The organism is Serpentinimonas sp. SMBJO2 (assembly GCF_056341105.1).
The window spans coordinates 408,843-521,210 of the sequence record NZ_CP150628.1 but is presented as its reverse complement, the minus strand read 5'-3'; the positions used below and the strand labels follow the sequence as shown (position 1 = coordinate 521,210).

Below are 112,368 nucleotides of genomic sequence, written 5' to 3'. Positions count from 1 at the left end.
AGCAAACGCAAGCCGCGTCCTCAGTCGGCCTGGCGGCGCAGGAAGGCCGGGATGTCGTGGTCTTCCATGCCACCGAGCGAGAGCGCCTCGACGCGCGCGGCGGCCGAGTTGCGGTCGTGCGGGCGCTGCCAGACCTTGGGCACTTCGGCGTTGCCGGCGCGCGTGTGCACCGTGCCGCGCGCCGCGCTGCCAAAGCCGGTGCCGCCCACCGGCGTCGTCAGGGTGGGGATGAAGGGCACGTCGTCGGTGCCGGTGCGCAGGCCGCGGGTGGGCGTTTGCACCACGGTCAGCGGCTGGCGGGCGCCGGCGCGGCTCAGGCCCGTGGCCACCACCGTGACGCGGATGGCGTCGCCCAACGACTCGTCGTAGGCGGTGCCGTAGATCACGTTGGCGTCGCCGGCAGCGAAGGCGCGGATGGTGTTCATGGCCATCTTCGATTCGTTGAGCTTGAGCGAGCCCTTGGCGGCGCTGATGAGCACCAGCACCCCTTTGGCGCCTTTCATGTCCACCCCTTCGAGCAGCGGACAGGCCACGGCCTGCTCGGCGGCGATGCGCGCCCGGTCCGGGCCGCTGACCACGGCCGTGCCCATCATCGCCTTGCCGGGCTCGCCCATGACGGTGCGCACGTCCTCGAAGTCCACGTTCACCAGCGCTTCCACGTTGATGATCTCGGCGATGCCGCCGACGGCGTTCTTGAGCACGTCGTTGGCTTCAGCGAAGGCTTCGTCCTGGGGGATGTCGTCGCCCAGCACTTCTTGCAGCTTGTCGTTGAGCACCACGATCAGCGAATCGACGTGCGCTTCGAGTTCGAGCAGCCCGACTTCGGCGTTCTTGGAGCGCCGATCGCCCTCCCAGTCAAAGGGCTTGGTGACCACGCCGACGGTGAGCACGCCCATCTCTTTGGCGATCTTGGCGATGATCGGCGCCGCGCCGGTGCCGGTGCCACCCCCCATGCCGGCGGTGATGAACAGCATGTGCGCGCCCTCGATGGCCTCGCGGATCGTGGCCTCGGCCTGCTCGGCGGCAGTGCGTCCCTTGTCGGGTTTGCTGCCTGCACCCAGACCGGTCTGGCCGAGCTGGATCACGCGGTGCGCGGCGGTTTTGCTCAGCGCCTGCGCGTCGGTGTTGGCGCAGATGAACTCCACCCCCTGCACGCGGCAGCGGATCATGTGCTCGACCGCGTTGCTGCCGCCGCCGCCGACGCCGATCACCTTGATCTGGGTGCCGCGGTTGAACTCTTCGACTTCGATCATTTCAATGCTCATTGCCTTACTCCTTGCTTGTCCAGAAAAAACGCCCAAAAATCAGAAATTGCCTACAAACCAGTCTTTGATGCGGCCCATGGCATTGCCCATGGAGCCGCTTTTTTGCGCCACCTTGTGCCCGCGCAGCCGCGCCAGCCGCGCCTCTTCGAGCAAACCCATGACGGTGGCGGCGCGCGGTTGCGCCACCATGTCGCTCAAGGCCCCGCGGTAGCTGGGGCTGCCCCGGCGCACCGGCTTGAGGAACACGTCTTCACCGAGCTCGACCATGCCCGGCATGGCGGCGCTGCCGCCCACGAGCACGATGCCGCTCGAGAGCAACTCCTCGTGCCCCGATTCGCGGATGACTTGCAGCGCCAGCGCGAAAATCTCTTCCACCCGGGGCTCGATCACGCCGGCCAGCGCCTGGCGGCTGAGCAACCGTGGGCCGCGGTCGCCCAAACCCGGCACCTCGACTTGCTGCTCGGGGTCGGCCAGCAACTGCTTGGCGCAGCCGCTCTCGACCTTGATGTCCTCGGCGTCCTTGGTCGGGGTGCGCAGGGCCATGGCGATGTCGTTGGTGATCAGGTCACCGGCGATCGGGATCACGGCGGTGTGGCGGATCGCGCCGCCGGCAAAGATCGCCACGTCGGTGGTGCCGGCGCCGATGTCGAGCAGCGCCACGCCGAGCTCTTTTTCGTCGGTGGTGAGCGCCGACAGGCTGGAGGCGAGCGGATTGAGCAACAGCTGCTCGACCTCGAGCCCGCAGCGGCGCACGCACTTGAGGATGTTTTCGGCCGCGCTCTGGGCGCCGGTGACGATGTGCACGCGCGACTCGAGCCGGATGCCGCTCATGCCGATCGGCTCCTTGACCTCCTGGCCGTCGATCACGAACTCTTGCGGCTCGACCAGCAGCAGGCGCTGGTCGGTGGAGATGTGGATGGCCTTGGCGGTGTCGAGTACGCGCGCCACGTCGGCGGGGGTGACTTCGCGCTCGCGGATCGCCACCATGCCGCTGGAATTCAGGCCGCGGATGTGGCTGCCGGTGATGCCGGTGTAGACGCGGGCGATGCGGCAGTCGGCCATCAGCTCGGCTTCCTTGAGCGCCTGCTGGATGCTCTGCACGGTGGCGTCGATATTGACCACCACGCCGCGCTTGAGGCCGTTGCTGGGGGCAACGCCAAAGCCGGCGAGTTTGAGCGCCCCATCGGGCAGCACCTCGGCCACCGCGACCATGATCTTGGCGGTGCCGATGTCGAGTCCAACGACGATGTCTTTGTATTCTTTGGGCATGGCGGTCTATGCTTCAAGGGGTAGGGGCTGCAGGGCGCACCCGTGGTGTGCCAACGGGGGTGTGCTGCACAGCCGGCAACTGCAGTTCGGCCAAGGTGCTCACGCCCCGGATGCGCAGGGCGTAGCCGTCGGGGTGGCGCAGATCGGCGCTTTCCAGCGGCCGCCCGCCGTAGTGCTGCAGCAGCGCCGGCACGGTCTGGGCGTATTGCTCGAAGCGCTGCAGCAGCTCTGCGGCGCTGCCGCGCCCGATCTCGATGCGCACGCCGTCGTCGAGCACGGCGCGCCAACTGCCGCGCTCGTCGAGCGCCAGCTGCGCGATGCCCCACCCCTGGCGCGCGAGCACGGGCTGCACAGCGCGGTAGAACTCGAGCACCTGCGGGGCGCGCTCGACGGGGCCGGACAAGACGCTCCAGTCAAGGCCCTGGGCCGCCGCCGGCTCGGCCTCGAACACCTCGCCGTGCTGATTGAGCAAGCGCGTACCCCCGGCCTGCCCCCACCAGGCCACGGGCTGATGCTCCTCGATGGTCACGAGCAGCCGGTTGGGCAACTGGCGCTGCACCACGGCGCTGCGCACCCACGGCGCGCCTTGCAGCTGCTGCTGCACCTGCTGCAGATCGAGCGTCAGCAGGTTGCCCTGCACCCGCCCGGCCAGATGCGCCTGCAAGGTGGCGGCGCGCTGGTGCTGCACCTGGCCTTGCACCACCACCGTGCTTAGGCTCCAGAACGGCTGGCGCAGCAACCAGCCGCCCAGCGCCACCAGCGCCAGCACGGCGGCGAGCAGCAACAGGGCGGTCGCGGCGCCGTCCATCAGGCGCACGTCGAGCGGCGGGGTGGGGGTCGGGTGCATGGCTTTATGGCGCGTCGGGCCCGGCTGCGGGCAGGGCTGGAGCGGCGGGCAAGGGGTTGTCGAGGCTGGCGCTGGCCAGCAGCTGCAGGCACAGGGCGTCGTAGCTGATGCCCACCGCCTGCGCCGCCATGGGCACCAGCGAGTGCCCGGTCATGCCGGGCGCTGAGTTGAGCTCCAGCAGGTAGGGGCGGCGGCTGGCGGCGTCGATCATCACATCGACCCGCGACCAGCCGCGGCAATCGAGGCTCTGGTAGGCCTGCACGGCCAGTTGCTGGATCGCGGCTTCTTCGGCTGCGGGCAGACCCGAGGGCACCAGGTACTGTGTTGCGTCGCTGAAGTATTTGTGCTCGTAGTCGTAGTTGCCACCGGGCGCGACAATGCGGATCAGCGGCAGCGCCTGCACCGCTTCGCCCTGCCCCAGCAGCGCCACCGTGACCTCGTCGCCGGCAATGTACTGCTCGCACAGCACCTCGGGGTCGCACCGCGCGGCCAGCGCGTAGGCGGCGGCGCACTCACTCGGGTGGCTGATCTTGCTCAGGCCGATGGTCGAGCCCTCGCGCGCCGGCTTGACGATCATCGGCGCGCCCAGCGCCGCCAGCGCGGCCGCGGTTTGGGCGCCGCTGCGCACCTGGCGCCAGTCGGGCGTGGGCAAGCCTTCGGCGCGCCACAGGCGCTTGCTCATGAGCTTGTCCATGCTCAGGCTCGAGGCCAGCACGCCCGGGCCGGTGTAGGGGATGCCCATGAGCTCGAGCGCGCCCTGCACCGTGCCGTCTTCGCCAAAGCGCCCGTGCAGGGCAATGAAGGCGCGCGCAAAGCCGGCGCGCTTGAGCTCGGACAACTCGTGCCCGGCGAGGTCGAAGGCGTGGGCGTCGACGCCGCTGCGCCGCAAGGCCGCGAGCACGCCCTGGCCCGACATCAGCGAGACCTCGCGCTCGGCCGAAAAGCCGCCCAGCAGCACCGCCACTTTGCCCAGTGCGTGCGGGTCGATCGGGGTCGGGTTCGGGGTCGTCATGCGGGCTCCTGCAATGTCTGGTTGGGGGTGGCTGGGGCGGCGTCGGCCAGCGCGCGCACCTGCGCCGCCACCGCGCCGATGGAGCCCGCGCCCATGCACAGCACCACGTCGCCGTCGCGGGCGTTGTCCAGAATGGCTTGCGCCAGCGCCCCGACTTCGGGCACGAACAGCGGCTCGAACTTGCCCGCCACCCGCAGCGCCCGCGCCAGCGCGCGGCCGTCGGCGGCGACGATGGGCGCTTCGCCGGCGGCATAGACCTCGGTCAGCAGCACGGCGTCGGCCGCGCCCATGACGCGCACAAAGTCTTCGAAGCAGTCGCGCGTGCGGCTGTAGCGGTGCGGCTGAAACGCCAGCAGCAGGCGCCGGCCCGGAAAGGCGCCGCGTGCCGCCGCCAGCGTGGCCGCCATTTCCACCGGGTGGTGGCCATAGTCGTCGATCAGCGTCGCCGTGCCGCCGCCAGGCAGCGCCGCTTCGCCGTGGCGCTGGAAGCGCCGGCCCACGCCCTTGAACTGCGCCAGCGCCTGCAGCAAGGCGGCGTCGGGCAGGTCGAGCTCGGCCGCCAGCGCGATCGCCGCCAGCGCGTTGAGCACGTTGTGCTGCCCCGGCAGGTTCAGCACCACCTCGAGCTCGGGCAGCTCGACGCCGTTGCGCCGCTGCACCCTGAAGTGCATCTGGGCGCCGACGGCGCGCAGATCGAGGGCGCGCACCTGGGCATCGGGGCTCAGGCCGTAGCTGGTGATGGGGCGCTGGATCTGGCTCAGCAGGGCGCGCAGGTGCGGGTCGTCGATGCAGACAGTGGCCGTGCCGTAGAAGGGCATGCGGTGCAAAAAGTCGACGAAGGCCTGCTTGAGGCGACCGAAGTCGTGGCCGTAGGTCTCCATGTGGTCGGCGTCGATGTTGGTGACCACCGCCAGCACCGGCATCAGGTTGAGGAACGAGGCGTCGGACTCGTCGGCCTCGACCACGATGTATTCGCCGGCCCCGAGGCGGGCGTTGGCCCCGGCGCTGTTGAGGCGCCCGCCGATGACGAAGGTCGGGTCCAGCCCGGCGGCGGCGAGCACGCTCGTGACCAGGCTGGTGGTGGTGGTCTTGCCGTGGGTGCCGGCGATGGCGATGCCTTTTTGCATGCGCATCAGCTCGGCCAGCATGAGCGCACGCGGCACCACTGGCAACAGACGCTCGTGCGCCGCCTGCACCTCGGGGTTGTCGGGTTTGACGGCGGTGGAGGTGACGATGCAATCGGCGCCGGCAATCTGCTCGGCGGCGTGGCCGATGTGGATGCGCGCGCCCAGACGCTGCAGGCGCTCGGTGCTGGCACTGGCGGCGAGGTCGGAGCCCGAGATGGCGTAGCCCTGGTTGAGCAGCACCTCGGCGATGCCGCTCATGCCCGAGCCGCCGATGCCGACGAAGTGGATGTGACGGATGGCGTGTTTCATGGGGTCTGGGGGGCGTAGCGCTGACAGGCCTGCAGCAGCGCCGCCACGGCGCCGGTGCGGGCCTGGGCGTGGGCGCGCTCGGCGCGCTGTTGCAACTCGGTGCGGCTCAGGTGTTGCAGGCGCTGCGCGAGGTCGTCGGGCTGCAGTTGCGCTTGCGGCAGCAGCCAGGCGGCGTCGGCATCGACCAGAAAGCGCGCGTTGTGGGTCTGGTGGTCATCGACGGCGTGCGGGAACGGCACCAGGATCGAGGCCGCGCCCACCGCCGCCAGTTCGCTCACCGTGCTGGCGCCGGCGCGCGCCAGCACCAGGTCGGCGGCGGCAAAGGCGCTGGCGGTGTCGTCGATGAAGGGCGTGAGCGTGGCCTGCACGCCGGCGCTGGCGTAGGCGGCGCGCAGGGCCTCGATCTGCTTGGCGCCGCTCTGGTGCGTGACCTGCGGCCGGCGCTCGGGCGCGATGCGCGCCAGCGCCTGCGGCACGACCTCGTTGAGCGCCTTGGCCCCGAGGCTGCCACCGACCACCAGCAACTTGAGCGGCCCGCTGCGGCCGGCAAAGCGCTGCGCCGGGGCCGGCTGCTCGGTAAAGGCGGCGCGCAGCGGGTTGCCGATCCACTCGCCCTTGGGCAAGGCGTTGGGGTAGGCGGTAAAGACGCGGTCGGCCACCTGCGCCAGCACGCGGTTGGCCATGCCGGCAACGGAATTTTGCTCGTGCAGCAGCAAGGGGGCGCCGGCCAGCACGCTCATCATGCCGCCGGGAAAGCTGATGTAGCCGCCCAGCCCCAGCACCACGTCGGGGTGCAAGCGGCGCATCACGCGCCAGCTCTGCCAAAAGGCGCGCTGCAGGCGCAGCGGCAGCAAGGCCAGCGTGAGCGCCCCTTTGCCGCGCACGCCGCCAAACTGCACCGGCTCGAAGGCAAAGCCGCGCTCGGGCACCAGCCGCGACTCCATGCTGTCGGGCGCGCCCAGCCAGTGCACGCGCCAGCCCTGGGCGCGCAGCGCTTCGGCCACGGCCAGGCCGGGGAAGATGTGGCCACCGGTGCCGCCGGCCATGATCAGTGCGCAGGGGGGTTGGGTCATACCCGGCCTCCGTGCATGAGTTTGCGGTTTTCGTGGTCGGCGCGCAGCACGATGGCGATGGCGATCAGGTTCAGCACAATGGCCGAGCCGCCAAAGCTCATGAAGGGCAGCGTCAGGCCCTTGGTGGGCAGTGCGCCGAGGTTGACGCCGATGTGGATGAAGGCCTGAAAGCCGATCCACAGCGCGATGCCCTGCACCAGCAGACCAGCAAACACCTGCTCGAGCGCGATCGACTGGCGCCCGATCTGCATCAGACGCCGCACCAGCCACCAGAACACGGCGATCAGCAGCAGTACCCCAACCAGGCCCAGCTCCTCGCCGATCACGGCCAGCAAAAAATCGGTGTGCGCTTCGGGCAGCCAGTGCAGCTTTTCGATGCTCGCCCCCAGCCCGACGCCAAACCACTCGCCGCGGCCAAAGGCGATGAGCGCGTGCGTGAGCTGGTAGCCCTTGCCCAGCGCGTGTTCGACGCTGAAGGGGTCGAGGTAGGCAAAGACGCGCTCGCGCCGCCACGGCGAGCTGACGATCAGCAGCGCAAACACGCCCACCAGCAGACCCGAGACGATGAAGAACATGCGCGCGCTCACGCCGCCGAGGAACAAAATGCCCATGGCGATCACGGCGATCACCATGAAGGCGCCCATGTCGGGCTGCATGAGCAGCAACACCCCGAGCAGGCCCAGCGCCAGGCACATGGGGAAGATGGCGCGGAAAAAGCGCTCCTTGACCTCCATGCGGCGCACCATGTAGCCGGCGGCGTACATGGCGATGGTCAGCTTGGCGAGTTCGGAGGGCTGGAAGTTCATGAGCCCGAGCGGTATCCAGCGCCGTGCGCCATTGACCTCGCGCCCGATGAAGGGGATGAGCACGGCGATCAACAGCACCACCGTAGCCGCCAGCAACCAAGGCGACCATTCCTGCCAGCGCTTCATGGGCACCTGAAAGGCCAGCAGCGCCGCCACCGTGGCGACCCCGAGGGCGATCAGGTGGCGGAGCAGAAAATGCTCGTGCTCGAGGTTGCGAAAGCGCGGGTTGTCGGGCATGGCGATGGTGGACGAATAGACCATCACCAGACCCCAGCACAGCAGCGCCACCACGACCCACAGCAGCACCTGGTCGAAGCCGAGCTCGCGCACGGCGGTGTGGTGGCGGCTGCGCGCGTGATCGACGCTGGCCAGGCGCACCGGCAGTTCGCCGGCGCTGCCGTCGGCGCGCCACCAGCCCAGCCAGCCTTGCCAGCCTGCATGGGGGGCGCTGCGCTCAGTGGCGGCCGCAGCCGAGGAGGGCCGGCTCATGCGGGTGTACCCCCCTCTTGCTGCAACTCGCGCACCGTGGCCACGAACACTTGGGCGCGGTGGGCGTAGTCGCGAAACATATCGAGGCTGGCGCAAGCGGGCGAGAGCAGCACCGCGTCGCCGGGCTGTGCCTGCGCGGCGCACCAGCGCACGGCTTCGGGCAAACTGGCGCAGCGCTGCAGCGGCACGCCGCAATCGGCCAGCTCCGCTTCGATGGTGGCGGCATCGCGCCCGATCAGCGCCACAGCGCGGGCGTAGCGTGCCACGCCTGGAGCCAGCGGGGCGAAGTGCTGGCCTTTGCCGTCGCCGCCCAGTATGAGCACCAGTTTGCGCTCGACCCCGAGTCCGTTCAGGGCCGCCAGGGTGGCGCCGACGTTGGTGCCCTTGCTGTCGTCGATGTATTCGACCTCGGCCACGATCCCGACCGGTTCCACCCGGTGCGGTTCGCCCCGGTAGTCGCGCAGGCCGTGCAGCAGCGGTGCGAGTTCGGCGCCGGCGGCGCTGGCCAAGGCCAAGGCGGCCAAGGCGTTGCTGGCGTTGTGGCGGCCGCGGATGCGCAGGGCTTCGGCGGGCATGAGCAGTTGCAGGCGCGGGGTGGCGGCGGCGTGGGCGGCGGCATCGGCTGTTGCGTTGGCGCCGGGGCGGCGGCGGGGCGCGAGGGCGTGTGCGTCGTCGGCCAGCGCGCGCACCAGCCAGGTGAGGCCGTTGACGCTTTGCAGCCCCCAGTCGCCGGGGCGCTGTGGCTCGTCGGTGCCGAAGGTTTGGTAGGGGCGCGGCGGCGGTTCTGGAGCGCGGCGGCGGCTGGCTGGGGCAGCCTGGGCAGTGGCTGCGTGGACCGGGGCCGGGCACCAGCTCATGACGGTGGCGTCGTCGCGGTTGAGCAGCATGAGGGCGCGCTGGCCAAAGATGCGTGCTTTGGCGGCGCCGTAGGCGGCCATGGTGCCGTGCCAGTCGAGGTGGTCTTCGCTCAGATTGAGCACGGTGGCGGCGCTGGCTTCGAAGCCCTCGACGGCGTCGAGCTGGAAGCTGGAGAGTTCGAGCACCCAGGCCTGGGGCAGCTCGTGCAGGTGTTGCGCTTGCAGGCGCTGGCGCAGGACGTCGAGCAGATTCGGGCCGATGTTGCCTGCCACGGCCACGTCCCAGCCAGCCGCTTGCAGCAGGTGAGCGGTGAGCGCGGTGGTGGTGGTTTTGCCGTTGGTGCCGGTGATGGCCAGGACGTGGGGGCGGTAGCTGGCGGTGGCGCTGTTTTGGGCTGGGGCGTTGGCGCGGGCTGGGCAGGGGCGGGGTTCGTCAGTCGCAGGCTCCGATTCCTCACCCCGCCCCCGCCCAGCCCGCGCCACATGGGCGCTGGCAGCCACTTCTGCGGCGCCGCCCAGCGCTTGCAGCGCTTGGCCAAACAGGCCCAGCTCACCCACGATGGCGGTGCCGGCGCTTTGGGCGGCGGCGCTCAGTTCGGCCATGTCGCTGGGCAAGATGCCGGGGCTGCGGCAGACCAGGGCCCAGGGGGCCGCGGCGTACAGGGAGGCATCGAAGCGCGTGCCCAAGCGCAGTTGCACCTGGGGCAACTCGGCCGCCAGGGTGGCGGCTTGGGGGGCGCTGGGGCGGCTGTCGGCCACCGTCACGTGCGCCCCGGCCAGCGCGCACCAGCGCGCCAGCGCCAGACCGGATGCGCCCAAGCCCAGCACCAGCACCGGGCGGCCGGCCAGCGCTTGCGCAGCGGGTGCCAGGGCGCGCTGCAGCCACGGCGCGGCCGCGCCCAGCGGCGGGCGCAGCGGCTCGAGCCCTGCGGGCGCCTGGGCGCTGGCGGGTGTGGCGGCGGCGGTGGGTACAGGGGAGTTCATCGCAGCTTCAGGGTCGAGAGGCCGATCAGGCACAGCAGCATGGTGATGATCCAAAAGCGCGTCACCACCTGGGTTTCGCGCCAGCCCGATTTTTCAAAGTGGTGGTGCAGCGGCGCCATCTTGAACAGGCGCCGGCCCTGGCCATGGCGCCATTTGGTGTACTTGAACCAGCTCACCTGCAGCATCACCGACAGCGCCGAGGCGACGAACACGCCGCCGATGATGGCCAGCACGATCTCCTGGCGCACGATCACGGCCACCGTGCCCAGCGCCGCCCCGAGTGCCAGTGCGCCGACGTCGCCCATGAACACCTGCGCCGGGTAGGTGTTGAACCAGAGAAAGGCCAACCCGGCCCCGCCCATGGCAGCGCAGAAGATCATCACCTCGCCGGTGCCCGGTATGTGCGGCAACAGCAGGTAGTTGGCAAACACCGCGTGCCCGGTGACGTAGGCAAAGATGCCGAGCACGCCGCCGACCATCACCACCGGCATGATCGCCAGCCCGTCGAGCCCGTCGGTGAGGTTGACGGCGTTGCTGGCGCCGACGATCACCAGATAGGTGAGCAGCACGAAACCGGCCACGCCCAGCGGGTAGCTGACTTGCTTGAAAAAGGGCACCATCAGCCCGGCCTGGTGCGGCAAATCGATGGTGAAGCCCGAGGCCACCCAGCCGATGAAGAGCTCGAACACGCGCTGGTTGCTGCCCTCGGAGATGGCGAACACGAGGTAGAACGCCGCCACCAGCCCGATCACCGACTGCCAGAAGTACTTGGTGCGCGCGCGCATGCCTTCCGGGTCTTTGTGCACCACCTTGCGCCAGTCGTCGATCCAGCCGATGGCGCCAAAGCCCAGCGTGACGCCGAGCACGATCCAGACGAAGCGGTTGCTGGGGTCGAACCAGAGCAGGGTCGAGACCGTGATGGCAAACAGGATCAGCACGCCGCCCATGGTCGGGGTGCCGCTCTTGCTCAGGTGGCTCTGCATGGCGTAGCCGCGTATCGGCTGGCCGATCTTGAGCTCGGTCAGGCGCCGGATGAACAGCGGCCCGGCCGCCAGCCCGACCAGCATGGCGGTGATGGCGGCCATGACGGCGCGAAAGGTCTGGAACTGGAACACGCGCAGAAAGTCCAGTTCCGGGCTGATGCCCTGCAACCAGAGGGCCAGACTAGGCAACATGGGGAGCGCCCTCCGGGGTGATTTTGGCTGTCTGCGGCGAGGTTTGCGCCTGGCCAGCGGCTTGCAGCGCCTGCACCAGCCGCTCCATGCGCATGAAGCGCGAACCCTTGACGAGCACGCTGGCGGCTTGCGCTGCCGCGCCCAGCGCAGCGGCTTGCAGCGCCGCTATGTCGGGGTAGGCGTGCAGGCGGCCCTGGGTGCTGGCCTGGGCCTGCAGCGCAGCGGCGGCGCGCTGCATCCAGTCGCCGCTCACCAGCACCTGTTCGATGCCGCGCGCCAGCGCGTGGCGCAGCACCTCGTCGTGAAAGGCCAGCGCCTGCGCGCCCACTTCGCCCATGTCGCCCAGCAGCAGCAGGCGCGGCCCGGGCAACTCGGCCAGCAGGTCGATGGCGGCGCGCACCGAGTCCGGGTTGGCGTTGTAGCTGTCGTCGATCAGGGTCTGCGCCCCGCTGGCGCGCTGCAGCGTGAACGCACGCGAGCGCCCGGCGACGGGCTCGAAGCCCTCAAGCCCGGCCTGGATCGCGGCCAGCGGCACCCCGGCCGCGATGGCGCAGGCCGTGGCCGCCAGCGCGTTGTGTACGTTGTGCCGCCCAGCCAGCCGCAGGCGCGCCTGCAGCAGGCCGGCAGGCGTTTGCATGTTTAGCGCCCAAGCCCCATTGACCCACTGCGCCTGCGCCTGCACTTCGGGCTGAGGTGGTGCCAAGTGTGCGCCCGCGCGGGCAGGGGCTGGGCTGGGCCGGGGTTCGTCAGTCGCAGGCTCCGATTCCTCACCCCAGCCCAGCCCAGCCCCTGCCAGCCCCCCCAGCCCATCGCCAAAGCACAAAACCCGGCGCGCCCCCGCGATCTGCCGCCACAGCGGCGTGTAGGCGTCGTGGGCTGGAAACACCGCCACGCCGTCTGGCGGCAGCGCCGCCAGCACAGCACCGTTTTCGTGCGCCACGGCATCGAGCCCGTGCATGAACTCCTGGTGCTCGCGCTGCGCGTTGTTGACCAGCGCCACCGTGGGCTGCGCCAGCGCCGCCAGCGCCGCGATCTCGCCCGGGTGGTTCATGCCCAGCTCCAGCACCGCCAGCCGGTGCGTCGGGCGCAGGCGCAGCAGCGTCAGCGGCACGCCGATGTCGTTGTTGAAATTGCCCTCGGTGGCCAGTGCCGCCTCACCCACGGCGGCGCGCAGCATGGCGGCGATGAGCTGCGTCACCGTGGTCTTGCCGTTGCTGCCAGTGACGGCGATCAGCGGCAGATCGAAGCGCGCGCGCCAGCGCTGCGCCAGCTCGCCCAAGGCGGCACGGGCGTCGGGTACTTCGACACCGGGCAGGCCCGCTTGCGCCAGCCCGCGTTCGGCCACGGCCGCCACGGCCCCAGCGGCGCGCGCCTGCGCCAGCCAGTCGTTGCCGTCGAAGCGCTCGCCGCGCAAGGCCACGAACAGATCGCCAGGGCGCAGGGTGCGGCTGTCGGTGTGCACGCGCAGCACCGGCTGCGTCACGGCGCCCACCGCGCGCGCGCCGCGCAGCTGCAGCAACAGCTCGGCCAGACCGTTCACGTCGGGCTCCCTTCAGCTGGGCCCTGCTCGGCCTGCTCGCCCTGCTCGTTTTGCCAGCGCCGCTGCAGCGCCAGCCGGCCCTGCACCACGTCCGAGAACGGGTGGCGCACGCCGGCGATTTCCTGGTAGTCCTCGTGGCCCTTGCCGGCCAGCAGGATGATGTCGCGCGCGTCGGCCATGTCCACCGCCTCCTGGATCGCTTCGGCGCGGTCCGGCTCGACGATGGCGCGCACCGGCTCGCTCAGGCCGGCCTGCATCTCGAGCAAAATCTGCAGCGGGTCTTCGCCGCGCGGGTTGTCGCTGGTGAGCACCAGCCGCGCCGCTTCGCGCTCGGCGGCGGCGGCCATCAGCGGGCGCTTGCTGCGGTCGCGCTCGCCACCGCAGCCCAACACGCACCACAGGCGCCCGCCGCGGTGCTCGGCCAGCGGCTGCAGCGCCTGCAAGGCTTTCTCCACCGCATCCGGGGTGTGGGCGTAGTCCACCAGCAGCAGCGGCAGGCTGGCCGGGCCGTCGGTCCAGGCGGCCTGCATCCGCCCCGGCACCGGCTGCAGCGCGGCGCTGGCCTGGGCCGCCGCCGCCAAGGTGTGGCCGCTGGCGCGCAGCACCGCCAGCGCGCACAGCAGGTTGCTCAGGTTGTAGTCGCCCACCACATCGAGCGACAGGCCGATGCGCTCGGCACCCGGTTCTGGTGCCTCGACCGGCCGGCCCTCCTGCCCCGCCTGCACTTCTTGCACCACGAAGTCGATGCCGGTCGTGCTCCAGCGCCGCTCCAGCAGACGCAGGCGCGCCGGGCGCTGCGCTGCGGGCTCGGTGGATACGGTCCACAGATCGAGCCCCGGCCGCTGCGCCAGATCGGCCGCCAGTTCGCGCCCGTGCGCGTCGTCGATATTCACCACCGCCACCTGCAGGCCGGGCCAGTCGAACAGCGCGCGCTTGGCGGCCCAGTAGGCCTCCATGGTGCCGTGGTAGTCCAGATGGTCTTGGCTCAAATTGGTGTACACCGCCGTGTGCAGCCTGGCGCCGTTGAGCCGCCCTTCGTCGAGGCCGATCGACGACGCCTCCATGACCACCGTGTGCAGCCCCTGGTCGGCGTAGCGGCGCAGCAGGGTTTGCAGCGTCATCGGGTCCGGCGTGGTAAAGCCGGTGCTGATGAGCTCGGTGCCCGCCACGCCGGTGCCCAGGGTGCCGATCAGCGCCGCCGATTCGCCCACCGCCTGCAGCCACTGGCTGCACCACCAGGCGCTCGAGGTCTTGCCGTTGGTGCCGGTGATGGCCACCACGCGCAGACGCTCGCTGGGGGCGCGGCAGAAGTGGTGCGCCACCGGGCCGGCTGCGGCCTTGAGCCCGGGCAGCGCGGCGATGCGCGCATCGTTCCAATCCCACGCGTCCAGCCCTTGGGCCTCGACCAGGCAGGCCACGGCCCCGGCCTGCAGCGCCGCGGTCACGAACTGGCGCCCGTCGTGGCCGCTGCCGGGCCAAGCGACGAAGGCGTCGCCCGGCTGGACCTGGCGGCTGTCGCTCACCAGGCGCTGCGCGCCCAGGGCCTGCAACCAGGCCACGGCCTCGCTCACCTGTTCAAACTGTCGCATCATCCTGGCTCCTGCACCAAATCGGCCACGATGTGCGGCCTCACGCCCACATCGGGGGCCACCCCCAGCACGCGCAGGGTCTGCTGCACGGTGGCCGAAAACACCGGCGCCGCCACCACGCCGCCAAAGAAACCGCCCTCGGTCGGCTCGTCGATCATCACCGCCACCACCACCCGCGGCTGTTGCACCGGGGCCAGCCCGACAAAGAAGCTGCGGTGCCGGTTGGCGGCGTAGCCCGCGCCTTCCTGCACGCGCGAGGTGCCGGTCTTGCCACCGACCGAAAACCCCACCGTCTGGGCGCGCTGCGCGGTGCCGCCGGGTCCGGCGCTGAGCGCCAGCATGTGGCGCACCGCCTGCGCGCTCGCCGCGCTCATCACCGGCACCCCCTGCACGGGCTGCTGGCTTTTGAGCAAGGTCACGGGCAACAGCTTGCCGTCGGTGGCAAACACGGTGTAGGCCTGCGCGAGCTGGAACAAGGAGGTGGACAGGCCATAGCCGTAGCTCATGGTGGCCTGCTCGATCGGGCGCCAGCTCTCGTAGGCGCGCAGGCGACCGCTCACGGCACCCGGAAACGGCAACTGCGGCCGCTGCCCAAAACCGATGCGCGTGTAGGCCTCCCACATCTGGCGCGGCTGCATCTGCTGCGCCAGCTTGACCATGGCCACGTTGCTCGAGGCCTTCATGGCCTCGTTGAGCGTGACCACGCCCAAGCCCCGGATGTCGCGGATGGTGAAGCGACCCATGGTCAGGCGGCCTTCACCGGTGTCGATCAGGGTGTCGGGGCGCGCCAGCCCGCTCTCCAGCGCCAGCGCAGCCATGAAAGGCTTGACGGTCGAACCCGGCTCGAAGGTGTCGGTCAGGGCGCGGTTGCGCACATGCTCGCCGCTCAGGTTGCGGCGCTGGTTCGGGTTGAAGCTCGGGTAGTTGGCCAGCGCCAGCACCTCGCCGCTTTGGGCATCGAGCACCACGATGCTGCCGCCGCGCGCCTGGTGCTGTTGCACCGCCTCGCGCAGGCGCTGGAAGGCAAAAAACTGAATCCGGCTGTCGATCGACAGCTGCAGGTCACGGCCATCGACCGGGGGGATGACTTCGCGCACGTCTTCGACCACGCGCCCAAAGCGGTCGCGCAGCACGCGGCGCGAGCCCGGCTGCCCCGACAGGTGGGCGTTGAAGGCCAGCTCGACCCCCTCTTGGCCCACGTCTTCGACGTTGGTAAAGCCCACCACGTGCGCCAGCGCCTCGCCCTCTGGGTACTGGCGCCGGTACTCTTTGCGAAAGTGGATGCCCTCGATCCCCAGCGCGCGCACCTGCGCCGCCCGCGCTTCGTCGAGCTGGCGCCGCAGCCAGACGAAGGTCGGGTGCCGGTCGAGTCGGCGCTGCAGTTCGGCCGGCGGCAGCTCCAGCAGCCGCGCCAGCTCAGGCAGCTTGGGGTGCTGGCGGTCGATGTTTTCTGGAATGGCCCAGACGCTTTGCGCCACCACGCTGGTGGCCAGAATCAGGCCGTTGCGGTCCAGCACCCGGCCGCGGTTGGGCGGCAGCTCCAGCGTGCGCTCGAAGCGGATCTCGCCCTGGCGCTGGAAAAATTCGTTGCCAAACACCTGCACGTAAGCGGCGCGTGCGCCCAAGCCCAAAAAGACGAGCGCAAAGCCGGCCACGATCAGGCGGCTGCGCCAGACCGGGGTGGCGCTGGTGAGCAAGGGGCTGGAGCCGTAGGCGATGGCGCGCTTCATGGCCGCGGCTCCGGCTGGGCCAAGGGAGTGGCGGGCGCCGTCACCGGCCCGAGCAGGCGCTGAACCGGCCCGGCGGCGCCGCCTGCCGCACCCGCCACGGGCAGGGCCAGCACCTCGGTGATGCCGGGGTGGATCGGACGCATCTGCAGGCGCTCACTGGCCAACTGCTGCACCCGCGCCGGGGCCGCCAGGGTGCGCTTTTGCACCTGCAGCTGCTCGTGCTCCGAGGCCAAGCGGTCGGCGGCGGCGTTGGCGCGCTCCAGCGCCACGAACAGGCGGCGCGCTTCGTACTGCTGATGCACCAAACTGAGGGCACTGGCCAGCAGCACCAGCAGCAGCACGAGGTTGAGGCGCGTCACGGCAACGCCTCCCACGCCAGCGCGCTTCGCTGGGCCAGGCGCAACACGGCGCTGCGCGCGCGCGGATTCGCCGCCACCTCGGCGGCGCTGGGCAGCACGCGCTGCACCTGCGCCAGCGCCAAGGCCTTGGGCGCGGCCAGCGGCTGGCGCCGGTCGTAGGCGTCTTTGGCGTGCTGGGCCATGAACTGCTTCACCAGCCGGTCTTCGAGCGAATGAAAGCTGATCACCACCAGCCAACCGCCGGGCTTGAGCACGCGCAGCGCCGCCTTCAGCGCGTGTTGCAGCTCCTCAAGCTCGGCGTTGATGAAAATCCGAATAGCCTGAAATGTGCGCGTTGCAGGGTCCTTGCCCGGCTGGCGGGCTTTGACCGCGCCAGCCACGATTTGGGCCAGCTCGGCGGTGGTTCCAATAGGGCCCCGTTCCTGTCGGCGACGATCAAGCGCCTTTGCAATCGATTGAGCAAACCGTTCTTCGCCGTATTCACGTATCACCTCTGCTATCTGTATGACTTCTGCCGTGGCCAGCCACTCGGCCGCGCTCTGGCCCCGGGTGGGATCCATGCGCATGTCCAAGGGGCCGTCGTGGCGGAAGGAAAAACCCCGGCTGGGGTCGTCGAGCTGGGGTGAACTCACCCCCAAATCCAGCAGAATGCCGTCGGCGCTGGCCTCGGGCTGCGCGGCCAGCGCGGCAAAACCTTGGTGGTGCACCGCGTGCACCCGGGCGTCGCTGGCCGCCAACTGCTGCGCCGCGGCGATCGCCTGCGGGTCTTTGTCGTACACCGCCAGCCGCCCAGCGGCCGACAGGCGCGCCAGAATGGCCCGCGCATGGCCGCCGCGGCCAAAGGTGGCGTCGATGTAGCGACCGTCTGCTTGCACGTGCAGCGCCTGGACTGCTTCGTTCAACATGACGGTGCAATGGGCTAGGGGCGGTTGCACCAGCGGCCCCTTAGAAAGAAAAGTCCTTCAGGGCCTCGGGCAACTCGCCCTGCATTGCCTGCGCCTCCTGGGCCGCGTAGGCTTGGGCGTCCCAGAGCTCGAAGTGGTTGCCCATGCCCAGCAGCACCGCCTCTTTGTTCAGGCCCGCAGCAGCGCGCAGCTCGGGCGCGATCAGCACCCGACCGGCGCTGTCGAGCTCGCAGTCCATGGCGTTGCCCAAAAAAATGCGCTTCCACCACTGCGCCGACAGCGGCAGCGCGGCGATGCGCTCGCGAAACTGCTCCCACTGCGGGCGCGGAAACACCATCAGGCAGCCGTGCGGGTGCTTGGTGATGGTGAGCTGCCCAGCGGCGCACGCGCCCAGCACCTCGCGGTGCCGCGTGGGCACCGCCAAGCGACCCTTGGCGTCGAGACTGAGAGAGGAGGCACCTTGGAACACAGCGGAATGGCCTTATGACCCACTTATCACCACAAAAACACACTTTTCACCACTGTAGCACCAAATTTGGGCCGCGCCTAGTCCGCGTTACACTTTTTCCAAATGAAATCAAGCCTCTAGGCCCCCGTCGCGCGCCAATCTGGCGGCAAAAATCCAGCCTAATTAAAGGCTTACGCGCCATATCAAAAGTTTTTTATGAAGCTTTGGGCCGGCCCTGCGGCGCCTGCAGCACCCAGGGCCGTGGGGCTGTGGCCGCGCGGCGCCTGCCACGCCGCGCCCTCGGGCTCAAACGCGCAGCGCGTGCATCGCGTACAGGGGCGCGCCGGTCCAGGGCAGGCACAGCGCCTCGAAGGCCGCACCGGCGGCGCCGTAGCATTCCGAGACGCTGCGCATCCCGGCCTGGCGCAGGCGCGGGTGCGCCTGCAGCAGCTCGCCCCCATGCTGCAGGCCCCAGCGGAACTCGGCCCCCGTGGGCCCCACGCTGGCGCTCCAGCGCGACTGCCCGATGCCCCGGTGCGACATGGCGTCGAGCACCAGCACCGAGTCGGGCGGGGCGCGCTCGGCAAACTCGCGCAGCAGCGCGCGCACCCGCTCGGGCGGCAGGTACATCAGCACCCCCTCGCACAGCAGCCACAGCGGGGCGCCGGCGGCCCAGCGGTCCAACTCCAGCGCGTCCCACCAGCCGTCGCGGACGAGGTCGATGCCGGCGTTGTGGCGGCGCTCGCCCTGCTCCGGCAGCAGCTGCTCGCGCAGCGCCAGCACCTCGGGCAAATCGGCGTCCAGCCAGCGGTTGTGGCCGTTGTCGAGCCACTGAAAGTGGTTCGACAGGCCGCAGCCCAAGTTGACGCCGGCCGCGTGCGGATGGCGGGCAAGAATTCGCGCCCCCAAGCCTTGAGCATGTGCGTGCGCCACAGCACATTGAGCACCACCAGCCGATCCTGCAGCAGCGCTTCGGCGTCGGCTTGCAGGCAGCTCAGCAGGTTGGCTGCGTCGGCGTCGTGGCAGTCGAGCCAAGGGTAGCAGCGGGCGCCGTAGGCACGCGCCACCAGCGGGATCAGCAAGGTGGCGCGCACGGCCTGCAGCCGCGTCAGGCGCAGCAGACACTCCGGCGGCACGGCGCCGGGTGGGCAATGGCTGCGGCCGCAGCGCCTGAGGCTTGTCTCCATGCCCCCATGTTACGCCCAAGCGGCGCCGCACGCTACAAGATATAGCGCGACAGGTCCTCGTTGCGGCTCAAGGCCGCCAGCCGCGCATCGACCATGGCGGCATCGACCACGACCTCGGTGCCGCTCAGGCGCGTGGCGTCGAAGCTCACCTCGTCGAGCAGGTGCTCCATCACCGTGGCCAAGCGGCGCGCGCCGATGTTTTCGGTGCGTTCGTTGACCTCGAAGGCGATCTGCGCCAGCCGCGTGATCGCGTCCGGGCCAAAGACCAGCGTCACGCCCTCGGTGGCCAGCAGCGCCTGGTACTGGCGCACCAGGCTGGCGTGGGTCTGGGTGAGGATGGCCTCGAAATCGGCCACGGTCAGCGACTGCAGCTCGACCCGGATCGGCAGCCGCCCCTGCAGCTCGGGGATCAGGTCGCTGGGTTTGCTCAGGTGGAAGGCGCCGCTGGCGATGAACAGCATGTGGTCGGTCTTGATCGGGCCGTATTTGGTCGAGACCGTGCAGCCCTCGACCAGCGGCAGCAGGTCGCGCTGCACGCCCTGGCGCGAGACTTCGGCGCTCGACTGGCCGTCGCTGCGGCTGGTGACCTTGTCGATCTCGTCGATGAACACGATGCCGTTTTGCTCGGCGCTCTGGAGCGCTTGCAGCTTGATCTCTTCTTCGTTGAGCAGCCGCCCGGCCTCTTCGTCGATCAGCAGGCGGCGCGCTTCGGCGATTTTGAGCTTGCGCGTCTTGCGCTTGTGGGCGCCCAGCTGCGAGAACACGCCGCGCAGCTGCTCGGCCATTTCCTCCATGCCCGGCGGCGTCATGACCTCGAACTGCGGCTGCGTGGCGGCGATCTCGATCTCGATCTCGCGCTGGTCGAGCGAGCCCTCGCGCAGCTTCTTGCGCAACACCTGACGCGTGGCGCTGTCGCGCTCGGGCTCGGGTGCCAACGGGCCCTCGTGCCGCGGCGCGGGCAGCAGCGCGTCGAGCAGGCGCTCCTCGGCGTTGTCTTCGGCGCGCGCGCGCACCTTGAGCGCGGCCTGCTCGCGCGCCTGTTTGACGGCGATGTCTGCCAGATCGCGCACGATGCTGTCCACATCCTTGCCGACGTAGCCGACTTCGGTGAACTTGGTGGCCTCGACCTTGATGAACGGTGCCCCGGCCAACCGCGCCAGCCGGCGCGCGATCTCGGTCTTGCCGACGCCGGTGGGGCCGATCATTAGGATGTTCTTGGGCGTGATCTCGGGCCGCAGCTTGGGCTCGACCTGCTGGCGGCGCCAGCGGTTGCGCAACGCGATGGCCACGGCGCGCTTGGCCGCCGTCTGGCCGATGATGTGCGCGTCGAGCTCGGAGACGATCTCCTGCGGGGTCATGGCAAAGGACATGGCTTAGAGCACCTCGACGGTGTGGTTCAGGTTGGTGTAGATGCACAGCTCGCCGGCCACCTGCAGCGACTCGCGCACGATCGCCTCGGCGCCCAGCTCGGTGTGTGCCAGCAGCGCGCGCGCTGCCGCTTGGGCGTAGGCGCCGCCCGAGCCAATGGCCACGATGCCGTGTTCGGGTTCGAGTACGTCGCCGTTGCCGGTGATGATCAGGCTGGCCGTGCGGTCGGCAACGGCCAGCATGGCTTCGAGGCGGCGCAGCACGCGGTCGGTGCGCCAGTCGCGCGTGAGCTCGATGGCGGCGCGCTGCAGATGCCCCTGGTGTTTCTCCAGCTTGGCCTCGAAGCGCTCAAAGAGCGTGAAAGCGTCGGCGGTGGCGCCGGCAAAACCGGCCAGCACCTGATCGCGGTAGAGCTTGCGCACCTTGCGCGCCGTGCCCTTGACGACGATGTGGCCGAGCGTGACCTGGCCATCGCCGCCGATGGCCACCTGCACCCCGGCCGGGGTGGGGCGGCGCACGCAGACGATGGTGGTGCCGTAGAGCAGGGTGGGGTCGTGGGCTGGTGCGTTCATGTGCAGAGGTTTCAATAAAGGCGCAGGCGCAGGGTGGCGATCTTGTCCAGCCCCACGGTGTGCAAATAAGCCGCCAGCAGCCGCGACAGTCCGTGCAGCTCCACCGCCACACCGCGCTGGCGGGCGGTGAGCAGGCACTGCATCAGCGCACTGGCGGCCACCAGATCGACGCGCAGCAGGCCCCGGCAATCGAGTATGAAGGGCGCACCGGGCGGGTGCTGCGCCAGCGCGGCGTCGAGCGCGCCCAGCAGATCGGCGTTGCTTGCATCCAGGTTGCCCGAAAGGGCGGGCGCGGCCTGCGGCAACAGGGTCAAGGCGGCGGGCCAATCGGCAGGGTGCGTGAGGCCAAATCCGGCCTGCGCGCTGGCCTGCTGCGTCGGCAGGTGCGGCCATGCCAGCGGGTCGGCGGCACCGGTTGCGGCCGGTGACAAGGGCGCTGCGTCAGTGCGGGCCGGGGCGGCGGCTGCAGCCGGCATGCTGTCGGCGGACAGGCAACGGCACTGGGGCTGCCCCCACTCCGGCGGCAACACGCCGTAGGTGACGCAGTAGTCGAGTGCGGCCAAATCGAATTCGTCGCGCCGGCGCATCAGGCACAGCAGCGCCAGCCGCAACTGCCACCACACGGCATCGTTTTCGCTGCGGCCCGAAGGGGTGCTGGCTTTGAGGCGGCGGCGCAACACCGCCGCCCCGACCAAGCGCAGATCGAGCGGGCGCTGCAGCCAGCCCTGCACCTGCGCCAGCAAGGCCCGGGCCGCAGGCAGGTCGGCCGAGAGCAGCCCGGTCCAGTCCAGCCACTTCGGACTGCCCGGAGCCGCCATGGTCTGCTCCAGCGCGGCCACGGCCTGCAGATCGAGAAACAGCGGGCAGACCCAGCTCGGGCCTTGCGCACCAGCGGGCACGACTGGGTCGGCTGGACCAACTGGACCGGCCAACGGCTGACTGCGTCCGGTCTCGGTGGGCCAGCGTGGCACCGGGGTGCCAAAGCGCTCGGCAAACTCGGCGGCGAGCTCATCGAAGGGCTCGAATTCGCCACGCGCATGGAAAAAATCCAGCAAGGCCATGGCCGCCACCCGGGCCGTGAGTGACTGGGGTTTTTGCACCATCAGGGCGCGCAAGGTACGCTCCACCGCCGCGTCTTGGCCTTGGGCAAAGGCCTGCGCCGCCTGCGCCAGTTCGGGCTCGGTCAGGGCGGCCGACAATTGCTGCACCGTGGACTGGTGCTCTTCGGTCACGACGTCGATCGGCAGCGCCGCGGCTGCTTTGGAGCGGGCGCGCAAATGCTGCGACTGCGACAGATCCCGTTCGAGCGTTTGGGCCAGCCGGGTGGCGACGATACGGGTCCCGCCCGCCTCCGGCCCCAGACCACGCTGCAACCAGTGCTGCGACATTTGCGATTCGATGCGCGCGATCTCGGTGATGGTGCGGTTTCTGACCGCGCCCGGCCCAGCGTCGAGTTGCAGCGTGGACGACAAGGGCGACAGGGTGGACAGGCCGCTCAAGCCCGAGCTCGGGGCTGGCAAACCATCCCGCTCTTGCGCCGCCCAGCGCGCGCGCATGAGTCCGCGCAAGTGGTTGAGCTCGTCGTTGCGCACTGCGTCGTTGCGGCGCTTGCGCGCCACCGCTTCCTTGAGCAACTGGCGCTCGGCCACCAACCCGGCCGACCCGGCTGGCTCGGACAGCGCGCCTGGGGCGGTCGCGGGCCGCACGACCGCGCTCAGGCGCTCCAGCCAGCTGCGCGGGGGGGTGGCATTGTGGCTCATGGCCTGGTCGCTGCACCCGCGATGCCGGTTCCGCCTTCAGTCGCCAAACAGCTTTTGCTTGAGCTCACGGCGCTGCTGCGCCTCGATCGACAAGCTGGCCGTGGGGCGCGCCAGCAGCCGCCCGACCCCGATGGGCTCGCCGGTTTCGTCGCAGTAGCCGTAGTCGCCCGAATCGATGCGGGCAATGGACTGCTCGATTTTCTTCAACAGCTTGCGCTCGCGGTCGCGGGTGCGCAACTCGAGCGCGTGCTCCTCTTCGATGGTGGCGCGGTCGGCCGGGTCCGGCACCACCGAGGTGTCTTCGCGCAGGTGCTCGGTGGTCTCGCCGGCGTTGACCAGGATGTCGCGCTTGAGCTGCTGCAGCTTGCGCTTGAAGTAGGCCAATTGCACCTCGTTCATGTACTCGGCATCGGGCATCGCCAGCACATCGGCGTCGGTGAGCTGCTCGAGCGGCACGGTTTTCCAGTTGTTGCTCAGCTTGGGATTTTTTTTCGGGCTCGTGGGCGTGATGGCCACCAGCACGCGCTCAGGGCTGGGACTGAACACCGCTTTGGCGGCCCCCGGGTCGTGCGAGGGCTCCACCGTTTGGCTCATCTGGGCCTGCATGGCGGCCTGGGTGGCGCGCTTGTTGACCGACGGTTGCCGCACTTCGCTGCCGGCCTTGAGCACCTCATCGGGGGCGGCCGGTTGGTCGGTTTTGACACCGGCCTTGGGGCCGGTCTTGGTGGGGCGCTTGGCAGGCGCGGCGGCAGCTGTCTCCACTGCCTCTGCAATCGGGGCGGGGTCTTTCACTACAGGTTTCCTCTCTGGGGCCGCGATGGCGGCCGATGCGCGTTTTGGGCCCCCAGCAGCGCCAGCAGGCACCGCAGCCGGCGCTGGACCGGGGGCAGGGGCGACAAAAGCCCCGGATTGTACGGCCAGACCAGGGGCGGCTTTGGGTCTTGGCTCTGGGGCGGTTTTGGCGCCGGATGCGGCTGCAGCTACAGGTGTGGCCTGGGCCGTCGGCACCGGAGCCGCTGCAGCGGCGTAGGGCCAATTGGCGTAGCGGTTGCTCGAATTCATGGCGATGTTCCTCCTGCGGTGCCCCGTGGTGTTCAAACCAATGCTTGCTCCAGCCCCTGCACCAGAATGTCGCGCGGCAAGTCGATGCCGATGAACACCATCTTGCTCTGGCGCACTTCGTCGGGCTTCCACTCGGGCCCCAGGTCGGAGCCCATGAGCTGGTGCACGCCCTGAAAAATCACCTTGCGCTGGGTGCCCTGCATGTGCAGCACGCCCTTGTAGCGCAACATATTGGGCCCATAGACCTGCACGATGGCGCCGAGGAAGTCCTCGAGCCGCGCCGGGTCAAAGGGCCGCTGCGCCCGATAGACGAAACTCTGCACATCGTCATCGTGGTGGTGGCCGTGCGGCGCCCCGTGGCGGTGCGAGGGGTGGTTGCAGTCGGGGCCGTGTTCGTGCCCGTGGCTGCAATGGGGGCCGTGCTCATGGCCGTGGCCGTGATCGCAGTCGGGGCCGTGTTCGTGGCCGTGCTCGTGCGGCTCGGTGCTGCGCAGAAAATCGGGGTCGATCTCGAGCTTGGCGTTGAGGTTGAAGCCGCGCAGGTCGAGCACCCGGTTGAGCGCCACCTGGCCGAAATGCACCGCCTCCATCGGGGCCCGCGGGTTCATGTGCTTGAGCCGGTGCTGCAGGGCCGCCAGCGCCGCCGGGCTCACCAGTTCGGCCTTGCTGATGAAGATCTGGTCGGCAAAGCCCACCTGACGCCGCGCCTGCTGATGGGCGTCGAGCTGCGCCCCGGCATGCACCGCATCGACCAGCGTGATCACGGCGTCAAGCAGGTAGCTCTCGGCCACCTCGTCGTCCATGAAAAAGGTTTGCGCCACCGGCCCCGGGTCGGCCAGGCCGGTGGTCTCGATCACCACGCGCTCGAAATCGAGCTCACCGCGGCGCTTTTTCTCGGCCAAGTCGCTCAGGGTGCTGCGCAGGTCTTCGCGGATGGTGCAACAGATGCAGCCGTTGCTCATCTGGATGATCTGCTCCTGGGTGTCGGAGACCAGAATCTCGGCGTCGATGTTTTCGGCGCCGAATTCGTTTTCGATCACGGCGATTTTCTGCCCATGGGCCTCGGTGAGCAGGCGCTGCAGCAGGGTGGTCTTGCCCGAGCCCAGAAAGCCGGTCAGGATGGTGGCGGGAATCAAGGACATGGATGGCTCACAGCAGCAAAACAGAGGGCCGACAAGGCCCAGCCTGTATCGGACGGGATGGCTTGGGTCTGACACCAAGCGCCAGGCACCAGACCGATCAACCGGCCAGTGTAGTGCAGTTTCAGCTTTGGCGCCCGGTTTTGCGTGCGCGCGGATGCGCGGCTTCGTAGGCGCGGCTCAGGTGCTGGAAATCGAGCCGGGTGTAGATCTGGGTGCTGGCGATGCTGGCGTGCCCGAGCAGTTCTTGCACGGCGCGCAAGTCGGCGCTCGATTGCAGCACGTGGCTGGCAAAGCTGTGGCGCAGCATGTGCGGGTGCACCCGGCCCGCCAGGCCCGCGCTGGCGGCGAGCGCTTGCAGCTGGCGCCGCGCCACCTGGGGCGTGAGCCGCGCGCCGCGCGCGCCCACGAACAAGGCCGCCGCACCTGCGTCCAGCCGCGCCTGCGCACGCGCCGCCAGCCACTGCGCCAGCGCCTGCAGGGCGGCGGCGCCCACCGGCACCGTGCGCCACTTGCCGCCCTTGCCCAGCACGTGCACTTCGCCCGCCTGGGCATCGACCCAGCCCAGCGCGGCGGCGCTGGGGCGCACGTCGAGCCCCAGCGCTTCGGCGATGCGCAAGCCGCTGCCGTAGAGCAGCTCCACCAGGCAGTGGGTTTGCAGCACCTGCCAGTCGGGCGCCGTGGCGGCCAGCGGCGGGCCCGCGGCGGCCTCGCTGCCTGCGCCGTCTGCGCCCCCCGCCTTGCCGGCAGGGCCGCCAGGCTGCGGCAGGTGCGCGGCCAGGCGCAGCGCGTCGTGCACGTCCAGCGCCTTGGGCAGCGGCTGCGCCGCCTTGGGCGCGCGCACCGCCTGCAGCGGGTGCGCCGCGATCACCCCTTGGCGCCCCAACCAGGTAAAAAAACCCCGCCAGCACGACAGCACCAGCGCGATGCCACGCGGCTGCCGGCCGCCGGCACGCAACTGCGCCGCCCAACGCCGCGCATGGGCCGGGCTGACGCCGGCCCAAGCCAAACCCTCGGCCGCACAGCGCTGCGCCAGCCCCTGCAAGTGGGTGGCGTAGAGCGCCTGGGTGCGGGGTGCCAACCGTTTTTCGACCCGGATGTGCAGCAGGTAGCGCGCCAGCCAGTCGGCGTCGGTCGCAGCCAAGGCGGGGGCCGGGGTGGGGGGCGGGCGCGCCACGATGCCCTCTGGGGTCTCTGCGCTTTTCAGGTCGTGCCGAGCGACGGCCGCAGGCGGCTCAGGGCCGCGGCCGCCAGCTCGGCGATGCGCTGCAGAAAATCGGTGCCCATGTCGTTTTGAAAGCGCGAAGGGTCGTCGGACGCCAGCAGCAGCAAACCAAAGCAAGGCTGGCTGGCGGCGGTGCGCAGCGGCAGCAGGGCCAGCGAGACCACCGGTTGCCCAGCGTGCAGCCACTGCGTGACCTCAAAACCCCGGTTCGGGCCGCAGTAGGGTTGCTGCAGCGAATCGGCCAAGGCCCGGGCAGCGGGCGTCACCCCCAGGCAGTACGGCGCCTCGGCCTGGGCCGGGCTCAAATCCCACAGGCGCAGGGCCACCTGGGGCAAGGCAAAATCGGTCAGCAAACCGTTTTGCAACACCTCGGGCAGATCGGTGGCGCTGGGCACCGCCAGCAGGCGGCGCGTCCAATGGTGCAGCAAGCCCTCGATGCGCGCGTTCTCGGAGCCATGGCGGATCATGTCGGCCACCTTGAGTTCGAGGTGGCGGATCTTTTCGCGCAGCAGCTCGGCCTGGCGCTCCTGCAAGCTGACGGCGCGCTGGCTGTGCGGACTGGTCAGTTGCACGTGCGCCAACACCTCGGCGTGGCGCTCGAAAAAATCGGGCGTGTTGAGCAGAAACTGGGCGATGTCGTCTTCGGTGATGGGGGGTACGGGCTGCACAGTCACTTTCCTTTGCTGATGAAACCGGGCGCGCGCCTTGGCGGCGCCCTGGGCGGTGTCGGGTGGCGCGTCAAGGCATGATGGCGCGATTTTCCGCCAAGCGCTCAGCCGCTCAAGGCCGCTCAGGCCGCTCAGGCCGCTCAGGCCGCTCAGGCTGCTCAGGCAGGTCGGGCTGCTCAGGCAGGTCGGGCAGGTCGATCACCCCCTCGTACACGGTCGCGGCCGGGCCGATCAGTTGCACGGCGGCGGCCAGACCGTGGCGCGACTGCGGCCATTCGATGCGCAGGGTGCCGCCGGGCAGCTGCACCTCGACGGCTTCGTCGAACCAGCCATGCCGGATGCCGGCGACCACCGCCGCACAGGCGCCGGTGCCGCAAGCCAGGGTTTCGCCCACCCCGCGCTCATGCACCCGCAAGCGCGCCTGCTGGCGCCCCAGCACTTGCAGAAAGCCGACGTTGACACGGCGTGGAAAGCGGGGATGGCTTTCGAGCCAAGGCCCCCACTGCGCCACCGGTGCCTCGGCCACCGAGGGCACGCGCAGCAGCGCGTGCGGGTTGCCCATCGACAGCACCGACAGCTCGACCGGCTCCGGCTGCGGGGACAGATCGGCCGGCAGCGCCAGCGGCCACACCTGCCAGCCGCCTTGCGCACGCGGCTGCAAACCGGCCGCGTCAAAGGGGATGCGCTCGAGCTCGAACACCGGCGCGCCCATGTCGACCCCGACCCGGCCGTCGCTGCCCAAGCGCAACTCCAGCACCCCGGCGGCGGCTTGCACCCGCAGCGTGGGGCGCGCGCTCAGGCCGCGCTCGTGCACGTAGCGCGCAAAGCAGCGCGCGCCGTTGCCGCAGTTTTCCACCTCGCCACCGTCGGCGTTGTGTATTGCGTAGGCAAAATCGACGCCCGCGTGCGGCGCGGCGCGCACGCTCAAAATCTGGTCGGCCCCGACGCCAAAGTGCCGGTCTGCCAGCAGGCGGTACTGCGCGGCTGTGAGGCCCAGGCGGCCACGGGTCTCGTCGAGCACGACGAAGTCGTTGCCCGCACCCTGCATTTTGGTGAACGGAATGCGCATGGGCGCATTATCGGCCAGCCGCCGCCCAGCCTGGGTACCCCGCTCGAGCCCTTGCCGACCGCTGCGGCTGCGCTTCAGCGCGGCGCGGTTTCCGCCATGAAAATCTCGACGCGGCGGTTTTGCGCCCGGCCGGCTGCGGTGTCGTTGCTGGCCACGGGCTCGCGCGCACCACGCCCATCGATGCTGATCGAGCCCATCGACACACCGCGCGCAACCAGATAGTCGCGCACACTGGCGGCGCGGCTGAGCGAGAGCGGGTTGTTGATGGCGTCGGTGCCGGTGCTGTCGGTGTGGCCGATGATGCGCACGCGCGCATTGGGGTTGCGCACCATGCCCTGGGCAAAGGTGTCGAGGATCGGGCGGAAGTTGGGCTGGATGTCGGCGCGGCCGACGGCAAACGAGACATCGCTCGGGATGTGGAGCTTGAGCTGGTTGTCGGCCGTCTGCGTGACCTCGACCCCGGTGCCGCGCGTGCTTTCCTCCATGGCGCGGCGCTGCTCTTCCATGCGCGTGGACCAGATGTGGCCACCGATGGCCCCGACGCCGGCGCCGATCACGGCGCCGCGCAGCGCACCATCGCGGCCGTCGGCGGCGGCGCCGATCACGGTTCCGGCCACGGCACCGATGGCGGCACCGCGGGCTGCCCCTTGCTGGGTTTCGGTCATGGTGGCGCAGCCAGCCGTGAGGACCACAGCGGCGGCCAAAGCGGTGTAGGCGGCATAAGGGACGTAGCGCATGGTTGCTCCTTGACAGTTGACAATGGTGTCATTATCGATCTTATGGTGCCGCGCGGCCTGGCCGCCAGACCCAAATTTACAGCCCTTACGATTGCACACCTTTGCCCGCCCTTGCCGCCCAGCTCTTGTTGCCGCCCAGCGCTTGTTGCCGCGCCACCCGTGCCACCCGCGCACCCCTGCCTGATCCGACCATGATCCACCCCCTGCCCTTGCACGACCCACCCGATTGGCAACACGCACAGCCCGTGGCCCTGCGGCCCCATGTGCTGCGCCTGACCGCCCCCAACGCCGGGCTGATGACCGGCCCCGGCACCAACAGCTACCTGATCGGCACGCCCACCAGCGGCTACTGGGTGATCGACCCCGGCCCGCCGGATGCCGCGCATGTGCAGCGCCTGTGGCAAGCCACCGCCGGCCAGATCCACGCCATTGTCTGCACCCATTCGCACCCCGACCACGCGCCCGCCGCCCAGCCGCTGCAGGCGCTGTGCCGCCAGGCCATGGCAGACACTGCGGCGCAGGATTTTGCGCCCCCTTCTGCGCCCCCCTCGGCGCCAGTGGCGCCGATCTGGGGCCTGCCCAGCGCCGCCACGGCGCGCGAGCACAGTTTTTTCCGCCCCGACCGCACCCTGCGCGATGGCGAGGTGCTGGAGTTGCCCCACCCCGACGGGCGCGCGGCGCCGCTGCGGCTGCGCGTCCTGCACACGCCCGGCCACGCCGCCAACCACCTGTGTCTGCTGCTCGAAGGCGACGGCCTGTTGTTCAGCGGCGACCACATCCTCGAGGGCAGCACCACGGTGATCGAACCGCCCGACGGCGACATGAGCGCCTACCTCGAGGCGCTCGATCGCCTGGCGGCGCTGTGCATGGACGCGGGCGTGACCCACATCCTGCCCGCCCATGGCCATGCGCTGGCACAGCCCTTGCAGGCCATCGAGCGGCTGCGCCGGCACCGCCTGCAGCGCGAGGCGCGGGTGCTGTCGGCCATGCGGGCGCTGCCCAAGGGCCAAGCCGACGACTGGCTGCCCGTGGTCTATGCCGACGTACCTGCGCACCTGTGGCCGGTGGCGCGGCGCTCGCTGCTGGCGCACCTGCAGCGCATCGAGGCGCTGGGCCTGTTCAAGCCTTGAGCCCGAACACCCGGTAGCGGTTGCGCCCCTCCTGTTTGGCCTGATACATGGCCTGGTCGGCATGGCGCAGCAGGGTATCGGGGTCGGCCGGGTCTTGGGCCTTGGCCGGAAACAGCACCACCCCCACGCTGGCGCTCGAGGCCACGGCGTGGCCATCGATCTGCACCGGCTGCTGCAGCGCCTCGAGCAAGCGCTGCAACACCGGCTGCCACTCGTCCTCGTCGCTCAAATCGTCCAGCAGCAGCACGAATTCGTCGCCACCCAGCCGGGCCAAGGTATCGGTGGCGCGCAAGCCTTGTTGCAAGCGGCGCGTGATCTCGATCAGGAACCGATCGCCGGCGGCGTGGCCGAGCAGGTCGTTGATCGGTTTGAAATTGTCCAGATCGAGGTAGCACACCGCCAGGCGGCTGGCCTGACGGCGTGCGCGCGCCAGCGCCACCTGCATCCGGTCTTCGAGCAGGCGCCGGTTCGGCACCCCGGTCAGGGGGTCGTAGTGCGCCAGCCGGTCCAGCGCCTCGCGCTGCTGCTGCAGCAAGGCCCGATCGGCCTGCAGCTCGCGCCTGATGCGCACCAGGCGCCGGGTATTGAGCCCCAACCCCAGCGCCAGCAGCAGCACCAGGCTGCCACTCAGGCCCAAGGCCACGATCCAGAGCTGGTAGCGCAGCCAGACATCGGCCCAGGTCACCGACGGCAGTTGATCAAAGGGCGGCATGCGCAGCTCGCGCATCGCCCGCTCCACTGTGGCGTAGTCGGCCGGGATGCTGAAACCGTACAGCCCCGCCTGCAACGCCGCCGGGTCGTAGGGGCGCAATTCCATCAGCGCCAGCGCCACCTGGTGCGAGAGCTCGGGCGGCACGTGCACGGTGGCCAGGAAGGGCCATTCGGGGTATAGACGGGTCGAGAGGCGCAACGGAAAACCCGGCACCTGCTGTGGGTTCAGGAGCACCAGTTGCCCCGGAAGCAGCTTGCCCTCGCGCTCCAGGTCTTCCAGCAGGCTGGTGCGCACGAAGCCGGCATCGACCTCGCGCCGCAGCACCGCCTCGACCACCCGGTCCACTGGCTGCCCGGTTTCGACGATGTGCCACTCTTGCAGCGGCACCCCGGCTTGCAGCAACTCGGCCGCCGGGGCCAGGTACGAACCCAGACTCTCGCGGCCCGAGACCGCGATGCGGCGCCCGCGCAGATCGGGCAGCGTGGCCAGATCGGTGCGCTCGGGCAGGCGCACGATCACCCCGCCGATGCCGTGTACGGGAGTTTGACCGTGGCGCATCACCATCGAGGCCAGCGAGCCCGACAAGCGGCCGCTTTCGCGCAGCAGGTGAAAATGCACCGGGTTGGTGAGCACGAAATCGACCCGCCCGGCCTCGATCTCCTGTTCCAGCTCGGCTCCGTCCAAGGCCACCACCTCGAAACGGTAGCCCGGCACCCTGGCGCCCAAAAAATCGCCCAGGGTGGCGAAGCGCTGGAGCATGATGGGCTTGGGCCGGTAGGCAAACACCCCCAGCGTGAGCAGCGGCCGCGCATCGGCCACCGCAGCGCTGGGCCCATGCTGAATGGGCTGCGCCCAAACAACGCCCGGCGCCAGCACCAGGCACCCAAGCCACAACCACAGCACGCAACACCTGCCCGCCGCCGCCGCGCAGACGGCCCGCAACGCGTTCGATCGTCCCAAATCGCCACCTCTTGTTGTTTTTCGGCTTCATCATACCCCGAAGTTCAGGCCGGATGGCGGGCTGACTGCCTAGACGGCCATGCCGCTTTGGCTGCAGAAATCGCTTCCCAGCAGCCTTTGGAAACGGTATATTGGCGGGTTTAGCATGAACGCCCACCCACAGCCCGACCACAGCGCGCATCGCCCGCAACGCCGCCGCGTGGGTGCGCGCCCGCTGCGCTGGCTGTGGGCGCTGGGTGCGGCGCGGCTGGCTCATACGGCTGCGCTGCTGGCGCTGGCCGCTGCGCTGCTGGCGCTGGCCGCTGGTCTGCTGATGGGTGCACCGGCCCTCGCCGCCCAAACGCCCGCAGCGTCCGGGCCACCCACCGCCGCCGTGGTGCTCGAGCGCCTGCCGCACGGCCTGCACCTGCAAGGACGCGTCGCGTTGCTGGCCGACCCCACCGGCGCCTTGAGCCTGGAGCAGGTGCGCCACCCGGCGCAGGCCGCCTCTTGGCACTACCCGGCGCAGCTGTTGCGCGCTCACGGACCGACCGTGTGGTGGCTGCGCATCCGCGTGACGCAACCCAGCCCGGACGGCCACTGGCTGCTCGAACTGCCCACCACCGCCTTGCGCGATGTCGCTTTTTACGGGCCGGTCACGGCGGCCGGCGAGCGCCTGGCGGCGCCGCTCAGCACCGGCTTGATCCACCCCTTTGCCAGCCGTGTACTGGGCAGCGAGCGCGCCGTATTTCCCTTGACCCTGCACCAGCCTGGCACCTACACCCTGTACCTGCGGGTGCAATCCAGCATCCCTCGGCACATGACGCCCACCCTGTGGGAGGCGGGCGACTACCACCTGCAGCGCCAGCATCAGCGCCTGTTCGACGGCTTCATCTACGGCATGCTGCTGACCCTGCTGGCGGCCATGGTGGCACTGTACTTGGCGTTGCGCGACGCCATTTTTCTGCATTTCGGCCTCATGAGTGCCTTTGCCGTCCTCTCGCTGGCAAGCTTCAACGGCCACGCCGCGCAGTACCTGTGGCCGGCCAGCCCTTGGTGGATCGAGCACAGCTACGTGATTTTTCCTTCGCTGTGGCTGGCGGCCTGTGCCGCTTTTGCCCGCGTTTTCTTGAACAGCCATGGCAAGGAGCGGCGCATCGACGGCTTCTTGCTGGCCTTCGTAAGCCTTTGCGGCTTGGCCCTGCTGCTGGGCGTGCTGGGGCACACCGTATGGGCGCAGCACCTCAACGAGGCCGTGGCCTTGGCAGGCAGCGTGTGCCTGACGCTGATCGCGGCGCGCCAGTGGCAGCGCGGCTACCGGCCAGCGCGCTGGTACCTCGCCGGCAGCCTGTTGCCGTTCCTGGCCGTGGGTGCGGTGGTGGCGGTCAACTGGGGCTGGTCGGAGCAGTTGTTCTGGCTGCACAACAGCCTCGAGGTCGGCGTCGTGGCGCAGTCGCTGGTGTTTGCCGCGGCCCTGAGCGCCCGCATTCGTTTTGTGCAGCAGCAAAACACCCAGCTGGAACAGCGCAGCCTGCACCTGGCAAAGGCTGCCCTGACCGACCCCCTGACCGGCCTCTACAACCGCAGCGGCCTCGATGAGATCGGCAACGCCCTGTTGCGCCGCCCCGGTCGCCACGCGCTGGTGTTGTTCGACCTCGACCGCTTCAAGCCCATCAACGACACCCTGGGTCACGAGGCGGGGGACCAGGTGCTGCGTGAAATCGGCCAGCGTTTGCGCCTGCACTCGCGCGAGCGCGATTTGGCCGCGCGTTTGGGTGGCGACGAATTCGTGGTGCTGCTCGCCCAGTGTCCGGCGCGCCCCGAGCTCGACGCCATGGTCGCGCGGCTGCGCCATGCACTCGAAGCGCCGATCGCATACCGAGCCCAGCGGTTGCAGGTGTCGGCTTCTGCCGGCGTGGCGCTCACGCCCGATGACGGCAGCGAACTGTACGGCTTGCTGCGCGCTGCCGACCTGGCCATGTACAGCGCCAAGGCCAGCCGCAAGGGGCAGGTGTTCGCGGCCGATGCCCCGGCTTGCCCCGAGCGCTCGACGCTGCCGCAGCCCGTCTGAAGCCGCAGGTGCCGTGCAGTGCCCGGGGGTTGAGCCCCGGCAAAAGTGTGAAGCCTGCCGATACGCCGGATTCTGTGCGTGGCGGTTGCCCGCCGCGTGACCGCCATTTCTCTGGGCCGTGGGTCGCCCACACGGCTCGGTGCCACCTACCCGCCAGCTCGCCTTGCGAAACCACAAGGTCGCAAGAGGTTGCCCTGCTTGCGTGGCTGGCCTACTTGGTGTTGCTGCGCGCAGAGATTGCCCGTTTCACCCCCCAGGCTCCGGCCGCCGCAGCGGTTGGTTCCTGGGGACTCGTCTCTGTTGCTCTGATCCTCACCTCGCGGTGGGCAGCCGTTAGCTGCTGCGCCGTCCTGTGCAGTCCGGACGTTCCTCCAGCGCGCCCTTTCGGGCCTTGCGCCAGCGGCGGTCTGGCAGGCTTCACGGCTTCGATTATCCCGGATTGCGCCCACCGCCTGCACCGAGAGCTTCAGCCGCCTGCTCCAGCCGCCGCGAGCCGGCGTATCATCCCGATCCCGTTGCTTGATGAATACGAGCCCGCCATGCTGCGCCTGTCTGAACTCAAACTGGATTTGTCCGCACTGCCCGAGCCCGCCGCGAGCGCTGCGGGCGCTTCGGGCGCTGTGCACCCGCTGGCGGCGCTGCGCGCGCTGGCGGCGCAGGCCCTGGAGCTGCCCGAACCGCAGATCGCGCACCTGCAGGTGCACAAGCGCAGCTTCGATGCGCGCTCGGTGCAGCTGCGCGTGGTCTATGTGGTCGATCTGGAGCTGACCGACCCGGCGCAGGAGGCGGCGCTGCTGCAGCGCCTGGCCGGCCGCCCCCACATCCAGCCCAGCCCGGACATGCGCTGGCACCCGCCGGCCTGCGCCCCGGCTGGCTGGCCCGCGCGCCCCGAGCAGCGCCCGGTGGTGCTGGGATTTGGCCCCTGCGGCCTGTTTGCGGCGCTGGCGCTGGCGCAGATGGGGCTCAAACCGCTGGTGCTCGAGCGCGGCCGCCCGGTGCGCCAGCGCACCGCCGACACCTGGGGGCTGTGGCGCAGGCAGCAATTGCAGCCCGAGTCGAACGTGCAGTTTGGCGAAGGCGGCGCGGGCCTGTTTTCGGACGGCAAGCTCTACAGCCAGATCAAAGACCCGCGCTGGCTCGGACGCAAGGTGCTGCAGGAGTTCGTGGCTGCCGGCGCACCGCCCGAGATCCTGTACCAGGCGCACCCGCACATCGGCACCTTCAGACTGGTCAAGGTGGTGCAGGCGCTGCGCGAGCAGATCATCGCCCTGGGTGGCGAGATCCGCTTCGAGCAGCGCGTCAGCGCCGTGCTGCTGCAGCCCGATGAGCCCGCCCACGCCGCGCCGGGCCATTTGCCACCCGTTGCCGCTGCACCCGCGCCCCAGGCCCTGCGACTGCGCGGCGTGCGCATCCACGATCAGACCACAGGCGCCGAAACCGAGCTGCCCTGCGCGCGCCTGGTGCTGGCGCTGGGACACAGCGCGCGCAACACCTTTGCCATGCTGCACGACGCAGGCGTGGCGCTGCAGGCCAAGGCGTTCTCGATCGGCGTGCGCATCGAGCACCCGCAAAGCCTGATCGACCGCGCGCGCTGGGGCCGCCATGCCGGCCACCCGCTGCTGGGTGCGGCCGACTACAAGCTGGTGCACCACGCGCGCAACGGGCGCGCGGTGTACAGCTTTTGCATGTGCCCGGGCGGGACCGTGGTCGCCGCCACCAGCGAGACCGGGCGCGTCGTCACCAACGGCATGAGCCAGTACTCGCGCCAGGAGCGCAACGCCAACGCTGGTTTGGTGGTGGCGATCGAGCCGCGCGATTTCCCGCAGGATTTTCCCGCCGCCAGCGCGGCTTGGGAGGCTGCTTTTGGCCCCCAGCGCGGCGTGCTCTATGCCCAGCAGGCGCAAGCGCTGGCCGCGTGCGGCCACGTGCACCCCTTGGCCGGCGTGGTGCTGCAGCGCGACCTGGAGGCACGCGCCTTCGTGGCCGGCGGCAGCAACTACTGCGCCCCAGGGCAGCGCGTGGCCGACCTGTTGGCCCAGCGGCCCAGCAGCGCCTTCGGCAGCGTGCAGCCCTCGTACCAGCCGGGCGTGCACCCCACTGACCTGGCCAGCGTGCTGCCCGACTACGTGCTGCAGGCGCTGCGCGAAGCCCTGCCGGCCTTCGGTCGGCAGATCCGCGGCTTCGACCTGCCCGACGCCGTGCTCACGGGTGTGGAGACGCGCACCTCGTCGCCGCTGCGCATCCCACGCGGCGACGACTACCAAAGCCTGAACGTGCGCGGCCTGTACCCGGCCGGTGAAGGGGCAGGTTATGCGGGCGGGATCTTGTCGGCGGCGGTGGATGGCATCCGCGTGGCCGAAGCGCTGGCCTGCCACGCACTGGGCCAGCCGGCGCCGGCGCCCGACCGGGGCGCGCGGCGCGAGGCGGTGGCGTACGGTTGAGCGCCTGCGGCTTGGCGCTGCGATTGGCGCAGCCGCCTGCCCGGCTCAACCCTGCTGCTGTTGCAGCGCCGCGATGCGCTCGGCGATCGGCGGGTGGCTCGAGAACCACTTGCCGATGCCGCTGCTGCTGATGCCCATGGCCTGCATCTCTTTGGGCAGTTGGCCCGGTTGCAGGCCCCCCAGGCGCGCCAGGGCGTTGATCATGGGTTGCTTGCGTCCCATCAGCTGCGCGGCGCCGGCATCGGCGCGGAACTCGCGCTGGCGGCTGAACCACGAGACGATGATCGCCGCCAGGATGCCGAGCACGATGTCCATGACGATCGTCGTCACCCAGTAGCCAATGCCGGGGGCCTCGCTCTGGTTGCGCAGCACCACGCGATCGACGATGTAGCCGATGACGCGGCTCAGGAACACCACGAAGGTGTTCATCACGCCCTGGATGAGCGTGAGCGTGACCATGTCGCCATTGGCGACGTGCGCCACCTCGTGACCGAGCACGGCCTCGACCTCGTCGCGCGTCATGCTCTGCAGCAGTCCGGTGGAAACCGCCACCAGCGCCGAATTCCTGAAGGCCCCGGTGGCAAAGGCGTTGGGCGCGCCGTGGTAGATCGCCACTTCGGGCATGCCGATGCCGGCCTTGTCGGCAAATTTTTGCACCGTGTGCACCAGCCAGGCCTCGTCGGCGTTGCGCGGCTGGGTGATGACCTGGCACTTGGTGCTGAACTTGGCCATCGGCTTGCTGATCAGCAGCGAGATGAAGGCGCCGCCAAAACCGATCACCAGCGAAAACCCGGCCAGCGCAAACAGGTTCAGGCCCTGCGCGGTCAGGAATTGATCCAGGCCCAGCAGGCGCGTCATGACCAGCAGCACGACCATCACGGCCACGTTGGTCAGAATCAGCAGCATTACACGTTTCATCGGGGTTGAACTCCTTGGGTTCGGCTAGGGATGAGCGGGCACAGTGTAAGGCACCGCCGCCCGCGACCGGGCTTCGACCCCAGCAAGACCTTGGAGTTCCGACGCAGCCGAAAAACCCCAAGGGGCATCTGACCGAGTGAACTCAGGCTTTTTCGATCTGGTTGAACTCGAGTTCGACCGGGGTCGCGCGGCCAAAGATGGTGACCGAGACGCGCACCTTGTTTTTGTCGTAGTTGACGTCTTCGACCGTGCCGTTGAAGTCGGTGAAGGGGCCGTCCTTGACGCGCACGTACTCGCCGGTGACGAACTCGACCTTGTGGCGCGGCTTGTCGGAGCCCTCTTGCATCTGGCCGATGATTTTTTGCACCTCGGCTTCAGAGATCGGGGTCGGGCGGGTGCGGGCGCCGCCCACGAAGCCGGTGACCTTGGCGGTGTTCTTGACCAGGTGCCAGGTGTCGTCGTCGAGCACCATTTCGACCAGCACGTAGCCGGGGAAAAACTTGCGTTCGGTGGTGCGCTTGACGCCGTTCTTGATCTCCACCACCTCTTCGGTGGGCACCAGGATGCGGCCAAACTTGCTCTGCATTCCGGCGCGCTGCACGCGCTCGAGGATGTTGCGCTCGGCCGCCTTTTCCATGCCGGAATAGGCGTGCACCACGTACCAGCGCATGCCTTCGGCAGGCGCGGCGCTCAGGGTGGGGAGGGTGGGGGTTTGGGCAGCGTTCATGGCTTATCTCCAGCCCAGAATCAGGTCGTACAGCACCCAGCTGATCAGGCTGTCGGCCAGCCAGAGAAAGAGCGCGATGACGACAACGAAAGCGAACACGTAGGCGGTCATCTGGATCGCTTCGCGCCGCGCCGGCCAGACCACTTTTTGCGTTTCGCGCCACGAGTCCTGGCCGTAACCGATCAACTGCCGCCCAGGCTCGGAAAGGAAGAACACGACCGCGCCGGCGGCCAGCCCGAACAGCAGCGCCGCCCACTGCACCCAGGTGCCATGGGTTTCGAGCCAGAAAAATGCCGCAAAACCGGCCACGGCCAGCGCGGCGGCAGCACCCAGCTTGGCCTTGTCGGCGCCGCTGCTGACGGTCTCTACTTCGGGGGATGCCATGAAATCCAGTCCTAAAAATGCGTTCTTTGCAGAAACGCAAGCCCACCAGAGGTCTTGCGACTTCGGCGGGCTTTGTAAAACCAACTCCGACCGCAAGCCGGTCAGGTGGCAGGGGCAGTAGGAATCGAACCTACAACCTTCGGTTTTGGAGACCGACGCTCTGCCAATTGAGCTATACCCCTAGGCGCAATCAATCCGATGCGAAATCAATCCAGAATCTTGGCCACCACGCCGGCGCCGACGGTGCGGCCGCCCTCGCGGATGGCAAAGCGCAGGCCTTCTTCCATGGCGATCGGGGCAATCAGCTTGACGGTGATGCTGACGTTGTCGCCGGGCATGACCATCTCCTTGCCTTCGGGCAGCTCGATCGAGCCGGTGACGTCGGTGGTGCGAAAGTAGAACTGCGGCCGGTAGTTGTTGAAGAACGGCGTGTGGCGCCCGCCTTCGTCCTTGCTCAGCACGTAGACCTCGCCGGTGAAGTGGGTGTGGGGCTTGATGCTGCCGGGCTTGCACAGCACTTGGCCGCGCTGCACGTCTTCGCGCTTGGTGCCGCGCAGCAGGATGCCGACGTTGTCGCCGGCCTGGCCCTGATCGAGCAGCTTGCGGAACATCTCGACGCCGGTGCAGGTGGTCTTCTGGGTGGTGGCGATGCCGACGATCTCGATCTCTTCGCCAACCTTGATGAGGCCGCGCTCGATGCGCCCGGTGACCACGGTGCCGCGGCCGCTGATGCTGAACACGTCTTCGACCGGCATCAGGAAGGCGCCGTCGACGGCGCGCTCGGGCTGCGGGATGTAGCTGTCGAGGGCGTCGGCCAGCTTCATGATGGCTTGCTCGCCCAGCGGGCCTTTGTCGCCTTCGAGCGCGAGCTTGGCCGAGCCGTGCACGATCGGGGTGGCGTCGCCGGGGAAGTCGTATTTGTCGAGCAGCTCGCGCACTTCCATCTCGACCAGCTCGAGCAGCTCGGCGTCGTCGACCATGTCGCACTTGTTCAGAAACACGATGATGTAGGGCACACCGACCTGGCGCGCCAGCAGGATGTGCTCGCGCGTCTGCGGCATGGGGCCGTCGGCGGCGGAGCAGACCAGGATGGCGCCGTCCATCTGCGCCGCACCGGTGATCATGTTCTTGACGTAGTCGGCGTGGCCGGGGCAGTCGACGTGGGCGTAGTGGCGGCTGGCGGTCTCGTATTCGACGTGCGCGGTGTTGATGGTGATGCCGCGCGCTTTTTCTTCAGGAGCCGCGTCGATCTGGTCGTAGGCCTTGGCCTGTCCGCCAAACTTGGCCGCCAGCACGGTGGTGATGGCCGCCGTGAGCGTGGTTTTGCCGTGGTCCACGTGACCGATGGTGCCCACGTTGACGTGCGGCTTGGTCCGCTGGAATTTTTCCTTTGCCATGCTACAGCTCCGAATTGAAGAATGCCGAAATGATTAAAAACACACCAAAGACCTGGTGCCCATGGGCAGGATCGAACTGCCGACCTCTCCCTTACCAAGGGAGTGCTCTACCACTGAGCCACATGGGCATGGCGGCCTTGCGGCCGCTTACACAAAACATCAGCCTGGACGGCACCGGCGCTGGAGCGGGAGACGGGAATCGAACCCGCGTCATCAGCTTGGAAGGCTGGGGTTCTACCATTGAACTACTCCCGCATCGAGCCCCACCTGGGCCGGACGCAGCAGCCACAGTCTGCCCGAGCTCCGGTTTGCCGCATCGGCTTTGCTGGTGGAGGAGGCTGGATTCGAACCAGCGTAGGCGTAAGCCAACAGATTTACAGTCTGCCCCCTTTAGCCACTCGGGCACCCCTCCAGCAAGCCCCGCATTATGCCATGGCGCCAAAGCGATTTCAGCACCAGTCCAAGCTTTTTTCGCCCTGCTGCAACAGCCAGCGGTTGACGGCGCCAAAATGGCCGCAACCGATGAAGGGCTGCGGTGGCCGCCGCGCCGCCAGCGGCGAGGGGTGGTTGGCGCGCAGACACAGGTGCGGCGGGCGGTCGAGGGCCGCGGCGTCTGCGACGGCCTGGGCGTGCCGGCCCCAGAGCAGGAACGCCTTGCGGCGGCCGTGGGCGGCGCAAGCCTGCAGCACGGCGTGGGTGAAGCGCTCCCAGCCCCAGCCGGCGTGGCTGGCCGCCTGCCCGGCCTGCACCGTGAGGGTGGTGTTGAGCAACAGCACGCCCTGGCGCGCCCACGGCTCGAGGCTACCGCATGGCGGCGCCCTGCCGTGGCGCACGGGGTTGCCTGCGCTTGGGTCAGACGCAGATTCGCGCTGCCACTCGGCCCAGATGTTGCGCAGCGAAGGCGGCGGCCGCTGGCCGCCGGGCACCGAAAAGGCCAGTCCGTCGGCCTGACCCGGCCCGTGGTAGGGATCTTGACCCAGAATCACGACCCGCACCTGGGCCAGCGGCGTGAGCGCCAGCGCGCGCAGGGGCTGGGCCGGATAGACCGGCAACCCGGCGTCGATCTGGGCTTGCAGGCGCTGGCCCAGCTGCTGCCCATGCGGGCTGGCGAGGAACGCACGCCACAGCGGCTGCCAGTCGGGGGCGAGGGGCCAGGCATGCGGCGCCCAGGCGCTCAAGCCCCCCTGCGGCTGCGCCGGGTGGGCGCTGCCACGCGCGCTCACGGCCCGGGGTCGAACAGCTCGGCCAGCGCCTGCCCGGGGTCGGGGGCGCGCATGAAGGCTTCGCCGACCAGAAAGGCCGACACGCCGCCGGCGCGCAGCCGCAGCACGTCGGCGCGGGTGCCGATGCCGCTCTCGCTCACCAGCAGCCGCTGCGGCGGCACCTGCGGCCGCAGCTCGAGCGTGGTCTCGAGCCGAACCTCGAAGCTGCGCAGGTCGCGGTTGTTGACGCCGATCAGCGGCGTGCGCAGGCGCAGCGCGCGCTCGAGCTCGGGCGCGTCGTGTACCTCCACCAGCACCGCCATGTGCAGGCTGTGCGCCAGCGCCTCGAGTTCGGCCATCTGGTGGTCGGACAAGCAGGCGGCGATGAGCAGCACGGCATCGGCACCGAGCACGCGCGACTCATAGACCTGGTAGGGGTCGATCAGGAAGTCTTTGCGCAGCACCGGCAGAGGGCAGGAGGCGCGCGCCTGCTTGAGGTAGTCTGGGCTGCCCTGAAAGTAGTCGCGGTCGGTGAGCACCGACAGGCAGGCGGCGCCGTTGGCGGCGTAGCTCTGGGCGATCTCGGCCGGCTCGAAGGGCTGGCGCAGCACGCCCTTGGAGGGGCTGGCTTTCTTGATCTCGGCGATCACCGCCGGGTGGCCGGCGCGCAGCTTGGCGCGCAAGGCGCCGGTGAAGTCGCGCGTCAGCAAGCGGCTTTCGGCGTCGGCACGCACCACGGCCAAGGGGTGGCGCGCCTGCGACTGCGCGATTTCTTCGCGCTTGGTGGCCACGATGCGCTGCAAAATGTCGTTCATGGGTAGGGACTCCGGCTATGAGGTGCCGGCGGCCAGCGCGCCGGTGGTGGCGACGAACTGCTCGAGCTTGGCGCGGGCAGCGCCACTGGCCAGCGCGGCGCGGGCGCGCTGCAAGCCGTCGGCGATCGATTCGGCCACGTCGGCGGCGTAGAGCGCGGCCCCGGCGTTGAGGGCCACGATGTCGCGCGCTGCGCCCGGCTGGTCGTCGAGCACCGCGCGCAGCAGGGCCAGCGACTGCGCTGGGCCTTGCACGCGCAGCGATCGGTGGCTGGCCATGGCCAAGCCAAAGTCGTCCGGGTGCAGCTCGTATTCGCGGATGGCACCGTGGCGCAACTCGCCGACGCGGGTCGCAGCCCCAAGGCTGATTTCGTCCAGCCCGTCTTGCCCATAGACCACCAGCGCGTGCTGCGCGCCCAGGTCTTGCAGCACCCGCACCAGCACGCCCACCAGCTCGGGGGCAAACACGCCCAGCACAATGTTGGGCGCGCCGGCCGGGTTGGTGAGCGGCCCCAGAATATTGAACAGCGTGCGCACGCCGAGCTCGCGCCGCACCGGGGCCACGTGTTTCATGGCCGGGTGGTGGTTGGGCGCAAACATGAAGCCGACGCCGGTCTGCTCGACACAGCGCGCGATCTGCAGCGGGTTCAGGTTGATCTGCGCGCCCAGCGCCTCCAGCACGTCGGCGCTGCCCGATTGGCTGCTGACGCTGCGCCCGCCGTGCTTGCTCACGCGCGCCCCGGCGGCAGCGGCCACGAACATGGCGCAGGTGGAGATGTTGAAGGTCTGCGCGCCGTCGCCGCCGGTGCCGACGATGTCCACCAGATGGCGCCGATCGGCCAGCTCGACCGGGGTGACGAATTCGCGCATCACCCGTGCGGCAGCGCCGATTTCGCCGCTGCTCTCGCCCTTCATGCGCAGCCCGGTGAGCAGCGCCGCCAGCGGCACCGGCGCCACGGCGCCCTGCATGATCTGCTGCATGAGTGAGCGCATTTCGGCGGGCAGGAGCTCGCGCCGCTCGAAGACGCGCTGCAGCGCCTGCTGCGGCGTGAGGGCAAGGGGCACGGTGTCCATGGCGGATGCAGTCTTGGATGTGGAAAGGGGGACGGCCTCTACGGCCTCTCAGCGCAGCGCCAGAAAGTTTTGCAACAGGGCGTGGCCGTGCTCGCTCAAGATGCTCTCGGGGTGAAACTGCACCCCCTCGATGGACAGGCTGCGGTGGCGCACGCCCATGATCTCGCCGTCGTCGCTCCAGGCAGTGATGGCCAGGCACTCGGGCAGGCTGGCGCGCTCGATCGCCAACGAATGGTAGCGGTTGACCGTGAACTGCGCCGGCAGGCCGGCGAACACGCCCTCTTGAGTGGTGTGGATCAGGCTGGTTTTTCCGTGCATGAGCTGCTGCGCGCGCACGGTGCGCCCGCCAAACGCCGCCCCAATGGCCTGGTGCCCCAGGCAGACGCCCAGAATGGGCACGCGCCCAGCCAGCGCCTGGATGGCGGCCACCGACACCCCCGCCTCAGCCGGCGAGCACGGGCCGGGCGAGACCACCAAACGCTCGATCTCGCCCGCCGCCACGCGCCGTTCGAGCTCCTCGAGCCCGATCTCGTCGTTGCGCCGCACCAGCACCTGCGCCCCGAGCTCGCCCAAATACTGCACCAGGTTGTAGGTGAAGCTGTCGTAGTTGTCGATCATCAGCAGCATGGAGCAGCCCTTCTAGGGTGGTGCCGGTTGGGCGCGCAAACGCGCAAATTCGGCGCGCTCGAATTCGATGCTGGCCGCGATCAAGGCCCGGTAAGCCGCTTCCAGCACCTGCGCCGGGGCCCCGAGCGTGTGGGCCTGCGCCTGCACGCGATCGAGGATGGCGTCGATGCGCTCCTGGTCGTAAATCAGGTTGGGGTCCTGCTTGATGCGCGCGGCTTGCGCCACGTAGCCACAGCGCAGCGCCAGCAAGGGCACGATCTGCGCATCGAGGGCGTCGATGTGTGCGCGCACCTCGGCCATGTGGGAACAATGAACGGGCGTGCTGGCGTTAGTCTGGCTCATGCAAATCCCTCCTGCACCATTTCGGCGGCGCGCAGCAGCGCGCGCGCCTTGTGTTCGGTCTCGCTCCATTCGAGTTCGGGCACCGAATCGGCCACCACCCCAGCCGCTGCCTGCACGTGCAACTGCCCGTCTTTGACGATGCCGGTGCGGATGGCGATGGCCAAGTCCATGTCACCGGCATAGCTCAGGTAGCCGCAGGCGCCGCCGTAGAGGCCGCGCTTGACGGGCTCGAGCTGGTCGATCAGCTCCATCGCGTGCACCTTGGGCGCGCCGGTGAGGGTGCCGGCGGGGAAGGTGGCCTTGAGCACGTCCATGTTGCTCAGCCCCGGCTGCAGCAGGCCCTCGACGTTGCTGACGATGTGCATGACGTGGCTGTAGCGCTCGATCACAAAGGCATCGCTCACCCGCACGCTGCCGGTCTGGGCGATGCGTCCGATGTCGTTGCGCGCCAGATCGATGAGCATCACGTGCTCGGCGCGCTCTTTGGGGTCGGCCAGCAGCTCCTGTTCGGCGGCGCGGTCCAGCTCCGGCGTGGCCCCGCGCGCGCGCGTGCCGGCCAGCGGCCGGATGGTGACCTTGCAGCCCTCGGGCACGCGCTCCTGGCGCACCAGAATCTCGGGCGAAGCGCCCGCCACCTGGAAGTCGCCAAAATCGTAGTAGTACATGTAGGGGCTGGGGTTGAGCGAGCGCAGGGCGCGGTACAGGCTCAGCGGGCTGTGCTCGTAGCGCTGGCTGATGCGCTGCCCGACCTGCACCTGCATGAAGTCGCCGGCGGCGATCAGCTCCTTGGCGCGCGCCACGGCCGCCAGGTAGTCGGCGCGGTCAAAGGCGCGCACGGGCGGCTGCACCGGGCTGGGCGGCTGCGCCGGCGCGGCCACCGGGCGTTGCAGCGCCGCCAGCAGCGCTTGCAGGCGCTGGCGCGCCAGGGCGTAGGCCTCGGGCTGGGCCGGGTCGGCATAGACGATCAGGTGCAGGCGGCCCGAGAGGTTGTCGATCACCGCCAGCTGTTCGCACTGCAGCAGCAGGATGTCGGGGCAACCCAAGGGGTCGGGCGGGCAGCTGTGCAACAGCTTGTGCTCGATGTGGCGCACCGTGTCGTAGCCAAAGTAGCCCGCCAGGCCGCCGCAAAAGCGCGGCCAGCCCGGCGGCAGGGCGACCTTGAAGCGCTGCTGGTAGGCGGCGATGAAATCGAGCGGGTTGCCGCTGGCGGCTTCGACCAGCACGCCGTCGTGCAGCACCTCGGTGCGCGCTGCGGCCCCGAAACCGCTGGCGCGCAGCACCGTGCGCGCCGGCAGGCCGATGAAGCTGTAACGCCCGAAGCGCTCGCCACCGACCACCGATTCGAGCAAAAAACTGTAGCGCCCACCCTCTGGGCCACCGTGTGCCAGCTTGAGGTAGAGCGAGAGCGGGGTTTCCAGGTCGGCCAGGGTCTCGGCGCTCAGGGCGATGCGGTTGTAGCCCTGGGCCGCCAGGTGCTGGAATTCGGGTTCGGTGATCACGTCGGGGGGCTTCCTTTGCGCGCTGCTCTGGCGCGGGCGCGGCGGGGTAGGGTTTGCGGCCGATCAAGTGTAGCAAAGGCGGCGCAGCCCCCCAGCGCTGTCGATGTTAGGATGCGCCATTCAAGGCCCCTCACTTGCGCAGGCGTCGGGCTTCGCACCTGTGCACCCAGTTTCCCCGCTTACCGGAGACACGCATGAGCACCCGCGTCACCTATACCGACCCGATCCAGCCCGAAAACAAGATGCACCTGTACCGCACCAAGGTGATCAACATCATCGGCGGGCCTGGCTGCGACAAATCGCTGTTTTCCTCCAGCATCGTGCTCAAGCTGCACCTGATGGGCAAAACGGTGGAAATGGTGCCCGAGATCGCCAAAATCCACGTCTGGCAGCGCGATTTTGCCTCGTTGCGCAACCAGTACGCCCTTGCGCTGGAGCAGTTTCAGATGCTGGAGGTGCTCAACGGCCAGGTGCAGTACCTGGTCACCGAGGGCTCGCTGCCGCAAATGCTCTACTACAACCAGACCTACGCCGACAACATCTGCGACGTGGGCAAAACCCACGCCCAGATACTGGCCTGGTACCGGCAGTTCGACAACATCAACATCTTCGTGCAGCGCGACCTGGACAAAAAATACATCCGCAGCGGCCGCCTGCAGGACGAAACCCAGGCGCGCGCCATCGACAGCCAGATGCGCACCCTGCTCGCCAACGACGGCATCCGCTACAAGCTGCTGGCCCCGGACCACCGCGCCATCATCGAGTACGCGGCGACCCTGGAGTGAGAGGCTGCGAGAGCGGCCCCCAGCCTCGCAAGTGGGCTCAGACCAGCAAGGAGTTAACGCGGCGCACGTAGCCGGCCGGGTCTTGCGGCAGCCCGCCTTCGGCCAGCAGCGCCTGGTCGAACAGAATGTGCGCCAGGTCGTCGAACTGCGCCGCACCCTCGAGCTTTTGCACCAGCGCGTGCGCCGGATTGAGCTCCAGGATCGGCTTGGCATCGGGGGCTTTTTGCCCGGCCGCCTTGAGCATGCGCGTGAGCTGGTTCGACAGCTCGCCCTCGCCCACCACCAGGCAAGCGGGTGAATCGACCAGGCGCGCGGTCATGCGCACGTCCGAGGCCTTGTCGGCCAGCACCGCCTTCAGGCGCTCGAGCAAGGGCTTGTACTGCTCGGCGGCGGCCTCGGTGGCCTGCTTTTCGGCCTCGTCTTGCAGCTGGCCCAAGTCCACCGCGCCCTTGGCCACGCTCTGCAGCGCAGTGCCGTCGAACTCGTGCAGGAACGACAGCGCCCACTCATCGACGCGATCGGTCATCAGCAACACCTCGATGCCCTTTTTGCGAAACAGCTCGAGCTGCGGACTGCTCTTGGCTGCGTCCAGGTTATCGGCCGTGAGGTAGTAGATCGCTTGCTGGCCCGCTTTCATGCGCGCCTTGTAGTCGGCCAGGCTCACGGCCACGGCGTCGCTGTGGGTGGAGGCAAAGCGCAGCAGGCGCGCGATGCGCTCGCGGTTGCCAAAGTCCTCGCCCAAGCCCTCTTTGAGCACGGCGCCAAACTCGGCGTAAAAGCGGCGGTACTTGTCGTTGGGTTGCGGCGGCGCGGCCTCGGTGCCTGCGCTGGCCTCGGTGGCCTCGGTGGCCTCGGTGGCCTCGGCGGCGGCGGGCGGCTCCCCCTGCTGCGCCAGCTCCTCGAGCAGCGCCAGCACGCGCCGGGTGTTGCCCTCGCGGATGGCGCGCACGTCGCGGCTTTCCTGCAGCAGCTCGCGGCTGACGTTGAGCGGCAAGTCGGCCGAATCGACCACGCCCTTGACCCAGCGCAGGTAGGGCGGCAGCAGCGCTTCGGCCTCGTCCATGATGAACACGCGCCGCACGTAGAGCTTGACACCGGCCTTCTTGTCGCGGTTCCAGAGGTCAAACGGTGCCTTGGCCGGGATGTAGAGCAGTTGCGTGTACTCGGTGCTGCCCTCGACGCGGTTGTGGCTCCAGGCCAGCGGCGGCTCGTAGTCGTGGCTGATGGCCTGGTAAAAGTCGCGGTACTGCTCGTCGCTGAGCTCTTTCTTGGGCCGCGTCCAGAGGGCGCTGGCGCTGTTGACGCGCTCCCACTCGTCGCTCAGGCGCTGCTCCTTGCTTTCGGCGTCCCATTCCTCTTTGCGCATCAGGATCGGCAAGCTGATGTGGTCGGAGTATTTGGCGATGATGCCCTTGAGCTTCCAGCGGTTCAGGTATTCGGCGGCGTCGTCGCGCAGGTGCAAGGTGATGCAGGTGCCGCGTGCGGCGCGGGTGATGGCTTCGGTCTCGAACTCGCCCGTGCCCTCACTCACCCAGCGCACCCCTTGCTCGGGCGGCAAGCCGGCGCGGCGGCTCTCGACCACGATGCGGTCGGCGACGATGAAACCGGAGTAAAAACCGACGCCAAACTGGCCGATCAGTTGCGCGTCTTTTTGCTGGTCGCCGCTCAGGCGGCTCATGAAGGCCTTGGTGCCGCTCTTGGCGATGGTGCCCAGGTGCTCGATCGCCTCGGCCGCGCTCATGCCGATGCCGTTGTCGCTGATGCTGAGCGTTTTGGCCGCGGCGTCGAAATCGACGCGCACCTCGAGCTCGGGTGCGTTTTCGAACAGCGCTGCGTGGTCCAGCGCCTCGAAGCGCAGCCGGTCGCAGGCGTCGGAGGCGTTGGAGATCAGCTCGCGCAAGAAGATGTCTTTGTTGGAATACAGCGAATGCGTGACCAGATGCAGCAGTTGGGCCACTTCGGCCTGGAAGGTGTGATGGGTGCTCATGGGATGCGTAGGGGGGTTCGGTAACAGCGGATGATCGGAAACTGGATGTGCGCTGAGCGCAACGCAAAACTAGCTTGGGGCTGGCTGAGGGATTTCAAGTTGCCGGATGGAAGCCAAGGGGCTCTCGGCTGGGGCTGGGGCTGGGGCTGGCAGGGGCTGTTGGCCGATTTTTGGCCGCGCAGCGGACGGCATGAGGCCGGCAGCCCCTGCCAGCCCCAGCCCCAGCCCCAGCCCCAGCCAAAAATCGGCCCCGATCAGCCCGCGCCGGGCATGCGGTAGCCGCGCAGGCGCGCCAGGTCGAGCACGCGCAAGCCGCCGTAGCCGACCTCGATCAGCCCTTGCTCATGCAGCGCCGCCAGCGCCAGGTTCACGCGCTGGCGCGACAGCCCGACCAGATAGGCCAGCTCCTGCTGCGTGATGCGCAGCATCTGCCCCACGCCCGGGAACAGGCCTGGGTGGAACAGGTTCGCCAGGCTGCGCGCCACGCGCACCTCGGGTTCGCTGAGGCGGTCGATTTCGCGCGCGGCGATGAACTGGCCCAGGCGCTCGTTGAGCTGGCACATGACGAAACGGTTGAAGCCGATCGAATGGTCCAGCAGCCAGTGAAAGGTCTCGACCGGCAGCCCCGCCACCAGGCTCTTGCGCAGCGCCTGCACGTTGTAGCGGTAGGGCTCGCGCTTGAGCGCCGTGCCCTCGCCAAACCAGCCCCCGGGGGCCAGGCCGGCAAAGGTCATGATCGGGCCCAGGCTGTCGTCGTTGCTCATCTTGAGCAGGCCCTCGACCAGCCCAAACCAATACGTCACCGGTCGCCCCACGCGGCAAATCGAATCGCCCGGCTGCGCCAGCGTCACCATCAGCTCGCTGCGCACGCGTTGGCGCTCGTCTGCGCTCAGGCGCGGCACCCAGACGATCGCCGCAAACTCCGCGTCGCTCAAAGCCCGCGCCCGCTGCCGCAAACCTTGCCGATAAACCATCGTTGCCTCCAGTCGCGCCACAGACCCTAGGGTAAGTCCCAGGAGGGCTGCACCCTAGATTGTCGTCGCAAGGACAACATGGCGTCAAACCCTAGCATACAGTGTGCTGCAGATTCAAGCCGATATGACGCCCGCTCATGGGCCGGGCCGACCGCTCAGAGGAGACGATATGCAGACCACCTTCCCACGCTTGTTGCTGGAGCACGCCGCCAAGCGCCCTGGCGCGCCGGCGATGCGCGAAAAGGAATACGGCATCTGGCAGAGCACCGACTGGCGCGGCGTGGCCGACTTGGCCAGCCACATCGCCGCCGGCCTGCACCAGCTGGGCTTGCGCCGCGGCGAACACCTGATCGTCATCGGGGCCAACCGGCCGCGCCTGTACGCCTCCATGCTGGCGGCGCAGGCCCTGGGCGCGATCCCGGTGCCGCTGTACCAGGACGCGGTCGCCGCCGAATGCGTTTTTCCCATCACCAACACCGAGGTGCGCTTCGTGGTCGTCGAAGACCAGGAGCAGGTGGACAAGATGCTCGAAATCCGCTCGCAGTGCCCGCTGCTCGAGCACATTCTGTACGACGACCCACGGGGTCTGCGCAACTACGACGAGCCCGGCCTGGCCGGCTTGCAGGAAGTGATCGCCGCCGGGGCCGTGTTTGTGCAGCAGCACCCCGACTTTTTCAAAAACGAAGCCGAGCAGGCGCGCGCCGACGATGTGGCGGCCATGTTCTACACCTCGGGTACCACCGGCAACCCCAAGGGCGTGGTGCACACCCACGCCTCGCTGCTCGATCGCGCCGCCGCCGGCGCGCGCTTTGACAAACTCACCGAGAACGAAGAGGTGCTGGCCTACCTGCCGCCGGCCTGGATCGGGCAGAACATCTTCAGCTACGCGCAGTGGCTGGCGTGCGGCTACGTGGTCAACTGCCCCGAATCGACCGCCACCGTGACCATCGACCTCAAGGAAATCGGCCCCACCTACTACTTCGCGCCGCCGCGGGTGTTCGAGGGCCTGCTGACCAACGTCACCATCCGCATGGAAGACGCCGGCGCGCTCAAGCGCAAGCTTTACAACGGCTTCATGGAGCACGCCAGAAAGGTCGGCCCGGCGCTCATGGACGGCAAAAGCATCGGCATGGCCGACCGACTGCTGTACGCGCTGGGCAACCTGATGGTCTATGGGCCGCTGCGCAACACACTCGGATTTTCGCGCGTGCGCGTGGCCTACACCGCCGGCGAGGCCATCGGCCCCGACCTGTTCACCTTTTACCGCTCGATCGGCATCAACCTCAAACAGCTCTACGGCTCGACCGAAACGGCGGTGTTCGTCTGCCTGCAGCCCGACCACGAGGTGCGCGCCGATACCGTGGGCGTGCCCATCGATGGCGTCGAGATCAAACTGGCCGACAACGGCGAAATCCTGGTCAGATCGCCGGGGCTGCTCAAGGAATACTACAAAAACGAAAAAGCCACGCGCGAGGTGCTCACAGCCGACGGCTGGTACCACACCAGCGACGCCGGCTTCATCGACGCCAGCGGCCACCTGAAAATCATCGACCGCGTCAAGGACGTGGGCCGCATCAAGGGCGGGGCCAACGACGGCGCCCTGTTCGCGCCCAAATACGTCGAGAACAAGCTCAAGTTCTTCCCCTACATCAAAGAGGCGGTGGCCTACGGCGACGGGCGCGAGCGCGTGTGCGTGTTCATCAACATCGACCTCGAGGCCGTGGGCAACTGGGCCGAGCGCCGCAACCTGCCCTACGCCGGCTACACCGACCTGGCCGGCAAGGCCGAGGTGCTGCAGCTCATCAAGGGCTGCGTCGAGCAGGTCAACGCCGACCTGAGCCGCGACGCGCTGCTGGCGGGCAGCCAGATCCACCGCTTTCTGGTGCTGCACAAAGAACTCGACCCCGACGACGGCGAGCTCACGCGCACCAACAAGGTGCGCCGCGGCTTCATCGGCGAGAAGTACGCGGTGCTGGTCGATGCGCTCTACGGCGGCAAGGCCGAGCAGTTCATCGAAACCCAGGTCAAGTTCGAGGACGGGCGCACCGGCAAAGTGAGCGCCACGCTCAAGCTGCTCGACGTGCAGACCTACGCCAACGTCAAGGCAGCCGCATGAAGCCCACCACCCTGCACTTGGCACTGGGACTACGGAGTTTGGCATGAGCAAGAAAAAAATCGGCGACGTCATCCTCGACGTCAACCACATCAGCCTGCGCTTCGGCGGCGTGAAGGCGCTGAGCGACATCTCGTTCGACGTGCGCGAGCACGAGATCCGCGCCATCATCGGCCCCAACGGCGCCGGCAAGAGCTCGATGCTCAACTGCATCAACGGCGTCTACAAGCCGCAGGAGGGCTCGATCACCTTCCGCGGCCAGACCTTCAAGCACATGAACAGCCGCCAGGTGGCCGAACTGGGGGTGGCGCGCACGTTCCAGAACCTGGCGCTGTTCAAGGGCATGAGCGTGATCGACAACCTCATGACCGGGCGCAACCTGCGCATCAGGAGCAACCTGCTGCTGCAGGCGCTGCGCTGGGGCCCGGCCGAGCGCGAGGAATGCGAGCACCGTGAGAAGGTCGAGCGCATCATCGACTTTCTCGAAATCCAGGCCCACCGCAAGACCCCGGTCGGGCAACTGCCCTACGGGCTGCAAAAGCGCGTCGACCTCGGGCGCGCGCTGGCCATGGAGCCGCAGGTGCTGCTGCTCGACGAGCCCATGGCGGGCATGAACGTCGAAGAAAAGCAGGACATGTGCCGCTTCGTGCTCGACGTCAACGACGAGTTTGGCACCACCATCGTGCTCATCGAGCACGACATGAGCGTGGTGATGGACATCTCCGACCGCGTGGTGGTGCTCGACTACGGCAAGAAGATCGGCGACGGTGTGCCCGACGAGGTGCGCGCCAACCCCGACGTGATCAGCGCCTACCTCGGCACCAGCCACTGAAACAGGAGACCAGACATGGGATTTTTCCTCGAAACCCTCATCGCCGGGCTGATGAACGGCGTGCTCTACTCGCTGGTGGCGCTGGGCTTTGTGTTGATCTTCAAGGCCTCGGGCGTGTTCAACTTTGCCCAAGGCGCGATGGTGCTGTTTGCCGCGCTGGCCATGGCGCGCTTTGCCGAGTGGCTGCCCGAGTGGCTGGGCTTTGAGAGCCTGCTGTGGGCCAACGTCCTGGCTTTTGCCATCGCCGCGTTCCTGATGCTGATTTTTGCCTGGGCGGTCGAGCGCTTCGTGCTGCGCCATCTGGTGAACCAAGAAGGGGTGGTGTTGCTCATGGCGACGCTGGGCATCACCTTTTTCATCGACGGCTTTGGCCAGACCATCTTTGGCAGCGACATCTACGCCATCGACCTGGGTCTGCCTGCCGAGCCGATCTTCATCCTCGAAGGCCTGTTCCCTGGCGGCCTGCTGATCAACCAGGACGACCTCGTCACGGCGCTGATGGCGATGGCCATGGTCGCGCTGCTGACGCTGTTTTTCCAGAAAACCGGCACCGGCCGCGCCCTGCGCGCCGTGGCCGACGACCACCAGGCGGCGCAGTCGGTCGGCATTCCGCTGGGCCGGATGTGGGTCATCGTCTGGTTCATGGCTGGCCTGACGGCGCTGGTGGCCGGCATGATCTGGGGCGAGAAGATGGGCGTGCAGTTCGCCCTCACCTTCGTGGCGCTCAAGGCGCTGCCGGTGATCATCCTGGGCGGCCTCACTTCAGTCCCGGGCGCGATCGTGGCCGGCCTGATCATCGGCGTGTGCGAGCAGCTGGCCGAGGTCTATATCGGGCCGATGGTGGGCGGTGGCATCCAGATCTGGTTTGCCTACGTGCTGGCGATGGTGGTGCTGCTGTTCAGACCGCAGGGCCTGTTTGGCGAAAAGATCATCGACCGCGTCTAACACTCGCTCAGGAAGAACGGAACCATCATGTTTTACCGCGAAAACGGTCAGTTCAAGACCACCTACCAATCCGACCAGCAGATTTTTGCCGTCAAGCAAGACCGCATCGCCATCATCGCCCTGATTGCCTTTGCCTTCATCGGCGTGCCGCTGCTGGCCGACGAGTACCTGTTTCGCGCCATCCTGGTGCCGTTCCTGATCTTGGCGCTGGCCGCCATCGGGGTCAACATCCTGGTGGGGTACTGCGGCCAGATCTCGCTGGGCTCGGGGGCCTTCATGGCCGTGGGCGCCTACATGGCCTACAACGTCTTCATGCGCGTCGAGGACATGCCGCTGATCGTGGCCCTGCTCTCGGGCGGCTTTTTCGCCATGCTGGCGGGCGTCATTTTTGGCATCCCGAGTCTGCGCGTCAAGGGCCTGTACCTGGCCGTGGCGACACTGGCGGCGCAGTTCTTCTTTGACTGGCTGTTCGTGCGCGTGCGCTGGTTCACCCTCGACAGCCCGGCCGGCACCGCCGAAGTCAGCAACCTGGCCGTGCTCGGCTGGGCCATTGAAACCCCGCTGGACAAGTACCTGTTCGTGCTCGGCTTCGTGGTCGTGTTCGCCTTGTTGGCCAAGAACCTGGTGCGCGGCCCGATCGGGCGCGAATGGATGGCAATCCGCGACATGGACGTGGCCGCTTCGGTGATCGGCATCCGCCCCATGTACGCCAAGCTCACCGCCTTTGCCATCAGCTCCTTCATCATCGGCGTCGCTGGGGCGCTGTGGGCCTTCATCCACCTGGGTTCCTGGGAACCGCTGTCGTTCGACATCAACCGCTCGTTCCAGTTGCTGTTCATCGTCATCATCGGCGGGCTGGGCTCGATCATGGGCTGCTTCTTTGGCGCCGCCTTCATCGTCATCACGCCGATCGTGCTCAACCAGCTGCTGCCCTGGTTCGGCGGCCTGTTCGGGGTGCAGATCTCGACCGCCATGGTGGGCCACGCCGAGTTCATGATCTTTGGTGCCCTGATCGTCTGGTTCCTGATCAAGGAGCCGCACGGCTTGGCCAAGTACTGGAGCATGGCGCGCCACAAGCTGCGTCTGTGGCCGTTCCCGCACTGAACAGCAGCCCGGTTGTTTCCTCTGGTGGCTGGCGCCCGACACCTCGCCAGCCGGCCTCGTCCTTGTGTGAGTCAGGTGTTGGTTCAAGGAGACATTTCATGAGATTGCGTAAACTCGCACTGTCAGCCGTGGTGGCGGTGGCCGCGCTGACCAGTGCCCTCACCACCAGCCTGGCCATGGCCCAGGCCCCGGTGCAATTCTTCCCCAGCCTGACCGGCCGCACCGGCGCCGTGGCCCCCAACGCGACGCCGTTCGCCAACGGCTACGCCGACTACATGAAGCTGGTCAACGCCCGCGGCGGCATCAACGGCGTCATGACGCTGGTCGAGGAGTGCGAAACCGCCTACGCCACCGACCGCGGCGTCGAGTGCTACGAGCGCCTCAAGGGCCGCCACGGCGGCGCCACGGTGTTCCAGCCGCTCTCCACCGGCATCACCTTCGCGCTCATGCCGCGCTTGGCGGTGGACAAGATCCCCATGATCACCTCGGGTTACGGCCGCAGCGACACCGCCGACGGCGCCATCTTCCCGTGGGTGTTCCCGCTGTTGGGCCACTACTGGATCGCTGGCGACGTGGTGTTGCAACACATCGCCAACCGCTCTGGTGGCTGGGACCGCCTGCGCGGCAAGACCATCGCCGTGGTCTATCACGACAGTCCGTTTGGGCGCGAGGTGTTGCCGATCATCAACCGCCGCGCCGAAATGCACGGCTTCACGGTGCTGGCGCTGCCGGTGCCGCCTCCCGGCGTGGAGCAGCGCGCGATCTGGCTGCAGATCCGCCAGCAGCGGCCCGACTTCGTGATCATGCAGACCTGGGGCGTGATGACCGCGACCGCCATCCGCCAGGCGGTGGCCACCGGTTTCCCGCGCGACCGCATGTTTGGCACCTGGTGGAGCGGGGCCGAGCCTGATCTGCGCGACATCGGCGCCGACGCCCGCGGCTACAGCGCCGTCATGATGCAGCACGGCCAGGCGCGTGACTCCGAAGTGGTGCGCCAGATTCTGGCCCAGGTGCACGACCGTGGCCAAGGCACCGGCCCGCGCGCCGAAGTCGGCGACGTGCTCTACATGCGCGGCGTGGTCGGCGCCATGCTGGCGGTCGAGGGCGTGTTCCGGGCGCAAGAGCGTTTTGGCCGTGGCCGCCACGTCACCGGCGAGCAAGCGCGCTGGGGCTACGAGAACCTCAACATCACCCAGGCGCGGCTGGACCAGCTCGGCTTTGCCGGGGTGCTGCGCGGCCCGATCGCAACCTCGTGCCGCAACCACGTCGGCACCGCCTTGATGCGCATCCACACCTGGAACGGCACCGGCTTTGACTGGTCTTCCGACTGGCTGCAAGCCGACATGAACGTGATCACGCGCATGATCACGGCATCGGCCGAAGCCTTTGCGCGCGACAACAACATCACGCGCCGCACCGAACCCGGCTGCTGAGCCGGCTGGCCCCCTGGCTGCCGCTGCCGCCTTCGGGTGGCAGCGCAGCACGGGGGCTGACGGGTTGCCGTGGCGGGTGCACCGACCGTGCGCCCAGGCAGCCCGCAGTCGCTTGGCCGACCCGCTCCCGACCCACCCGTCGAGGCGGCGCGGCCAGCCGACTGCCCTACCGCCAACCGTTCCCCCTGTCGAGGTTTACCCATGAGCACGCCTTCCATCGTCATCAACGTCAACGGCATCGAGGTCATCTACAACCACGTGATCCTGGTGCTCAAGGGCGTTTCGCTGCAAGTGGCCGACGGCCAGATCGCCGCCGTGCTGGGCGGCAACGGCGCCGGCAAGACCACCACCCTGCGCTCGATTTCCAATTTGCTCAAGGCCGAACGCGGCGAAGTCACCAAAGGCAGCGTGGAGCTGCGCGGCGAGCGCATCGACCACCTCACCACCTCCGACCTGGTCAAGCGCGGCGTGGTGCAGGTGATGGAAGGGCGGCATTGCTTTGCCCACCTGACCATCGAAGAAAACCTGCTCACCGGCGCCTACACGCGCAGCGGCAAGGGCGAGATCGCGGCCAGCCTCGAGAAGGTCTACAACTACTTTCCGCGCCTCAAGACCCGGCGCACCAGCCAGGCCGCCTACACCTCGGGCGGCGAGCAGCAGATGTGCGCCATCGGCCGCGCCCTGATGGCCAACCCGAGCGTGCTGCTGCTCGACGAGCCCTCGATGGGGCTGGCGCCGCAGATCGTCGAAGAGGTGTTCGAGATCGTGCGCGACCTGAACCAGAAAGAGAAAGTCACCTTCCTGATCGCCGAGCAGAACACCAACATGGCGCTGCGCTACGCCGACTACGGTTACATCATGGAGAGCGGGCGCATCGTCATGGACGGCAAGGCCGATGACCTGCGCAACAACGAGGACGTGAAAGAGTTCTACCTCGGCATGGGCGGGACCGAGCGCAAGAGCTTCAAGGACGTGAAAAGCTACAAGCGGCGCAAGCGCTGGCTGGCCTGATGCGGCTGCGCGCCGCACCTGGCACCAGCTCCCGCAGCCCTGCAACCGTCCAACCTCAGCCCTCTGAAAGCCGCGCCACCATGCCCGCCCACTACGACGCCCTGGAAACCCGCCCTGCGGCCGAACGCGAAGCGGCCCTGCTCGCCGCCTTGCCCGCGCACGTGCGCCATTTGCAAACGCACAGCGCCGCCTACGCCCAGACCCTGGCCGGCGTCGATCCGCACAGCGTCTGCAGCCGCAGCGCCCTGGCGGCCTTGCCGCTGATGCGCAAGAGCGACTTGCTGGCGCGCCAGCAAGCGGGCCGCGCCGCCAGCGCAGACGCTTACGACCCGTTCGGCGGCTTTGCCACCATCGGCTGGAGCGGCCTGCGCCACAGCCGTGGCGTGCGCCGGGTGTACCAGTCGCCCGGCCCGATCTATGAACCCGAAGGCTTGGCACCCGACTACTGGCGCGTGGCGCGCGCCCTGGTGGCGGCGGGCTTCGAGCCTGGCGAGTTGGTACACAACTGTTTCAGCTACCACCTCACGCCCGGCGCCTGGATGATGGAAAGCGGCGCCCAGGCGCTGGCTTGCAGCGTGATTCCGGGCGGCACCGGCAACACCGAGCAGCAGCTCGCCGCCATGGCCGACCTGCGCCCGAGCGCCTACACCGGCACCCCGAGCTTTTTGCGCATCCTGGTCGAAAAAGCTGCGCAGGCCGGGCAAAAGCTGCCGATCCGCAAAGCCTTGGTCTCGGGCGAGGCCTTTCCGCCGTCGCTGCGCGACTGGTTGCAAGAGCGCGGCATTGCCGCCTACCAGTGCTACGCCACCGCCGACGCCGGCGTCATCGCCTACGAAACGGCGGCGCGCCAAGGCCTGGTGCTCGATGAGCAGGTGCTGCTCGAGATCGTGCGCCCAGGCACCACCGAACCGGTGCCCGAGGGCGAGGTGGGCGAGGTGGTGGTGACGGTGTTCAACCCCGATTACCCGCTGCTGCGCTTTGGCACCGGCGACCTGTCGGCCATTCTGCCCGGCGCCTGCCCGAGCGGGCGCAGCAACGTGCGCATCAAGGGCTGGCTGGGCCGCGCCGACCAGACCACCAAGATCAAGGGCATGTTCGTGCACCCAGGGCAAGTGGCCGAGGTGCTGCGCCGCCACCCCGAGCTGCACAAAGGGCGCCTGGTGGTCAGCGGCCAGATGGCCGACGACCAGATGCTGCTGCGCGCCGAACTGCGCTCCAGTGCCGGCGCGGCCCCAGACGGCCTGGCAGCGGCGCTCGAGCACAGCCTGCGTGAAGTCACCAAGCTGCGCGGCCAAGTCGAGCTGCTGCCCCCCGGCACCCTGCCCAACGACGGCAAGGTGATCGAGGACGCGCGCCGTTACGACTGAGCAGCTCCAGGCTCAAGCGCGCCCATGCTCTGATCGAGTTTATCCATGTGCGACAAGCACTTGGCATCTGTTTTGGGTTCGGCTTCCTGTCTACGGCCGGATCTGCTCGATCAGCTCGAGCGCGCGCCGGCGTGCGGTGGAGTCGGCCGGCCCCCCGGCGCCAGCAGCTTGTCGTAGGCGACCATCCCGACCAGCATCGCGGCGACGAAGATCAGCCCGCTCGCCGCGCCCGAGCTGGCGGCGACCAGCGCCGGGCCCGGACAGAAGCCGCCAAGCCCCCAGCCGGCGCCGAACAGGACGCCGCCCAGCAGCAGGCGCCAGTCGATCCGGTTGCCCGAAGGCAGCTCCATGCGCTCGCCGCTCCAGGCGTGCGTGCGCCGGCGCGCCGCCGCGAAGGCAAAGACGCCGACGCCGATCGCGCCAGCCATGACCAGCGCGAGGCTGGGGTCCCAGGCGCCGGCGAGGTCGAGGAAGGCCTTGATCTTGGTTGGGTCGGTCATGCCGGCGGCGATCAGGCCGATGCCGAAGACGATTCCGGCGGTCAGTGCGTAGACTGCGCTCATGACGATGCTCCCGGTTCAGATGACGTGGCGGATGAGGTAGACGGTCGCGAAGCCCGCGCCCATGAAAGCCAGCACGTTGGCCAGCGAGCGCAGCGAGAAGCGGCTCAGACCGCAGACGCCGTGGCCGCTGGTGCAGCCGTTGCCCATGCGCACACCGACGCCGACGAGCAGCCCGGCGGCGATCAGGGTCAGCCAGCCGACGTCGACGCGCACCGGCGGCATCGGCGCGACCAGCGTCCACAGCCACGGTGCGACGAGCAGGCCGCCGATGAACAGCAGCCGCGTGCGCTCGGGCGCGAGCGAGGCGCCGCTCAGCAACGCGCGCAGCGGGCTGCCGACGATGCCGGCGATGCCGGCGATGCGGCCGTTGCCGAGCACGAACAGCGCCGACGCCAGTCCAATCAAGAGGCCGCCGGCAAGCGCGCTCCAAGGGGTGAATGCATTCCAGTCGATCGTCATCGGAGGGCCTTTCGAGGGGTCAGTGGGTGGACGTGTGGCAGTCGGCGGCGCCCGGCGGCTGGCAGTACAGGCGGTAGAGCGCCTGCAGCACGGTCTCGACCGCCGACGAACCGACGCGGTAGTGCACATGCTTGCCGGCGCGGCGGGTGGCGACCAGCCCTTCGTGGCGCAGCACGGCGAGTTGCTGCGACAGGTTGGGCTGGCGGATTCCGGTGGCCGCGCCGAGCTCGCCGACGGTGCGCGCGCCGCCGAGCAGGTGGCACAGCAGCAGCAGCCGGTCGGCATGCGCGAGCGCCTTGAGCAGCGCGGCCGCTTCGCGGGCGCTTGCTCCGAGCGACGCGACATCGACGGCCGGCGGTGCGGGTTGAAGGGAGGCAACGAGGTTCATTTGGCATCAGTATACAACGATTAAAAATAATGTATAGTGTATAGCAATCAAATCCCTGCAGTCCCACCGACCACCCAGCCACTGGAGGCCCTCATGAACACCGCCCTCGTGAAGTCATTCTTCGACCCCGCGACCTACACCGCCACGCATGTCGTCTCGTGCCCGGCGACGAAGGTCGCGGCGATCGTCGACAGCGTGCTCGACTACGACCCCAAGGCCGGGCGCACATCGACCGCGTCGGCCGACCAGGTCATCGCCTACGTCGAGGCGATGGGGCTGACCGTGGACTGGCACCTCGAGACGCACGCGCACGCCGACCACCTCTCGGCCGCGCCGTACCTCAAGCGCCGGCTCGGCGGGCGCATTGGCATCGGCGCGCGCATCCGCGAGGTGCAGGGCGTATTCAAGGAGGTCTTCAACGCCGCCGACATGCACACCGACGGCCGGCCGTTCGACCACCTGTTCGAGGACGGCGAGACGTTCGCGATCGGCGCGCTCGAAGCGCGCGTGCTGCACACGCCCGGCCACACACCAGCGTGCGTGACCTACCTCGTCGGCGACGACGCCTTCGTCGGCGACACGCTGTTCATGCCCGACTACGGCACCGCGCGCTGCGACTTCCCCGGCGGCGACGCGCGCACGCTCTACCGCTCGATCGGCAAGCTGCTGGCGCTGCCACCGCAGACCCGGCTGCACCTGTGCCACGACTACCTGCCCGGCGGTCGCCCCGCAATGTGGCAGACCACGGTGGCCGAGCAGCGCGCGGCCAACATCCACGTGCGCGAAGGCACCGCCGAGGACGAATTCGTCGCCATGCGCACCGCGCGCGACCGGACGCTCGACATGCCGGTGCTGATCCTGCCGTCGGTGCAGGTCAACGTGCGCGCCGGCGAGCTGCCGCCGCCCGAGGACAACGGCACGCGCTACCTCAAGATTCCGCTCAACATGCTGTGAGCCCGGGGCCGGGCCGGAATGGAGGGGGAAGGGGGGACTTCAGTCTAAGGACGATACAGATTGAGCGTCAGGCGCTCGCGCTCGATCACCCGCGCCACCGCCGGCAAGGCGGCAAAGGCCTGCACCAGCGCCCACGTGGCCGGCAGGCTTTGCGGGTCGAGCCCCGCCAGCCCACCCCAGCGCAGCAGCGTGAACGCGTAGGCATCGACGGCACCCGGCTGTTCGCCGCCGAGCCACGGCGTGTCCTTGTGCGCCACCCACTGCTCGATTTCGGCCAGCTCCTTGCGGTACTGCCCCGGCGCGTGCGCCTTGATCGAAGCCTGGCAAGCGGCGTCGTCGCTGAACTTTTGAGGGGCAAAAAAGCGCCCGAAGGTCGGGTGCGCGGTGTTGTTCATCCACAGCAGCTTTTCCAGCGCCCGGGTGCGCGCCAAGCCCGCTGGCGGCAACAGTTGCGCCTGGGCAAAGCGCTGGTCCAGGTGCAGCACGATGGCCACGATCTGGCTGATGGCATCGGAGCCATCGACCAGCACCGGCACCTGACCGTGCGGGTTGAGGGCCAGAAACTCGGCACTGCGCTGCTCGCCGCGGTGCAGCTTGAGCAACACCGGCTCGAAGGTGGCGCCAGCCAACTCCAGCGCAGCGTGCGCCACAAAAGAACAGGCTCCGGGCGAAAAATACAGCTTGAGGCTCATGCGCGTCTCCAAAAAACAGGGTGCAGGCGAGTCGGCATCATAAACTGGGCGCACAATGGCTTACAGTAGCTGGCCGCCCCAATGCCACCCCAAGATGAGCAGCCCATACCCCCCATCCGCCCCTGCCGCCGCGCCTGCCCCACTGGGACTGTCGGCCTGGCGCAAACGCCTGGCAGCGGTGCGGCTGCCCTTGGTCAGCCCGCCCGAGGTGCTCGAGGCGCTGCAAGACCCCGACCTGCCCGGCCCGCGCCTGCTCGAGGCCCTGAACCGCGACCTGCCGCTGGGCCTGGCGGTGATGCGCCATGCGCAGAGCGCGATGCCCAAGGGCCAGCGCGTCAGCGACCTGGCCCACGCCGTGGGCATACTCGGCCTCACGCGCCTGGGCAAGCTGATCGACACCCTGGGCCAGCAGCGCCTGCAGCCGGATCGACCGGGCCACCTGCGCTTGGCCGAAGCGCTGCAAACCAGCCGCCTGGCCGGGCATTTGGCGCTGCAGTTTGCCCAGATCGAGCCGGGCCAGACCGGCTTGGCGCGCATGGGCGCGGTGCAGGCACAAAACGTGGCCGAGTGGTTGTTGGCCGTGGCCGCGCCCGCCCTGGCCGACACTCTGGCGCAACGGGTGCAGGGCAACGAACGCCCAGCGCGGGTCGAGCAGGAGCTGCTGGGCTGCACGCTGACGCAGCTCAGCGCCGCCGTGTCCGTGGACCTGGGTCTGTTTCAGACCGACAGCGCCACCTTGCTGCACGCGCTCGAGCCGGCGCTGCTCGGCCGCGCCGCCCGGCTGGCCTGGATGGGCACCAACCCGCCCGAAGTCCCGCCCGACATCGGGCGCTGGCTGCACCGGCCCAGCACCCTGCCCTCGATGCTGCAAATGCTGGCGCACGAGCTGATGCACGACTGGTACAGCCGGCGCAGCACGCTGGTGCTCAAAGCCCTTTCGGCGCACCGCCGCCTCAAGTTCGACCAGGTGCTGGACGCGACCCGGCGCGCCGCCGTGCAAGCCAGCCAGGAACCGCATCTGTGGGTTTTTTGCGCCGCTCCGGCCGCACGGCTGCTGTGGCCACCCAAGCCCCGCCTGCGCAGCGTACACGCCGCCGCCGTCTCCGCCGTCTCCGCCGTGCCCGCCGTGCTCGCACCAGCACCCGCACCAGCACCCGCACCAGCACCCGCTCCACGCCCCAGGCCCGCGCCCATGCGCCCGAGCTCGATCGAGCCCGGCAGCCACTCTCGCACCCTGATCGATCTGTTCGTGCAAGACTGCCGCAGCGGCCGCCACGCCGACCTGAGCACCTTCTTTCGCGCCTTCAAGCTCAGCCTGGCCGACGGCTTGGGGCTGGAGCGCTACGCGCTGTTCCTGAAGATGGCGCAGGGCGACAGGCTGGTGTGTTTTCTGGCGCGCGGTTTTGGCCCCGAGATCGAGCCGCGCCGCTACAGCCTGGCGCTGGATGGGCACAACCTGATCGACAAGGTTTTTTCACAGCCCAACGGTTTTTACATGGCCGAACGCGGCCGCGTGGCCGGGCTGCGCGCCCTGCTGCCCGAAAAGCTGCGCCCCGAGCTGCTCGACAGCGGCGCGCTGTGGGGGGCGGTGCATGTGAACCAGCGCTCGGTCGGGGTGCTGTGGGCCGACTGCGGCCCTGCGGGCAGCGACCTCGACCCGGTGCAATACGCCGGCTTCAAGCTGCTGGTGCGCCACTTTGGCGACGAACTCACGCGCCTGATGCGGGCGCAAAAGAGCCAGACCGTGTTTGCCGACTCGCAAGGGCGCTGACCCGAGCCGCGCCCACGCGCCACGCTACTGCCAGCCGACCTGAAACGCCTCCTCGGCGCGCCCCTGCTCCAGCAAACTGAGCACCTTGGCTTGGTACTGGGCGATGGGCTGCTCCAGATCGAGCACGATTTCCACGCGCCGGTTCTGGGCCCGGTTTTCGGGCGTGAGGTTGTCCTGCACCGGCCGCGTGTCGGCCATCCCGCCGATGCGCAGGCGCTCCGTGCTCACCGCGCCCTTGGCCAGCAGGGCATTGGCCACGGAAGCCGCGCGCGCCGCCGACAGATCCCAGTTCGAGGCATAGCGCGCCGAGCGCATCGGAATGTTGTCGGTGTGGCCCTCGATCGAAATCCGGCCCGGCACCTGCGCCAGCGAATCGCCGATATCGCCCAAGATGCCCTGAAACTCGCGCGACAGCTCGGACGAGCCTGAACCAAAGGAGCCGCGCTCCTCGATGCGGATGATGAGCCGGTTTTCTTCCTGCATCAGTTGCAGCTTGCCGGCCTGTATTTCGGGCTGCAGCGCTTGCGCCAGTTGCTGCGCCGTGCGCGCGACTTGCTGCTGCGTGGCTTGCTCGAGCTGCGCCAGCACCTGTGCGGTGTGGGTTTGCAGACGCGGGTCTTGTTGCTGGGTTTTTTGGCGCACCTCATCGAGCAGCGTGGGCTCTGGGCGGCCCGGCGAGAAATGGTCAAACACCGGGCTCGTGCCCATGGGGATTTCCATCGCCGGCACCTCGCGCTGCACCCCAAAGGCTTTTTCGAGCGATTCGGCGATCTGCTTGAATTTGGTGGCGTCGATCTCGGCAAAAGAGAGCAGCAGCACGAAAAAGCACATCAGCAGCGACATCAGGTCGGCAAAGGTCATGACCCAGGGCGGCATGGAGCGCTTTTCCTCTTCCGGTTCCTCCATGGCCACGGCTCAGTCCTCGGTCTTGCGCTGCTTGGGCGGCAGGTAGCTGTTCACAAGCTGCTCGACCACGCGCGGGTTGCTGCCGCTTTGGATCGCGGTCACGGCATCGATCAGCATCGCGTTCATGCGCGCTTCCTCGGTCATGCGCAAGCTGAGCTTGTCGGCCAGCGGCAAAAAGACCATGGTCGCCATGATGGCCCCGTAGAGCGTGGTCAGCAGCGCCACCGCCATCGCTGGGCCGATCGAGGCCGGGTCTTCCATGTTGGCCAACATCTGCACCAGGCCGATCAGGGTGCCGATCATGCCCATGGCCGGTGCCACGTCGCCCATGGCGGAAAACACCTTGGCGCCCCAGCGGTGCCGGTCCAGCGTCAGCAGGCGCTCTTTTTCCAGCTTGGTGCGCACCACCTCGGGCGCGTGGCCGTCGACCATCATCTGGATGCCCATCTTGAAGAAGGCGACTTCGGAGTCGTGCCCGTCGAGCGCCAGAAAGCCGTCCTTGCGCGCGACGCGCGAGACTTCCAGGATTTCCTCGATCAGCGCGTCGGTGGCCGGCAGCTTGAACTTGAAGGCTTTGACGGCAACCTTGAAAGCACCCAAAAATTGCTGCAGGCTGAACTTGGACAGCACCACGAACACGCTGCCGCCGATCACGATCAGCACCGAAGCCGGGTCGATAAAACCGCCCGGATCGGCACCCAAAACAATGGCGGCCATGACGATGGCCATGGCGCCGATGAGTCCGATGAGGGTAGCGAGATCCAAAGCGCAAACTCCTGTAGGTGGCCGCCGCGTTGCCTCCAGCGGCCATGGCGGTTCCAGACGCTGCACGCGGCGGTGCGGCAACTGCACCGAGTATATTGAGCTTCGGTGAAAGGCCGCCTACGACCCGGCCGCTTTTTTCAGTTTGCCTGGCTGGCGCCTTTGCGCGTCGCCGGCTTGCGCGCCGTGGCGGGCTTTGCCGATCGGGTGCCTGTGGCCGCCGCAGCCGCCTTGGCAGGCTTGGCAGGCTTGGCAGGCTTGGCAGGCTTGGCCGGTGCCGGCTTGCGCGCCGCCGCCTTGCCAGCCGGGCGGGGCTCGAACTCGAAGCCTACCTTGCCTGCGGCCGCGTCCCACACCAGATAGGCCTTGAAGGCGCGCCGGGTCTTGTTCGAGACAAAGCGCTGCAACAAATCGGTCTTGCCGCCGTGCAGCAGCTTGGCCATCTGCGCCGGCTCGATCACCTGCTGCAGGATCACGGCCCCGCTCTTGAAGTCGCAGCTCGGCTCGGCCTGCTGCGCACTGGGCACGGCGCGGCTGCACACGTACTGGCTGCCGTGGGCATAGACCGGGCTGGCGCACTTGGGGCAGGGCCCAAGCGGCTCGGCGGCGCTGAAATCGGCCCGCTCACCGCTGCCTTCGGCCTTGGTGTCGTCGCCAAAGTCGAATTCCAGCTTCCAGTTGCGCCCCTCGGCATCGAAGGCCAGCGCCAGCTCGGCGACGAAGGGCCAGCCGGCCTTGGAGCGAAAGCCCTGCAGCGGGCCGATGCGCCGGTCGCGCAACAGGGCTTCGGCCTCGGCCAGCTCAAAGGTGCGGCCAGCGGGCGACTTGCCAAACGAAAAGCCGCAGCCTTGGCCGGACTCGGCAGCCGCTGCGGCGCTGCCCTCGGCCGCGCCGGCCCCGATGCAGGCGTAGCGGCGGTAGTTTTCGCGCACCACGCCGCCGCAGTTGGGGCAGGGGTGGCTCAGGGTGGCGTAGTCGCCGGGCACGCTGTCGCGGTCGTACTCCTTGGCCTGGCGCACCATGCGCTCGGTCAGGTCGGCGATCTGGCGCATGAAGTCGGCGCGGCTCAGCTGCCCGCGCTCCATCAGCGCCAGCTTGTGCTCCCACTGGCCGGTGAGTTCGGGCTTGCACAGCTCTTGCACCTGCAGGCCGCGCAGCAGCGTCATGAGCTGGAACGCCTTGGCGGTGGGAATGATCTCGCGGCCCTCGCGCAGCAGGTAGTTTTCGCTCAGCAGGCCTTCGATGATGGCGGCGCGCGTGGCCGGCGTGCCCAGGCCCTTGTCGGCCATGGCGCTGCGCAGTTCCTCGTCGTCGAGCAGCTTGCCCGCGCCTTCCATGGCCCCGAGCAGAGTGGCTTCGTTGTAGCGCGCCGGGGGCCGGGTTTGCAGGGCCTTGGCCACGGCCTCGGTGGCCTGCACCGTTTCGCCGGGTTGCACCGGCACCAGGCGCTGGCCCTTGTCGCCGGCTTGGGCGCCATCGGCCTCGTCGGCGGCCTCTTTGCCATAGACCGCCATCCAGCCCGGCTTGAGCAGCACCTTGCCCTCGGTCTTGAAGGCGTGGCTGGCCGCCGCCAGGTGCACGGTGCTGATGCGGGTCGTGAGCTGAAACTCGGCCGGCGGGAAGAACACCGCCAGAAAGCGCCGCGCCACCAGGTCGTAGAGCTTTTGCTCGGCCTCGCTCAGGCCGCTGGGGGCCTGCAGGGTGGGGATGATGGCAAAGTGGTCGCTCACCTTGCTGTTGTCGAACACGCGCTTGCTGGGCCGGATGTAGCCCTGGTCGAGTGCGGTGCGGGCGTGCGGCGCCAGGTGCGCCAGCTGGCTGGCGGCGAGCATGGCCACGGTTTGCTGCACCGTGCCCAGGTAGTCCTCGGGCAGGGCGCGGCTGTCGGTGCGCGGGTAGGTCAGGGCCTTGTGCCGTTCGTACAGGCTCTGCGCCAGCGCCAGCGTGGTCTTGGCGCTGAAGCCAAAGCGCCCGTTGGCCTCGCGCTGCAGGCTGGTCAGGTCGTAGAGCAGCCCGCAGGCCTGGGTGCTGGGCTTGGATTCTTCGCTCACCTGCGCCGGCTGGCCGCGCACGGCGGCGGCGATGGCCTCGGCGGCGGCTGCGCTCCAGAGCCGGTCGGCCTTGAGTTCGGGGTCGGCGGCATCGCCAGCGGTTTTCTTGAAGCCCGGGTCGAACCACTTGCCGGGGTAGCTTCCGGCCTGGGCCGCGAAGGTGGCGTGCAGCTCCCAGTAGTCGCGGCTCTTGAAGGCGCGGATTTTTTCTTCGCGCTCGACCACCACCGCCAGCGTCGGCGTCTGCACCCGGCCCACGGTGGTCAGGAAAAAACCGCCATCGCGGCTGTTGAAGGCGGTCAGGGCGCGGGTGCCGTTGATGCCCACCAGCCAGTCGGCCTCGGAACGGCTGCGCGCGGCGTCGGCCAGCGGGCGCATCTGCGCGTCGCTGCGCAAGGCGCCAAAGCCGTCGCGTATGGCTTGCGGCGTCATCGACTGCAGCCACAGCCGCTGCACCGGCTTGCCCAGCCCCTTGGCGCCGCCAGCGTATTGCTCGATCAGCCTGAAGATCAGCTCGCCCTCGCGCCCGGCGTCGCAGGCGTTGATCAGCGCCGTCACGTCTTTGCGCTTGGCCAGCTTGACCACGGCGTTGAGGCGCGCCTTGGTTTTCTCGATCGGCTTCAAGTCGAACTGCGGCGGAATCACCGGCAGGTGGGCAAAGCTCCACTTGCCGCGCTTGACCTCGTGGCTTTCGGGGGCGGCGATCTCCACCAGGTGCCCCACCGCCGAGGTCACGAGGTAGCGCTCGTTCTCGTAGTGTTCGTCGTGCTTGTCGAACTTGCCCGCCAGCGGCGTCAGGGCGCGCACCAAGTCAAGTGCCACCGAAGGTTTTTCGGCGATTACCAGGGTTTTGTGGCTGTGGCTCGTGGTCATCATCTCTACAATCCGTTCCCATGCGCGCACGCGCGCCCATGCATGAGTTAACCTTAGCAAAATTTTGGCCCTTTTCCATGAAGCGCCCAAATCTTGCACAGCCGACCGATCTCCTGCCCGCTCACCTGCCCGTTGCTCTCGCTCAGCCCGCCCTTCACGACCCGCCTGCGCCCTTGCTCCCATGACCGACGCCCGCCTTCTGGCCGATTTGCACGCCGCCGCCGAATCGGTGTGGCAAGACGTGGTGCCGCTGTGTCCGGGCTTTGCGGTCGAGGTGCTGCCGCGCATCGACTCCACCAACTCCGAACTCATGCGCCGCGCCCGCGACGGCGCGCTGCACCCGCTGCTGCTGGTGGCGGCCGAGCAGAGCGCGGGCCGGGGCCGCCAAGGGCGCCCATGGCACAGCCAACCCGGCGCCGCGCTCACCTTCTCGCTCGGCTTGCCGCTGCAGCCCGCCGAATGGTCGGGCCTGTCGCTGGCGGTGGGGGTGGCCTTGGCCGAGGCGCTGCACCCGCAGGTGCAGATCAAGTGGCCCAACGACCTGTGCACGCAAGGCCGCAAGCTCGGCGGGGTGCTGGTCGAGACCGTGTCCTTGGGCACGCAGCGCTACGCGGTGATCGGCGTGGGTCTGAACCTGCAAGCCCCGCCGCTGCCCGCCGATGGGGCGCTTGGCCCCGGCATGCCGGCCCTGCCTGCCGCGGGCTTGCTCGATCTGATGCCCGATGCCCCCAAGGGCGTGGGCCACTGGCTGCGCCGCGTGGCGGCACCGCTGCTGCGCCAAGCGCTGGATTTTGAAGCCCAGGGTTTTGCGCACCTGGTGCCGCGCTACGCCGCCCGCGATGCCTTGCTGGGGCGCCCAGTGCGGCTCTCGGATGGCCGCGAAGGGGTGGCCGACGGGGTGCGCGCCGACGGGGCGTTGTGGCTGGCCACGGCCAGCGGGCGCAACGCGGTCTGGCAACACGAAGTGAGCGTGCGCCCGTGCTGAGAGCGCTGGCCCTGTGGCTGCTGCTGGCCAACCTGTTGCTCTGGGCCTATGGCCAAGGCCATCTGGCGCCCCTCGGGCTGGCCCCGCACCAAGCGCGCGAACCCGAGCGGCTGGCGCAGCAAGTGGCGCCGCAGACGCTGCGCGTGCTCAACGCCCCGGCACCCGCTGCACCGACCGCGCCCGCGCCCGATCCGGCGGCAACCGAACCCACCGCGACCGCGCCTGTGGCAACACCCGTCCCGCCCACTCCGGCACCGGCACCGGCACCGGCACCGGCACCGGCACCGGCTCCCGCTCCAGCTCCAGCTCCAGCTCCTGCGCCCGCCCCTGCGCCCGCTCCGGCCATCGCGGCGGCGGCTGCGGGCAACGCGTGCTGGCAAGCCAACCGCTTGAGCAGCGGGCAGGCGGCGTTGATTCGCGCCGCCTTGGGCGAACGCGCCGACCTGCAGGGCCGCTGGAGCCTGAACGAGGTGCGCATCGCGCCGCGCTGGTTGGTGTATGTCGGGCCCTTGGCCAGCGAGCGCGCCTTGCAGCAGCGCCGCGCCGAATTGACGCTGGCCCAGATCGAGCACCGCAGCCTGGCCGCGCCACTGGCGCCCGGACTGGCGCTGGGCACCTTCAGCGCACGCGAGGGCGCCGAACGCGCCTTGGCGCAACTGCGCGCGCGCGGCGTCACCGACGCCCGCGTGCTGCAAGAACGGCCCGAATCGATCGTGCACACGCTGGTGCTCAACCCCATCGGCACCGCCGAGCGCCGCCAGCTCGAGGCCAAGGCCATCTGGCCGCCCAACGCGCTGCAGCCGTGCCCCTGAACGCCGGTCTGCGCGCACCACCCCACCCCCGTGGCCGCAACCCAAGGCCCCCACAAACCCCGGCATCCGACCAAATCTTTATGAAAAAATCAACTTTCATCAGTAAAATGCGATGAAAAGCAGCAAAACACCTCAAAATCTGCTGCATTGCCGTGGTATGTTGAAAGCATGTTGACCATTCACCCCTCTCACCGTGCCGAAACGCGCGCCGCCCTGCGTGTGCTGGTGCTGCTGGGCGTGGCCAGTCTTGCCTTGTTTTGGCTGCCGCTGCCGCAGCCCGGCCATTGGCCCGAATTCGATCTGCAGCTCAGACTGGCCCTCGACCTGGTCGCGGTGTGCCTGGCGGCCTTGATCTTTGCCATCGTCTGGTCGGCACCGGCGGGCAGCGCACCACGCGGCGCTCTGTTGCTGGCCAGCGCTTTTTTGGGTGTGGCGCTGCTCGACGGGTTGCACTTGCTGTTCAGCGCCACCGCGCCCGCTTACGACGTCGCCCACCCAGTCGCCTTGGATTTTTCGCTGGCCTCGCGCCTTTTGGCTGCGCTGGCCATGCTGTATGCCGTCTGGCAGCCTTGGTCCATGCGCCCGCTCTCGCGCAAAGCGCGCTGGCACGCCGCGATGCTGGCTTTGGCGAGCTCGGTGGCGATGTTGGGCTTGGTGCTGCTCTTTGGTACCGGGTTGCGCTGGCCTGCGTTTTTTGAGCAAGGCGCCGATGCCATCGGCCCAGCGATGCACCAGCGCTGGGTGCTTGGGCTGCTGCTCGTCCTGCTGGTGCTGGGTGCCTTGCGCCTGCTCAGCTTGCTGCGCCAACCCCGCCGGTTCAATGCCAGCGGCTTTCTGGGCGCGACGCTGGCGCTGCTGGCCAACAGTGCCCTGCTGTTGCACGGCACCGGCTCGACCGACCCTTACTTGATCAGCGGCTACGCCTTCAAGCTGCTGGCCTACGGCTTTCTCTATCAGGCCCTGTTTGCAGAAACCGTCCGGGCGCCGCACCGCGCACTGCTCGCGCGCACCACCGAGCTCGAACAGGCCCGCGCCCAACTGGCGCACGATCACCAGCAACTGCAGGCCGCCAGCGCGCAAATGCAGCAAGAAATCGCCGAACGCGAACGCGCCCAAGCCGAGCGCGCAACCCTGGTGCACCAACTGAGCGACCTGGCGGCGAACGTTCCCGGGGTGCTGTTCACCTACCGCCACGACGCCGACGGCCGTCCCCACTGCCACTACCTGAGCCAGCGTGCCGAGGCCGTGTGCGGCCTGGCGCGCGAGCAGCTGCAAGCCGACATTGCCCATCTGATGGCGCGCCTGCGCACCCGCGACCGGGTGCAGCTGCTGCGCGCCATGGCCGAATCCGAGCGCCTGCTCGACCCCTTGCACACCACCTTCAGGCTGCCGCACCCGGAGCGGGGCTTGCGCTGGATCGAAGTCACCGCGCAGCCGCACCACCAACCCGATGGCGGCGTGCTGTGGCATGGCTACGCCCACGACGTCACGCGCACCCACACCGATCAAGAATGGCTGCGCCTTGCCGACAAGGTGTTCGAGGCCAGCGAAAGCGGCATTTTCGTCACCGATGCGCGCCGCCGCCTGGTCAAGGTCAACCCCTCGTTCACCGACATCACGGGCTATGCGCCTGCCGAAGTGCTGGGCCGTTCGCCCAAATTGCTCGGCTCCGGCCAGCACGACCCGCAATTTTTTGCCCGCATGATCGACACGCTGGCGCATCAGGGGCGCTGGCAAGGCGAGGTCTGGAACCGGCGTCGTTCGGGCGAGTTGTATGCCCAGTGGCTGGCGGCCTCGTGCATCCGCAACACGGCGGGCGAAATCACGCACTATCTGGCGGTTTTTACCGACATTTCGGGCCTGAAGGCGCACGAACAGCAGCTCGACCACCTGGCCAACCACGACATGCTCACCGGCCTGCCGAATCGGCGCCTGCTGCGCGACCGGCTGCAGCAGGCCATCGCTTACAGCCAGCGCAACGGCAGCGGTCTGGCGTTGGCCATGCTCGACCTCGATGGCTTCAAGCCGGTCAACGACGCGCACGGCCATGCGGTGGGCGACAAGCTGCTGTCCGAGGTGGCGCTGCGGCTGCGCCAGGTGGTGCGCGCCGACGAAACCGTGGCTCGCTTGGGCGGCGACGAGTTCGTGCTGCTGTTTCGCGAGAACCACGGGCCGCTGCCGCTGGAGCGCGTGCTGCAAACGGTGCAAGAGCCGATGCAGATCAACGGCCTGCGGCTGCAGGTGGGGGCCAGCATGGGGGTCACGCGGTTGCGCGCCGACAACGCCAGCGTCGAGCAGATGCTGCAAGAGGCCGACCAAGCCATGTACCACGCCAAAGAGGCGGGCCGCAACCGCTTTGAGTTTTTCCAACCGGCGCCCTGACGACTATGCCCCCACCCGACCCTGCTGTGCCCGCGCCGGCCAGCGCGCTGCTGCTGGCCGCTGGCCGCGGCGAGCGCATGCGCCCGCTCACCGACCGCACCCCCAAGCCGCTGCTGGCCCTGCACGGCCAGCCGCTGATCGCCTGGCACCTGGACGCGCTGGCGCGCGCTGGCGTGCGCCACGCCGTCATCAACACCGCCTGGTTGGGCGAGCAACTGCCGCAGCGCTTGGGCCACTGCTGGCGCGGCCCCGCACCCGCCGTGCTCACAGCGGCGCTGCCCGCAGCGGGCCAAAGCGCCGGCCACCCCCAAGCGCCCGAGCCGGGCACTGGCCTGGCCCTGAGCTACTCGCACGAAGGGCGCGACTTCGGCGGCGCGCTCGAAACCGCCGGCGGCATCGCGCGCGCGCTGCCCGCGCTGGCCGACTGTTTCTGGGCCGTGGCCGCCGACGCCTACGCGCCCCGCTTCGCCTTCGACCCCGCGGCCTTGCAGCGCTTTGCCGCCAGCGGCCGGCTGGCGCACCTGTGGCTGGTGCCCAACCCGCCGCAACACCCCGGGGGCGACTTCGGCCTCGGGCCTGCCCCCGACCCATGCAGCCACCCACTGGCGCTCAACCTGCCGCCCACGCACCCCGGGGCGCGCCACACCTTCAGCGGGCTGGCGCTGTACCGGCGCGCGCTCTTTGCCCCGCCCTGGCTCGCCATCGAATCCGGCAACCCGCAGGGCATTCGTGCCGCCCTGGCACCGCTGTTGCGCCGGGCCATGGACAATGGCCTGGTGAGCGCCGAGCTGTACCTCGACCCCTGGGCCGACGTCGGCACCCCGGAGCGCCTGGCCGCCCTCGAAGCACAACCCCGCACATGAACGCCACCCACCCCCAAGCCCTCGGCCCCGTTGCCGACCCCGTTGCCGACCCGGCTACCGCCGCCGCGCCCGCCCCCCCCGCCAGCACCCCCCCCCTGGCCCACGCTGGCGTCCATGCCGCGCGCCGCGCCCGCCTGGCGGCCCTGCTGGGCCCCGGCGGCATCGCCCTCATCCCCACCGCGCCCGAGCGCAAGCGCAACCGCGACAACGAGCACCCCTACCGCTTCGACAGCTATTTTTACTACCTCACCGGCTTCACCGAGCCCAACGCCTGGCTGCTGCTCGACGAGCACGGCCACAGCACCCTGTTTTGCCAGCCCAAAGACCTGCAGCGCGAGATCTGGGACGGCTACCGCCTGGGGCCCGAAGCCGCCCCGGCCGCGCTCGGCGTCAGCGCCGCCCACTCGATCGACGAGCTCGACGCCCGCCTGCCCGCGCTGCTCGAAAACCGCAGCAGCCTGTGCTACCCCTTCGCCACCCACCCCGGCCTCGAAGGCCGCATCGACGGCTGGCTGCACAAAGTGCGTGCGCGCGCGCGCTACGGCGCCCTGTGCCCCGACACCCAGCGCGACCTGTGCGCCCTGCTCGACGAGATGCGCCTGTTCAAAGACGCGCACGAACTCGAACTCATGCGCCGCGCCGCGCAGATCAGCGCCGGCGCCCACGTGCGCGCCATGCAGCAATGCGCCCGCTGGCTGCGTGGCGGCCGGGCGCTGCGCGAATACCACCTCGAGGCCGAACTGCTGCACGAATTTCGCCGCCACGGCGCCCAAGGCCCGGCCTACGGCAGCATCGTCGCCGCCGGCGCCAACGCCTGCGTGCTGCACTACCGCGCCGACGCCGCGCCGGTGCGCCCCGGCGAGCTGGTGCTGATCGACGCCGGTTGCGAACTCGACGGCTACGCCAGCGACATCACCCGCACCTTCCCTGCCAACGGCCGCTTCAGCGGGCCGCAGCGCGACGCCTACCAACTGGTGCTGGCGGCGCAAGAAGCCGCCATCGCCGCCACCCGGCCCGGGCAGCGCTTCACCGACCCGCACCAGGCCAGCGTGCGCGTGCTGGCTCAAGGGCTGCTGGATCTGGGCCTGCTCGATGGCGCCAAAGTGGGCACGCTCGACGACGTGATCGAGCAGCGCCACTACTTTCGTTTTTACATGCACCGCACCGGCCACTGGCTCGGGCTCGACGTGCACGACGTGGGCCGCTACGTCGAACCGGGCGAGATCGGCCAGGTCAGCGAGCGCACCGACCCGCTCAGCGGCGAAACCATCAAAGACCGCCCCAGCCGCATCCTGCGCCCGGGCATGGTGCTCACGCTCGAACCGGGCCTGTACGTGCGCCCCGCCGACGACGTGCCGCCAGCGTTCTGGAACCTGGGGATCCGCATCGAGGACGACGCCGTGGTCACCGAACACGGCTGCGAACTGATCACGCGCGCGGCGCCCGTGGCGCCCGACGCCATCGAAGCGTTGATGCGCGACTGAAGGCGATCACAGGGGGCCGACAAAGGGGCCGATCAAGGGGCCCAGCGGCTACACTGGTCGCCTGCAAGCCCAAGCCCCGCCCCCATGCACACCCCCCGCCCCACCACAGACGGCCCAGCCCAATCCGACATCGCCGACACCGATCTGAGCCCGCAAGAGCTCGACGAACTCGACGACATCCTGCTGCACCTCAGCCAGCGCAACCAGGGCGGGCCCTCGTGGGAGTACCTGGAGGGCTACATGGCCGGGCTGCTGTGCTGCCGCCGCCGCATCGAAGCCGACGAGTATCTGCCCGCCGTACTGGCCGATCCAGACAGCGGCCAGTTCGGGCCGCAGCTGTTCCAGAGCCCGGCGCAGCACCAGCGATTCTTGCAGCTGTGGCAGCGCCGCTGGGCACAGGTGCAGGCCGCGCTGGATGCGCCCGTCGATGCCCTCGACGACCCACGCGTCTACGCGCCCGAGCTGATCGACCTGCGCGCCGTCATGCAAGCGCTCAGCCCCGAAGACCGCGCCGAATTCGACGCCGACCTCGAGCAAGCACCACACGTACCCGCCTTCGCGCAGCTGTGGGCCATGGGCTTCCTGGCCGTGGTGCAGACCTGGCCCGAAGAATGGCAACCGCCGCGCGACCGCGAACTGGCCGCGTGGATGGAGGAAGCGCTGGCATGCATCGAAGCGCTCAGCGGCGACGACCTCGACCCCCCCAGCCTGAGCCCCCTCGACGACGACGCCCCGCCCAGCGTCAGCCAGCAGCGCATGGATGCCTATGGCGCCGCCCTGTGGGCCGCCTACGACCTGCGCGAAATCGCGCTCATCCTGGGCCCGCGCGTGTCCCCACAGCGCAAAACCGAGCAACCCGGCCGCAACGACCCCTGCCCCTGCGGCAGCGGCAAAAAATTCAAGAAGTGCCACGGCGCCTGAAAGTGCCAGAGGCCATCCGTGCCGAGCAAGCCCCCGAAGGCGGGGCGCAGCGGCCGGCGGGTGTGGGCCGATTTCTGGCCGCGCAGCGGACGGCATGAGGCCCCTCCTGCCAACCCCCGAAGGCGGGGCGCTGCGGCCGGCGGGTGTGGGCCGATTTCTGGCCGCGCAGCGGACGGCATGAGGCCCGCGCCCGCCGGCCGCAGCGCCCCACCGCAGCCAGCGCCCCACCGCAACCCGCACCACCGACATCAACCCACGGCAACCTGCTCCAACAACCCCAGCAAAGCGCAACGCACCGCCGCCGCACGCACCGCCGCGCGATCGCCCTCGAACTGCAGCGTCTGGCTGCGCACACCGGCCGCGCTGGCCCAGCCCAGGCACACCGTGCCCACCGGCTTGCTGGCGCTGCCGCCCAGCGGCCCAGCGATGCCACTCACCGCCACGCTCACCTGCGCCAGCGAGCGCCACAGCGCGCCCTCGGCCAAGGCACGCACCACCGGCTCGCTCACCGCACCGTGCTGCTCGATCAGCGCCGGGCTCACACCCAGGTGCGCGCTCTTGGCGGCATTGGAATAGCAGACAAAACCGCATTCAAACCAGTCGCTGGCGCCACTCAGGCCCGTGCACGTGGCCGCAATCAGGCCGCCGGTGCAGCTCTCGGCACTGGCCATGCGCCAGCCGCGCGCACGCAGCGCCGCCGCCAGTTGCTGGCACAGCTCAAGCAGTTGCGGCTCCAGCGTGTTCATGCGTCCCCCTCCCAATCGAGCGCCATCAGTAAAACAAAAACCGCCCCAAAGCCAACACCAGCAGCGTGCAAAAAGCCGCCACCAGATCGTCGAACATCACCCCCCAGGCGCCACGCCAGCCGCGGCCCTTGAAGGCGCGGTCGGCCCAGGCCACCGGTTCTGGCTTGACGGCGTCAAAGAATCGAAACAGCGCAAACGCCAGCAGCTGCCCCAGCCAGCCCGCCGGCGCGATCAGCCACAGCACCAGCCAGAAGGCCACGATCTCGTCGATGACGATGTAGCCCGGGTCGCTGGCACCGCTGTGGCGCAGCGTGATGGCCGTGGCCCACCAGCCCAACCCCAGCGCCGCCGCAATCATCAGCCCCCAGGCCCAGGCAGACGGCTGCCACAGCAGACCGACCCACACGAACAGCGCCCACGCCAGCAAGGTGCCGACGGTGCCGGGCGCACGCGGGCTCAGGCCGGCGCCCAAACCCAGCGCCAGCGCGTGCGCCGGATGCGCCACCATGAAACCCAGCCGCGGCGAGCGCAGCGGCTCGATGGCAGCCTCGGACACCGAGGTGGGCTGGGCCGGGTGCGTGGGTGGGCCGGGCTGGGCCGGGTGCGCCACGGGCGCCGGCGAATGGGGTTCGGGGTTCATGCAAACCAGCCCTCAAAGCCCGCCACCGGCTCAAAACGCCGGCCCAGCACGCGCAGCCTGGTGGGGCCCGGCAGCACGCGCTCGGGCTGTGGGTGGCAGGGGTCGCCGGGGTAGCACAGGCCGCGCAGCGCACCTTCGGCAAAGGGGGCGGGCTCGATGCACGGGGCGCGCCGCGTCAGCGCCTGCTGCCACACCGCCGCCGCGCTGTCGAAGCGCGCCAGCTCGGCCAGCGCCATCAGCTGCGGCGCGATCAGCTCCAGCTCGTGCGCCCAATGGCGCTGCAGGGCCTCACGCGGGGCCAGCCAGAGCGCCTCCACCGCCTCGCGCTGATCGGGCTGCGCCTGCTGCCCCGGCGGCAGCAAGGCCAGAAAGAACCGGGTGTCAAAGCGCGCCGTGCCCACCACCGGGCTGCGCGGCGTGATCCAGCGCGACCACGGGCGCAGGGCGGCGGTGTGGGCCTGCAAACCGTGCGCGCTCAGCGCCTCGGGCCAGGATTGGCCTTGCCGCAGGCACTGGTTCAAGGCCAGCGGCGGCCAAGGCCCGGGTGGGCGCGCCGTGCCCGCTGCGCCCAGGGCTCGAGGGTGCAGCGCAGGTGCTGCCAGCAGCACCCCGGCCTCCTCGTACAACTCGCGCAGCGCCGCCAGATGCAGCCCGCGCGCCTGCGCGCTGGGCGTCTGCGACTCGTTGAGCTGGTGGACAAAATCGGTTGCGGGCCGATCGAGCACCGGCAACCAGTCGGGCGTGCAATCGGCCGCATCGAGCTTGCCGCCCGGAAACACGTAGTAGCCGCCCAGCACCTCGGTGCCGGGGTGGCGGCGCAGCAGCAACACCTCGGGCCCGCGCGCGCCCTCGCGCAGCAGCAACACCGAGGCCGAAGCGCGCGGCCGCCGGTCTGGCCCCTCGTGCGGGGCCGGGGCAGGGTCGGAAACGGCGACCTGGGAACGGGCTGTGCTCGGGCTCATGGCGCCATTGTGGCACCGCCGGCGGCCCCCTCAGGCAAAGTGATCGAAACCCTTCAGCTCAACCCCGGGCGGCAGCGCGTAGGGTTGCAGGCGCGCATCCACCAGGCTGCACTGCGGCCCCGCGTCGGTGGCCGCCACGATGCGGCCGATACGGCTCAACTCCAGCCCCAGCTCGCGCCCCAGGCGCTCGAACGCGGGCCGCGCCGCCACTGGCGCGGTGTACAGCAGCTCGTAGTCGTCGCCCCCAGCCAGCACACAGGTGAGCGCCAGCGCGGGCTGCACCAGGGCGAGCGCGCGCACGTCGGGGCCCACGGCGGGGCTGGCCAGCAGCGCCGGCACATCGATCTGTGCCGCCACCCCCGAGGCGCGCAGCACATGCCCGAGGTCGGCCAGCAAGCCATCGCTCAGGTCGATCGCGGCGTGCGCCAGCCCGCGCAAGCCCTGCCCGAGCGCCAGCCGGGGCTCGGGGCGCTCCAGCCGCTGGCGGCAGCGCACCAGCGCCGCCTCGGGCAGGCGCCAACGCCCGCGCAAGGCCTCCAGCGCCAGCCGCGCCTGGCCCAGGCTGCCGCTCACGTACAGGTCATCGCCCGCCAGAGCGGCGTCGCGGCGCAGCGCCAACGCCGGCGGCAGCTCGCCAAACACCGTGATGCACACGTTGAGCGGCCCGGCGCAGGTGTCGCCCCCCACCAGCGCGCAACCGTGCTCATCGGCCAAGGCCAGCAGGCCGGCGGCAAACTCCTGCACCCAGGGTTCGTCGATTTGCGGCAGCGCCAGCGCCAGCGCAAACGCCAGCGGCCGCGCGCCCATGGCCGCCAGATCGCTCAGGTTCACGGCCAGCGCCTTGTGGCCGAGCGCGCGCGGCGCCACGTCGGGGAAAAAATGCCGCCCCGCCACCAGCATGTCGGTCGAAACCGCCAACACCTGACCCGGACCGGGCTGCAGCAGCGCGCAGTCGTCGCCGTTGCCCAGCCGCACCCCAGCGTGCGCGCCGGGCTGCGCCAAGGGGTGCTGAAAATAGCGCCGGATCAGATCGAATTCGCCCAGCGCCATGTGCAAACCCGCAGCCGCTCGGTCTGTCAGTGCAACGCCGACGAACCGGCCACACCCTCGGCGCGCAGCACAAAGGCCGCCACCGGGGCCTCGAAGCGCTGGCCATCGACCGCCACACAAAAGAAGTGCCCGCTCATCAGCCCCATGGGCGTGCGCAGCGGCACGCTGCTGGTGTAGCGAAAGGCGGCGCCGGGTTGCAGCAGCGGCTGCTGCCCGACCACGCCCAGGCCATCGACGGTCTGGGTCTGGCCGCGCGCGTCCTCGATCTCCCAGTGGCGCGCCACCAGCTGCGCCGCCACCTCGCCGCTGTTGCGGATGGTCACGGTGTAGGCAAACAGGTACAGCGGCGCCGCCGGGTCGGATTGCTCCGGCACGTACTCGGGTTCGACTTCGCAAGTGAATTGATAGCGTGACATGCCGCGATTGTGCCCGCACACACCGATCTGTGGGCAAGTGGTGGCACAAACCCTTGCACGCCAGCAGGCCGGGCAGGGCCGTGCGACAATAAAACGTTTGCGCCATTTCAGTTTGACATTGCCCCGCTTTCGTCCTGCCCCGCTCGTCCAACCACCTCGTCCACCCACCTCCACGCGCCCCAGCCATGACCACCTACCGCATCGCCCCTTCCATTTTGTCGGCCGACTTTGCCCGCCTGGGCGAGGAGGTGCGTCACGTCATCGCCGCCGGCGCCGACTGGATCCACTTCGACGTCATGGACAACCACTACGTGCCCAACCTCACCTTCGGCCCCATGGTCTGCCAGGCGCTCAAGCCGCACGCACAAAAGCCCGACGGCACCCCGGTGCCGATCGACGTGCACCTGATGGTGCAGCCGGTCGATGCGCTGGCCGGCGCCTTCATCGACGCCGGCGCCAATCTGGTGAGCTTTCACCCCGACGCCAGCACGCACGTGCACCGCAGCATCCAGGCCATCAGGGCGCGCGGCTGCCAGGCCGGGCTGGTGTTCAACCCGGCTACGCCGCTCGATGTGCTCGACTGGGTGATCGACGACCTGGATCTGATTTTGATCATGAGCGTCAACCCCGGCTTTGGCGGCCAGGGCTTCATCGATTCGGCGCTGCGCAAGGTCGAGTTGGCGCGCCGGCGCATCGAGGCCAGCGGGCGCGACATCCGGCTCGAGGTCGATGGCGGCATCAAGGCCAGCAACATCCGCCGCGTGGCCGACGCCGGCGCCGACACCTTCGTCGCCGGTAGCGCGATTTTTGGCCAGCGCGACTACGCCGCCGTGATCGCACAGATGCGCGCCGCACTGGCCTGAGCGCGGCCACCCAGCCGGGCTGTTGGCGGCCGCCAGGGCGCGCTGCCAACCAGGGGTAAACCCTGAACATAACTGATAACCTTGCCCGCAAGCAGGGGTTTATGATCGAATGAACCGAAAGTCTTGCGTGAAGGTTAATAGCTTATGTTTGCTCTCACCCGCTTCCCCCTCTGGCTGCGTCCGGGCGTCTGGGCCATGCAGCGCCTGCGCATGGGCGTCAAACTGTTGGTGATGGCGCTGGTGCTGCTGCTGCCCCTGATGCTGGCGGCGGCGCTGATCGTCTATACCCTGTGGAGCGAACGCGCCGCCGTGCAACGCCAACTGGAGGGCTTGCAGATTCAGCAAGGTTTGGTGCGGGTGGCGCTGCCCCTGCTCGAGCAGCAGGGGCAGATGCACTTCTCGCTGGCCGGGCAGGCGGCGGCGGCGCAGGCCATCGACACGGCCAGCCAGCAGTTGCGCTCGGCGCTGGAGGCGCTGGAGCAGCAGATGCAGCGCCAACCCGACCCCGAGCTGCGCCAACAATGGCAGCCGCTGCGCGAGCAGCTGCAACAGCTCGGTGGCCCGGCCCCAGCCCGGCAGGCTGCGGCCGACTGGCATGCCCGGCGCAGCGCCGCCGTGGCGCAGTTGCAACAGCTGGCCCTGCTCAACGGCGAGGTCTCGGCCCTGCTGCTCGATGACCAACGCCACGTGTTCCACCTGGTCGATGTGCTGGTGCAGCGCCAGTTGCCCTTGCTGCAGGCGAGCGCCTACCTGCGCAACGAGGGCGCGGCCGTGCTGCAACTTCACCACGACCACGGGGTGAGTGCCGAACTCATGGCCCGTGGACTGCGGCTGGCCCCGCAATCCAACGCGGTCGAGACCGGCGTGCGCCACCTCGAGCAGCGCCTGGCGGCCTGGGGCCGGGTCGGGCTGGCGCCGCCCCCAGCCTGGCCGGCGGTGCAACGCGCCACGACCGAGTATGCGGCCCAAGTTCGGGACGGCATCGGCACCGGCTTGTTGATGGACGACGCGCAACCCCACTTCGAGCAGGGCAGCCGAATGCTGATCGCTCAGGTCGATCTCTACGGCCAGCTCGCGGCGCAACTGCAAGGCGAGCTCGAGCGCGAACTGCGCGGCCTCGAGTGGCTGCTGATCGGCGTCGGCGCGGCCATGGTCTTGGTGCTGCTGGCGCTGGTCTATGGCATGGTGGCCCTGTACACGGCCACTGTGGACAGCCTGCGCCAGCTCACTGGCGTGTTCGAGCGCGCCGCCAACGGCGACCTGACCGGTGCGGTGCAGATCGGCGGGCGCGACGAAATGGCGCTCATGGCGCAGCAGTTCCAGCGCATGCTCGACACCCTGTCGGCGATCGTGGCCGACGTGCGCAGCGTCGCCGCCGTGCTCAGCCACATGGGTGGGCGCCTGGTTCATGACAGCAGCAGCCTGTCGGAGCGCACCCAGTCGCAAGCCGCCAGCCTGGAGCAGGCCAGCGCCAACATCCGCGAGGCCACCGAGACCGTGGCGCGCAACAGCCAGGGCGTGCTCGAAGTCAGCCGCGTCAGCACGCGCCTGCACCAGCAGACCGAGCACGCCAGCGGCCTGATGCAGCAGACCGTGGGCGGCATGGGCACGCTGCAACACACCTCCAAGCGCATGAACGAGATCATCGGCGTGATCGACAGCATCGCCTTTCAGACCAACATCCTGGCGCTCAACGCGGCGGTGGAGGCGGCGCGCGCCGGCGAGGCTGGGCGCGGCTTTGCCGTCGTCGCCGCCGAGGTGCGCTCGCTGGCGCAGCGCAGCCAGTCCGCCGCCGGCGAGGTGCGCCAGCTGATCGCCGAATCCACCGGCCGGGTGCAGACTTCGGTGACCGAGATCAACGGCGTCAACGCCGAAATGGAGCAATTGGTGCAGGGCATCCGCGACATCACGCAGCGCATCGACGCCATGGCGGTGGCCAGCAACCAGCAGAGCGCCGCCCTCAAGGAAGTGGCGCAAGCCATGACGCAGCTCGACGGCGTGACCCACGACAACGCCGCCATGGTCGAGCGCAGCGCACACCACGCCACCGACCTGCTGGCGCACACCGCCGACCTCGAGCAAGCGGTGCAGCACCTGCGCCTGAGCCAAGGCACCGCCGACTTGGCGCGCCAGCTGGTCGAGCGCGCCCATGCCCACGTGCAACAGGTGGGATATGCCCGCGCCAGCGAAGATTTTTACCGCCCAGACGGCCCCTTCATCGACCGCGACCTCTACATCTTCGTGCTCGACCGCCAGGGGGTGTATCGGGTCATGGGCGCCAACCGCGCCAAGACCGGCACCCGCGTGCACGACGCGCCGGGCATAGACGCCGAACGCTTCATGCGCGACATCTGGGCACAGGCCGAAGAGGGTGGCGGCTGGGTTGAATACAATATCGTCAACCCCTTGACCGGCAATGTGCGCGGCAAATCGTCGTTTGTGCTGCCGCTCAGCGACGACTTGCTGATTGGCTGCGGCGCCTACCGCAGCGCGCTCCAAGCCGGCTGACGCCCATACCCTAGCCCTTTGCCACCTGCCTCAGCCCCCGCCGACCCCGCCGACCCTGCCGATACACCCGAGTGGTCGATCCGCATGACGGCGCCCGAGCGCCGCGCCAGCGCCGCGCTGGCGAGCGTGTTTGCGCTGCGCATGCTGGGGCTGTTCCTGCTGCTGCCGGTGTTCGCGCTCGAGGCCGTGCACTACCCCGGCGGCGACGACCCGCTGCGCGTGGGGCTGGCGCTGGGCATCTATGGCCTGACGCAGGCGCTGCTGCAAATCCCGCTGGGCATGGCCAGCGACCGCTGGGGCCGCAAGCGCATCATCCAGGGCGGCTTGGTGCTGTTTGCCATCGGCAGCCTGGTGGCGGCCTGGGCGACCACGCTGGAGTGGCTGACGCTGGGGCGGGCGCTGCAAGGCGCCGGCGCGATCTCGGCCGCCGTCACCGCCTTGCTCGCCGACCTGACACGCGACACCGTGCGCACCAAGGCCATGGCGCTGGTCGGCGTGAGCATCGCGCTCACCTTTGCCCTGTCGCTGGTGCTGGCGCCGCCGCTGGTGGCCTGGGTTGGCCTCAGCGGCTTGTTCCTGCTGACCGCCGCCCTGACGCTGGTCGCCATGTGGGCGGTGGCACGCGTGGTGCCACCCGAGCCAGAACGCACGGCACCCCACACACGCAGCCTCGGCCTCGGCGCGGTGCTGCTCGACGCCCGGCTGGCGCGCCTGAACCTGGGCGTGTTCATGCTGCACGCGGTGCAGCTGGCGCTGTGGGTGGCGCTGCCGACGCTGCTGCTGCAAGCCGGGCTCGAGGCGGCCGATCACGGCTGGATCTATTTGCTGGCGGTGCTGGCGGCGTTTGGCGTCATGGGCGCGCTGCTGTTCAGGCTCGAGCGCCACGGTTATCTGCGCGCGGTGTTTCTGGGCGCCATCGGGCTGATCGCGCTGGCGCAGTTGGGCCTGTGGTGGAGCGCCGGCCTGGCGGCACCGCCGCTGGCGCTGCTGGCGCTGCTGCTGTTCGTGTTCTTCCTGGGCTTCAACACGCTCGAAGCCAGCCAGCCCAGCCTGGTGTCGCGCCTGGCCAGCACAAGCCAGCGCGGGGCCGCGCTCGGGGTTTACAACACCTTGCAATCGCTCGGGTTTTTTGTCGGCGGCGTGGCCGGCGGGGCGCTGCTGGCGCTGTGGGGCCACGATGGCCTGTTTTTGGCCTGCGCCGCCCTGACGCTGCTGTGGCTGCTGCTGGCCTGGGGCATGCCGGCGCTGCCGGCGGGGCGGGCGCAGCGCCAGGGCCCGCCGCCCGCCACGGCCAGCCCGGCACCACCGAGCCCGCCACAGCCGCCCCCACCCCCCACCCCGCTCTAGCGGTGGAGGGCGAGGTGGCGCGGCGTCCAGGCGTGCGCCAGCTTGTGCACGAAGTGGTGCCGCGCCACGTGGTAGCTGGGGTCGAAACCATAAAAGTTGCGCTTCATCCGCTCCATTTCGTCGTGGCGGTACTGGGCCAGCGGGCGCTGCGCCTCGTCGGCGGCGCGCCGCTGCCGTTTGGCAGCGAGCTGCCGCGGCCAGTCGGGGGCGGCAGCCAGTGCCAGCGCGCGCTGCAGCACGCGCTGCTCGAACCCGCCCCTGGGGCCAGGGTCGCAGTGGTCGATCAGGCCCATGCGTTCGGCCTGGCTGGCCAGCAGCGGCAGGCGCTGCGCCATCAGGTCGCGCGCGCCCTCGGGCCCGAGGCGGCGCGGCAACAGGTAGGTCCAGTATTCGGAACCGTAGAGGTTGCCCATGTTTTTGTAGTGCGGGTTCAGCACCACGCCGTGGTGCGCCCAGACCTGGTCGGCGGCCAGCGCCAAAAAGGCCCCGCCGGCGCCGGCGTTGCCGCGCAGCACGCTGACGGTGAGGCGCTCGGTGCACTGCAAAATGGCCAGCGCCAGATCGTTCATGGCTTCGATGTTGCGCCACGAGGCATCGGCCGCGCTGTCGCCCTCGACGTGGGCGGCGGCCTCGATCGCGTTGAGGTCGATGCCGTTGCTGAAAAAATCGTCTCCGCCCGCCAGCACCAGCACTTGGGTCGGGCGCTGGCTGACCTCGAGCAGCGCCCGGCGCAGCCGCTCGCACTGCGCGCTGGACATGGCCCCGTTGTAGAAATCAAAGCTCAACCAGCCGACGCGCGCGCTCCCCTCGGCGTACTCGCGGTAGCGCAGCTCGCCCCATTCGTCGTCGGCACGCTCGAGCGCCACCGGCCAGTCAGGCAACTGCGCCGCTTCGGGCAGCGCCTGCTCGGCCTTGAGCTTGAAGTGACCCTGACCGGGCGCGGTGCCGCTCGGGTCGGCCAAGCGCAACTGCCCGATCCAGACCGCGCCGTCGCGGGTGCGCCGCAGCAGCGCGCCGTCGCGCCGCGCCAGCCACTCGCCCGCGGCGCGGGTACGAAACTCGTGCAGACAGGCCGCCGAGGCCGGGTGCGCGTCGTAGAGGTAGCAAGGCCGACCCCAGAGCGCGTCGCGCACCCCGGGCTGGCCGTCGGCGCTGCGCAGCCGCGCCAGCACCGCCTCGGTGCCGTCGCGCTGCCAGTCGATGGCGCGCGCGCTCTGGGGCAGCAGCGGTTGCCAGTGCGGTGTGGGCGCCGGCAGCGCCGGTGGCTGGCGCTGGCCGTCCTGCCAGCGCGCCAGCGCCGTCAGCGTGACCTCGAGCGCGGCCTCGGTGACCTCGCGCCGGTACAGGCTGCCCTTGCTGGCGGCGCGCAGCGCCAGACGGGCGCTGGCCCAGACCGGGCCGGCGTCGAGCGCGTCCGTGGCTTGCAGCAGCGTCACGCCCCAGTCGCTGCGCTGCTGCAGCAGCGCCCAGTCGAGCGCCGACGGCCCCTGGTCGCCCGGTGGCCCAGGGTGCAAGACCCAGCAAGGCAGGCGCTGCCAGACGGCGGCGGGCAGACGGCGCTTGAGGAACGGCGCCAGCAACAGATCGGGCTGGAAGCGGTCGATGGCCTCGCTGGTCACCGGGTCGGCGATGTCGAGCTCGACGCTGACGCAGTGCCCGCGGGCGCGCAACTCGGCGTACAGGCGCTGGCTCAGGCTGTTGAAGCTGTGGCAGAGCAACAGGATGCGCAGCGCCATCGCGTCTCCTGGCTCAGCAGATGCGCGGCAACTGCTCGGCGCTGAGCCAGTCGAGCACGCGCCGGCCGCCGAAGCCGGTTTCCATCTGCACGAAACGGTGCGCATCGGCGGTCACGGTGCCGATGCGCGCCGCCTCCTGCCCCAGCGGGTGCGCGCGCATCGCCGCCAGCAGCCGGTCGGCGACGGCAGGGGCGCAGATCGCGATCAGCTTGCCCTCGTTGGCGACGTACAGCGGGTCGAGCCCGAGCAGCTCGCAGGCGGCGTTGACCTGCTGGCGCACCGGGATCGCCGCTTCCTGCAGCGTCATGCCGACGCCGGACTGGCGCGCGATTTCGTTCAGGGTGGTCGCCAGGCCGCCGCGGGTCGGGTCGCGCAGCGTGCGCAGATCGGCCGGCGCCGCGGCGACGGCCGCCAGCATATCGGCCACCAGGGTGTGCAAGGCCGCGCTGTCGCTCTCGATGGTGGTGGCGAACGACAGCGACTCGCGCTGCGACAACACCGCCACGCCGTGGTCACCGACGCAGCCCGAGAGCAGGATCGCGTCTCCGGGGCGCGCATGGCGGCCGCTGATCTCGACCCCAGGCGCCAGCACCCCGACGCCGGTGGTGCTGATGAAGACGCCGTCGCCCTTGCCCTGCTCCACCACCTTGGTGTCGCCGCAGACCACCGCCACCCCGGCCGCGCGCGCCGCCGCCGCCATCGACTGCACGATGCGCTGCAACTCGGCCAGCGCAAACCCTTCCTCGATGATGAAGCTGGCGCTCAGGTAGAGCGGCTGCGCCCCCATCATGGCGACGTCGTTGACCGTGCCATGCACCGCCAGGCTGCCCAAATCGCCACCGGGGAAAAACAGCGGCGAGACCACATGGCCGTCGCAGGCCATGACCAGCCGTCCCTGGGTCGGGTGCCAGCCGGGCAGCGCCAGCCGGGCCCCGTCGTCGCCCTGGCGCAGCCACGGGTTGTCGAAGGCGGCCAGAAACAGCTCCTCGATCAACTGGGCCGCGGCCTTGCCCCCCGATCCGTGCCCCATGTCGATGCGGCCGTGGCGCAGGTCGAGGGGGCGGATGTAGGGTTTGCGGGTGCTGCCAGGTGCGGCTGCAGATTCGGTGGGGCTATCTAGGCTCAGGTCTGGATCGGTGTTCATGCGCTCGTCTCGGTGGCCTCGGCGGCGACGATGGGGATGGAGCGGAAACGCCCGTAAGTGTAGTGGGCGGCGCAGGCCCCTTCGCTCGAGACCATGCACGAGCCGATCGGGTTTTCCGGGGTGCAGACGGTACCGAAAATCTTGCAGTCGCTGGGCTGCTTGACGCCGCGCAGGATGGCCCCGCATTCGCAGGCCTTGTTGTCGGGCACGCTGCGGTAGCCCAGGCCAAAGCGGCGCTCGGCGTCGAACTCGGCGTAGGCCGGCCGGATCTTGAGCGCGCTGTACGGCACTTCGCCCAAGCCGCGCCACTCGAAGCTCGGGCGCAGTTCGAACACGCGCGAGACCAGCGCCTGCGCAGTCAGGTTGCCCTCGCGACTGACGGCGCGGGTGAATTCGTTTTCGACTTCGGCCCGGCCCTCGTTCACCTGCCGCACCAGCATGGCGATGCCCTGCAGCACGTCCAGCGGCTCGAAGCCGGCGATCACCACCGGCTTGCGGTACTCCTGGGCAAAGTGCTCGTAGGGCGCCGAGCCGATGACGATGCTGACGTGCGCCGGGCCGATGAAGCCGTCGATCGGCACCGTGCCGAACTGGCGCACTTCGGGCGACTCGAGGATGTGGGTGATGGCCGAGGGCGTGAGCACGTGGCAGCACAGCACGCTGAAGTTGCGCACGCCGGTGCGGCTGGCGTCGTGCAGCACCAGCGCCGTCGGCGGCGTGGTGGTCTCAAAGCCGATGGCGAAAAACACCACTTCGCGCTCGGGCTGCTGGCGCGCCAGTTCGAGCGCATCAGCGGCCGAATAGACCATGCGGATGTCGGCGCCGCGCGCCTTGGCCTTGAGCAGCGAGAGCTGTTGCGAGGCCGGCACGCGCAGGGTGTCGCCGTAGGTGCACAGGATCACGCCTTGCTCCAGCGCCAGCCGGATCGCCAGGTCGATGCGGCCGATCGGCAGCACGCACACCGGGCAGCCGGGGCCGTGGATCAGGCGCAGATTGGGCGGCAGCAGATCCGGGATGCCGTAGCGCGCGATGGCGTGGGTGTGGCCGCCGCAAAACTCCATGAAGTGGTAGGCGCGCCCTGGGTCGGCTGCGGCGGCGATGCGCGCGGCGATCTGGCGCGCCAGCGCGCCGTCGCGAAACTCGTCGATGTATTTCATGGCGCGGGCACCAGCCGGCCCCGGGCGGCGGCAGCGTCGGCGTGGTCGGCGCTGCGCTCGAGTTCGGCAAAAATGGCCAGCGTCTGCTGCGCTTCTTCGGGGTCGAGCAGCCCGATGGCATGGCCGACGTGGACGATGACGTAGTCGCCCACCACGGCTTCGGGCACCAGCGCCAGCGACACGCTTTTGCGAATGCCGCCGAGGTCGATCAGGCCCTGGTCGTCGCTCAGGCGCTCGACCAGCAGGGCGGGGATGGCTAGACACATGGGGCGTTCTCCTGTAGGGTGGATGGGGGTGCGGCAGCGGTGGCGGCCAGTTCTTGCGCGGCCACCCAGGCCTGGCCCAGCGCCAGCCCGGCGTCGCCGCAGCCTTGTGCGGTTTGCAGATAGACGCGCTGGCCGGCCGCGCTCAGGCGCGCTTGCAGGCGCTGGCGCAACAGGCGGTTGTAAAAGCAGCCGCCGGCCAGCGCCACGCTGCGGCTCTGGCGCGCACGGGCGGCGGCCAACACCCAGTCGGCCAGGCCGTCGGCCAGGCGCAGGTGGAAGGCGGCGGCGAGCGCGTCCAGTGCGGCGTCGGGGGCGTGCCCAGCAGCCGCTGCGTGCAGCGCCAGCCAGAGCGGGCGCAGATCGAGGATCTGCGGCGCTGCCAGAGGGGTGGCGGTGGCGTCGAAGCCGGTGCCGGTTCCCGATTGCCTCGTGGCGCCGGGCAGCAGGCTGGGCAAAGGCAGATCGGGCAGGGACGCGCCGCGCTCCAGCGCCTGCGCCGCTGCCTGCTCCAGGGCCACGGCGGCCTGTGCTTCGTCGCTTTGCTCCAGGCACAGGCCAAGCGCGGCCGCAGCGGCGTCGAACCAGCGCCCGGCGCTGCTGCTGGGCGGGCAATGCAGGCCGCGCGCCAGCATCTGCTGCACCGTGGCGGCGCGGCTGGCGCCCACGCGCTCGCCCCAGTGCGCGCCGATCTGCGCGCCCAAGCCACAGGCGTGCAGGGCGCTGGCGGCCATGCGCCAGGGCTGGCGCGCGGCCTGGTCGCCGCCCGGCAACGCCAGGGGGAGCAGATGGCCCAGGCGCTGCCACTGGGCGCCCTCGAGCCACAGCAGCTCGCCGCCCCAGGCGGCGCCGTCGCTGCCCAGGCCAAAGCCGTCCAGCGCCAATCCGAGCACCGGCTCGTCCAAGCTGTGCGCGGCCATGACGGCGCCGATGTGGGCCCGGTGGTGCTGCACGGCCACCGCCGGCAGACCGAGTTCGGCCGCCAGTTCCTGGGCCAGTTGGCTGCTGTAAAAGTCGGGGTGCAAGTCGTGCGCCAGCGCCGCCAGGGGCGGGCCGCCGCTGGTGCGCGCCTGCCGTATCAGCGCCAGCGCCGCAGCGCGCAGCGCCGCACAGGCGTGCGGGTCGCTGAGGTCGCCATGCACCGGCGTCCACTGCACCCGGCCACCCTGGCACAGGCAGGCGCAGTTTTTCAGCCACGCCCCCAGCGCCAGCACGGTGGCAGCCGAGGGGGCAGGGAGGGCGGTGCGGCTCATGGGGACGGGCGTTCGGGAAGGGGGTGCGGGCAGGGTAGCAGGCGCTGGGAGTCCAGGCGCTTCAGCCGGGTGCCGCCGCCGTCTGGCGCAGCTGCGCCAGCTCGGCTTCGAGCTGCGCCACGCGGGCGCGCAAGGCCTGCTCGGAAGCCTGGGCGTGGCCCGCACCGTGTTCATGATCGTGTTCATGATCGTGGTCGTGGTCGTGCCCGAGCTCGTGTTCGAGCCAGTGCAACCAGTCGTCGAGACCGGCGCCGGTGCGGGCCGACACCTGCAACACCTCGATGCCGGGGTTGACGCGCCGCGCCAGTTCGATGCAGCGCGCGACGTCGAACTGCACATGCGGCAACAGGTCGATCTTGTTCAGAATCATGAGCCGGGCGGCGGCGAACATGTCGGGGTACTTGAGCGGCTTGTCCTCGCCCTCGGTGACCGACAGGATCGCCACCTTGGCGCGCTCGCCCAGGTCCCACAGCGCCGGGCAGACCAGGTTGCCGACGTTTTCGATGAACAACAGGCTGGGGGCGGCGGGCTCGTGCCGGTGCAATTGCGCAAAGGCCGCCGCCACCATGGGCGCGTCGAGGTGGCAGCCTTTGCCGGTGTTGATCTGGATCGCGGGCGCGCCGGTGGCGCGGATGCGCTCGGCGTCGAAGGCGGTCTGCTGGTCGCCTTCGATCACCGCCACCGGCAGCGCCGGGTGGCGCCGCCGCAGCGCCTCGATGGTGGCGCAGAGCAGGGTGGTTTTGCCCGATCCGGGGCTGGACACGAGGTTCAGCGCCAGCACCTCGTGCGCGGCAAAATGCGCCCGGTTCTGCGCCGCGATGCGGTCGTTGGCGCCCAGAATGTCGTGCTCGAGCCTGATCGCCCGCGCCTGGCTCAGGCCCGGCACCGAGACCCTGGCGGCACCGGCGCCGTAGTCGAGGTCGCCACTGCGCGGGTCGATGCGCGGGCCCGTTTCGGCGGCAGCGGCAGCCGCATCGACAGCGGCAACCGTGGCGGCGGGCGCAGGCTCAGGGTGGGTTGGGCCCAGCGGGCGGCTCGGTTGCGCTTGTGCGGGCGCTCGGTGGCGCTGGGTCTGGCTGCATCCACATACGACACACATGGTTCAGGTCTCCTGGGTTTGGGGCGGTTGGTGTGGCGCTGACCGGTTCAATCATCGCTCACTTGCAGGTCGAGCACACGCAATTCCATGCCACCGGTGGGCTCGAGCTGGTAGCTGGAGCAGGCCGGACAGGGGTCGCCGCGCTGGGCGATCGGCACACGCGTGCTGCAACCCAAACACCAAGCCTGCCCCGGGGTTTCGAGCAGTTCGATGCGCGCGCCTTCGAGCCGCGTGCCGGGCGCAATGCAGTCGAGCGCAAAACGCAGCGCCGCCACATCGACCCCGGCCAGTTGCCCGACCTCGAGGCGCAATTCAAGCACGCGCGCAAAGCCTTCGCGCTGCGCGCAGTCATCGACCAGTTGCAACACGCCCCCGGCGAGGCTGGCTTCATGCATGGCAGGGCTCCTGCTGGGACGGGAACGGCCCGATGGCGTGGCCGGTGACGCACATCAGGCCGCGAGTTGGCCCAGCACCAGCGCCGTGCCACCCGCCAGCAACGCCGCGCCCAGACCCGAGACCGCCACGCGCCGGTGGTACGCGCTCAGGCGGCGCTGCAGCGCCAGGCCCAGCGCCATGCCGGCGCCGTGCAGCAGCGCCGTGGCCAGCAGCAGGCCCAGGGCATAGACGCCCAAGCCGGCCCCCGGGGCAGCAAAGCCGTGCGCCAGCCCATGCCAGGCGGCCGCCAGCGCCACCAGACCCAGGCCAGCCGCCGTCGGCAGACGCCAGCCGGTGGCTGCCAGCAGCAGCAAGGCGCCAAACAGCAGCACCGAAGCGCTCAACGCCAGCTCCATGAACGGCAGCATGAAGCCCATCAGGCCCAGCCACGCCGTGCCCAGCAGCGCGGCCATGAACAGCGCCGGCCCTTGCCACGCCTTGCCTGCCGGCAAAGCCAGCACCGACCACAGCCCCACGGCCAGCACCGCCAACAGATGATCGAGCCCGAGTGGATGCATCAGCCCGGCGGCAAAGCCGTGGCCGCCGTGACCGGGGTGGGCCAGTGCGGCGCCGGCGCCGAGCAGGCCGCCGCCCAAGACCAAGGTACGGATGAGGGTTGCGCGCATGTCTGTCTCCTGTGAGGGTGAAACGAAGGGGGGTGAAAAATCAGTGAACGGTGACTCGGGCCATTTTCTGGCCATCGGCGCTCATGACGTGGGTCGAGCAGAGGCCTGCGCCATAGAGCCAGCCGGCGTGCCTGCAGAGCGCGCCGATGGCGAGCACGTCGGGAACATGGACGCTGCGCTCCTTTTGCCAATCGAGCGCTTCGAGGCAGTGCGTGACCGCCATCGGGGTCTGGTGTAGGTCGAGCGAGATCATGGACAAGATCACGTCTGGCGTCAAGGGGTGGGCGAAGCGGATGAAGCTCCAGAAACTGCAGGCGCACGCCAATCCGTGCAGCCACAGGACCGGCAGGCGTGGCTTGGGTTCAAAGCAATACCCGGGCCATCTTCAGCCCACCTGGTGCAAACCCTGATTCCACCCGGCAAGGGATTGATAAACGGCGTCAATTTTGACCTGTCTGGCACGGCCCCATGACGGGATGCGGCCGCTGCGCAAGAGCACATGCCAGCAGATGCGCAAAACTGGAAACATGCTTTGCGCACAATGCCCCCGCCGCCGGCGTTCCGAACCCGCCCACGTCGGCCGGGGCAGCCGTTAGACTGTGGCTGTGCTGACCATGGCCCCATGGCCCGGCGGCGCCAGCCGCGCACCCTGCTCCGAGCCCCATGACCACTTATCCCCTCGACGCCATCGCTGCAACGCCCACCACCCAGGTGCTGTGCGCCACCACGCGCCTGGCGGATGAACTGCGCCAGCGCCACGGCCAGTTGCAGGCCGCCCAAGGGCAGCGCAGCTGGCAGGCGCTGGCTTGCTGCACCCTGGGCCAGTGGCTGCAGGCGCTGCGCCTGCAGTGGTTGCTGCGCGGCACGCCGCCCACCCCCGAGCTCGCGCGCACCCCCTTGAGCGCCTGGCAGGAGCGCGAGCTGTGGCAGCGCCTGATCGCGCAGCGCCTGGGTCCCGAAGCGCCGTATCTGTTCGACTTGCCCGCGCTGGCGCAGTCGGCGCAGCAGGCGCTGGCTTTGCAGCTCGTCTGGGAGGTTGAGGTGGGCGCGCCGCCACTGGCAGCCGAGGCGCAGCAGTACCTGCGCTGGCGCAGCGATTTTTTGGCCGAGTGCGCGGCCCAGGGCTGGGCCACCACCGAGCAGCTCGACCGCAGCACCGTGGACGCGCTGGCCCAGCTGGCGCAGCCCCCCGCCGGGCCGGGCTGGCCGCAGCGCCTGCTGCTGGCGGGCTTTCCGCGCCTGAGCCCCTTGCTGCAAGCGCTGCTGCACCAGCTGCAGCGGCTCGGGGTGCAGGTGCACCATCTGGCCGATGAGCCCGCCGCCGAACGCCTCGAGGTGCGCCGCTACCCCGACGCCGCCGCCGAGTGCCTGGCCGCCGCGCAGTGGGCGCAGGCGCAGCTGGCGCTCGATGCGCAGCGGCGCATCGCCATCGTCGCGCCCGATCTGCGCGCGCTGCGCTTGCAGCTGCACGACACGCTGCAAGACGTATTGGCCCCCGAGCTGCTGCACCCGCAGCGCGCCCAAGCCGCGCCGCCCTTCAACCTGTCGCTGGGCGCGCCGCTGGCCGAGCAGGCGCTGGTGGGGGGGGCGCTGGCGCTGCTGCAGTGCCTGGCGCGGCCCGACGAGCTCAGCCTGAACGACGTCGGCGCGCTGCTGCGCCACCCCTACTGGTCGGCGCCCGACGAGGCGCTGGTGCGCGCGCAGCTCGATGCGCGGCTGCGCAGCGCGCTGCCGGCACGGGTGGCGCTGGGGCAGGTGCTGGCTTGGGCCACGGCCCAGCGGGGACGCTGGCAGGGTCCCGACCCAGCGCCATCGGAGCCCACCCAGCCCAATCAACTCGATCAGCCCAACGCGCCTGCCCCATGGCCCAGCGCCCAGCCCGCACCAGCGCTGTGCCTGCAGCACCTGCAGCACCTGCAGCAGCTCGCCGCCCGTGCCGCTGGCCAAAGCCACCCGCCCTCGCACTGGGCGGAGCTGCTGCCCGGCTGGCTGGAGCAGGCCGGCTGGCTGCACCGGCGCAGCCTCTCGAGCCCCGAGTTCCAGGCGCTGCAGGCGTGGCAAGAGGCGCTGGCCGAACTGGGCCGCCTCGACGCCTGCTGCGGCCCCTTGCGCCTGGGGGGCTGCGTGCAGCGCCTGCAAGCCTTGTGCCGCGAGCGCATTTTTCAGCCACAAAGCGTGGGCCAGCCGCGCTTGCAGGTGCTGGGCGCGCTCGAAGCCAGCGGCTTGCGCTTCGACGCGGTCTGGGTGCTGGGCTTGCACGCCGCCGCGTGGCCGCCGCCGCCGCAGCCCAACCCTTTGCTGCCCTATGCCGCCCAGCGCCGCGCCGCCAGCCCCAACGCCAGTGCCGCCGTGCAATACGCCTTTGCGCAGCAGGTGCAGCAGCGGCTGCTGTGTACCGCGCCGGCGCTGTGGCTGTCGTGGCCGCGCAGCGCCGAGGCGGCCCCGTGCCAGCCCAGCCCCTTGTTGGCGGATCTGCCCAGCGCCAGCACCTGCGAGGCAGCGCCAAACCCGCACTGGAGCGCGCAGGCGCTGCGCAGCGGCCAAGCGCTGGCGGCGCACACCACCCTAGACGATGCCTGGGCACCGCCCATGAGCGCCGAGGAAGCGGCGCGTGGCGGCAGCGCCTTGCTGCGGGCCCAAGCCCTGTGCCCGGCTTGGGCCTATTACCAATACCGGCTCGCGGCGCTGGGCCTGCCCGATGCCGCCGAAGACCTCGACGCACGCCAGCGCGGCAGCCTGATGCACGCCGCGCTGGCGCGGTTGTGGCAGGCGCTGCGCGACTCCACCACCCTGCACGACCTGAGCGCGGCCGCGTGCCAAGCCGCCATCGAGCAAGCCTGCTGCGGTGCCCTCGAGGACTACCTAGCCAAACCCGACCAGCCGCCGTTGTCGGCGCGGCGGCGCGCCCTGGAGCAGCGCCGCTTGGAGCGGCTGCTGCAGCGCTGGCTCGAGATCGAGCGCACCCGGGGCAGCGGCTTTGCGGTGGTGGGCATCGAAAAAAACGAGACCGTGGAGCTGTGCAGCTTGCAGCTCAAGCTGCAAATCGACCGCATCGACCAGCTCGACGACGGCCGGCTGCTGGTGATCGACTACAAAAGCAGCCCAAGCATCGACACCCGCAACTGGTCCAGCCAGCGCCTGAGCGAACCGCAACTGCCGCTCTACGCCACCTGCGCCACGCTGCCCCCAGGGCAGGTGGCTGGCGCCCTGTTTGCCAAGGTGCGGCCCGCCGACCCCGGCTGGGCCGGTCTGGTGGCCGACGACGCCGCCCACCCCCAGCCCAGCGCCCAAAGCACCCTGCGCTGGGACAGCAGCCGCAACCGCGCGCGCTACCCACCCACGCGCTTCCCCGGCTGGGAAGCGGTGCTGCAGCACTGGCGCGAGCGGCTGCAGGCGCTGGCCGCCGAAGTGCGCGCCGGCGACGCCGCTGTGCGCTTGGCCGACCCGGCGCAGCTGCGCCACTGCGAGGTCTTGCCGCTGCTGCGCCTGAGCGAGCGCCGCAGCCAGTGGCTGGCGCTGCAGGCCCAAGCTACCGCAGGCGCGCCCATGGCGTAGCTGCAACCACGCCCGCAGCCGCAGCCCAACCCAGACCGCCGAACCACCCGCCCTAGGCCCACGCCCCAGCCATGAACCCCGCCGCACCCGCGCCACTGCCCACTTCCACATCCGAGGCCCGGCCAGACACCGGCACACCCGCTGATCCCGCTGTGCCAGACGACGCCGCTCTGCTGGAGCTGGACAAGGCCAACCGCCAACGGGCCATCGACCCCAGCTGCAGCTTCATCGTCGAAGCCCCGGCCGGGGCCGGCAAAACCGAGCTGCTGACGCAGCGCTTCTTGGCGCTGCTGCAGCACGTCGAGGAACCCGAGCAGATCGTCGCCCTGACCTTCACCCACAAGGCGGCGGCGGAGATGCGCGAACGCATCGTGGGCAGCCTCGAGCTGGCCGCCTTGGGCCATCCGCCCACCGAGGCGCACCGCCAACGCACCTACGAGCTCGGGCTTCAGGTGCTGCAGCACGAGCGCCAGCGCCAGCGCCAGTGGGGCCTGCTGCAGCAGCCGGCGCGGCTGCGCATCACCACCCTGGACGCGCTGTGCGGCCAGCTGGCGCGCCAGATGCCGCTGCTGTCGCGCCTGGGCAGCCAGCCCGGCATCGCCGCCGACGCCCAGCCGCACTACCGCCGCGCCGCGCAAGAAACGCTGCGCCTGCTCGATGCCGATGGGCCGCTGGCTGATTGCCTAGAGCGCGTGCTCGAGCGCTTCGACCACCAACCCGCGCGCTTGGGCGAGTTGTTGCAAGCCATGCTGGCGCGGCGCGAAGCCTGGCTGGCGCTGTGCCACCAAGGCGCCGACCTGCAGCAGGCCGAGGCCGCGCTGCGCGACCTGATCGACGACGAACTGCGCCGCCTCGTGGCGCTGCTGCCCGCCGGCTGGCAAGCGGCGCTGCAACCGGCTGCGCGCTGGGCCGCCGCGCACGCGCTGCAACAGCGCAGCACCCCAGACGCAGACGCGGCCCCAACCGAGGCGCCCAATCCAGCTGCCCAGCAACCGCTGCAAGCCGTGGCCGACTGGCAGCAGCCGCTGCGCGGTGACAGCGCCGAGCTGCCGCTGTGGCGAGGCCTAGCCGAGCTGCTGCTGACGCAAAAAGGCGGCCCGCGCCAGAAAATCCCGGCCGCCTACGGCTTGAGCGGCGCCGGCAACAAGGCGCTGGCGGCGGCCTTCAAGTGCGGCCTCGAGGCGCTGCCCGAAGCGGCGGCGGCGGCGCTTGCGCGGGTGCGGCGCTTGCCCGAGCCGCACTACGGCGGCAACGACCGCGCCTTCATCGCCGACCTGCTGGCCGTGCTCAAGGTGGCGGCAGCACAGCTCTGGCTGGTGTTTCAGCAGGCGCGCGAAGTGGATTTCGCCGAAATCGCCCTGCAGGCGCTGCACGCCCTGGGCCGCGCCGAGGAACCCAGTGAGCTGCAACTGCAGCTCGACCACCGCATCAGCCACCTGCTGATCGACGAGTTCCAAGACACCAGCCCGCTGCAAGTCGAGCTGCTCGAGCGCCTGACGGCCGGCTGGCAAGCCGGCGACGGCCGCACCCTATTTCTGGTGGGCGACCCGATGCAGTCGATCTACCGCTTTCGCAAAGCCGAAGTCGGGCTGTTTTTGCAGGTGCGCGCGCACGGCTTGGGCGCCATCCAGCCGCAGCCGCTGCACCTGTACCGCAACAACCGCTCGCAGCCGCCGCTGGTGCGCTGGGTCAACCAGACCTTTGCCCACGTCTTTGGCCCTCACGACGACCACCGCCGTGGCGCCGTGCGCTTCGCCCCGGCCAGTCCCACCCGCACCGGGCACCCGCTGGCGCGCGTGCAGTGGCACCCGCTGATCGAAAACCGCGCCACCAGCGCGCAGGCCAACGAGGGGGAAGGCGAACCGCAACCCGACGACGAACCCGGCAGCAGCGCCGAGCGCGAAGCGCAGCAGGTGCTGGCGCTGATCGCGCAAGCGCGCGCCGACGACCCCGACGGCAGCATCGCGGTGCTGGTGCGCGCGCGCCGCCACCTCGAGGCGCTGGTGCCGGCGCTGCGCGCGCTGCCGCAGCGGCTGGCCTTTCAGGCGGTCGAGATCGAAGCGCTGGCCGAGCGCCAACCGATTCAAGACCTGCTCATCCTCACGCGCGCGCTGCACCACCTGGCCGACCGCGTGCACTGGCTGGCGCTGCTGCGCGCGCCTTGGTGCGGCCTGACCCTGGCCGATTTGCACCTGCTGGCCGCCGACGCGCCACGCCACAGCGTCTGGCACCTGCTGCAAGACGGAGTGCGCTGCGCGCGCTTGAGCGCCGACGGGCAGCAGCGGCTGGCGCACCTGCGCGAGGTGCTCGGGCTGGCCTTGGCGCACCAAGGCCAGCAGCGGCCGCGGCGCTGGGTCGAGGGCGTGTGGCAGGCGCTGGGCGGGCCGCTCACCCTGGCGCAGGAAGCCGATTTGAGCGACACCCAAGCCTACTTCGAAGTGCTGGAGCGCTGCACCCGCCACGGCGTGCTGGAGCTCGAGCGCATCGAGGCCGAACTGGAGCGGCTCTACGCCGCGCCCGACCCCGACGGCGCCGCGCTGCAGCTCATGACGCTGCACAAGGCCAAGGGGCTGGAGTTCGACACCGTGATCCTGCCCGGGCTGCAGCGCAAGGCCCAGGGCGCCGACCGCGCCCTGCTGCTGTGGGACCAGGTGCTCGACGACCAAGGCCACGAGCGCCTGCTCTTGGCCACCCCGCCCGAGGCCGGGCACGACGGCGCCTCGATCTACGACTACCTGCTGACGCTGGAAAACGAGCGCCAGCGCAACGAGGCCAAGCGCCTGCTCTACGTCGGCGCCACGCGCGCCCGGCGCCAGCTGCACCTGCTCGGCAGCGCCACCCCCAACCCCAAAGGCGATGCCTTGGGCAAGCCCGCACCCGATAGCCTGCTGGCGCTGCTGTGGCCGGTGGCCGAAAGCGAGTTCGTGCGCGCCTGGCGCTCGGGACTGCAGCCGTGCGGTTCTGATGCCAGCGTCGGGAATGGCACCGATACGAATGCGGATGCTGGGGCGAGCCCAAAGGCGGATGCCGATGCGGATGCGGCAGCAGCCAGCGGCCCGGCGCGACCCACCTTGGCCGAGTACGCGCACCGACTGCAGCGGTTGAAGCAGCCCGGCTGGCCTGCAGCCTTGGCGCACCCCTCCACGTCAAACACCAATGCAGGGCCAGCCCTTGCCGCGGCGCCCCAAACCCCGGCAACCGAAGCCCCCACCCTACCCCGGCGACCGGCGTCAGCCAGCCCAGACACAGCCTCCGCCATCGGCACGTTGGTGCACCGCTACCTAGAGCTGATCGCCCACGATGGGCCCGAGGCATGGCCCAGCACGCGCTTGCCACCGCTGCACGGCGCGATGCAGCAGAGCTTGCGTGCCCAAGGCCTGAGCGCGCCCGAGGCCACGGCGGCAGCGAATCGGGTGCAGCGGCACCTGCACACCACCCTGAGCAGCGCCGACGGCCGTTGGCTGCTCTCGGCCCACACCGACGCGGCCAGCGAATGCGCCATCGGCAGCGTTGTCCACCTCACCCCAGTACCGCCCCCAGCACCCGCCTTCGAACCCGGCCCTGAACCGGGCAATGAACAGCCCCCGAGCAGCGGCCACAGCCCCCACCCCCTGCACGTGATCGATCGCACGTTCGTGCACCAAGGCAGGCGCTGGATCGTGGACTACAAAACCACCGAGCACGAGCCCAGCGCACAGCGCAACGGCGATCTGGATACTTGGCGCGCCCAGTTGCAGCGTTACCGCGCCCTCCACGACGACGCCCTGCCGGTGCAGTTGGCGGTGTTCCTCACCCACAGCGGGCGCCTGCTGCGCTTGAGTGAAAACCAAGAGTCAAACCCGGTCATGCCCGATTGCCTTTCAGCCTCTGAGCCACCCAACGCCCGATGAACCGCGCCATTGCCTACGCGCTCGGTTCGGCGCTGCTGTTTGGCGCCAGCACACCGCTGGCCAAGCAGCTGCTCGACACCCTGCCGCCGCTGCTGCTCGGCGGCTTGCTCTACCTCGGGGCTGGGCTGGGTCTGCTGCTGTACCGGCTGCTGCGCGACCGCGGCTGGCGGCACCCAGGCCTGCATGGGCGCGACTGGGGCTGGCTGGGCGGCGCCATCGCCATCGGCGGCGTCATCGGCACCGCCACGCTCATGTTTGGCCTGCAGCACACCAGCGCCGCCAGCGCCTCGCTGCTGCTCAACCTTGAGGCGGTGTACACCGCGCTGCTGGCCTGGCTGGTGTTTCGCGAGCACGCCAGCGCGCGCGTGGTCACCGGCATGTTGGCCATCGTCGCCGGCGGGCTGCTGCTGGCTTGGCCGGCCGAACCCAGCGCCGCCGCAGCAGCCCTGAGCAACGGCCCAAGCGCTGGGGCCGCTAGCGCCTGGCTGGGGCCGCTGCTGGTGTCTGTGGCCTGCCTGTGCTGGGCCATCGACAACAACCTGACGCGCAAGGTCGCGGCCGCCGACGCCGTGTTCATCGCCGGCAGCCGCGGGCTGGTGGCCGGTTTGGTAAGCACGGCCGGGGCGCTGGCGCTGGGGGCGCCGTGGCCGCCTGTGGGCGCCACACTGGCCGCCATGCTGGTGGGGCTGCTGGGCTACGGCGTGAGCCTGGTGCTGTTCGTGCTTGCGCTGCGTGGCCTGGGCACGGCGCGCGCCAGCGCCTACTTTGCCACCGCCCCCTTCATCGGCGTGGCGGTGGCGCTGCTGCTGCTGGGCGAGGCGACCACGTGGCTGTTCTGGGGCGCCGGACTGCTCATGGCCGTCGGCGTCTGGCTGCACCTGGGCGAACGCCACGCGCACCGGCACCAGCATGAGGCGCAGGAACACGAACACTGGCACCTGCACGACGCCCACCACGACCACACGCACGATAGCGCCAGCACCAGCGCAAACCCCGGCCTGCTCGGGCACCGGCACTGGCACCGCCACGAGCCCCTCACGCACCGCCACCCGCACTACCCCGACACCCACCACCAGCACCGCCACTGAGCGGCGGCAAACTGTTACCCTCAAGCCCCCCTGACCACGCCTCCCTCAAGCCCACCGCCCCATGACCTGGATCACCCTCAACGGCCTCAGCCTCGCCTACGGCCACCTGCCCTTGCTCAACCGGGTCGATTTTTCGCTCCAAGCCGGCGAGCGCGTCGGGCTGGTGGGGCGCAACGGCAGCGGCAAATCGTCGCTGCTCAAAATCATCGCCGGCCTCGAGCGCGCCGACGACGGCCAGATACAGCGCCAAAACGGGCTGCGCGTGGCCTACGTGCCGCAAGAGCCCGAGCTCGACCCCGAGGCCAGCGTGTTCGAGGCCGTGAGCGTGGGCCTGCAGCGCGTGCAAGAGCTGCTGCAGCGCTACCTGGCGCACGAGAGCGGCTGCGACCTCGACGCGCTGCAGACCGAAATCGAAACCCTGGATGGCTGGAACTGGGAGCAGCGCGTAGCCCAAACCCTGAGCCGGCTCGGCTTGCAGGCCGATGAGCGCGTCGGCAGCCTCTCGGGTGGCGTGCGCAAGCGCGTGGCGCTGGCGCAGGCGCTGGTGGCGCTGCCCGATTTGCTGCTGCTCGACGAACCCACCAACCACCTCGATCTCGACGCCATCGGCTGGCTGGCCGAGCTGCTGCGCGATTTTCGTGGCGCCTTGCTGCTCATCAGCCACGACCGCGACTTTCTGGACCGCGTCTGCACGCGCACGGTGGAGCTCGACCGCGGCCTGCTGCACAGCTACGACGGCGCCTACAGCGCCTTTGAGCGCCTCAAAGCGCAGCGCTTGGCACAAGAGGCGCTGCTCAACGCCCGCGCCGACAAGCTGCTGGCGCAAGAGGAGCAGTGGATCCGCAAAGGCGTCGAGGCGCGGCGCACCCGCGCCCAGGCGCGCATCGAACGCTTGCAGGTGCTGCGCGCCCAGCACGCCCAGCGCCGCGCCGCCGTCGGGCAGGTGCGGCTGGATGTGAACAGCGGGCCGGGCAGTGGCCGCTTGGTGGCCGAGCTCGAGGGCGTGAGCAAATACTTTGGCGATGGCCCCGAGCGCCGCTGCATCATCGACAACTTTTCCACCACCGTGCTGCGCGGCGACAAAGTGGGGCTGATCGGCCCCAACGGCGCCGGCAAAACCACCCTGCTCAAGCTGATTCTGGGCCAGCTCGCCCCCGACAGCGGCCAGGTGCGCAGCGGCAGCCGGATCGAGGTGGCCTACTTCGACCAGATGCGCGACGCGCTCGACCTCAACGCCACGCTCGAAGACTTCATCAGCCCGGGCAGCGAGTGGATCGAGATCGGCACGCGCCGCATCCACGTGCGCAGCTACCTGGGCGACTTTTTGTTTGCCCCGGCGCGCGCCCGTGCGCCTATCAGCGCCCTGTCGGGTGGCGAGCGCAACCGGCTGCTGCTGGCGCGGCTTTTTGCGCGCCCGGCCAACGTGCTGGTGCTCGACGAACCGACCAACGACCTCGACATCGAAACCCTGGAGCTGCTCGAACAGCTCCTGACCGAGTTCGACGGCACCGTGTTTTTGGTCAGCCACGACCGGCGCTTTCTCGACAACGTGGTCACCAGCACCATCGTCTATGAGGGCGCGGGCCAGTGGCGCGAGTACGAGGGCGGGGTCGAGGACTGGATCGCGCAATCGATGCGCGTACACGGCGCGGCGCCGGTCTGGGGCCGCAGCGGTGCGGCCGGCATGGGCACGTCGAGCCTGGCGGGCAGCAGCGGCCTTGGCAGCGCCAGTGCGGCCCGCGCTGCAGGGCCGGCACAAGGCTCCCCCCAAGCCCCCACTCAATCCCCTGCATCCAGCCCCACGGCCACCCCCTCGCCGGCCCGCAGCGCGCCCCAGCCAGCAGCCAACCCCGCCACCGCCAAGCGCAAACTCAGTTACAAAGAGCAGCGCGAGCTCGAAGCCCTGCCGGCGCGCATCGAGGCGCTGGAGGCCGAGCAAAAAGCCATCGACGCCGAGCTGGGCGATGGCCTGCTCTACGCGCGCCACCCAGACCGCGCCGCCGCCCTGGCCCAGCGCCACGCCGCCATCGACGAGGAGTTGCTGCAGGCGCTGGAGCGCTGGGAGGCGCTGGGCCAGCCGGGCTGACGGGGCCCGGTCGCCTCGGCGACGCGCTGGAGGCATCAGGCGTCAACTGGCGGCGCCATAAAGCACCACAATCGCCCCCATGGGAACCCTCTACCTGGTGCGCCACGGCCAAGCCTCGTTTGGCAGCGACGACTACGACCGCCTCAGTCCGCTCGGGCAGCGCCAAAGCCAGCGCCTAGGCGAGCACTGGCGCGCGCACGGCCTGCATTTCGACGCCGTTTACACCGGCACCCTGCTGCGCCAGCGCCAAACCTGGGCGGGCATCGCGCAGGGGCTGGGCAGCAGCCTCGAGCCGCATGAGTGGCCCGAGCTGAACGAGTACGACAGCGCCGCCCTGATCGACGCCCTGCACGCCCACCCCAGCGCCCCGGCGCACACCCCGCAGGGCTACCGCGAGCATTTTCGGCTGCTGCGCGACGCGCTGCGTCTATGGATGGCGGGCGTGCTCACGCCGGCGGGCATGCCCGATTACCCGGCCTTCGTGGCCGGCGTGGTGGCGGCGCTGGACCATGTGCGCCAGCTCGGCCAGGGCCGGGTGCTGATCGTCAGCAGCGGCGGCCCGATCGCCACCGCCGTGGGCCACCTGCTGGGCACCACGCCCGAGACCACGATCGAGCTCAACCTGCGTCTGCGCAACACCGCGATCACCGAATTTGAATTCAACCCCAAGCGCCACACGCTGCAAAGCTTCAACACGCTGCCGCACCTGGCGCAGCCCGAGCAGGCCGATTGGATCAGCTACGCCTGAGGCGCTGCGGTCTTACGGCGCGGCTTTGAGCGCCGCTTCGTTGGGTGCCGCGACCCCCTTTAGGAGGATGCGCGGCAGAGGGCATCCTCCTAACGCCCCAGGTCCTTCGCCGACACCCCGGCGATGCCCCAGTTCTCCTTGGGCATTTCGTGGATCCAGACGCGGATGGTTTCCTTCTTGGCGTCGGTGGCTTCGTGCAGCGCCTGGGTGACCTTTTCGATCACGGCCTGCTTCTGCTCGGGCGTGCGGCCTTCTAGCATGTAGATCTGTGCGAATGGCATGGTGATGCACTCCTCAGGCGGCTTTTTTCTGTACCTGCGCGTCGCGCGAGCGGGCCATGGTAATGGCGGTGTCTTCGATCATGTCTTCCTGTCCACCGACCATCTTCTTGCGGCCGAGTTCGACCAAGATGTCGCGCGCCGACAGGCCGTACTTGACAGCGGCGCGCTTGGCGAACAGCAGGAAGCTGCCGTAAACGCCAGCGTAGCCCAGCGTGAGCGCGTCGCGGTCGATGCGGATCGGGAAGTCCATGATCGGCACCACCAAGTCTTCGGCCACGTCCTGGATCTTCCAGACGTCGACACCGGTCGGCACGCCCATGCGGTCGAGCACGGCGACCAGCACCTCCATCGGCGTGTTGCCCGCACCCGCGCCCAAGCCGGCGGCCGCGGCATCGATACGATTGGCGCCGCACTCGATGGCGACGACCGAGTTGGCCACGCCCATGGCGAGGTTGTGGTGGCCGTGAAAGCCCAGCTCGGTCTCGGGCTTGAGCGCGTCGCGCACCGCCTGCAGGCGGGCCTTCACGTCGGCGGGCAGCATGTAGCCGGCCGAGTCGGTGACGTAGATGCAGTTGGCGCCGTAGCCCTCCATCAGCTTGGCCTGTTTCACTAGGCCTTCAGGGCTGTTCATGTGGGCCATCATCAGGAAGCCCACGGTGTCCATATCGAGTTTGCGCGCATAGGTGATGTGCTGCTCGCTCACGTCGGCTTCGGTGCAGTGCGTGGCCACGCGGATGGTGTGCACGCCCAGGCCGTGCGCCATCTTCAGGTGTTCGACGGTGCCGATGCCGGGCAGCAGCAGCGCCGAGACCTTGGCCTGCCTCATCAGCGGGATCACGGCGCCTAGGTACTCTTCGTCGGTGTGGGCCGGAAAACCGTAGTTGACCGAGCTGCCGCCCAGGCCGTCGCCGTGGGTCACTTCGATCAGCGGCACGCCCGCGGCGTCTAGGCCGCAGGCTATTGCTCTCATCTGGTCGAGCGTCATCAGGTGACGCTTGGGGTGCATCCCGTCGCGCAGGGTCATGTCGTGCAGGGTGATATTTTTCTGGCTCATGGCTGTCTTCTCCTTCAGGCGGCCATAGGTTCGAGCACCAGCTCGCCCTTGAGGATTTCTTCGGCAAACATCTCGGCGGTGCGCGCGGCGGCTGCGGTCATGATGTCCAGATTGCCGGCGTACTTGGGCAGGTAGTCGCCCAGGCCCTCGACCTCCATGAAGACCGAGACGCGGTTGCCATCGAAGACCGGGCCGTTGACCAGCTTGTAGCCCGGCACGTACTTCTGCACTTCCCGGATCATGTCGTGGACCGACTTCGTGATGGCGGCCTCGTCGGGCTTGCCCTCGACCAGGCAATGCACCGTGTCACGCATGATCAGCGGCGGCTCGGCCGGGTTGATGATGATGATGGCCTTGCCCTTTTTTGCGCCGCCCACCATCTCGACCGCGCCGGCCGTGGTGCGGGTGAATTCGTCGATGTTCTTGCGCGTGCCGGGGCCGACCGACTTGGAAGAAACGGTGGCGACAATCTCGCCGTAGGCCACGGGCTGCACACGGCTGACCGCGAAGACCATCGGAATGGTCGCTTGGCCGCCGCAGGTGACCATGTTGACATTCATCTCGCGTTGGCCGACGTGCTGCTTCAGGTTGACCGGTGGCACGCAAAACGGTCCGATGGCCGCAGGCGTGAGGTCGATCATCATCGCGCCCTGCGCGTTGACTTTGCGCGAGTTTTCGGCGTGCACGTAGGCGCTGGTCGCGTCGAAGACAATCTGAACGCCGTCGGCTTTCATGTGAGGAATCAGGCCGTCGACACCGTCGGCGGTGGTCTTGATGCCCATTTCCTTGGCGCGTTGCAAGCCGTCGGACGCCGGATCGATGCCCACCATCCACACCGGTTCTAGCACCGGGCTTCGTTGCAGCTTGGCCAACAGGTCGGTGCCGATGTTGCCGGGCCCTATGAGGGCGCATGGTATTTTCTTGCTCATGGGGGATTCCTAGTGTATTTCAAACGAAGCGCATGCCCACGGACCCAAGGTCCTGAAAGCGCACGTTGACACTGTCGCCCGCCTGCACTGCGATGGCTTCGGTCACGCCGCCGGTCATGATGAAACTGCCGGCGGGAATCTCCTGGCCGCGCGCGCCTAGGTGGTTGGCCAGCGCGGCAATCGCGGCCGCCGGGTGACCCATCACGGCGGCGCCGGCGGCCATGGCCACGATCTGGCCGTTCTTCTCCAGCACCACACCCAAGGTGCGCAGGTCGAGTTCTTCAACCCGGCGCGCGCGGCCGCCGATGACGAAGCGCGAGGCCGAGGTGTTATCAGCGATCACGCTCTTGAGATCGAACTTGAAGTCGCGGTAGCGGCTATCGATGATCTCGACGCCCGGGATCACGAAGTCAATCGCTGCCATGACGGCGCCGACATGGCAACCCGGCCCTTTCAGTGGCGCCTTGGTGACCACGCAAATCTCGGCCTCAACCTTGGGGTGGATCAGTTCCGAAGTCTTGATTCCACCTCCTTCGGCGCACGCCATGTAGTCGCTGACGAAGCCGAACACGGGCGTGTCCACGCCCATTTGCTTCATCTTGGCGTAGGAGGTCAGGCCGCACTTGAGGCCCACCGTCTTCTGGCCACGGCCTTCCTTGCGAGCGCGGATCAGGTCCTGGATGGCGTAGGCGTCGTCCCAGTCCATGTCCGGGTAGTCGTCGGTGATCTTGGTGACGTCCTGCGCCTTGAGCTCAGCGTTTTCCAGGTGTTCGGCGAGTTGGGCAAGGGTGTTCTTGTCGAGTTTCATGGCTTCGTCCTCAGGCAACAAAACGGACCGACGTGCCGCCAAGGCCGCCGACGCTGCAGTACAGGCTGTCGCCCGCGACGACGGGTACCAGCGGCGACTGCGACCCCGAGAGAATGATGTCGCCGGCCTTCAGGCCGATGCCCAGGCGGCCCAGCGTGTTGGCCAGCCAGGCTACTGCGTTGACTGGCGAGCCTTGCACCGACGCGCCGCAGGTCGTGCTGATGATTTCGCCGTTCTTTTCCAGCACCATGCCGGCCAGGGCGAGGTCGAGGTCGCGCGGGCTCTTGCGCAGGCCGCCCAGCGTGAGCACGCCGCAGGAAGCGTTGTCGGCCACCGTGTCCTGGATCTTGATCTTCCAGTCCCTGATGCGGCTGTCGACGATCTCAAAACAGGGCATCACGCAGTCGGTGGCGCGCAGCACGTCGGCCGCGGTCACGCCGGGGCCTTCGAGGTCGCGCGCCAGGATGAAGGCGACCTCGGCTTCCGCCTTGGGCGCGATCATGCTGCCCGCCGAAATCGGCTGTCCTTCGTTGTAGACCATGCCCGAGAGCAGGTGGCCGAAGTCGGGCTGGTTGACCTTGAGCATGTCCATCACGACCTTGCTCGTCACGCCGATCTTTTTGCCCACCACGTGCTCACCGGCGTCCAGCCGGCGCTGGATCATGCGCAGCTGGATCTGGTAGGCGTCCTCGATGGTGATGTCGGGTTCGCGGTCGGTGAGGGGAGCGACGGCCTGCCGGCTGAGCAGCGACTGGTAAAGCTCGTCGCCGTACTGTTGAATCTTGGAGGTGTCCATGGGGTGCATTCAGGTGAGGGAAACCGGGTCAGGCAGAGGCGTCGGCCTCGGAAAGGAAGTTGGCCACCAGCTGCGCGAAGCGCGCGGCGTGTTCGATCTGCGTCCAGTGGCCGCAGTGGCCGAACACATGCAGCTGGCTGTTGGGAATCCACTGGCTCAGCGTGAGCGAGTTCTGCAGCGGGATCACCTGGTCTTCGCGGCCGTGCACGATCAGCGTCTCGTGTGGCAGCGCGCGGATCGCCGCTTCGGGGCTGGCCATGGCGTCGACCCAGCGCTGGCGCGGGGCCGGGAACATGGCCGAGAAGGACTCCTGAAAACCGGGCCGGATGCTGGCCTGGTGGCGCAGCTCGGCCAGCTCGTCGGTGACGAGGGCGCGGCTGTACGCAAAGATGTCGAGCAGCCGCTTCATGGTCGCGAGCGAGGGTTCGTAACCCCAGACGGCGTCGAGGCCCGGTGTGATCGGGAACGACACGCCGACCGAGCCCATCAGCACCAGGCGGCGCACGCGCTGCGGCGCGCGGATGGCGAGGGCCAGCGAAAGTGCGCCGCCGAAGCTGTTGCCGACCACGTCGGCCTGCTCGATGCCCATCGCGTCCATCACGTCGAGTGCCTGCTGCACCCAGGTGTCCATGTTGTAGGTGATGTTTGCGGGCCGGTCGGTGTAGCCGAAGCCCACCATGTCGGGCGCGATCACGCGGCGGTCCTGCGCAATCACCGGCATGGCGAGCCGCCAGTTGGCCCAGGCGCTGACGCCGGGACCGGAGCCGTGGATGAACAGCACCGGCGGCTGGCCTGGCTTCGAGCTGCCCAGGTCGTGTACGTTGCTGTGGAAGGCGCCCGTGCGGACGCTGCGGGCGATTTCGGGGTTGTGAGGTGCGTTCACAGCTTCACCATGACGTTGCGGAGCTCGGTATAGAACTCCAGGGAATGCACACCGCCTTCGCGGCCGATGCCCGAGGCCTTGGCGCCGCCGAAGGCGGTGCGCAGGTCGCGCAGGAACCAGCTGTTGATCCAGCACAGGCCGACTTCGATGGCCGCGGCCATGCGGTGGGCCTTGCCCAGGTCCTGTGTCCAGACGGTGGTGGCCAGGCCGTAGTCGGTGGCGTTGGCCAGCGCGACGGCTTCCTCTTCGGTGTCGAAGGGTGCGATGTGGCAGCAGGGGCCGAAGATCTCTTCGCGGATCACGCTGGCGCTCTCGGGCAGGCCGGTCCAGATGGTCGGCTGCACGAAGTGGCCGTGGGCGTATTCGCCGTCCAAAACGGGCACGCCGCCGCCGGTGACGACGGTCGCGCCCTCGGCATGGGCCTTGGCGTAGTAGCCCAGCACCTTGACCTTGTGTTCGGCCGAGATCAGCGGGCCCAGGCCAACGCCGGGCGTGTCGGGGCCGCCGACCTTCAGGGCCTCGGCCTTTTCTTTCAACGCAGCAACGAACTTGTCGAAGATCGGTCGCTGCACGTACACGCGCTCGGTGCCCAGACACACCTGGCCGCAGTTCTCGAACGCGCTGCGCGTGATGCCGGCCACCGCCTTCTCGAAGTCGGCGTCGGCGAACACGATGCCGGCGTTCTTGCCGCCAAGCTCGAAGCTGACCGGGCGCACGCCCTTGGCGGCGGCTGCCATGATGGCCTCACCGGTGCGGGTCTCGCCGGTGAAGGTGATGCCGTTGACGCCCGGGTGTTTGGTGATGAATTCGCCGGCCGAGCCGGGGCCGAAACCGTGCAGCACCTGGTACACGCCCTTGGGAATACCCACGGCGTTCATCACCTCGCCCAACAGGGTTGCGGTGGCGGGGGTTTCTTCCGAGGGCTTGACGATCACGGTGTTGCCGCAAGCCAGGGCCGGGCCGACCTTCCAGGTCATCAGCAGCAGCGGCAGGTTCCAGGGACAGATCACGCCGACCACGCCCAGCGGCGTGCGCACGCCGTAGCTGATGGCCGTGCCGCCGTCGGGCGTGGTCATCTGGAAGCTCTCGGTCGGCACGTTCTTGACGATGTCGGCAAAGACCTTGAAGTTGGCCGCGCCGCGCGGGATGTCGATGTGCGAGGCCAGCGAACGTGGCTTACCGGTGTCGGCCAGCTCGGCGGCGAGGAAGTCGTCGAAGCGTCGGTTGATCTCGTCGGCCACCGCGTGCAGCAGCTCGGCGCGCCTGACCACGCTCATCTTTCCCCACTCGCCCTTGAGCGCGGCCCGGCCCGCAGCGACAGCCGCGTTGACCTCTCGCTGGCCGGCCTCGTGCACCTGGCCGATCACGGCGTTGGTGGCGGGCGCACGCTTCTCGAAGGTCTTGGCGGTGGCGACGAATTCGCCGTCGATGAAGTTGTGGAACTGTTTCATGGTGCGTGAGTGAGATGAAAAATCAGTCGAGGCCCAGGGCCTTCAGGCCGGCGCGGGCGCAGGCCTCGTCCTGCTCGGCCGAGCCGCCCGAAACGCCGATGCCGCCCATGCGCTGGCTCTCGGCCACGATGGGCAGGCCGCCGCCGAACAGCACCAGGCGCTGGCGCTGGTTCAGGCCGATGCGCAGCAACTCGTCGTCGCCGATGACGCCGCCCCACTGCGACGTGGGGAAGCCGAAGCTGGCAGCGGTGTAAGCCTTGTCGATCGCGATGTCGATTGAATGGAGAAAGGCATTGGGCATGCGCAAGAACGCCGCGAGCGTGCCCGAGGCATCGGTCACGGCCACGTTGATGCGAATGCCCAATGCCTCTGCGTGCGCCACCGCCGCCTGACAGGCCAGCGAGGCCGCCGACGCGGTGATCACGGAAGAAGGAACAGAGAGAGCGGGTGACATGAAGAAAAGACGGGGTGTTGGCGTGAGGGGACTTCAACCGAGGGGCACCGCGGAACCGGCTCCGCCGGGCCGCAGGTGCCGTCCCCCCTCCCAGCGCCGCAGGCGCGCCAGAGAGGGGGCAAGCCGCGTCAGCGGCGCAGGGGGAGATCAGGTATAGACGTCGGTGAACGAGGGCACCGCTTCACCGGTGTGATAGAAGATCCCGGTCCACAGCTTGTCTTCGGTCCAGGTGGTCACCGGCCGGTCGCGCTGGGCCAGGTAGCCCAGGCCGGCGAAGGTCTCGTTGCGGTTGCCGCTGGGATCGAAGAAGTAGATCGTCTCGCCGCGCGTGATGCCGTGGCGCGTCGGGGCGACGTCGATCTTGGTCTTGTTCTTGGACATCACGTCGGCGGCCTTGAGCACGTCGTGCCACGAGTCCAGGAAGAAGGCGATGTGGTGCAGGCCGCTGCGCGGACCACCCACGAAGGCGATGTCATGCGGCGTGGTTGTGCGGCTCATCCAGGTGGCGGCCTGCATGTTGCCCTCGGGGCCGACCAGCACCTGTTCAGTCAGGAAGAAGTCCAGTGCCTCGGTCATGAAGCGCGTGTTGTCGGCCACGGTGTTGATGCCCTCGGGCGGGTTCATCTCGCACATCAGCAGCAGGTGGTCCAGCCAGTGCGCGCCGGCGCCTTTGAGGCCGTCCGGCCACGGATCGGGGTTGGTGGTGCCGACCTCGGTGCCCACGTATTCCTTCATCGCGTACAGGCGCATCTCGTGGCCGCTGGGCAGGTTGAACTGCAGCATGCGGCCGGTGGACGGCAGCGTGCCTTCGGGCAGCACAGTGGTCTTCACGCCCCAGGCTTCGATCTTCTTCTGCAGCTCGTCGATGTCGCTGTCCTTCTCGACCTTGTAGGCCACGTGGTTCAGGCCAGCCTGGTCCGAGGGCGTCAGGATCAGCGAGAACTTGTCCCACTCGTCCCAGCACTTGAGGTAGACGTTGCCGGCCTTGTCTTTCATGGTCGTCTTCAGGCCGAGCACGTTCTCGTAGTGCTTCACTGCGGCGTCCATGTCCATCACTTTCAGGCTCGCGTGCCCGATGCGCATCACACCCATGTCTTGTCTCCTTCGGTTGGTTACTGCTGCTGAATCGAAGGGCTGGCAGTCGCAGACTCTGCACGCCCCTTTGAAAACGGTTTGTTCAATTTGCCGGCGACTTCCAGCTGCACCGGGGTCTGCGGCGCCACGCGGCAGGCCAGCGTGTAGCCCTGGCCCTCTTCGTCGACGGTGACGTGGGCGCGGCTGATCGGGCCCAGGGCTTTGATATCGCCGCCGAGGATGCGGACCTTGCAGACGCCACAGCCGCCGTTGACGCAGCCGACCGGGATGCCCTTGCGGCCCAGCCGCACCATGCCGGCGAGCAGGCTTTCGTTGGCGGCGCAGGGAAAGGTCTCGTCCGTCTGCGCCACGTGCACGGCGAACTTGGGTCGGGTGTCAAAGATCGACATAGCTCAGACGCGTTGAAACAGGGGGCTGCGCGTGGCCTGGGCGTCGGCCGCCGAGAGGAACTTCTCGGTGTAGATGTCGCGCTCGAACAGACGGCCCTGCATCAGCGTGGTGATGCAGGCCTCGATCATGGGAGGCGGTCCGCAGAGGTAGGCCTTGTGGCCCGAAAAGTTGGCGCCGAAATGCACCTTTGCGGCTTCGTGCACGAAGCCGCGCGCGCCGCTCCAGCCCGACCCTTCGGGCTCGTGCGACAGCGCGGGAACGTAGGTGAAGTTGGCGTGCTGCGCGGCCAGCGCGCGGAACTCGGCGTCGTAGTACAGCTCCTCGCGCGAGCGCTGGCCGTAGACCAGGGTGATCGGCAACGTGCAGCCGCGCGAGAGCAGGTCGGTGATCATCGACCGCGGGCTGGACAGGCCGGACCCGCCGGCCATGAACAGCATCGGCATCTGCGCCGACTCGCGCACGATGAAGCGGCCGTAGGGCCCGGTCAGTCGCAGGCTGTCGCCGTCCTTGAGCTGCTCGTGCAGCCAGGTGGTTCCCGCGCCGCCGGGCAACTGGCGCACGTTCAGCTCGATGCTGTCGGTCGCCGCCACATCGGTGGGGTTGTTCGCGATGGAGAAGGCTCGGCTGCCCACGCCGGGAATCTCCACCTGCACGTACTGCCCCGCCTGAAAGTCGATGGGCTTGTCGAGCTGCAGGTGGATGGCCTTGATGGTCGGCGTGAGGACTTCGATGCGGCCCACCGTGGCGGCAAAGTCGCGCACCGGGATCACGCGCGCATCGGGCTCCTCGTCGATCTCGGCTTCGATGGTGGTGTCGGCCTGCAGCGTGGCGCAGCAGGCGAGGGTCTTGCCGTTGTCGCGCTCGAAGTCCATCAGCGCGAACGGGTTGGCCGCGCCGTGGTCCACCTCGCCATCGCAGACCTGCACCTTGCAGGTGCCGCAGAGGCCGTGGCCGCAGGCGTGCGGCAGGTAGAGACCCTGCCGCAGCACCGCGTCCAGCACAGTCTGGCCTTCTTCGACCTCGATGGTCGCACCCAGCGGCTCGATCGTCAGTTGGTAGCTCATGGCCGGATCAGCTGAACGAACCTTTGATCCCTGTGAGCCCAGGGGTTCTGAAGCGGATCGCGTCCTTGTGCACCAGGCCGTTCTCGGCCAGCGACTTGGCGGGATCGGGCGTCCAGGGCTGGCCGTTTTTCTTCCACTCGGCCTTGGCCCAGTCGATCTTGGCGAAGTCCGGGTGGTAGCCGTAGATGCCGGGCAGCACCGCGGCCGACAGCGCGCCGAACGGGGTGTCCGGCGGCAGCGGCAGGCAGACGGGGGCGCAGAACATCAGGTGGTCTTCCCAGCCGATGTAGAGCAGCGGGGCGGGGAAGTTCTCGCGCACATCCCTGGGCGTGAACTCGTAGGGGGCGATGGCGACGACGCTCATTTCGTGTCTCCTTTCCACATCGCAAAGTTCTTCTGGTCTTCCGAACCTTCGAAGTCGAAGTTGTCGCGGCCGACTTCCATCTCGTAGTACTTGAACACGGCCATCAGCGGGTCGAAGCCCTCGGCGGTCGGGTCGGTGCCTTCGGGGAAGCAGTGGCCCTGGTAGATCTGGTGCACCGGCAGCCAGCTCTGCACGTACTTCTCGGGCTCGTGGTCGAAGATGCTCTTGCAGTGGTCGCTGCAGAAGTGGTACTTGTAGGCCTTGTAGTCGCTGTCGCGGTAGCAGATCTTGCTGGGGTCACCCTCTTCGGTGAACAGCATCGGGACCTGGCAGGTGGTGCACAGCATCGGCAGCGTCTTGTTGTAGAAGCGCTTGCCTTCGGCGGCCTGGTCGCGCCAGAACTCCCAGCGCGGGCGGTAGTACTTGTCGAAGGTCTCGGGGTACTTCTCGCTCAGCCAGGCCAGTTCGTCTTCCTTGGGCACCCAGGTGTGGAACGGGGCGGCGCCGTTGTAGTTGTAGAAGGTGGCCCAGGCCTGGTGGCTGATGTGGTCCTTGCCTTCGCAGGCCTGCTTCCAGCCGGCCGGCTCGCGGATGCCGTAGCGCGCCAGGTCCTTGAACAGGGCGCCGCCGTTTTCTTCGGCGTACATCTCCCAGGCTTCCTTCCAGCTCATCACGCGCTTGGGCAGCATGTAGTCCTGCATCATCGCGACCAGGGTCAGCAGGCGGTAGCCGCGCCAGAACCACTTGTCGATCCAGCGCTGCACGATGGGCACGTTGTCCGGGTCCTGCTCCAGCAGGAACTTGATGCACTCGATGCCCAGCGTCATGTGGCGGCTCTCGTCGCTCTGCGCCGAGAAGCCGAAGGTCACGGTGGACATGTCGCCGTTGTGCGCCGCGCCGCTCATGAAGGGCACGAACAGCAGG

97 protein-coding genes, 4 tRNA genes, 1 other RNA gene and 2 pseudogenes (1 of these 104 cut by a window edge) are annotated in these 112,368 nt (G+C 69.2%); 27 read left to right on the top strand and 77 right to left on the bottom strand.

Annotated elements, in window-relative coordinates; genetic code table 11:
• Positions 1-20: 20 nt before the first annotated feature.
• The 25 genes from ftsZ to AAAZ40_RS02225 all read right to left on the bottom strand — a co-directional run bounded on the left by ftsZ (position 21) and on the right by AAAZ40_RS02225 (position 28,571).
• A complete protein-coding gene (ftsZ, locus tag AAAZ40_RS02345) occupies positions 21-1,265 on the bottom strand; it encodes a cell division protein FtsZ (RefSeq protein ID WP_476660991.1) in 1,245 nt (414 codons plus the stop codon).
• Between the two features lie 39 nt (positions 1,266-1,304).
• On the bottom strand, positions 1,305-2,534 hold the full coding sequence (ftsA, locus tag AAAZ40_RS02340; RefSeq protein ID WP_476660990.1) for a cell division protein FtsA: 1,230 nt from the start codon (positions 2,532-2,534) through the stop codon (positions 1,305-1,307).
• 13 nt (positions 2,535-2,547) lie between these two features.
• On the bottom strand, positions 2,548-3,381 hold the full coding sequence (locus tag AAAZ40_RS02335) for a cell division protein FtsQ/DivIB (RefSeq protein ID WP_476660989.1): 834 nt from the start codon (positions 3,379-3,381) through the stop codon (positions 2,548-2,550).
• Between the two features lie 4 nt (positions 3,382-3,385).
• Entirely contained in the window at positions 3,386-4,393 is a 1,008-nt protein-coding gene (locus tag AAAZ40_RS02330) for a D-alanine--D-alanine ligase (RefSeq protein ID WP_476660988.1), read from the bottom strand.
• Positions 4,390-5,829, bottom strand: a complete 1,440-nt coding sequence (gene murC / locus AAAZ40_RS02325; protein WP_476660987.1) for a UDP-N-acetylmuramate--L-alanine ligase — start codon at positions 5,827-5,829, stop codon at positions 4,390-4,392. Before murC ends, AAAZ40_RS02330 begins: the two co-directional genes overlap by 4 nt.
• A complete protein-coding gene (gene murG / locus AAAZ40_RS02320; protein ID WP_476660986.1) occupies positions 5,826-6,902 on the bottom strand; it encodes an undecaprenyldiphospho-muramoylpentapeptide beta-N-acetylglucosaminyltransferase in 1,077 nt (358 codons plus the stop codon). Before murG ends, murC begins: the two co-directional genes overlap by 4 nt.
• Entirely contained in the window at positions 6,899-8,197 is a 1,299-nt protein-coding gene (gene ftsW / locus AAAZ40_RS02315) for a putative lipid II flippase FtsW (protein ID WP_476660985.1), read from the bottom strand. Before ftsW ends, murG begins: the two co-directional genes overlap by 4 nt.
• The gene (locus AAAZ40_RS02310) at positions 8,194-10,038 is read right to left on the bottom strand and encodes a Mur ligase family protein (protein WP_476660984.1); all 1,845 of its coding nucleotides are present in this window, start codon (positions 10,036-10,038) and stop codon (positions 8,194-8,196) included. Before AAAZ40_RS02310 ends, ftsW begins: the two co-directional genes overlap by 4 nt.
• On the bottom strand, positions 10,035-11,213 hold the full coding sequence (mraY, locus tag AAAZ40_RS02305) for a phospho-N-acetylmuramoyl-pentapeptide-transferase (protein ID WP_476660983.1): 1,179 nt from the start codon (positions 11,211-11,213) through the stop codon (positions 10,035-10,037). The genes AAAZ40_RS02310 and mraY overlap by 4 nt, the downstream gene beginning before the upstream one ends.
• A complete protein-coding gene (locus AAAZ40_RS02300) occupies positions 11,203-12,753 on the bottom strand; it encodes a UDP-N-acetylmuramoyl-tripeptide--D-alanyl-D-alanine ligase (RefSeq protein WP_476660982.1) in 1,551 nt (516 codons plus the stop codon). Before AAAZ40_RS02300 ends, mraY begins: the two co-directional genes overlap by 11 nt.
• Positions 12,750-14,345 (bottom strand): UDP-N-acetylmuramoyl-L-alanyl-D-glutamate--2,6-diaminopimelate ligase, encoded by a 1,596-nt coding sequence (locus tag AAAZ40_RS02295; protein WP_476660981.1) that lies wholly within the window; start codon positions 14,343-14,345, stop codon positions 12,750-12,752. The genes AAAZ40_RS02300 and AAAZ40_RS02295 overlap by 4 nt, the downstream gene beginning before the upstream one ends.
• Positions 14,342-16,072, bottom strand: a complete 1,731-nt coding sequence (locus AAAZ40_RS02290) for a peptidoglycan D,D-transpeptidase FtsI family protein (protein ID WP_476660980.1) — start codon at positions 16,070-16,072, stop codon at positions 14,342-14,344. Before AAAZ40_RS02290 ends, AAAZ40_RS02295 begins: the two co-directional genes overlap by 4 nt.
• Positions 16,069-16,431, bottom strand: a complete 363-nt coding sequence (gene ftsL, locus AAAZ40_RS02285) for a cell division protein FtsL (RefSeq protein ID WP_476463711.1) — start codon at positions 16,429-16,431, stop codon at positions 16,069-16,071. Before ftsL ends, AAAZ40_RS02290 begins: the two co-directional genes overlap by 4 nt.
• Positions 16,428-17,366 (bottom strand): 16S rRNA (cytosine(1402)-N(4))-methyltransferase RsmH, encoded by a 939-nt coding sequence (gene rsmH, locus AAAZ40_RS02280; RefSeq protein ID WP_476660979.1) that lies wholly within the window; start codon positions 17,364-17,366, stop codon positions 16,428-16,430. The genes ftsL and rsmH overlap by 4 nt, the downstream gene beginning before the upstream one ends.
• Positions 17,367-17,376: 10 nt before the next feature.
• A complete protein-coding gene (gene mraZ, locus AAAZ40_RS02275; RefSeq protein WP_476660978.1) occupies positions 17,377-17,805 on the bottom strand; it encodes a division/cell wall cluster transcriptional repressor MraZ in 429 nt (142 codons plus the stop codon).
• Positions 17,806-18,090: 285 nt separating this feature from the next.
• Complete coding sequence (locus tag AAAZ40_RS02270) at positions 18,091-18,717, bottom strand: class I SAM-dependent methyltransferase (protein WP_476660977.1); 627 nt, start codon at positions 18,715-18,717, stop codon at positions 18,091-18,093.
• Between the two features lie 286 nt (positions 18,718-19,003).
• A complete protein-coding gene (gene hslU, locus AAAZ40_RS02265; RefSeq protein ID WP_476660976.1) occupies positions 19,004-20,341 on the bottom strand; it encodes an ATP-dependent protease ATPase subunit HslU in 1,338 nt (445 codons plus the stop codon).
• Between the two features lie 3 nt (positions 20,342-20,344).
• Positions 20,345-20,911, bottom strand: a complete 567-nt coding sequence (gene hslV, locus AAAZ40_RS02260; RefSeq protein ID WP_476660975.1) for an ATP-dependent protease subunit HslV — start codon at positions 20,909-20,911, stop codon at positions 20,345-20,347.
• Between the two features lie 11 nt (positions 20,912-20,922).
• Positions 20,923-22,671, bottom strand: coding sequence for an STAS domain-containing protein (locus AAAZ40_RS02255; protein WP_476660974.1), 1,749 nt, complete (start codon positions 22,669-22,671; stop codon positions 20,923-20,925).
• A gap of 36 nt (positions 22,672-22,707) precedes the next feature.
• Entirely contained in the window at positions 22,708-23,463 is a 756-nt protein-coding gene (dksA, locus tag AAAZ40_RS02250; RefSeq protein ID WP_476660973.1) for an RNA polymerase-binding protein DksA, read from the bottom strand.
• Between the two features lie 302 nt (positions 23,464-23,765).
• Complete coding sequence (locus AAAZ40_RS02245) at positions 23,766-24,875, bottom strand: CobW family GTP-binding protein (protein ID WP_476660972.1); 1,110 nt, start codon at positions 24,873-24,875, stop codon at positions 23,766-23,768.
• 121 nt (positions 24,876-24,996) lie between these two features.
• A complete protein-coding gene (locus AAAZ40_RS02240; RefSeq protein ID WP_476660971.1) occupies positions 24,997-26,049 on the bottom strand; it encodes a tyrosine-type recombinase/integrase in 1,053 nt (350 codons plus the stop codon).
• Between the two features lie 26 nt (positions 26,050-26,075).
• Entirely contained in the window at positions 26,076-26,771 is a 696-nt protein-coding gene (locus AAAZ40_RS02235; protein WP_476660970.1) for a DUF484 family protein, read from the bottom strand.
• A 106-nt stretch (positions 26,772-26,877) separates the two neighbouring features.
• Positions 26,878-27,834, bottom strand: a complete 957-nt coding sequence (gene dapF / locus AAAZ40_RS02230; protein ID WP_476660969.1) for a diaminopimelate epimerase — start codon at positions 27,832-27,834, stop codon at positions 26,878-26,880.
• A 74-nt stretch (positions 27,835-27,908) separates the two neighbouring features.
• Positions 27,909-28,571 carry a YiaD family glycine zipper/OmpA-like lipoprotein gene (locus AAAZ40_RS02225; RefSeq protein WP_476660968.1) on the bottom strand — a complete coding sequence of 221 codons (663 nt, stop codon included), beginning with the start codon at positions 28,569-28,571 and terminating at the stop codon, positions 27,909-27,911.
• Positions 28,572-28,750: 179 nt separating this feature from the next.
• Here AAAZ40_RS02225 and AAAZ40_RS02220 point away from each other — a divergent pair.
• Positions 28,751-29,701 (top strand): annotated as a pseudogene (locus AAAZ40_RS02220) (MBL fold metallo-hydrolase); the annotation flags it as partial.
• Here AAAZ40_RS02220 and AAAZ40_RS02215 read toward each other — a convergent pair.
• Positions 29,691-31,373: a diguanylate cyclase domain-containing protein gene (locus AAAZ40_RS02215; protein ID WP_476660967.1), complete on the bottom strand. Its 1,683-nt coding sequence runs from the start codon at positions 31,371-31,373 to the stop codon at positions 29,691-29,693. The pseudogene AAAZ40_RS02220 and the gene AAAZ40_RS02215 sit on opposite strands and share 11 nt — an antisense overlap.
• Positions 31,374-31,518: 145 nt before the next feature.
• On the opposite strand from AAAZ40_RS02215, the gene AAAZ40_RS02210 reads away from it, so the two are divergent.
• Positions 31,519-33,423 carry a diguanylate cyclase domain-containing protein gene (locus AAAZ40_RS02210; protein WP_476660966.1) on the top strand — a complete coding sequence of 635 codons (1,905 nt, stop codon included), beginning with the start codon at positions 31,519-31,521 and terminating at the stop codon, positions 33,421-33,423.
• Between the two features lie 45 nt (positions 33,424-33,468).
• On the opposite strand, the gene rnpB is transcribed toward AAAZ40_RS02210, so the two are convergent.
• An RNA gene (gene rnpB, locus AAAZ40_RS02205) (RNase P RNA component class A) lies at positions 33,469-33,842 on the bottom strand.
• Between the two features lie 120 nt (positions 33,843-33,962).
• Here rnpB and AAAZ40_RS02200 point away from each other — a divergent pair.
• Positions 33,963-35,864 carry an NAD(P)/FAD-dependent oxidoreductase gene (locus AAAZ40_RS02200; RefSeq protein WP_476660965.1) on the top strand — a complete coding sequence of 634 codons (1,902 nt, stop codon included), beginning with the start codon at positions 33,963-33,965 and terminating at the stop codon, positions 35,862-35,864.
• Between the two features lie 45 nt (positions 35,865-35,909).
• On the opposite strand, the gene htpX is transcribed toward AAAZ40_RS02200, so the two are convergent.
• The 14 genes from htpX to trpE all read right to left on the bottom strand — a co-directional run bounded on the left by htpX (position 35,910) and on the right by trpE (position 44,846).
• Positions 35,910-36,782: a protease HtpX gene (gene htpX / locus AAAZ40_RS02195; protein ID WP_476660964.1), complete on the bottom strand. Its 873-nt coding sequence runs from the start codon at positions 36,780-36,782 to the stop codon at positions 35,910-35,912.
• Between the two features lie 142 nt (positions 36,783-36,924).
• A complete protein-coding gene (gene nusG, locus AAAZ40_RS02190) occupies positions 36,925-37,509 on the bottom strand; it encodes a transcription termination/antitermination protein NusG (protein ID WP_476660963.1) in 585 nt (194 codons plus the stop codon).
• Between the two features lie 3 nt (positions 37,510-37,512).
• A complete protein-coding gene (secE, locus tag AAAZ40_RS02185) occupies positions 37,513-37,893 on the bottom strand; it encodes a preprotein translocase subunit SecE (RefSeq protein ID WP_476660962.1) in 381 nt (126 codons plus the stop codon).
• 106 nt (positions 37,894-37,999) lie between these two features.
• Positions 38,000-38,075: transfer RNA gene (locus tag AAAZ40_RS02180), tRNA-Trp, on the bottom strand.
• A 24-nt stretch (positions 38,076-38,099) separates the two neighbouring features.
• Positions 38,100-39,290: an elongation factor Tu gene (tuf, locus tag AAAZ40_RS02175; RefSeq protein WP_476660865.1), complete on the bottom strand. Its 1,191-nt coding sequence runs from the start codon at positions 39,288-39,290 to the stop codon at positions 38,100-38,102.
• Positions 39,291-39,343: 53 nt separating this feature from the next.
• A tRNA-Thr gene (locus AAAZ40_RS02170) sits at positions 39,344-39,418 on the bottom strand.
• A gap of 53 nt (positions 39,419-39,471) precedes the next feature.
• Positions 39,472-39,545 (bottom strand) — tRNA-Gly (locus AAAZ40_RS02165).
• 71 nt (positions 39,546-39,616) lie between these two features.
• A tRNA-Tyr gene (locus AAAZ40_RS02160) sits at positions 39,617-39,702 on the bottom strand.
• Positions 39,703-39,739: 37 nt separating this feature from the next.
• Positions 39,740-40,513, bottom strand: a complete 774-nt coding sequence (locus AAAZ40_RS02155; protein WP_476660961.1) for a uracil-DNA glycosylase — start codon at positions 40,511-40,513, stop codon at positions 39,740-39,742.
• Entirely contained in the window at positions 40,510-41,307 is a 798-nt protein-coding gene (gene trpC, locus AAAZ40_RS02150) for an indole-3-glycerol phosphate synthase TrpC (protein ID WP_476660960.1), read from the bottom strand. The genes AAAZ40_RS02155 and trpC overlap by 4 nt, the downstream gene beginning before the upstream one ends.
• A 15-nt stretch (positions 41,308-41,322) precedes the next feature.
• The gene (trpD, locus tag AAAZ40_RS02145) at positions 41,323-42,378 is read right to left on the bottom strand and encodes an anthranilate phosphoribosyltransferase (protein ID WP_476660959.1); all 1,056 of its coding nucleotides are present in this window, start codon (positions 42,376-42,378) and stop codon (positions 41,323-41,325) included.
• 48 nt (positions 42,379-42,426) lie between these two features.
• The gene (locus AAAZ40_RS02140) at positions 42,427-43,005 is read right to left on the bottom strand and encodes an aminodeoxychorismate/anthranilate synthase component II (RefSeq protein ID WP_476660958.1); all 579 of its coding nucleotides are present in this window, start codon (positions 43,003-43,005) and stop codon (positions 42,427-42,429) included.
• A gap of 12 nt (positions 43,006-43,017) precedes the next feature.
• Positions 43,018-43,347, bottom strand: coding sequence for a chorismate mutase (locus AAAZ40_RS02135; protein ID WP_476660957.1), 330 nt, complete (start codon positions 43,345-43,347; stop codon positions 43,018-43,020).
• On the bottom strand, positions 43,344-44,846 hold the full coding sequence (gene trpE / locus AAAZ40_RS02130) for an anthranilate synthase component I (protein ID WP_476660956.1): 1,503 nt from the start codon (positions 44,844-44,846) through the stop codon (positions 43,344-43,346). The genes AAAZ40_RS02135 and trpE overlap by 4 nt, the downstream gene beginning before the upstream one ends.
• Positions 44,847-45,040: 194 nt before the next feature.
• Here trpE and AAAZ40_RS02125 point away from each other — a divergent pair, with 194 nt between their 5' ends.
• Positions 45,041-45,631: a hypothetical protein gene (locus AAAZ40_RS02125; RefSeq protein ID WP_476660955.1), complete on the top strand. Its 591-nt coding sequence runs from the start codon at positions 45,041-45,043 to the stop codon at positions 45,629-45,631.
• Positions 45,632-45,668: 37 nt separating this feature from the next.
• Here the strand turns inward: AAAZ40_RS02125 and htpG are convergent, their stop codons facing one another.
• The gene (gene htpG / locus AAAZ40_RS02120; RefSeq protein WP_476660954.1) at positions 45,669-47,618 is read right to left on the bottom strand and encodes a molecular chaperone HtpG; all 1,950 of its coding nucleotides are present in this window, start codon (positions 47,616-47,618) and stop codon (positions 45,669-45,671) included.
• Positions 47,619-47,872: 254 nt separating this feature from the next.
• A complete protein-coding gene (locus tag AAAZ40_RS02115; protein ID WP_476660953.1) occupies positions 47,873-48,592 on the bottom strand; it encodes a Crp/Fnr family transcriptional regulator in 720 nt (239 codons plus the stop codon).
• Between the two features lie 169 nt (positions 48,593-48,761).
• Between AAAZ40_RS02115 and AAAZ40_RS02110 the strand changes: the two genes are divergently transcribed.
• From AAAZ40_RS02110 to AAAZ40_RS02080, 7 genes are all read left to right on the top strand, one after another.
• Positions 48,762-50,708, top strand: coding sequence for an AMP-dependent synthetase/ligase (locus AAAZ40_RS02110; protein WP_476660952.1), 1,947 nt, complete (start codon positions 48,762-48,764; stop codon positions 50,706-50,708).
• A gap of 43 nt (positions 50,709-50,751) precedes the next feature.
• Positions 50,752-51,537, top strand: coding sequence for an ABC transporter ATP-binding protein (locus AAAZ40_RS02105; RefSeq protein WP_476660951.1), 786 nt, complete (start codon positions 50,752-50,754; stop codon positions 51,535-51,537).
• Positions 51,538-51,552: 15 nt separating this feature from the next.
• A complete protein-coding gene (locus tag AAAZ40_RS02100) occupies positions 51,553-52,482 on the top strand; it encodes a branched-chain amino acid ABC transporter permease (RefSeq protein WP_476660950.1) in 930 nt (309 codons plus the stop codon).
• Between the two features lie 27 nt (positions 52,483-52,509).
• Positions 52,510-53,586: a branched-chain amino acid ABC transporter permease gene (locus AAAZ40_RS02095; RefSeq protein WP_476660949.1), complete on the top strand. Its 1,077-nt coding sequence runs from the start codon at positions 52,510-52,512 to the stop codon at positions 53,584-53,586.
• A 98-nt stretch (positions 53,587-53,684) separates the two neighbouring features.
• Positions 53,685-55,019, top strand: coding sequence for an ABC transporter substrate-binding protein (locus AAAZ40_RS02090; protein ID WP_476660948.1), 1,335 nt, complete (start codon positions 53,685-53,687; stop codon positions 55,017-55,019).
• A gap of 201 nt (positions 55,020-55,220) precedes the next feature.
• On the top strand, positions 55,221-56,030 hold the full coding sequence (locus tag AAAZ40_RS02085; RefSeq protein ID WP_476660947.1) for an ABC transporter ATP-binding protein: 810 nt from the start codon (positions 55,221-55,223) through the stop codon (positions 56,028-56,030).
• An 80-nt stretch (positions 56,031-56,110) separates the two neighbouring features.
• The gene (locus AAAZ40_RS02080; protein WP_476660946.1) at positions 56,111-57,397 is read left to right on the top strand and encodes a phenylacetate--CoA ligase family protein; all 1,287 of its coding nucleotides are present in this window, start codon (positions 56,111-56,113) and stop codon (positions 57,395-57,397) included.
• 110 nt (positions 57,398-57,507) lie between these two features.
• On the opposite strand, the gene AAAZ40_RS02075 is transcribed toward AAAZ40_RS02080, so the two are convergent.
• From AAAZ40_RS02075 to AAAZ40_RS02065, 3 genes are read right to left on the bottom strand one after another with little or no spacing between them, the layout of a single operon-like run.
• The gene (locus AAAZ40_RS02075) at positions 57,508-57,960 is read right to left on the bottom strand and encodes a DUF6691 family protein (RefSeq protein ID WP_476660945.1); all 453 of its coding nucleotides are present in this window, start codon (positions 57,958-57,960) and stop codon (positions 57,508-57,510) included.
• A 15-nt stretch (positions 57,961-57,975) separates the two neighbouring features.
• On the bottom strand, positions 57,976-58,419 hold the full coding sequence (locus AAAZ40_RS02070) for a YeeE/YedE family protein (protein WP_476660944.1): 444 nt from the start codon (positions 58,417-58,419) through the stop codon (positions 57,976-57,978).
• A gap of 19 nt (positions 58,420-58,438) precedes the next feature.
• Positions 58,439-58,807 carry an ArsR/SmtB family transcription factor gene (locus AAAZ40_RS02065; protein WP_476660943.1) on the bottom strand — a complete coding sequence of 123 codons (369 nt, stop codon included), beginning with the start codon at positions 58,805-58,807 and terminating at the stop codon, positions 58,439-58,441.
• 93 nt (positions 58,808-58,900) lie between these two features.
• Here AAAZ40_RS02065 and AAAZ40_RS02060 point away from each other — a divergent pair, with 93 nt between their 5' ends.
• Complete coding sequence (locus AAAZ40_RS02060) at positions 58,901-59,761, top strand: MBL fold metallo-hydrolase (protein WP_476661663.1); 861 nt, start codon at positions 58,901-58,903, stop codon at positions 59,759-59,761.
• 44 nt (positions 59,762-59,805) lie between these two features.
• Here AAAZ40_RS02060 and AAAZ40_RS02055 read toward each other — a convergent pair whose 3' ends face one another.
• Positions 59,806-60,453 carry a glutathione S-transferase family protein gene (locus AAAZ40_RS02055; protein WP_476660942.1) on the bottom strand — a complete coding sequence of 216 codons (648 nt, stop codon included), beginning with the start codon at positions 60,451-60,453 and terminating at the stop codon, positions 59,806-59,808.
• A gap of 94 nt (positions 60,454-60,547) precedes the next feature.
• Between AAAZ40_RS02055 and AAAZ40_RS02050 the strand changes: the two genes are divergently transcribed.
• Positions 60,548-62,224, top strand: a complete 1,677-nt coding sequence (locus AAAZ40_RS02050; RefSeq protein WP_476660941.1) for an HDOD domain-containing protein — start codon at positions 60,548-60,550, stop codon at positions 62,222-62,224.
• A gap of 24 nt (positions 62,225-62,248) precedes the next feature.
• On the opposite strand, the gene tssL is transcribed toward AAAZ40_RS02050, so the two are convergent.
• The 3 genes from tssL to AAAZ40_RS02035 all read right to left on the bottom strand — a co-directional run bounded on the left by tssL (position 62,249) and on the right by AAAZ40_RS02035 (position 66,819).
• The gene (gene tssL / locus AAAZ40_RS02045) at positions 62,249-63,130 is read right to left on the bottom strand and encodes a type VI secretion system protein TssL, long form (RefSeq protein WP_476660940.1); all 882 of its coding nucleotides are present in this window, start codon (positions 63,128-63,130) and stop codon (positions 62,249-62,251) included.
• Between the two features lie 9 nt (positions 63,131-63,139).
• The gene (pomA, locus tag AAAZ40_RS02040) at positions 63,140-63,895 is read right to left on the bottom strand and encodes a flagellar motor protein PomA (protein ID WP_476660939.1); all 756 of its coding nucleotides are present in this window, start codon (positions 63,893-63,895) and stop codon (positions 63,140-63,142) included.
• Positions 63,896-64,032: 137 nt separating this feature from the next.
• The gene (locus AAAZ40_RS02035) at positions 64,033-66,819 is read right to left on the bottom strand and encodes a DNA topoisomerase III (RefSeq protein ID WP_476660938.1); all 2,787 of its coding nucleotides are present in this window, start codon (positions 66,817-66,819) and stop codon (positions 64,033-64,035) included.
• Positions 66,820-66,997: 178 nt separating this feature from the next.
• Here AAAZ40_RS02035 and AAAZ40_RS02030 point away from each other — a divergent pair, with 178 nt between their 5' ends.
• The 6 genes from AAAZ40_RS02030 (at position 66,998) to AAAZ40_RS02005 (ending at position 74,263) form a co-directional block, all read left to right on the top strand.
• A complete protein-coding gene (locus AAAZ40_RS02030) occupies positions 66,998-67,801 on the top strand; it encodes a biotin--[acetyl-CoA-carboxylase] ligase (protein WP_476660937.1) in 804 nt (267 codons plus the stop codon).
• Positions 67,795-68,613: an SPOR domain-containing protein gene (locus AAAZ40_RS02025; protein WP_476660936.1), complete on the top strand. Its 819-nt coding sequence runs from the start codon at positions 67,795-67,797 to the stop codon at positions 68,611-68,613. The genes AAAZ40_RS02030 and AAAZ40_RS02025 overlap by 7 nt, the downstream gene beginning before the upstream one ends.
• A 168-nt stretch (positions 68,614-68,781) precedes the next feature.
• Entirely contained in the window at positions 68,782-70,995 is a 2,214-nt protein-coding gene (locus AAAZ40_RS02020) for a diguanylate cyclase domain-containing protein (RefSeq protein WP_476660935.1), read from the top strand.
• A 5-nt stretch (positions 70,996-71,000) separates the two neighbouring features.
• Positions 71,001-71,858, top strand: coding sequence for a nucleotidyltransferase family protein (locus tag AAAZ40_RS02015; RefSeq protein WP_476660934.1), 858 nt, complete (start codon positions 71,001-71,003; stop codon positions 71,856-71,858).
• Entirely contained in the window at positions 71,855-73,342 is a 1,488-nt protein-coding gene (locus AAAZ40_RS02010; RefSeq protein WP_476660933.1) for an aminopeptidase P N-terminal domain-containing protein, read from the top strand. Before AAAZ40_RS02015 ends, AAAZ40_RS02010 begins: the two co-directional genes overlap by 4 nt.
• An 84-nt stretch (positions 73,343-73,426) precedes the next feature.
• Positions 73,427-74,263 (top strand): UPF0149 family protein, encoded by an 837-nt coding sequence (locus tag AAAZ40_RS02005; RefSeq protein ID WP_476660932.1) that lies wholly within the window; start codon positions 73,427-73,429, stop codon positions 74,261-74,263.
• Positions 74,264-74,511: 248 nt separating this feature from the next.
• On the opposite strand, the gene AAAZ40_RS02000 is transcribed toward AAAZ40_RS02005, so the two are convergent.
• Genes AAAZ40_RS02000 through apaG form a run of 5 tightly spaced genes read right to left on the bottom strand, consistent with a single transcriptional unit; the run spans position 74,512 to position 78,077 of the window.
• Entirely contained in the window at positions 74,512-75,009 is a 498-nt protein-coding gene (locus AAAZ40_RS02000) for a CinA family protein (protein ID WP_476660931.1), read from the bottom strand.
• Between the two features lie 25 nt (positions 75,010-75,034).
• Complete coding sequence (locus AAAZ40_RS01995) at positions 75,035-75,649, bottom strand: phosphatidylglycerophosphatase A family protein (protein ID WP_476660930.1); 615 nt, start codon at positions 75,647-75,649, stop codon at positions 75,035-75,037.
• The gene (locus AAAZ40_RS01990) at positions 75,646-76,611 is read right to left on the bottom strand and encodes an NUDIX hydrolase (protein WP_476660929.1); all 966 of its coding nucleotides are present in this window, start codon (positions 76,609-76,611) and stop codon (positions 75,646-75,648) included. Before AAAZ40_RS01990 ends, AAAZ40_RS01995 begins: the two co-directional genes overlap by 4 nt.
• 30 nt (positions 76,612-76,641) lie before the next feature.
• Positions 76,642-77,661 carry a thiamine-phosphate kinase gene (gene thiL / locus AAAZ40_RS01985; protein WP_476660928.1) on the bottom strand — a complete coding sequence of 340 codons (1,020 nt, stop codon included), beginning with the start codon at positions 77,659-77,661 and terminating at the stop codon, positions 76,642-76,644.
• Between the two features lie 26 nt (positions 77,662-77,687).
• Entirely contained in the window at positions 77,688-78,077 is a 390-nt protein-coding gene (apaG, locus tag AAAZ40_RS01980) for a Co2+/Mg2+ efflux protein ApaG (RefSeq protein WP_476660927.1), read from the bottom strand.
• A 185-nt stretch (positions 78,078-78,262) separates the two neighbouring features.
• On the opposite strand from apaG, the gene rpe reads away from it, so the two are divergent.
• The 3 genes and pseudogenes from rpe (at position 78,263) to AAAZ40_RS01965 (ending at position 82,795) form a co-directional block, all read left to right on the top strand.
• Positions 78,263-78,940: a ribulose-phosphate 3-epimerase gene (rpe, locus tag AAAZ40_RS01975; RefSeq protein WP_476660926.1), complete on the top strand. Its 678-nt coding sequence runs from the start codon at positions 78,263-78,265 to the stop codon at positions 78,938-78,940.
• Between the two features lie 1,212 nt (positions 78,941-80,152).
• Positions 80,153-81,448 (top strand): annotated as a pseudogene (locus AAAZ40_RS01970) (methyl-accepting chemotaxis protein); the annotation flags it as partial.
• An 84-nt stretch (positions 81,449-81,532) separates the two neighbouring features.
• Positions 81,533-82,795: an MFS transporter gene (locus AAAZ40_RS01965; RefSeq protein ID WP_476661662.1), complete on the top strand. Its 1,263-nt coding sequence runs from the start codon at positions 81,533-81,535 to the stop codon at positions 82,793-82,795.
• On the opposite strand, the gene AAAZ40_RS01960 is transcribed toward AAAZ40_RS01965, so the two are convergent.
• From AAAZ40_RS01960 to AAAZ40_RS01920, 9 genes are all read right to left on the bottom strand, one after another.
• Entirely contained in the window at positions 82,792-84,531 is a 1,740-nt protein-coding gene (locus tag AAAZ40_RS01960) for an enoyl-CoA hydratase-related protein (RefSeq protein ID WP_476660925.1), read from the bottom strand. The two genes, AAAZ40_RS01965 and AAAZ40_RS01960, sit on opposite strands and share 4 nt — an antisense overlap.
• Before the next feature lie 13 nt (positions 84,532-84,544).
• Positions 84,545-85,675, bottom strand: a complete 1,131-nt coding sequence (gene hypE, locus AAAZ40_RS01955) for a hydrogenase expression/formation protein HypE (protein WP_476660924.1) — start codon at positions 85,673-85,675, stop codon at positions 84,545-84,547.
• Positions 85,672-86,832 carry a hydrogenase formation protein HypD gene (gene hypD / locus AAAZ40_RS01950; RefSeq protein ID WP_476660923.1) on the bottom strand — a complete coding sequence of 387 codons (1,161 nt, stop codon included), beginning with the start codon at positions 86,830-86,832 and terminating at the stop codon, positions 85,672-85,674. The genes hypE and hypD overlap by 4 nt, the downstream gene beginning before the upstream one ends.
• Entirely contained in the window at positions 86,829-87,098 is a 270-nt protein-coding gene (locus tag AAAZ40_RS01945) for a HypC/HybG/HupF family hydrogenase formation chaperone (protein ID WP_476660922.1), read from the bottom strand. Before AAAZ40_RS01945 ends, hypD begins: the two co-directional genes overlap by 4 nt.
• Entirely contained in the window at positions 87,089-88,348 is a 1,260-nt protein-coding gene (locus AAAZ40_RS01940; protein WP_476660921.1) for a Kae1-like domain-containing protein, read from the bottom strand. Before AAAZ40_RS01940 ends, AAAZ40_RS01945 begins: the two co-directional genes overlap by 10 nt.
• 61 nt (positions 88,349-88,409) lie before the next feature.
• Positions 88,410-89,447 (bottom strand): hydrogenase nickel incorporation protein HypB, encoded by a 1,038-nt coding sequence (hypB, locus tag AAAZ40_RS01935; RefSeq protein WP_476660920.1) that lies wholly within the window; start codon positions 89,445-89,447, stop codon positions 88,410-88,412.
• Positions 89,448-89,494: 47 nt separating this feature from the next.
• A complete protein-coding gene (locus tag AAAZ40_RS01930) occupies positions 89,495-89,842 on the bottom strand; it encodes a hydrogenase maturation nickel metallochaperone HypA/HybF (RefSeq protein ID WP_476660919.1) in 348 nt (115 codons plus the stop codon).
• A 54-nt stretch (positions 89,843-89,896) separates the two neighbouring features.
• Positions 89,897-90,508, bottom strand: a complete 612-nt coding sequence (locus AAAZ40_RS01925; protein ID WP_476660918.1) for a HupE/UreJ family protein — start codon at positions 90,506-90,508, stop codon at positions 89,897-89,899.
• 40 nt (positions 90,509-90,548) lie between these two features.
• A complete protein-coding gene (locus tag AAAZ40_RS01920; RefSeq protein ID WP_476660917.1) occupies positions 90,549-90,785 on the bottom strand; it encodes a hypothetical protein in 237 nt (78 codons plus the stop codon).
• Between the two features lie 386 nt (positions 90,786-91,171).
• Between AAAZ40_RS01920 and AAAZ40_RS01915 the strand changes: the two genes are divergently transcribed.
• The 5 genes from AAAZ40_RS01915 to AAAZ40_RS01895 all read left to right on the top strand — a co-directional run bounded on the left by AAAZ40_RS01915 (position 91,172) and on the right by AAAZ40_RS01895 (position 101,875).
• Positions 91,172-94,063, top strand: a complete 2,892-nt coding sequence (locus tag AAAZ40_RS01915; RefSeq protein ID WP_476660916.1) for a PD-(D/E)XK nuclease family protein — start codon at positions 91,172-91,174, stop codon at positions 94,061-94,063.
• A 71-nt stretch (positions 94,064-94,134) separates the two neighbouring features.
• Positions 94,135-97,953 (top strand): UvrD-helicase domain-containing protein, encoded by a 3,819-nt coding sequence (locus AAAZ40_RS01910; protein ID WP_476660915.1) that lies wholly within the window; start codon positions 94,135-94,137, stop codon positions 97,951-97,953.
• On the top strand, positions 97,950-99,041 hold the full coding sequence (locus AAAZ40_RS01905) for a DMT family transporter (RefSeq protein ID WP_476660914.1): 1,092 nt from the start codon (positions 97,950-97,952) through the stop codon (positions 99,039-99,041). Before AAAZ40_RS01910 ends, AAAZ40_RS01905 begins: the two co-directional genes overlap by 4 nt.
• Before the next feature lie 61 nt (positions 99,042-99,102).
• Positions 99,103-101,127 carry an ABC-F family ATP-binding cassette domain-containing protein gene (locus tag AAAZ40_RS01900; RefSeq protein ID WP_476660913.1) on the top strand — a complete coding sequence of 675 codons (2,025 nt, stop codon included), beginning with the start codon at positions 99,103-99,105 and terminating at the stop codon, positions 101,125-101,127.
• Between the two features lie 79 nt (positions 101,128-101,206).
• Positions 101,207-101,875 carry a histidine phosphatase family protein gene (locus tag AAAZ40_RS01895; protein ID WP_476660912.1) on the top strand — a complete coding sequence of 223 codons (669 nt, stop codon included), beginning with the start codon at positions 101,207-101,209 and terminating at the stop codon, positions 101,873-101,875.
• Positions 101,876-101,964: 89 nt separating this feature from the next.
• On the opposite strand, the gene AAAZ40_RS01890 is transcribed toward AAAZ40_RS01895, so the two are convergent.
• The 13 genes from AAAZ40_RS01890 to AAAZ40_RS01830 form a co-directional block, all read right to left on the bottom strand.
• Positions 101,965-102,156, bottom strand: a complete 192-nt coding sequence (locus tag AAAZ40_RS01890) for a 2-hydroxymuconate tautomerase (RefSeq protein ID WP_476660911.1) — start codon at positions 102,154-102,156, stop codon at positions 101,965-101,967.
• A gap of 13 nt (positions 102,157-102,169) precedes the next feature.
• Positions 102,170-103,210 carry a 4-hydroxy-2-oxovalerate aldolase gene (dmpG, locus tag AAAZ40_RS01885; protein ID WP_476660910.1) on the bottom strand — a complete coding sequence of 347 codons (1,041 nt, stop codon included), beginning with the start codon at positions 103,208-103,210 and terminating at the stop codon, positions 102,170-102,172.
• Between the two features lie 14 nt (positions 103,211-103,224).
• The gene (locus AAAZ40_RS01880; protein WP_476660909.1) at positions 103,225-104,139 is read right to left on the bottom strand and encodes an acetaldehyde dehydrogenase (acetylating); all 915 of its coding nucleotides are present in this window, start codon (positions 104,137-104,139) and stop codon (positions 103,225-103,227) included.
• A 19-nt stretch (positions 104,140-104,158) separates the two neighbouring features.
• On the bottom strand, positions 104,159-104,947 hold the full coding sequence (gene dmpH / locus AAAZ40_RS01875) for a 2-oxo-3-hexenedioate decarboxylase (RefSeq protein ID WP_476660908.1): 789 nt from the start codon (positions 104,945-104,947) through the stop codon (positions 104,159-104,161).
• A 10-nt stretch (positions 104,948-104,957) separates the two neighbouring features.
• Entirely contained in the window at positions 104,958-105,743 is a 786-nt protein-coding gene (gene dmpE, locus AAAZ40_RS01870) for a 2-oxopent-4-enoate hydratase (RefSeq protein ID WP_476660907.1), read from the bottom strand.
• A 28-nt stretch (positions 105,744-105,771) separates the two neighbouring features.
• The gene (locus AAAZ40_RS01865; RefSeq protein ID WP_476660906.1) at positions 105,772-106,626 is read right to left on the bottom strand and encodes an alpha/beta fold hydrolase; all 855 of its coding nucleotides are present in this window, start codon (positions 106,624-106,626) and stop codon (positions 105,772-105,774) included.
• Complete coding sequence (locus AAAZ40_RS01860) at positions 106,623-108,077, bottom strand: 2-hydroxymuconic semialdehyde dehydrogenase (protein WP_476660905.1); 1,455 nt, start codon at positions 108,075-108,077, stop codon at positions 106,623-106,625. Before AAAZ40_RS01860 ends, AAAZ40_RS01865 begins: the two co-directional genes overlap by 4 nt.
• Positions 108,078-108,099: 22 nt before the next feature.
• Entirely contained in the window at positions 108,100-108,531 is a 432-nt protein-coding gene (locus AAAZ40_RS01855; RefSeq protein ID WP_476660904.1) for a GlcG/HbpS family heme-binding protein, read from the bottom strand.
• A 147-nt stretch (positions 108,532-108,678) separates the two neighbouring features.
• A complete protein-coding gene (locus tag AAAZ40_RS01850) occupies positions 108,679-109,623 on the bottom strand; it encodes a catechol 2,3-dioxygenase (protein ID WP_476660903.1) in 945 nt (314 codons plus the stop codon).
• Positions 109,624-109,643: 20 nt separating this feature from the next.
• Complete coding sequence (locus tag AAAZ40_RS01845) at positions 109,644-110,015, bottom strand: 2Fe-2S iron-sulfur cluster binding domain-containing protein (RefSeq protein ID WP_476660902.1); 372 nt, start codon at positions 110,013-110,015, stop codon at positions 109,644-109,646.
• A gap of 3 nt (positions 110,016-110,018) precedes the next feature.
• Complete coding sequence (locus AAAZ40_RS01840) at positions 110,019-111,080, bottom strand: 2Fe-2S iron-sulfur cluster-binding protein (protein ID WP_476660901.1); 1,062 nt, start codon at positions 111,078-111,080, stop codon at positions 110,019-110,021.
• Positions 111,081-111,087: 7 nt separating this feature from the next.
• A complete protein-coding gene (locus AAAZ40_RS01835) occupies positions 111,088-111,444 on the bottom strand; it encodes a phenol hydroxylase subunit P4 (protein WP_476660900.1) in 357 nt (118 codons plus the stop codon).
• Positions 111,441-112,368, bottom strand: partial view of an aromatic/alkene/methane monooxygenase hydroxylase/oxygenase subunit alpha gene (locus AAAZ40_RS01830; RefSeq protein ID WP_476660899.1) — the 3' portion only. The gene runs 617 nt beyond the window's last position; the window shows 928 of its 1,545 coding nt (coding positions 618-1,545); its start codon lies off the right edge, out of view; its stop codon occupies positions 111,441-111,443. The genes AAAZ40_RS01835 and AAAZ40_RS01830 overlap by 4 nt, the downstream gene beginning before the upstream one ends.

What these genes read in the sequence shown, in the direction of transcription:
- ftsZ (WP_476660991.1), bottom strand. Translation starts at nt 1,265, where the DNA reads ATGAGCATTGAAATGATCGAAGTCGAAGAGTTCAACCGCGGCACCCAG.
- ftsA (WP_476660990.1), bottom strand. Translation starts at nt 2,534, where the DNA reads ATGCCCAAAGAATACAAAGACATCGTCGTTGGACTCGACATCGGCACC.
- AAAZ40_RS02335 (WP_476660989.1), bottom strand. Translation starts at nt 3,381, where the DNA reads ATGCACCCGACCCCCACCCCGCCGCTCGACGTGCGCCTGATGGACGGC.
- AAAZ40_RS02330 (WP_476660988.1), bottom strand. Translation starts at nt 4,393, where the DNA reads ATGACGACCCCGAACCCGACCCCGATCGACCCGCACGCACTGGGCAAA.
- murC (WP_476660987.1), bottom strand. Translation starts at nt 5,829, where the DNA reads ATGAAACACGCCATCCGTCACATCCACTTCGTCGGCATCGGCGGCTCG.
- murG (WP_476660986.1), bottom strand. Translation starts at nt 6,902, where the DNA reads ATGACCCAACCCCCCTGCGCACTGATCATGGCCGGCGGCACCGGTGGC.
- ftsW (WP_476660985.1), bottom strand. Translation starts at nt 8,197, where the DNA reads ATGAGCCGGCCCTCCTCGGCTGCGGCCGCCACTGAGCGCAGCGCCCCC.
- AAAZ40_RS02310 (WP_476660984.1), bottom strand. Translation starts at nt 10,038, where the DNA reads ATGAACTCCCCTGTACCCACCGCCGCCGCCACACCCGCCAGCGCCCAG.
- mraY (WP_476660983.1), bottom strand. Translation starts at nt 11,213, where the DNA reads ATGTTGCCTAGTCTGGCCCTCTGGTTGCAGGGCATCAGCCCGGAACTG.
- AAAZ40_RS02295 (WP_476660981.1), bottom strand. Translation starts at nt 14,345, where the DNA reads ATGATGCGACAGTTTGAACAGGTGAGCGAGGCCGTGGCCTGGTTGCAG.
- AAAZ40_RS02290 (WP_476660980.1), bottom strand. Translation starts at nt 16,072, where the DNA reads ATGAAGCGCGCCATCGCCTACGGCTCCAGCCCCTTGCTCACCAGCGCC.
- hslU (WP_476660976.1), bottom strand. Translation starts at nt 20,341, where the DNA reads ATGTCCTTTGCCATGACCCCGCAGGAGATCGTCTCCGAGCTCGACGCG.
- hslV (WP_476660975.1), bottom strand. Translation starts at nt 20,911, where the DNA reads ATGAACGCACCAGCCCACGACCCCACCCTGCTCTACGGCACCACCATC.
- AAAZ40_RS02255 (WP_476660974.1), bottom strand. Translation starts at nt 22,671, where the DNA reads ATGAGCCACAATGCCACCCCCCCGCGCAGCTGGCTGGAGCGCCTGAGC.
- AAAZ40_RS02245 (WP_476660972.1), bottom strand. Translation starts at nt 24,875, where the DNA reads ATGTCCTTGATTCCCGCCACCATCCTGACCGGCTTTCTGGGCTCGGGC.
- dapF (WP_476660969.1), bottom strand. Translation starts at nt 27,834, where the DNA reads ATGCGCATTCCGTTCACCAAAATGCAGGGTGCGGGCAACGACTTCGTC.
- AAAZ40_RS02225 (WP_476660968.1), bottom strand. Translation starts at nt 28,571, where the DNA reads ATGCGCTACGTCCCTTATGCCGCCTACACCGCTTTGGCCGCCGCTGTG.
- AAAZ40_RS02210 (WP_476660966.1), top strand. Translation starts at nt 31,519, where the DNA reads ATGAACGCCCACCCACAGCCCGACCACAGCGCGCATCGCCCGCAACGC.
- AAAZ40_RS02200 (WP_476660965.1), top strand. Translation starts at nt 33,963, where the DNA reads ATGCTGCGCCTGTCTGAACTCAAACTGGATTTGTCCGCACTGCCCGAG.
- htpX (WP_476660964.1), bottom strand. Translation starts at nt 36,782, where the DNA reads ATGAAACGTGTAATGCTGCTGATTCTGACCAACGTGGCCGTGATGGTC.
- nusG (WP_476660963.1), bottom strand. Translation starts at nt 37,509, where the DNA reads ATGAACGCTGCCCAAACCCCCACCCTCCCCACCCTGAGCGCCGCGCCT.
- secE (WP_476660962.1), bottom strand. Translation starts at nt 37,893, where the DNA reads ATGGCATCCCCCGAAGTAGAGACCGTCAGCAGCGGCGCCGACAAGGCC.
- tuf (WP_476660865.1), bottom strand. Translation starts at nt 39,290, where the DNA reads ATGGCAAAGGAAAAATTCCAGCGGACCAAGCCGCACGTCAACGTGGGC.
- trpC (WP_476660960.1), bottom strand. Translation starts at nt 41,307, where the DNA reads ATGAACGACATTTTGCAGCGCATCGTGGCCACCAAGCGCGAAGAAATC.
- trpD (WP_476660959.1), bottom strand. Translation starts at nt 42,378, where the DNA reads ATGGACACCGTGCCCCTTGCCCTCACGCCGCAGCAGGCGCTGCAGCGC.
- AAAZ40_RS02140 (WP_476660958.1), bottom strand. Translation starts at nt 43,005, where the DNA reads ATGCTGCTGATGATCGACAACTACGACAGCTTCACCTACAACCTGGTG.
- AAAZ40_RS02135 (WP_476660957.1), bottom strand. Translation starts at nt 43,347, where the DNA reads ATGAGCCAGACTAACGCCAGCACGCCCGTTCATTGTTCCCACATGGCC.
- AAAZ40_RS02125 (WP_476660955.1), top strand. Translation starts at nt 45,041, where the DNA reads ATGAGCACCCGCGTCACCTATACCGACCCGATCCAGCCCGAAAACAAG.
- htpG (WP_476660954.1), bottom strand. Translation starts at nt 47,618, where the DNA reads ATGAGCACCCATCACACCTTCCAGGCCGAAGTGGCCCAACTGCTGCAT.
- AAAZ40_RS02115 (WP_476660953.1), bottom strand. Translation starts at nt 48,592, where the DNA reads ATGGTTTATCGGCAAGGTTTGCGGCAGCGGGCGCGGGCTTTGAGCGAC.
- AAAZ40_RS02110 (WP_476660952.1), top strand. Translation starts at nt 48,762, where the DNA reads ATGCAGACCACCTTCCCACGCTTGTTGCTGGAGCACGCCGCCAAGCGC.
- AAAZ40_RS02105 (WP_476660951.1), top strand. Translation starts at nt 50,752, where the DNA reads ATGAGCAAGAAAAAAATCGGCGACGTCATCCTCGACGTCAACCACATC.
- AAAZ40_RS02100 (WP_476660950.1), top strand. Translation starts at nt 51,553, where the DNA reads ATGGGATTTTTCCTCGAAACCCTCATCGCCGGGCTGATGAACGGCGTG.
- AAAZ40_RS02095 (WP_476660949.1), top strand. Translation starts at nt 52,510, where the DNA reads ATGTTTTACCGCGAAAACGGTCAGTTCAAGACCACCTACCAATCCGAC.
- AAAZ40_RS02090 (WP_476660948.1), top strand. Translation starts at nt 53,685, where the DNA reads ATGAGATTGCGTAAACTCGCACTGTCAGCCGTGGTGGCGGTGGCCGCG.
- AAAZ40_RS02085 (WP_476660947.1), top strand. Translation starts at nt 55,221, where the DNA reads ATGAGCACGCCTTCCATCGTCATCAACGTCAACGGCATCGAGGTCATC.
- AAAZ40_RS02080 (WP_476660946.1), top strand. Translation starts at nt 56,111, where the DNA reads ATGCCCGCCCACTACGACGCCCTGGAAACCCGCCCTGCGGCCGAACGC.
- AAAZ40_RS02075 (WP_476660945.1), bottom strand. Translation starts at nt 57,960, where the DNA reads ATGAGCGCAGTCTACGCACTGACCGCCGGAATCGTCTTCGGCATCGGC.
- AAAZ40_RS02070 (WP_476660944.1), bottom strand. Translation starts at nt 58,419, where the DNA reads ATGACGATCGACTGGAATGCATTCACCCCTTGGAGCGCGCTTGCCGGC.
- AAAZ40_RS02065 (WP_476660943.1), bottom strand. Translation starts at nt 58,807, where the DNA reads ATGAACCTCGTTGCCTCCCTTCAACCCGCACCGCCGGCCGTCGATGTC.
- AAAZ40_RS02060 (WP_476661663.1), top strand. Translation starts at nt 58,901, where the DNA reads ATGAACACCGCCCTCGTGAAGTCATTCTTCGACCCCGCGACCTACACC.
- AAAZ40_RS02055 (WP_476660942.1), bottom strand. Translation starts at nt 60,453, where the DNA reads ATGAGCCTCAAGCTGTATTTTTCGCCCGGAGCCTGTTCTTTTGTGGCG.
- AAAZ40_RS02050 (WP_476660941.1), top strand. Translation starts at nt 60,548, where the DNA reads ATGAGCAGCCCATACCCCCCATCCGCCCCTGCCGCCGCGCCTGCCCCA.
- tssL (WP_476660940.1), bottom strand. Translation starts at nt 63,130, where the DNA reads ATGGAGGAACCGGAAGAGGAAAAGCGCTCCATGCCGCCCTGGGTCATG.
- AAAZ40_RS02035 (WP_476660938.1), bottom strand. Translation starts at nt 66,819, where the DNA reads ATGATGACCACGAGCCACAGCCACAAAACCCTGGTAATCGCCGAAAAA.
- AAAZ40_RS02030 (WP_476660937.1), top strand. Translation starts at nt 66,998, where the DNA reads ATGACCGACGCCCGCCTTCTGGCCGATTTGCACGCCGCCGCCGAATCG.
- AAAZ40_RS02020 (WP_476660935.1), top strand. Translation starts at nt 68,782, where the DNA reads ATGTTGACCATTCACCCCTCTCACCGTGCCGAAACGCGCGCCGCCCTG.
- AAAZ40_RS02015 (WP_476660934.1), top strand. Translation starts at nt 71,001, where the DNA reads ATGCCCCCACCCGACCCTGCTGTGCCCGCGCCGGCCAGCGCGCTGCTG.
- AAAZ40_RS02010 (WP_476660933.1), top strand. Translation starts at nt 71,855, where the DNA reads ATGAACGCCACCCACCCCCAAGCCCTCGGCCCCGTTGCCGACCCCGTT.
- AAAZ40_RS02005 (WP_476660932.1), top strand. Translation starts at nt 73,427, where the DNA reads ATGCACACCCCCCGCCCCACCACAGACGGCCCAGCCCAATCCGACATC.
- AAAZ40_RS02000 (WP_476660931.1), bottom strand. Translation starts at nt 75,009, where the DNA reads ATGAACACGCTGGAGCCGCAACTGCTTGAGCTGTGCCAGCAACTGGCG.
- AAAZ40_RS01995 (WP_476660930.1), bottom strand. Translation starts at nt 75,649, where the DNA reads ATGAACCCCGAACCCCATTCGCCGGCGCCCGTGGCGCACCCGGCCCAG.
- AAAZ40_RS01990 (WP_476660929.1), bottom strand. Translation starts at nt 76,611, where the DNA reads ATGAGCCCGAGCACAGCCCGTTCCCAGGTCGCCGTTTCCGACCCTGCC.
- thiL (WP_476660928.1), bottom strand. Translation starts at nt 77,661, where the DNA reads ATGGCGCTGGGCGAATTCGATCTGATCCGGCGCTATTTTCAGCACCCC.
- apaG (WP_476660927.1), bottom strand. Translation starts at nt 78,077, where the DNA reads ATGTCACGCTATCAATTCACTTGCGAAGTCGAACCCGAGTACGTGCCG.
- rpe (WP_476660926.1), top strand. Translation starts at nt 78,263, where the DNA reads ATGACCACCTACCGCATCGCCCCTTCCATTTTGTCGGCCGACTTTGCC.
- AAAZ40_RS01965 (WP_476661662.1), top strand. Translation starts at nt 81,533, where the DNA reads ATGACGGCGCCCGAGCGCCGCGCCAGCGCCGCGCTGGCGAGCGTGTTT.
- AAAZ40_RS01960 (WP_476660925.1), bottom strand. Translation starts at nt 84,531, where the DNA reads ATGGCGCTGCGCATCCTGTTGCTCTGCCACAGCTTCAACAGCCTGAGC.
- hypE (WP_476660924.1), bottom strand. Translation starts at nt 85,675, where the DNA reads ATGAACACCGATCCAGACCTGAGCCTAGATAGCCCCACCGAATCTGCA.
- hypD (WP_476660923.1), bottom strand. Translation starts at nt 86,832, where the DNA reads ATGAAATACATCGACGAGTTTCGCGACGGCGCGCTGGCGCGCCAGATC.
- AAAZ40_RS01945 (WP_476660922.1), bottom strand. Translation starts at nt 87,098, where the DNA reads ATGTGTCTAGCCATCCCCGCCCTGCTGGTCGAGCGCCTGAGCGACGAC.
- AAAZ40_RS01940 (WP_476660921.1), bottom strand. Translation starts at nt 88,348, where the DNA reads ATGAGCCGCACCGCCCTCCCTGCCCCCTCGGCTGCCACCGTGCTGGCG.
- hypB (WP_476660920.1), bottom strand. Translation starts at nt 89,447, where the DNA reads ATGTGTGTCGTATGTGGATGCAGCCAGACCCAGCGCCACCGAGCGCCC.
- AAAZ40_RS01930 (WP_476660919.1), bottom strand. Translation starts at nt 89,842, where the DNA reads ATGCATGAAGCCAGCCTCGCCGGGGGCGTGTTGCAACTGGTCGATGAC.
- AAAZ40_RS01925 (WP_476660918.1), bottom strand. Translation starts at nt 90,508, where the DNA reads ATGCGCGCAACCCTCATCCGTACCTTGGTCTTGGGCGGCGGCCTGCTC.
- AAAZ40_RS01915 (WP_476660916.1), top strand. Translation starts at nt 91,172, where the DNA reads ATGACCACTTATCCCCTCGACGCCATCGCTGCAACGCCCACCACCCAG.
- AAAZ40_RS01910 (WP_476660915.1), top strand. Translation starts at nt 94,135, where the DNA reads ATGAACCCCGCCGCACCCGCGCCACTGCCCACTTCCACATCCGAGGCC.
- AAAZ40_RS01905 (WP_476660914.1), top strand. Translation starts at nt 97,950, where the DNA reads ATGAACCGCGCCATTGCCTACGCGCTCGGTTCGGCGCTGCTGTTTGGC.
- AAAZ40_RS01900 (WP_476660913.1), top strand. Translation starts at nt 99,103, where the DNA reads ATGACCTGGATCACCCTCAACGGCCTCAGCCTCGCCTACGGCCACCTG.
- AAAZ40_RS01895 (WP_476660912.1), top strand. Translation starts at nt 101,207, where the DNA reads ATGGGAACCCTCTACCTGGTGCGCCACGGCCAAGCCTCGTTTGGCAGC.
- AAAZ40_RS01890 (WP_476660911.1), bottom strand. Translation starts at nt 102,156, where the DNA reads ATGCCATTCGCACAGATCTACATGCTAGAAGGCCGCACGCCCGAGCAG.
- dmpG (WP_476660910.1), bottom strand. Translation starts at nt 103,210, where the DNA reads ATGAGCCAGAAAAATATCACCCTGCACGACATGACCCTGCGCGACGGG.
- AAAZ40_RS01880 (WP_476660909.1), bottom strand. Translation starts at nt 104,139, where the DNA reads ATGAGCAAGAAAATACCATGCGCCCTCATAGGGCCCGGCAACATCGGC.
- dmpH (WP_476660908.1), bottom strand. Translation starts at nt 104,947, where the DNA reads ATGAAACTCGACAAGAACACCCTTGCCCAACTCGCCGAACACCTGGAA.
- dmpE (WP_476660907.1), bottom strand. Translation starts at nt 105,743, where the DNA reads ATGGACACCTCCAAGATTCAACAGTACGGCGACGAGCTTTACCAGTCG.
- AAAZ40_RS01860 (WP_476660905.1), bottom strand. Translation starts at nt 108,077, where the DNA reads ATGAAACAGTTCCACAACTTCATCGACGGCGAATTCGTCGCCACCGCC.
- AAAZ40_RS01855 (WP_476660904.1), bottom strand. Translation starts at nt 108,531, where the DNA reads ATGTCACCCGCTCTCTCTGTTCCTTCTTCCGTGATCACCGCGTCGGCG.
- AAAZ40_RS01850 (WP_476660903.1), bottom strand. Translation starts at nt 109,623, where the DNA reads ATGGGTGTGATGCGCATCGGGCACGCGAGCCTGAAAGTGATGGACATG.
- AAAZ40_RS01845 (WP_476660902.1), bottom strand. Translation starts at nt 110,015, where the DNA reads ATGTCGATCTTTGACACCCGACCCAAGTTCGCCGTGCACGTGGCGCAG.
- AAAZ40_RS01840 (WP_476660901.1), bottom strand. Translation starts at nt 111,080, where the DNA reads ATGAGCTACCAACTGACGATCGAGCCGCTGGGTGCGACCATCGAGGTC.
- AAAZ40_RS01835 (WP_476660900.1), bottom strand. Translation starts at nt 111,444, where the DNA reads ATGAGCGTCGTCGCCATCGCCCCCTACGAGTTCACGCCCAGGGATGTG.